At 66.7% G+C, this 114,227-nt stretch carries 103 protein-coding genes, 6 tRNA genes and 2 pseudogenes (2 of these 111 cut by a window edge); 60 read left to right on the top strand and 51 right to left on the bottom strand.

Annotation, left to right across the window (positions count from 1 at the left end; all coding sequences use genetic code 11):
- The 6 genes from rpe to ASF98_RS12840 form a co-directional block, all read right to left on the bottom strand.
- On the bottom strand, positions 1-586 hold the 5' portion of the coding sequence (gene rpe, locus ASF98_RS12865; protein ID WP_055802280.1) for a ribulose-phosphate 3-epimerase. It extends 107 nt beyond the left edge of the window; 586 of the gene's 693 nt are visible here — the first part of the coding sequence; its start codon is at positions 584-586; the stop codon falls past the left edge of the window.
- 29 nt (positions 587-615) lie between these two features.
- Positions 616-2,217: an RsmB/NOP family class I SAM-dependent RNA methyltransferase gene (locus ASF98_RS12860; protein ID WP_055802278.1), complete on the bottom strand. Its 1,602-nt coding sequence runs from the start codon at positions 2,215-2,217 to the stop codon at positions 616-618.
- Complete coding sequence (gene fmt, locus ASF98_RS12855; protein WP_055802276.1) at positions 2,214-3,134, bottom strand: methionyl-tRNA formyltransferase; 921 nt, start codon at positions 3,132-3,134, stop codon at positions 2,214-2,216. The genes ASF98_RS12860 and fmt overlap by 4 nt, the downstream gene beginning before the upstream one ends.
- On the bottom strand, positions 3,131-3,718 hold the full coding sequence (gene def / locus ASF98_RS12850; RefSeq protein ID WP_055802274.1) for a peptide deformylase: 588 nt from the start codon (positions 3,716-3,718) through the stop codon (positions 3,131-3,133). Before def ends, fmt begins: the two co-directional genes overlap by 4 nt.
- A gap of 66 nt (positions 3,719-3,784) precedes the next feature.
- Complete coding sequence (locus ASF98_RS12845) at positions 3,785-4,666, bottom strand: PD-(D/E)XK nuclease family protein (protein WP_055802272.1); 882 nt, start codon at positions 4,664-4,666, stop codon at positions 3,785-3,787.
- A 105-nt stretch (positions 4,667-4,771) separates the two neighbouring features.
- A tRNA-Val gene (locus ASF98_RS12840) sits at positions 4,772-4,846 on the bottom strand.
- A 239-nt stretch (positions 4,847-5,085) separates the two neighbouring features.
- On the opposite strand from ASF98_RS12840, the gene ASF98_RS12835 reads away from it, so the two are divergent.
- The 6 genes from ASF98_RS12835 to ASF98_RS12810 all read left to right on the top strand — a co-directional run bounded on the left by ASF98_RS12835 (position 5,086) and on the right by ASF98_RS12810 (position 6,070).
- Positions 5,086-5,158 (top strand) — tRNA-Gly (locus ASF98_RS12835).
- A 46-nt stretch (positions 5,159-5,204) separates the two neighbouring features.
- Positions 5,205-5,275, top strand: a tRNA-Cys gene (locus ASF98_RS12830).
- Between the two features lie 41 nt (positions 5,276-5,316).
- A tRNA-Val gene (locus ASF98_RS12825) sits at positions 5,317-5,391 on the top strand.
- Positions 5,392-5,446: 55 nt separating this feature from the next.
- A tRNA-Gly gene (locus ASF98_RS12820) sits at positions 5,447-5,519 on the top strand.
- A gap of 36 nt (positions 5,520-5,555) precedes the next feature.
- Positions 5,556-5,630 (top strand) — tRNA-Val (locus ASF98_RS12815).
- 173 nt (positions 5,631-5,803) lie between these two features.
- On the top strand, positions 5,804-6,070 hold the full coding sequence (locus ASF98_RS12810; RefSeq protein ID WP_156372377.1) for an antitoxin: 267 nt from the start codon (positions 5,804-5,806) through the stop codon (positions 6,068-6,070).
- 79 nt (positions 6,071-6,149) lie between these two features.
- On the opposite strand, the gene zapE is transcribed toward ASF98_RS12810, so the two are convergent.
- Complete coding sequence (gene zapE, locus ASF98_RS12805) at positions 6,150-7,193, bottom strand: cell division protein ZapE (RefSeq protein WP_055802268.1); 1,044 nt, start codon at positions 7,191-7,193, stop codon at positions 6,150-6,152.
- A gap of 219 nt (positions 7,194-7,412) precedes the next feature.
- Here zapE and ASF98_RS12800 point away from each other — a divergent pair, with 219 nt between their 5' ends.
- Genes ASF98_RS12800 through ybaK form a run of 3 tightly spaced genes read left to right on the top strand, consistent with a single transcriptional unit; the run spans position 7,413 to position 9,330 of the window.
- Positions 7,413-8,324, top strand: a complete 912-nt coding sequence (locus ASF98_RS12800; protein ID WP_055802266.1) for a sulfurtransferase — start codon at positions 7,413-7,415, stop codon at positions 8,322-8,324.
- Positions 8,325-8,334: 10 nt separating this feature from the next.
- Positions 8,335-8,796 carry a SufE family protein gene (locus ASF98_RS12795; protein WP_055802264.1) on the top strand — a complete coding sequence of 154 codons (462 nt, stop codon included), beginning with the start codon at positions 8,335-8,337 and terminating at the stop codon, positions 8,794-8,796.
- Between the two features lie 21 nt (positions 8,797-8,817).
- Positions 8,818-9,330: a Cys-tRNA(Pro) deacylase gene (gene ybaK / locus ASF98_RS12790; RefSeq protein ID WP_055802263.1), complete on the top strand. Its 513-nt coding sequence runs from the start codon at positions 8,818-8,820 to the stop codon at positions 9,328-9,330.
- Between the two features lie 15 nt (positions 9,331-9,345).
- On the opposite strand, the gene ASF98_RS12785 is transcribed toward ybaK, so the two are convergent.
- Entirely contained in the window at positions 9,346-10,590 is a 1,245-nt protein-coding gene (locus ASF98_RS12785; RefSeq protein WP_055802473.1) for an alpha/beta hydrolase family protein, read from the bottom strand.
- Between the two features lie 199 nt (positions 10,591-10,789).
- Between ASF98_RS12785 and ASF98_RS12780 the strand changes: the two genes are divergently transcribed.
- The 9 genes from ASF98_RS12780 (at position 10,790) to ASF98_RS12740 (ending at position 21,005) form a co-directional block, all read left to right on the top strand.
- Positions 10,790-11,281 (top strand): hypothetical protein, encoded by a 492-nt coding sequence (locus ASF98_RS12780; RefSeq protein WP_055802261.1) that lies wholly within the window; start codon positions 10,790-10,792, stop codon positions 11,279-11,281.
- Positions 11,282-11,295: 14 nt separating this feature from the next.
- The gene (gene msrB / locus ASF98_RS12775; RefSeq protein ID WP_055802260.1) at positions 11,296-11,784 is read left to right on the top strand and encodes a peptide-methionine (R)-S-oxide reductase MsrB; all 489 of its coding nucleotides are present in this window, start codon (positions 11,296-11,298) and stop codon (positions 11,782-11,784) included.
- A 171-nt stretch (positions 11,785-11,955) separates the two neighbouring features.
- Positions 11,956-13,359 (top strand): DUF6421 family protein, encoded by a 1,404-nt coding sequence (locus ASF98_RS12770; protein ID WP_055802258.1) that lies wholly within the window; start codon positions 11,956-11,958, stop codon positions 13,357-13,359.
- Positions 13,356-14,060, top strand: coding sequence for an SDR family oxidoreductase (locus tag ASF98_RS12765; RefSeq protein WP_055802256.1), 705 nt, complete (start codon positions 13,356-13,358; stop codon positions 14,058-14,060). The genes ASF98_RS12770 and ASF98_RS12765 overlap by 4 nt, the downstream gene beginning before the upstream one ends.
- A gap of 37 nt (positions 14,061-14,097) precedes the next feature.
- Positions 14,098-15,186, top strand: a complete 1,089-nt coding sequence (locus ASF98_RS12760) for a threonine aldolase family protein (RefSeq protein WP_055802254.1) — start codon at positions 14,098-14,100, stop codon at positions 15,184-15,186.
- Positions 15,187-15,247: 61 nt separating this feature from the next.
- Positions 15,248-15,898, top strand: coding sequence for a DUF3000 domain-containing protein (locus ASF98_RS12755; protein ID WP_055802252.1), 651 nt, complete (start codon positions 15,248-15,250; stop codon positions 15,896-15,898).
- Positions 15,899-15,955: 57 nt separating this feature from the next.
- The gene (locus tag ASF98_RS12750; protein ID WP_055802250.1) at positions 15,956-17,296 is read left to right on the top strand and encodes an HRDC domain-containing protein; all 1,341 of its coding nucleotides are present in this window, start codon (positions 15,956-15,958) and stop codon (positions 17,294-17,296) included.
- 230 nt (positions 17,297-17,526) lie between these two features.
- A complete protein-coding gene (locus tag ASF98_RS12745) occupies positions 17,527-18,822 on the top strand; it encodes a thiolase family protein (RefSeq protein ID WP_055802471.1) in 1,296 nt (431 codons plus the stop codon).
- Positions 18,819-21,005 (top strand): 3-hydroxyacyl-CoA dehydrogenase NAD-binding domain-containing protein, encoded by a 2,187-nt coding sequence (locus ASF98_RS12740; protein WP_055802248.1) that lies wholly within the window; start codon positions 18,819-18,821, stop codon positions 21,003-21,005. The genes ASF98_RS12745 and ASF98_RS12740 overlap by 4 nt, the downstream gene beginning before the upstream one ends.
- 103 nt (positions 21,006-21,108) lie before the next feature.
- Here the strand turns inward: ASF98_RS12740 and ASF98_RS12735 are convergent, their stop codons facing one another.
- The 12 genes from ASF98_RS12735 to ASF98_RS12680 all read right to left on the bottom strand — a co-directional run bounded on the left by ASF98_RS12735 (position 21,109) and on the right by ASF98_RS12680 (position 36,279).
- On the bottom strand, positions 21,109-22,680 hold the full coding sequence (locus ASF98_RS12735; RefSeq protein WP_055802246.1) for an ABC transporter ATP-binding protein: 1,572 nt from the start codon (positions 22,678-22,680) through the stop codon (positions 21,109-21,111).
- The gene (locus tag ASF98_RS12730; protein ID WP_235505849.1) at positions 22,677-23,498 is read right to left on the bottom strand and encodes an energy-coupling factor transporter transmembrane component T; all 822 of its coding nucleotides are present in this window, start codon (positions 23,496-23,498) and stop codon (positions 22,677-22,679) included. The genes ASF98_RS12735 and ASF98_RS12730 overlap by 4 nt, the downstream gene beginning before the upstream one ends.
- A gap of 4 nt (positions 23,499-23,502) precedes the next feature.
- A complete protein-coding gene (locus ASF98_RS12725) occupies positions 23,503-24,324 on the bottom strand; it encodes a hypothetical protein (protein ID WP_055802244.1) in 822 nt (273 codons plus the stop codon).
- 107 nt (positions 24,325-24,431) lie between these two features.
- Positions 24,432-25,454, bottom strand: a complete 1,023-nt coding sequence (locus tag ASF98_RS12720; RefSeq protein ID WP_055802243.1) for a nucleoside hydrolase — start codon at positions 25,452-25,454, stop codon at positions 24,432-24,434.
- A complete protein-coding gene (locus ASF98_RS12715) occupies positions 25,454-26,431 on the bottom strand; it encodes an aldo/keto reductase (RefSeq protein WP_055802240.1) in 978 nt (325 codons plus the stop codon). The genes ASF98_RS12720 and ASF98_RS12715 overlap by 1 nt, the downstream gene beginning before the upstream one ends.
- Positions 26,432-26,517: 86 nt before the next feature.
- On the bottom strand, positions 26,518-26,736 hold the full coding sequence (locus tag ASF98_RS12710) for a hypothetical protein (RefSeq protein ID WP_028270815.1): 219 nt from the start codon (positions 26,734-26,736) through the stop codon (positions 26,518-26,520).
- 34 nt (positions 26,737-26,770) lie between these two features.
- The gene (locus ASF98_RS12705) at positions 26,771-27,331 is read right to left on the bottom strand and encodes a hypothetical protein (protein ID WP_055802238.1); all 561 of its coding nucleotides are present in this window, start codon (positions 27,329-27,331) and stop codon (positions 26,771-26,773) included.
- The gene (locus ASF98_RS12700) at positions 27,328-27,888 is read right to left on the bottom strand and encodes a DUF402 domain-containing protein (protein WP_055802236.1); all 561 of its coding nucleotides are present in this window, start codon (positions 27,886-27,888) and stop codon (positions 27,328-27,330) included. The genes ASF98_RS12705 and ASF98_RS12700 overlap by 4 nt, the downstream gene beginning before the upstream one ends.
- A complete protein-coding gene (dxs, locus tag ASF98_RS12695) occupies positions 27,885-29,858 on the bottom strand; it encodes a 1-deoxy-D-xylulose-5-phosphate synthase (RefSeq protein ID WP_055802234.1) in 1,974 nt (657 codons plus the stop codon). Before dxs ends, ASF98_RS12700 begins: the two co-directional genes overlap by 4 nt.
- Before the next feature lie 148 nt (positions 29,859-30,006).
- Positions 30,007-32,817, bottom strand: coding sequence for an aconitate hydratase AcnA (acnA, locus tag ASF98_RS12690; RefSeq protein ID WP_055802232.1), 2,811 nt, complete (start codon positions 32,815-32,817; stop codon positions 30,007-30,009).
- A gap of 154 nt (positions 32,818-32,971) precedes the next feature.
- Complete coding sequence (locus tag ASF98_RS12685; RefSeq protein WP_055802230.1) at positions 32,972-34,306, bottom strand: class I SAM-dependent RNA methyltransferase; 1,335 nt, start codon at positions 34,304-34,306, stop codon at positions 32,972-32,974.
- Positions 34,303-36,279 (bottom strand): APC family permease, encoded by a 1,977-nt coding sequence (locus ASF98_RS12680; RefSeq protein ID WP_055802228.1) that lies wholly within the window; start codon positions 36,277-36,279, stop codon positions 34,303-34,305. The genes ASF98_RS12685 and ASF98_RS12680 overlap by 4 nt, the downstream gene beginning before the upstream one ends.
- A 176-nt stretch (positions 36,280-36,455) precedes the next feature.
- On the opposite strand from ASF98_RS12680, the gene ASF98_RS12675 reads away from it, so the two are divergent.
- Positions 36,456-37,127, top strand: coding sequence for a potassium channel family protein (locus tag ASF98_RS12675; RefSeq protein WP_055802226.1), 672 nt, complete (start codon positions 36,456-36,458; stop codon positions 37,125-37,127).
- Complete coding sequence (locus tag ASF98_RS12670; protein WP_055802224.1) at positions 37,128-37,895, top strand: potassium channel family protein; 768 nt, start codon at positions 37,128-37,130, stop codon at positions 37,893-37,895.
- A gap of 22 nt (positions 37,896-37,917) precedes the next feature.
- Here ASF98_RS12670 and ASF98_RS12665 read toward each other — a convergent pair whose 3' ends face one another.
- The 4 genes from ASF98_RS12665 to dut all read right to left on the bottom strand — a co-directional run bounded on the left by ASF98_RS12665 (position 37,918) and on the right by dut (position 40,457).
- On the bottom strand, positions 37,918-38,724 hold the full coding sequence (locus ASF98_RS12665; protein WP_055802222.1) for a DUF3159 domain-containing protein: 807 nt from the start codon (positions 38,722-38,724) through the stop codon (positions 37,918-37,920).
- The gene (locus ASF98_RS12660; protein ID WP_055802220.1) at positions 38,721-39,113 is read right to left on the bottom strand and encodes a hypothetical protein; all 393 of its coding nucleotides are present in this window, start codon (positions 39,111-39,113) and stop codon (positions 38,721-38,723) included. The genes ASF98_RS12665 and ASF98_RS12660 overlap by 4 nt, the downstream gene beginning before the upstream one ends.
- On the bottom strand, positions 39,106-39,813 hold the full coding sequence (locus ASF98_RS12655) for a DUF3710 domain-containing protein (RefSeq protein WP_055802218.1): 708 nt from the start codon (positions 39,811-39,813) through the stop codon (positions 39,106-39,108). The genes ASF98_RS12660 and ASF98_RS12655 overlap by 8 nt, the downstream gene beginning before the upstream one ends.
- Positions 39,814-39,908: 95 nt before the next feature.
- A complete protein-coding gene (gene dut, locus ASF98_RS12650) occupies positions 39,909-40,457 on the bottom strand; it encodes a dUTP diphosphatase (protein ID WP_028270827.1) in 549 nt (182 codons plus the stop codon).
- 118 nt (positions 40,458-40,575) lie between these two features.
- On the opposite strand from dut, the gene ASF98_RS12645 reads away from it, so the two are divergent.
- On the top strand, positions 40,576-41,064 hold the full coding sequence (locus tag ASF98_RS12645; protein WP_055802217.1) for a DUF3093 domain-containing protein: 489 nt from the start codon (positions 40,576-40,578) through the stop codon (positions 41,062-41,064).
- Between the two features lie 9 nt (positions 41,065-41,073).
- Here ASF98_RS12645 and ASF98_RS12640 read toward each other — a convergent pair whose 3' ends face one another.
- Complete coding sequence (locus ASF98_RS12640) at positions 41,074-41,373, bottom strand: DUF4193 domain-containing protein (RefSeq protein ID WP_055802215.1); 300 nt, start codon at positions 41,371-41,373, stop codon at positions 41,074-41,076.
- Positions 41,374-41,730: 357 nt separating this feature from the next.
- Between ASF98_RS12640 and sepH the strand changes: the two genes are divergently transcribed.
- Positions 41,731-43,167 (top strand): septation protein SepH, encoded by a 1,437-nt coding sequence (gene sepH / locus ASF98_RS12635; protein ID WP_055802213.1) that lies wholly within the window; start codon positions 41,731-41,733, stop codon positions 43,165-43,167.
- A 24-nt stretch (positions 43,168-43,191) separates the two neighbouring features.
- Here sepH and ASF98_RS12630 read toward each other — a convergent pair whose 3' ends face one another.
- The 4 genes from ASF98_RS12630 to ASF98_RS12615 form a co-directional block, all read right to left on the bottom strand.
- Entirely contained in the window at positions 43,192-43,914 is a 723-nt protein-coding gene (locus ASF98_RS12630) for a thymidine kinase (RefSeq protein WP_055802211.1), read from the bottom strand.
- Positions 43,907-45,076 (bottom strand): alkaline phosphatase family protein, encoded by a 1,170-nt coding sequence (locus tag ASF98_RS12625; RefSeq protein WP_156372398.1) that lies wholly within the window; start codon positions 45,074-45,076, stop codon positions 43,907-43,909. The genes ASF98_RS12630 and ASF98_RS12625 overlap by 8 nt, the downstream gene beginning before the upstream one ends.
- A 70-nt stretch (positions 45,077-45,146) precedes the next feature.
- Positions 45,147-45,887 (bottom strand): DUF5998 family protein, encoded by a 741-nt coding sequence (locus ASF98_RS12620; protein ID WP_055802208.1) that lies wholly within the window; start codon positions 45,885-45,887, stop codon positions 45,147-45,149.
- A 54-nt stretch (positions 45,888-45,941) separates the two neighbouring features.
- The gene (locus ASF98_RS12615) at positions 45,942-48,662 is read right to left on the bottom strand and encodes a bifunctional acetate--CoA ligase family protein/GNAT family N-acetyltransferase (protein ID WP_055802206.1); all 2,721 of its coding nucleotides are present in this window, start codon (positions 48,660-48,662) and stop codon (positions 45,942-45,944) included.
- A gap of 53 nt (positions 48,663-48,715) precedes the next feature.
- Here ASF98_RS12615 and ASF98_RS12610 point away from each other — a divergent pair, with 53 nt between their 5' ends.
- Complete coding sequence (locus ASF98_RS12610) at positions 48,716-51,214, top strand: DNA gyrase/topoisomerase IV subunit A (RefSeq protein WP_055802203.1); 2,499 nt, start codon at positions 48,716-48,718, stop codon at positions 51,212-51,214.
- 9 nt (positions 51,215-51,223) lie between these two features.
- Positions 51,224-51,742: a DinB family protein gene (locus ASF98_RS12605; RefSeq protein ID WP_055802202.1), complete on the top strand. Its 519-nt coding sequence runs from the start codon at positions 51,224-51,226 to the stop codon at positions 51,740-51,742.
- Positions 51,743-51,777: 35 nt separating this feature from the next.
- Here the strand turns inward: ASF98_RS12605 and ASF98_RS12600 are convergent, their stop codons facing one another.
- The 4 genes from ASF98_RS12600 to ASF98_RS12585 are packed head-to-tail and all read right to left on the bottom strand — an operon-like array spanning position 51,778 to position 59,122.
- On the bottom strand, positions 51,778-52,827 hold the full coding sequence (locus tag ASF98_RS12600; protein WP_082506815.1) for a GNAT family N-acetyltransferase: 1,050 nt from the start codon (positions 52,825-52,827) through the stop codon (positions 51,778-51,780).
- A gap of 9 nt (positions 52,828-52,836) precedes the next feature.
- A complete protein-coding gene (cydD, locus tag ASF98_RS12595) occupies positions 52,837-56,445 on the bottom strand; it encodes a thiol reductant ABC exporter subunit CydD (RefSeq protein ID WP_055802200.1) in 3,609 nt (1,202 codons plus the stop codon).
- A 6-nt stretch (positions 56,446-56,451) separates the two neighbouring features.
- Complete coding sequence (cydB, locus tag ASF98_RS12590; protein ID WP_055802198.1) at positions 56,452-57,501, bottom strand: cytochrome d ubiquinol oxidase subunit II; 1,050 nt, start codon at positions 57,499-57,501, stop codon at positions 56,452-56,454.
- Between the two features lie 19 nt (positions 57,502-57,520).
- The gene (locus ASF98_RS12585; protein WP_055802195.1) at positions 57,521-59,122 is read right to left on the bottom strand and encodes a cytochrome ubiquinol oxidase subunit I; all 1,602 of its coding nucleotides are present in this window, start codon (positions 59,120-59,122) and stop codon (positions 57,521-57,523) included.
- 272 nt (positions 59,123-59,394) lie between these two features.
- Here ASF98_RS12585 and ASF98_RS12580 point away from each other — a divergent pair, with 272 nt between their 5' ends.
- Positions 59,395-59,781 (top strand): BlaI/MecI/CopY family transcriptional regulator, encoded by a 387-nt coding sequence (locus ASF98_RS12580; protein WP_028270841.1) that lies wholly within the window; start codon positions 59,395-59,397, stop codon positions 59,779-59,781.
- A gap of 6 nt (positions 59,782-59,787) precedes the next feature.
- Positions 59,788-60,816, top strand: coding sequence for a M56 family metallopeptidase (locus tag ASF98_RS12575; protein WP_055802192.1), 1,029 nt, complete (start codon positions 59,788-59,790; stop codon positions 60,814-60,816).
- Between the two features lie 53 nt (positions 60,817-60,869).
- Here the strand turns inward: ASF98_RS12575 and ASF98_RS12570 are convergent, their stop codons facing one another.
- A complete protein-coding gene (locus ASF98_RS12570) occupies positions 60,870-62,978 on the bottom strand; it encodes a DNA gyrase/topoisomerase IV subunit B (protein ID WP_055802189.1) in 2,109 nt (702 codons plus the stop codon).
- A gap of 223 nt (positions 62,979-63,201) precedes the next feature.
- Here ASF98_RS12570 and ASF98_RS12565 point away from each other — a divergent pair, with 223 nt between their 5' ends.
- Entirely contained in the window at positions 63,202-63,423 is a 222-nt protein-coding gene (locus ASF98_RS12565) for a DUF7455 domain-containing protein (RefSeq protein ID WP_028270844.1), read from the top strand.
- Positions 63,424-63,558: 135 nt separating this feature from the next.
- Here the strand turns inward: ASF98_RS12565 and ASF98_RS12560 are convergent, their stop codons facing one another.
- The 4 genes from ASF98_RS12560 to ASF98_RS12545 all read right to left on the bottom strand — a co-directional run bounded on the left by ASF98_RS12560 (position 63,559) and on the right by ASF98_RS12545 (position 68,826).
- Positions 63,559-64,860 (bottom strand): RNA polymerase sigma factor, encoded by a 1,302-nt coding sequence (locus tag ASF98_RS12560; RefSeq protein WP_028270845.1) that lies wholly within the window; start codon positions 64,858-64,860, stop codon positions 63,559-63,561.
- Positions 64,861-65,165: 305 nt separating this feature from the next.
- Positions 65,166-66,422, bottom strand: a complete 1,257-nt coding sequence (locus tag ASF98_RS12555) for a DUF4192 family protein (RefSeq protein ID WP_055802186.1) — start codon at positions 66,420-66,422, stop codon at positions 65,166-65,168.
- A 98-nt stretch (positions 66,423-66,520) separates the two neighbouring features.
- Positions 66,521-67,852, bottom strand: coding sequence for an MFS transporter (locus ASF98_RS12550; protein WP_055802183.1), 1,332 nt, complete (start codon positions 67,850-67,852; stop codon positions 66,521-66,523).
- A 35-nt stretch (positions 67,853-67,887) separates the two neighbouring features.
- Positions 67,888-68,826: a proteasome assembly chaperone family protein gene (locus ASF98_RS12545; RefSeq protein WP_055802180.1), complete on the bottom strand. Its 939-nt coding sequence runs from the start codon at positions 68,824-68,826 to the stop codon at positions 67,888-67,890.
- Between the two features lie 319 nt (positions 68,827-69,145).
- Here ASF98_RS12545 and ASF98_RS12540 point away from each other — a divergent pair, with 319 nt between their 5' ends.
- From ASF98_RS12540 to ASF98_RS12525, 4 genes are all read left to right on the top strand, one after another.
- A complete protein-coding gene (locus tag ASF98_RS12540; RefSeq protein ID WP_055802178.1) occupies positions 69,146-70,672 on the top strand; it encodes a leucyl aminopeptidase in 1,527 nt (508 codons plus the stop codon).
- A 274-nt stretch (positions 70,673-70,946) separates the two neighbouring features.
- Positions 70,947-72,329, top strand: a complete 1,383-nt coding sequence (gene lpdA, locus ASF98_RS12535) for a dihydrolipoyl dehydrogenase (protein ID WP_028270850.1) — start codon at positions 70,947-70,949, stop codon at positions 72,327-72,329.
- 114 nt (positions 72,330-72,443) lie between these two features.
- Complete coding sequence (gene sucB / locus ASF98_RS12530) at positions 72,444-74,186, top strand: 2-oxoglutarate dehydrogenase, E2 component, dihydrolipoamide succinyltransferase (protein WP_055802176.1); 1,743 nt, start codon at positions 72,444-72,446, stop codon at positions 74,184-74,186.
- Between the two features lie 144 nt (positions 74,187-74,330).
- The gene (locus tag ASF98_RS12525; protein ID WP_055802173.1) at positions 74,331-74,681 is read left to right on the top strand and encodes a hypothetical protein; all 351 of its coding nucleotides are present in this window, start codon (positions 74,331-74,333) and stop codon (positions 74,679-74,681) included.
- A gap of 119 nt (positions 74,682-74,800) precedes the next feature.
- Here the strand turns inward: ASF98_RS12525 and ASF98_RS12520 are convergent, their stop codons facing one another.
- Positions 74,801-75,154, bottom strand: coding sequence for a VOC family protein (locus ASF98_RS12520; protein WP_055802170.1), 354 nt, complete (start codon positions 75,152-75,154; stop codon positions 74,801-74,803).
- Between the two features lie 168 nt (positions 75,155-75,322).
- On the opposite strand from ASF98_RS12520, the gene ASF98_RS12515 reads away from it, so the two are divergent.
- The gene (locus ASF98_RS12515; protein ID WP_055802168.1) at positions 75,323-75,754 is read left to right on the top strand and encodes an OsmC family protein; all 432 of its coding nucleotides are present in this window, start codon (positions 75,323-75,325) and stop codon (positions 75,752-75,754) included.
- A gap of 118 nt (positions 75,755-75,872) precedes the next feature.
- Here ASF98_RS12515 and ASF98_RS12510 read toward each other — a convergent pair whose 3' ends face one another.
- Positions 75,873-79,346 carry a S41 family peptidase gene (locus ASF98_RS12510; protein ID WP_055802165.1) on the bottom strand — a complete coding sequence of 1,158 codons (3,474 nt, stop codon included), beginning with the start codon at positions 79,344-79,346 and terminating at the stop codon, positions 75,873-75,875.
- Positions 79,347-79,420: 74 nt separating this feature from the next.
- Here ASF98_RS12510 and ASF98_RS12505 point away from each other — a divergent pair, with 74 nt between their 5' ends.
- The gene (locus tag ASF98_RS12505) at positions 79,421-80,314 is read left to right on the top strand and encodes a TIGR01777 family oxidoreductase (RefSeq protein ID WP_055802163.1); all 894 of its coding nucleotides are present in this window, start codon (positions 79,421-79,423) and stop codon (positions 80,312-80,314) included.
- Positions 80,315-80,324: 10 nt separating this feature from the next.
- Here ASF98_RS12505 and ASF98_RS12500 read toward each other — a convergent pair whose 3' ends face one another.
- Positions 80,325-81,941 (bottom strand): serine/threonine-protein kinase, encoded by a 1,617-nt coding sequence (locus ASF98_RS12500; protein ID WP_055802161.1) that lies wholly within the window; start codon positions 81,939-81,941, stop codon positions 80,325-80,327.
- A gap of 113 nt (positions 81,942-82,054) precedes the next feature.
- On the opposite strand from ASF98_RS12500, the gene lipB reads away from it, so the two are divergent.
- From lipB to ASF98_RS12465, 7 genes and pseudogenes are all read left to right on the top strand, one after another.
- A complete protein-coding gene (gene lipB, locus ASF98_RS12495) occupies positions 82,055-82,723 on the top strand; it encodes a lipoyl(octanoyl) transferase LipB (protein ID WP_055802158.1) in 669 nt (222 codons plus the stop codon).
- Positions 82,720-83,695 (top strand): annotated as a pseudogene (locus tag ASF98_RS12490) (lipoyl synthase). Before lipB ends, ASF98_RS12490 begins: the two are co-directional and overlap by 4 nt.
- Before the next feature lie 3 nt (positions 83,696-83,698).
- A pseudogene (locus tag ASF98_RS12485) lies at positions 83,699-83,941 on the top strand (lipoyl synthase); the annotation flags it as partial.
- A gap of 40 nt (positions 83,942-83,981) precedes the next feature.
- Positions 83,982-84,818 (top strand): methylenetetrahydrofolate reductase, encoded by an 837-nt coding sequence (locus tag ASF98_RS12480; RefSeq protein WP_082506814.1) that lies wholly within the window; start codon positions 83,982-83,984, stop codon positions 84,816-84,818.
- Positions 84,808-86,280, top strand: a complete 1,473-nt coding sequence (gene cycA, locus ASF98_RS12475; RefSeq protein WP_055802151.1) for a D-serine/D-alanine/glycine transporter — start codon at positions 84,808-84,810, stop codon at positions 86,278-86,280. The genes ASF98_RS12480 and cycA overlap by 11 nt, the downstream gene beginning before the upstream one ends.
- Positions 86,277-87,128 (top strand): formyltetrahydrofolate deformylase, encoded by an 852-nt coding sequence (purU, locus tag ASF98_RS12470; protein WP_055802148.1) that lies wholly within the window; start codon positions 86,277-86,279, stop codon positions 87,126-87,128. The genes cycA and purU overlap by 4 nt, the downstream gene beginning before the upstream one ends.
- A gap of 401 nt (positions 87,129-87,529) precedes the next feature.
- The gene (locus ASF98_RS12465; RefSeq protein WP_055802143.1) at positions 87,530-87,805 is read left to right on the top strand and encodes a hypothetical protein; all 276 of its coding nucleotides are present in this window, start codon (positions 87,530-87,532) and stop codon (positions 87,803-87,805) included.
- A 26-nt stretch (positions 87,806-87,831) separates the two neighbouring features.
- Here ASF98_RS12465 and ASF98_RS12460 read toward each other — a convergent pair whose 3' ends face one another.
- Positions 87,832-88,527, bottom strand: a complete 696-nt coding sequence (locus ASF98_RS12460; RefSeq protein WP_055802140.1) for a GAF domain-containing protein — start codon at positions 88,525-88,527, stop codon at positions 87,832-87,834.
- Positions 88,528-88,738: 211 nt separating this feature from the next.
- Between ASF98_RS12460 and ASF98_RS12455 the strand changes: the two genes are divergently transcribed.
- From ASF98_RS12455 to ASF98_RS12435, 5 genes are all read left to right on the top strand, one after another.
- The gene (locus tag ASF98_RS12455) at positions 88,739-89,041 is read left to right on the top strand and encodes a DUF4193 domain-containing protein (RefSeq protein ID WP_028270230.1); all 303 of its coding nucleotides are present in this window, start codon (positions 88,739-88,741) and stop codon (positions 89,039-89,041) included.
- A gap of 52 nt (positions 89,042-89,093) precedes the next feature.
- A complete protein-coding gene (locus ASF98_RS12450; protein WP_055802136.1) occupies positions 89,094-89,843 on the top strand; it encodes a lytic transglycosylase domain-containing protein in 750 nt (249 codons plus the stop codon).
- A 141-nt stretch (positions 89,844-89,984) separates the two neighbouring features.
- Complete coding sequence (locus ASF98_RS12445; RefSeq protein ID WP_028270233.1) at positions 89,985-90,803, top strand: pyruvate, water dikinase regulatory protein; 819 nt, start codon at positions 89,985-89,987, stop codon at positions 90,801-90,803.
- A 151-nt stretch (positions 90,804-90,954) separates the two neighbouring features.
- The gene (gene ppsA, locus ASF98_RS12440) at positions 90,955-93,372 is read left to right on the top strand and encodes a phosphoenolpyruvate synthase (protein WP_055802132.1); all 2,418 of its coding nucleotides are present in this window, start codon (positions 90,955-90,957) and stop codon (positions 93,370-93,372) included.
- Between the two features lie 127 nt (positions 93,373-93,499).
- Positions 93,500-94,078 (top strand): histidine phosphatase family protein, encoded by a 579-nt coding sequence (locus ASF98_RS12435; protein ID WP_055802466.1) that lies wholly within the window; start codon positions 93,500-93,502, stop codon positions 94,076-94,078.
- A 13-nt stretch (positions 94,079-94,091) separates the two neighbouring features.
- Here the strand turns inward: ASF98_RS12435 and ASF98_RS12430 are convergent, their stop codons facing one another.
- Both ASF98_RS12430 and ASF98_RS12425 read right to left on the bottom strand, forming a co-directional pair.
- A complete protein-coding gene (locus ASF98_RS12430; RefSeq protein ID WP_055802129.1) occupies positions 94,092-94,781 on the bottom strand; it encodes a hypothetical protein in 690 nt (229 codons plus the stop codon).
- A gap of 134 nt (positions 94,782-94,915) precedes the next feature.
- Entirely contained in the window at positions 94,916-95,368 is a 453-nt protein-coding gene (locus tag ASF98_RS12425; protein ID WP_055802127.1) for a DapH/DapD/GlmU-related protein, read from the bottom strand.
- 224 nt (positions 95,369-95,592) lie between these two features.
- Between ASF98_RS12425 and ASF98_RS12420 the strand changes: the two genes are divergently transcribed.
- Both ASF98_RS12420 and ASF98_RS24150 read left to right on the top strand, forming a co-directional pair.
- Positions 95,593-96,426, top strand: coding sequence for an SGNH/GDSL hydrolase family protein (locus ASF98_RS12420; RefSeq protein ID WP_055802464.1), 834 nt, complete (start codon positions 95,593-95,595; stop codon positions 96,424-96,426).
- Between the two features lie 67 nt (positions 96,427-96,493).
- On the top strand, positions 96,494-96,670 hold the full coding sequence (locus ASF98_RS24150) for a hypothetical protein (RefSeq protein WP_156372376.1): 177 nt from the start codon (positions 96,494-96,496) through the stop codon (positions 96,668-96,670).
- A 58-nt stretch (positions 96,671-96,728) separates the two neighbouring features.
- Here the strand turns inward: ASF98_RS24150 and ASF98_RS12415 are convergent, their stop codons facing one another.
- The 3 genes from ASF98_RS12415 to ASF98_RS12405 all read right to left on the bottom strand — a co-directional run bounded on the left by ASF98_RS12415 (position 96,729) and on the right by ASF98_RS12405 (position 98,576).
- Positions 96,729-97,091 carry a DUF202 domain-containing protein gene (locus ASF98_RS12415; RefSeq protein WP_055802124.1) on the bottom strand — a complete coding sequence of 121 codons (363 nt, stop codon included), beginning with the start codon at positions 97,089-97,091 and terminating at the stop codon, positions 96,729-96,731.
- 2 nt (positions 97,092-97,093) lie between these two features.
- On the bottom strand, positions 97,094-97,495 hold the full coding sequence (locus ASF98_RS12410; RefSeq protein WP_055802121.1) for a YidH family protein: 402 nt from the start codon (positions 97,493-97,495) through the stop codon (positions 97,094-97,096).
- 646 nt (positions 97,496-98,141) lie between these two features.
- Entirely contained in the window at positions 98,142-98,576 is a 435-nt protein-coding gene (locus ASF98_RS12405; protein ID WP_082506812.1) for a YegP family protein, read from the bottom strand.
- Positions 98,577-98,828: 252 nt separating this feature from the next.
- Here ASF98_RS12405 and ASF98_RS12400 point away from each other — a divergent pair, with 252 nt between their 5' ends.
- The 5 genes from ASF98_RS12400 (at position 98,829) to ASF98_RS12380 (ending at position 102,827) form a co-directional block, all read left to right on the top strand.
- The gene (locus tag ASF98_RS12400) at positions 98,829-99,383 is read left to right on the top strand and encodes a cysteine hydrolase family protein (RefSeq protein WP_055802118.1); all 555 of its coding nucleotides are present in this window, start codon (positions 98,829-98,831) and stop codon (positions 99,381-99,383) included.
- Between the two features lie 107 nt (positions 99,384-99,490).
- The gene (locus ASF98_RS12395; RefSeq protein WP_055802462.1) at positions 99,491-100,594 is read left to right on the top strand and encodes an FAD-dependent oxidoreductase; all 1,104 of its coding nucleotides are present in this window, start codon (positions 99,491-99,493) and stop codon (positions 100,592-100,594) included.
- A gap of 49 nt (positions 100,595-100,643) precedes the next feature.
- Complete coding sequence (locus ASF98_RS12390; RefSeq protein ID WP_156372375.1) at positions 100,644-101,204, top strand: hypothetical protein; 561 nt, start codon at positions 100,644-100,646, stop codon at positions 101,202-101,204.
- Complete coding sequence (locus tag ASF98_RS12385; RefSeq protein WP_055802113.1) at positions 101,201-101,854, top strand: DedA family protein; 654 nt, start codon at positions 101,201-101,203, stop codon at positions 101,852-101,854. Before ASF98_RS12390 ends, ASF98_RS12385 begins: the two co-directional genes overlap by 4 nt.
- Before the next feature lie 13 nt (positions 101,855-101,867).
- On the top strand, positions 101,868-102,827 hold the full coding sequence (locus ASF98_RS12380; protein ID WP_055802110.1) for a ribokinase: 960 nt from the start codon (positions 101,868-101,870) through the stop codon (positions 102,825-102,827).
- Positions 102,828-103,206: 379 nt separating this feature from the next.
- Here ASF98_RS12380 and ASF98_RS12375 read toward each other — a convergent pair whose 3' ends face one another.
- Entirely contained in the window at positions 103,207-103,926 is a 720-nt protein-coding gene (locus tag ASF98_RS12375; RefSeq protein ID WP_055802108.1) for a GntR family transcriptional regulator, read from the bottom strand.
- Positions 103,927-104,032: 106 nt separating this feature from the next.
- Here ASF98_RS12375 and ASF98_RS12370 point away from each other — a divergent pair, with 106 nt between their 5' ends.
- From ASF98_RS12370 to ASF98_RS12350, 5 genes are all read left to right on the top strand, one after another.
- Entirely contained in the window at positions 104,033-104,791 is a 759-nt protein-coding gene (locus ASF98_RS12370; protein WP_082506811.1) for a LamB/YcsF family protein, read from the top strand.
- Between the two features lie 101 nt (positions 104,792-104,892).
- Positions 104,893-106,230, top strand: a complete 1,338-nt coding sequence (locus ASF98_RS12365; RefSeq protein WP_055802105.1) for an MFS transporter — start codon at positions 104,893-104,895, stop codon at positions 106,228-106,230.
- A gap of 62 nt (positions 106,231-106,292) precedes the next feature.
- Complete coding sequence (locus ASF98_RS12360; protein WP_055802101.1) at positions 106,293-108,005, top strand: 5-oxoprolinase/urea amidolyase family protein; 1,713 nt, start codon at positions 106,293-106,295, stop codon at positions 108,003-108,005.
- Positions 108,005-109,768, top strand: coding sequence for an acetyl/propionyl/methylcrotonyl-CoA carboxylase subunit alpha (locus ASF98_RS12355; protein WP_055802098.1), 1,764 nt, complete (start codon positions 108,005-108,007; stop codon positions 109,766-109,768). The genes ASF98_RS12360 and ASF98_RS12355 overlap by 1 nt, the downstream gene beginning before the upstream one ends.
- A 101-nt stretch (positions 109,769-109,869) precedes the next feature.
- A complete protein-coding gene (locus ASF98_RS12350) occupies positions 109,870-110,250 on the top strand; it encodes a nuclear transport factor 2 family protein (RefSeq protein WP_055802096.1) in 381 nt (126 codons plus the stop codon).
- Positions 110,251-110,276: 26 nt separating this feature from the next.
- On the opposite strand, the gene ASF98_RS12345 is transcribed toward ASF98_RS12350, so the two are convergent.
- The gene (locus tag ASF98_RS12345) at positions 110,277-110,753 is read right to left on the bottom strand and encodes a hypothetical protein (protein ID WP_055802093.1); all 477 of its coding nucleotides are present in this window, start codon (positions 110,751-110,753) and stop codon (positions 110,277-110,279) included.
- A 78-nt stretch (positions 110,754-110,831) separates the two neighbouring features.
- The gene (locus ASF98_RS12340) at positions 110,832-111,197 is read right to left on the bottom strand and encodes an ArsR/SmtB family transcription factor (protein WP_055802090.1); all 366 of its coding nucleotides are present in this window, start codon (positions 111,195-111,197) and stop codon (positions 110,832-110,834) included.
- A 330-nt stretch (positions 111,198-111,527) separates the two neighbouring features.
- Here ASF98_RS12340 and ASF98_RS24810 point away from each other — a divergent pair, with 330 nt between their 5' ends.
- Genes ASF98_RS24810 through ASF98_RS12325 form a run of 3 tightly spaced genes read left to right on the top strand, consistent with a single transcriptional unit; the run spans position 111,528 to position 113,189 of the window.
- Complete coding sequence (locus ASF98_RS24810; RefSeq protein WP_055802087.1) at positions 111,528-111,848, top strand: YegP family protein; 321 nt, start codon at positions 111,528-111,530, stop codon at positions 111,846-111,848.
- 5 nt (positions 111,849-111,853) lie between these two features.
- Complete coding sequence (locus tag ASF98_RS12330) at positions 111,854-112,561, top strand: PAS and ANTAR domain-containing protein (protein WP_055802084.1); 708 nt, start codon at positions 111,854-111,856, stop codon at positions 112,559-112,561.
- A gap of 13 nt (positions 112,562-112,574) precedes the next feature.
- Positions 112,575-113,189: a TetR/AcrR family transcriptional regulator gene (locus tag ASF98_RS12325; RefSeq protein WP_055802081.1), complete on the top strand. Its 615-nt coding sequence runs from the start codon at positions 112,575-112,577 to the stop codon at positions 113,187-113,189.
- A gap of 3 nt (positions 113,190-113,192) precedes the next feature.
- On the opposite strand, the gene ASF98_RS12320 is transcribed toward ASF98_RS12325, so the two are convergent.
- Positions 113,193-114,227 carry the 3' portion of a bile acid:sodium symporter family protein gene (locus tag ASF98_RS12320; protein WP_055802078.1) on the bottom strand. Its footprint extends 24 nt past the window's final position, so the window shows 1,035 of its 1,059 coding nt (coding positions 25-1,059); its start codon lies beyond the right edge, outside the window; it ends in the stop codon at positions 113,193-113,195.

The following is a 114,227-nucleotide window of genomic DNA, read 5'->3' as shown; positions in this document are numbered from 1 at the left end:
CTGCAACAAACACATTGGCGCCGGCTTCGGCCGCCCGGACAATGGTCTCCTCGGTGATGCCTCCATCCACCTGCAGCGCCACCCCGGTGCCGGAGCCGTCGATCGCTGCCCGGGCCCGCCTGATCTTGGGGAGCGTCAGGTCCAGGAAGGACTGGCCGCCGAAACCGGGTTCCACAGTCATGATCAGCAGCAGATCCAGTTCCGACAGCATGTCCAGGTAGGGCTCCACCGGCGTGCCGGGGCGCAGGGCCATACCGGCCTTGGCACCGCGCGCGCGAAGCTCCCGGGCCAGTTTGATGGGCGCGATCGAGGCTTCAACATGGAACGTCACTGACGCGAGTCCCGCGTCCGCGTAAGCGGGCGCCCAGCGGTCGGCGTCGGCGATCATCAGGTGCGCATCCAGCGGCACCGGGCTCACGGCCTGGATGCGCTGCACCACGGGCAGGCCAAGGGTCAGGTTCGGCACAAAATGGTTGTCCATGACGTCAACGTGGACGGCGTCTGCATTGCTGATTCTGCGCAGCTCTGCCTCCAGGTTGACGAAGTCGGCGGAGAGAATGCTGGGGTTGATGCAGCACTGAGCCATGTCGGCTCCTTTCACTGAAGGCTGAGGGATCAGGGTTTCTTGTGGATGAGCGCCAGGAACATTGCGTCCGTCCGGTGTACATGCGGCCACAGCTGGGCGGTCAGTTCATGGCCGGCCTCCAGGTGCCCGGTCAGGCTCACCTTGTCCAGGGCAGCGCCGGCATCGAGCAGTTCCAGGTCGTCGCGCTTGCGCAGCGCATCGGTCACGACGGCGGTGGTCTCGGCAGGGTGCGGCGAGCAGGTCACGTACGCGACCACGCCGCCGGGCCGGACAGCGTCGAGTGCCGACTTCAGCAGTTCCCGCTGCAGCGGGCCAAGATCCGCGAGGTCCTTGGGGGTGCGCCGCCACCTCGATTCGGGCCTGCGCCGGAGGGCGCCCAGTCCACTGCAGGGAACATCGACGAGGACGCGGTCGAATGTTTCCGCCATCTCAGTACCTACGTCGCGGCCATCGCCGGTCCGGACATGCCACACCTCGTGCGGGACCGCGGCCAGGGCCTGCCTCACCAGCTTGGCGCGATGCGGGGCAGGTTCGTTGGCCAGCAGGGTGGCACCCTGCTGCCGGGCGAGGGCACCCAGCAGCGCCGCCTTGCCGCCCGGTCCGGCGCAGAGATCCAGCCACTTTTCGCCGCTTTGGCCGGCGGACTGCGCCGCCGGCTTCTCCGGATCCGCAAGTGTCAGGTCGACGGCCGCCATGGCGCGGGCAACCAGCTGCGAGCCCACGTCCTGGACCCTGGTGCTGCCTTCCCTTACCGATGCGAGCCGGCCGAGGTCGCCGCCGCTGGAGAGGGCCGAGCCTTCCACCAGCTCGCCGGCAGTGGCTCCGCCTTCCAAGGCTTCGTCGAGGCTTCCCAACCCGGGCAGAGCAACGAGGTTGACCACCGGGGCGGCGTTGTCCGCCTCAAGGAGGTCGTTGATCTCGGTGACCGGGCGCCCGTGTGCCACCAGGGACTGCCGCAGGGCGCGGACAATCCACTCGGGGTGGGCGTAACGGACGGACGCCACCCGGGTTTCGTCCTGCTCGTCGCTGAGCAGCAGCTCGAGCCACTCGTCCAGGGTGTGGGCGGAGACCTTGCGCAGGACGGCATTGATCAGGGCCGACGGGCCGGCGCCGATGACCGCCCGGGCGAGTCCCACAGTCTGGTCCAGGGCAGCGTGGGCGGGTACGCGCATGGCCAGCAGCTGGTGGGCGCCGATCCGAAGGGCGTCCAGGATGGCCGGATCCAGCTGGTCCAGCGGCCGGTCGACGCAGCGGGCCAGTACGGCGTCATAGGTTCCCTGGCCGCGCAGCGCCCCGTAGCTCAGCTCGGTGGCGAACCCGGCGTCCCGCTTGTCCAGGCCATGGTGGCGGATTCGCGCCGGCAGGACCAGGTTTGCGTAGGCGTCTTCCGACGCGACCGCACGCAGCACTTCAAACGCCACCAGCCGGGCCGGGTCGGCACGCCGTGTGCGCTGCGAAGGGGCATTCTCGGTGAAGTTCCGCTTGGGGCCGCGGTTGCGCTCCCGACCCTGGGCGTCCCGCTGGCTTCCGCTGCGGCTGCCGCCGGATCCGCCGGACGGCCCGCCGCCGCTTGTTCTCCCCTGACGGGGGGCCCTGCCGCGGCCGCTGCCGCCCGTTCCGGACTCACTCATTCGAATACCACGCCTTCCAGTGCTGCCTGTCCGCGCGCCCAGTCGGCGGCGGCCATCATCTTTTTGCCCGAAGGCTGGATCCGCGTCAGCTCAACGGGATGGGAACCTGTCCCCACCAAAACGCTTTTGCCGTCGAGAAGCACCTGCCCCGGCTTCTGCGGCGGCGCCTCGGTCCTGAGTACAACCGGGTCGAGTTTGACCCGCTGCCCCTCCAGCGTGGTCCACGCGCCGGGTTCGGGCGTGACGCCGCGCGCCCGGCGCCCGATGGCAAGGGCGGGCTGGTGCCAGTCGATCCGGCCGTCGTCGAGGCCCAGTTTGGGCGCCAGGGACACATCCCCCGACTGCGGAACCGCGACGGCCCGTCCTGCCTCGATGGCCGAAAGCGTCTGGGCGAGCAACACGGCGCCACTGTGGGAGAGCCGTTCCAGGAGTGCCCCGGAGGTGTCGTCAGGACGGACGGCCTCGGTCAGGGTGCCGAAGACGGGGCCAGTGTCCAGCCCCTCCTCAAGCAGGAACGTAACGGCGCCGGTGATGTCGTCGCCGGCAATGACCGCGCGCTGCACGGGCGCGGCGCCGCGCCAGGCGGGGAGGAGGGAGAAGTGCAGGTTGATCCAGCCGTGCCGCGGAACGTCCAGCGCGGCGCGCGGAATGAGGCCGCCATAGGCGACGATGGCGGCGGCATCCGGTGCCGCGGCGGCGATCCTTGCCGTCACGTCCGCGTCCACCTTCGCGGCATGGATCACTTCGATGCCGAGTTCGGCAGCGCGAGCGGCAACGGGCGACGGCGTGAGCACGCGCTTGCGTCCGATCGGCGCGTCCGGTCGGGTCAGGACGGCGACGACGTCAAAGCCGGCCTGCACCAAAGCGTCCAGGGACGGGACCGCGACAGCCGGCGTACCGGCGAAGAGGACCCTCACTCGGCGGCGCCGAAACTGCCGCCGCTGAAGCTTCCGCCACCAAAACTGGAGCCAACAGTCTTGGCCCGCTTCGACGTCGTCCGCTCGGTGATGGCGTCGTAGTTGGCGTTGCGGATGGAACGCAGGGCGGCCTTGCGGTCTTCACCCTCGAGCCTGTCCGTGAACAGGATGCCGTCCAAGTGGTCCGTTTCATGCTGGAAGCAGCGGGCCAGCATGCCCTCGCCGTCCACCGTGACGGGGTTTCCGTGCAGGTCGACGCCGGTGACCCGGGTGGCACGTCGCCTGCGGACCGGGAAGCCGAGGCCAGGGATGGACAGGCAGCCTTCCACTTCGTCGGGCTGGAAGTCGTCGCTGTTTTCCAGCACCGGGTTGATGATGTGGCCTTCCACTCCGCCGATGCGGTAGGTGAACACGCGCTTGCTGACGCCGACCTGGGGCGCGGCCAGTCCTGCACCGTCCACGTCCTCCATGGTTTCGGTCATGTCGGCGACGAGTTTTGCGAGTTCCGGCCCGAATTCCGTCACGGGATCGGCAACTGTGCGCAGCACAGGGTCGCCGATGATGCGGATACTCAAAATGGCCATGTGCAATCTGTCCTTCGGTGGTGCTGGGTGAGCGGGTACGGGATCCAGTCCAGTTTAGTTGGCCGGCTACCTGCCGGGCACAGCCTGCAGTGCCGGCGGTGCCACGGGCAGCGGCGGCGGCGCCAGCGGGAGCAGGGCTGTTCCGGCGCTGACGGTGTCGGCCGACATCTCCCAGACGCGCCGCAGGGCGCAGAACTTCCACCAGTGGTGCTTGAGCACCTCCGGGTTGGCACGCATTGGCCGGACCTCCGTCTCCCCGATGGCGACCGCCAGCAGGATCGGGGACTCGCCGTGCCGCCAGGGCTCCCACTCCCCTGCGACGGGATCAACCAGGCTTTCCTCGGCCTTCATTCCCGCCACCAGCTGCATCACCACTTTGTCGTCCAGCGGCTTGACCGTGCCGTCCCGGGTGGTGCCCTTGGTCTTGTAATCGATAATGCAGGTCCTGCCGTTGATCCTGGCGACCAGGTCCAGCGTGCCTGCGTACCCGACTGTCTTATTCCAGACGGTGACTTCGGGCGCGACCGGCTCCACAGCAAACAGTTCCCACCACTCGTCGAATCGCGCCGCAAAGGCTTCCTCGCCGTTTGCTGCCAGCGCCTCCCGCATTTCCTTCATCTGATGTGGCCGGCCCAGGGCCCTGAGTGCAACCTGTTCGCAGTAGTTGTGCACGCGGTCGCCTCGCCGGGCAGCGTCGTCGCGGTAGGTTTCCGCTGCTTTGGCAGCCCGGCTGACCGCCTGGCGGACCTTTGCGGGGCTTCCCAGGATCCCGGGGAGCAGCGGATCGCTGGCCAGGCTGTTTGCCCCCATGTACCCGAACCAGCCGTCGAGGCCGTGCGGCTGCTGGCCGATCACGGTGGTGATGGACGGGACGGAAAACGATTCGGAGGTGGAGCGTGCATACATCCGCCCGTATTCCGTGGCGTGGGCAAGGAGTGGATCAGTCATGCAAACACTCTTTCATGAAGGGCTGACAGGATTGCCGGGCGGCAAGGGACGCGGCCGGAAAGCGAAATGGCCCGTCCCGCTGATTCAGCGGAACGGGCCATTCATTGGTGGGCGATACTGGGTTCGAACCAGTGACCTCTTCGGTGTGAACGAAGCGCGCTACCACTGCGCCAATCGCCCCAATGCCATTGAATGCTAGCCCACCCCGGCGGCTTTTGGAAATCGAGCCCTTCGACGCCGAAACGAACCATCGAATTACACGGCTGTCATTAGCTTTATCCCCTAGATTTCAAGGAAGTAAGGGCCTAGGGCGCCGATGACGAGGGGTCGATTTGTAAGTTCCCCGAACCTCCTATAGAGTTCTTACTCGTTGGAACGCGAGGAAATGCCGAATGCGGCACGGAAATGCTGACAATAATGCGGACGTAGCTCAGCTGGTAGAGCACCACCTTGCCAAGGTGGATGTCGCGAGTTCGAATCTCGTCGTCCGCTCGCAGGACACTGTCATGGCAAAGGTTCCCCGGAACCTGGCTTACACGGTGGGTTGGCCGAGAGGCGAGGCAGCGGCCTGCAAAGCCGTATACACGGGTTCGAATCCCGTACCCACCTCGGTGAAAACCTTGGTATCCGGTTTATCCCGGAGAACATTTGGGCGATTGGCGCAGCGGTAGCGCGCTTCCCTGACACGGAAGAGGTCACTGGTTCGATCCCAGTATCGCCCACCAAAGCAAGGAAACTTGCTTGATCCAGTACCACCGGCCCAGCCGGCATGGACTAAATGCGGACGTAGCTCAGCTGGTAGAGCACCACCTTGCCAAGGTGGATGTCGCGAGTTCGAATCTCGTCGTCCGCTCTCTTTTTGCAATTCCACTCCGGATCCTTCCGGTGCGGGCGATTGGCGCAGCGGTAGCGCGCTTCCCTGACACGGAAGAGGTCACTGGTTCGATCCCAGTATCGCCCACCACAAAGCAGCTCCCCGGAGCTGCTTTTTTATTGCCCGGATTCCGGCGGGAACGCCCCGAATAGGGCATCAGGACCCTAGACAAGTCGCGGCGCGTGCCCTTGGCACTCCGGGGGTCCCGGGCTAGGATCGAAAGCGGAGGAGCGATCTGGCTCCGCGACAGAAGGGAGGTGCCCGTGGGAATTCTTGACGATCTGAAGGGCAAGGCTCAGCGACTCGTTGGTGGCAATGAACAAGCCATCAAGGACGGCATCGAAAAGGCCGGCGATTTCGTCGACTCGAAGACCGGCGGAAAGTACGCCGACAAGATCGATTCCGTCCAGAAGGGCGCAGCCGGCCTCGTGGACAAGGTCGACGACAAGCCGCATGCGGCACCCGTCGACGAGCCTCCCGTCGCCGGAGAGCCCCCTGTAACCGGTGAACCCCGGCAGCAGGGCCTCTAACCCAGGAACGTCAGCGAGGTGCCGGTCCCGCCGTGAGGCGGCGCCGGCACCTTCGGCGTTTAAGCGCAGCGTTTACGGGCTACGACGGTTCGTGGTTCTGCCCTTCCCGGGCAAGGGCCGTCAACCGCGACACCGCCCGGAAGTACTTCTTCGTGTAGCCGCCGGTCATCATTTCCTCGGTAAAAAGCTGATCGAAGGGAACGCCGCTGGCGAGGATCGGAACATCCTTGTCATACAGCCGGTCCGCCAGCACCACGAACCGGAGGGCCACTGCCTGCTCGGTGATGGTTTCCACATCACGCCACACAACACCCTCGATGCCGGCCAGGAGCTGCCGGTACCGGCTGGGGTGGACGCCTGCCAGGTGGTTGATGAGGGTCTTGAAGTCATCCCGGGCCACCGTTTTACCGTGGAATTCCGCCTGCATATGGTGCGTCAGGTCTGCATTCTTCAGCGGAGCCGGCGCTGCCGGGAGGCCGCGGTGGCGGAAGTCCTCGCCGTCGATCCTGACGACGTCGAACTGGTCCGCCAGCACCTGGATCTCACGCTGGAAGTCGACAGCGGCGAACCGTCCGTCGCCCAGCGAACCGGGGAGGGTGTTCGACGTGGCGGCAAGCTTGACGCCGGCGTCGGCCAGTTCGCGCATCAGCCGGGACATCAGGACGGTGTCCCCCGGGTCGTCGAGTTCGAACTCGTCGATGCACACGAGCTTGTAGCTGCTGAGCGCCTCAACGGTCTTGCGGAAGGACAGCGCGCCCACCAGGTTGGTGTATTCGACGAAGGTGCCGAAGGCCTTGGGTCCGGGGGCCGCGTGCCACAGCGAGGCCAGCAGGTGGGTCTTGCCCACACCGAAACCGCCGTCCAGGTAAATGCCGGCGCGGGAATTGTCCTTGTCCTTCTTGCCAAACAGTTTCTGGAAAAGTCCGGAGCTTCCGTTGGCGCCAACGCCGGTGGCGAAGGACTCCAGCGCCGTTACCGCCCCGGCCTGGCTCGGCTGCGACGGATCGGGCCGGTAGCTTGTGAAGGAGACCTCTCCGAACCGCGGGGAGGGATAAAAACCCTTGAGGAGTTCATCCACGGAAACCGACGGTGTCCGCGCGGAGAGCTGTTCGATCTGTACCAAGGTGGTCCGTTCTGCTGGTCTCGTGTCCCCAGAAAGGATACCGGCAATGGGGCACCTGCCCCATTGCGCTGTGCGCACACGTGACCAAGGCCATATTTCCCTCTGTGAACGCAGGGACGCATTAGTGCCGGCCCGTGGCTAGTGTTGGAACTGGCCCGGCCGCAGCGACGCCTCCCGGTGGCATGGGTCCCCTGACCGTTTCAGTGAAAGGCCATCCCTGTGTCCTACCCCGTTGAACAGAACGAAAAGTTCGCCGAGTACGCGAACCCGGAACGCCTTGTGTCCACCGAATGGCTCGCAGAGGCCATTGAAAACGGCGCCGTCGCCGACGGCAAACTCGTGGTGGTGGAGTCCGATGAGGATGTCCTGCTCTACGAAACCGGCCACATCCCGGGCGCCGTCAAGATCGACTGGCACACCGACCTGAACGACGAGGTCACCCGCGACTACGTGGACGGCAAGGCGTTTGCGGCCCTGGCGGCTGCCAAGGGCATCTCCCGCGACTCCACCGTGGTCATCTACGGCGACAAGTCCAACTGGTGGGCCGCGTACGCCCTGTGGGTCTTTACCCTCTTCGGCCACGAAGACGTCCGCCTGCTGGACGGCGGCCGCGACAAGTGGATCGCCGAGGGCCACAAGCTGACCACCGACGTCACGGTCACCTCCCCGGCCGAATACCCGGAGGTGGAGCGCAACGATGCCCCCATCCGCGCCTTCAAGGAAGACGTGCTGGCCCACTTCGGCAAGCCGCTGATCGACGTCCGCTCCCCCGAGGAATACAGCGGCCAGCGCACGCACATGCCCGCCTACCCTGAGGAAGGCGCCCTGCGGGGCGGCCACATCCCGACGGCTGCCTCGATCCCCTGGGCACGCGCGGCAGCCGGCGACGGCACGTACCGCAACCGGGCCGAACTCGAGGCCCTTTACCTGGGCGAGGCCGGCCTCAAGGAAGGCGACGACGTCGTGGCATACTGCCGCATCGGCGAGCGTTCCAGCCACACCTGGTTCGCACTGAAGTACCTGCTGGGCTTCGAGACGGTGCGCAACTACGACGGTTCCTGGACCGAGTGGGGTAACGCCGTCCGCGTGCCCATCACCAAGGGAACCGAGCGCGGCACGGTACCGGCGTAAACTGGACCTGATGAATACCCAAGCCCTTCCCGCCGCGCTGGCGGAAATAGTTGACGACTTCCAGGCCCTGACCGAACCCGAGCGGCTGCAACTGCTGCTGGAGTTCTCCCAGGGGCTCCCCGAGCTTCCGGACCGGTTGAAGGACCACCCGGAACTCCTTGAGCAAGTTGTCGAGTGCCAGTCGCCGCTGTTCCTGACCGTTGAGACGGAAAAGCACGACGCCGGTTCGCCGGACAGCGTGCGCTTGTACTTCAAGGCGCCGCCGGAAGCACCCACCACCCGAGGATTCGCTGGTGTCCTGCATGAAGGGCTCGACGGTCTCACGGCACCGGAGATCCTCTCGGTGCCGGATGACATGCCCGAGCTGCTGGGGCTCACCCGCGCCATCACTCCCCTGCGGATGCGGGGAATGACGGCCATGCTGGGACGGATCAAGCGCAAGGTGGCTGCCTCCGCCGCGCTGAAGGCCTAGGCCGGAAGGTCCGGGCACCACATGGCGCGCAAACAGGCTTCACAAGGAACGCCGGCTACAGCAGCACTCGCTGCGGCCGGCGTTCCTTTCGTGCTGCATCCGTACAGCCACGACCCCTCGGCTGCCAGCTACGGGATGGAAGCCGCCGAAGTGCTGGGCGTGGATCCCGCAAAGGTCTTCAAGACCCTGATGGTGGATGTGGACGGCAGGCTCGCCGTGGGGATCGTCCCGGTGCACGGGAACCTGGACCTGAAGGCAATCGCGGCTGCGCTGGGCGCCAAGAAGGCAGCCATGGCGGATCCAGCCACGGCACAGCGCAGGACCGGCTATGTACTGGGCGGAATATCACCGCTGGGGCAGCGCCAGCCCTCCCCCACCGTCCTGGACGAGAGCGCCCTGGGCCAGGAGAGCATCCTGGTCTCCGGCGGCCGGCGCGGGCTGGACATCGAGCTTGACCCGGGCCACCTTGTCCGGCTCACCGGCGCCATCACCGCCCGCATCGGCACAGGCCCGAAAGCCACTCCGGACCGCTAGAGTCCGGTCCGGAAGCTACTCCGGAGCATTAGCATCCGGCACGGCCGGTAAGGGCTTCCGGGGGCGGGAGCCCGGGTTGGTCCGCGGGGCCAGCTGCCGCCGCAGCCAGGCGGTGACCAGGCCTTCCCAGCGTTCCGGATCGACGTTCCACTCCTTGGTATGGCGGGCGTCCTGGAACGACTCGAACGTGACCATCTCCGGGTTTTTCTCGGCAATGCTGGCGGACGGGCCGTAAGGCACATATTCGTCGTCGACGCTGTGGAGGATCAGTGTGGGAGTCCTGAGTTCCACGGCGCGGGAGACCCAGTCCATCGGCTTCAGGTCCACGGGCGCCGCCAGTCCCGTCAGGCGCCGGCCCAGGCGGTGTCCCATCATCAGCTGCCCGTACTTCCCGACTGCGGACGGGATGCGGTTCAGTTGCGCATGGTGCGCCAGCACGTTCACCCAGTCAATGACCGGTGCATCGAGCACCATCGCCCGGATGAGGTGGTGGTGCCGGGAGAGGTCGGCCGTCTGCAGGCAGATCGCGCCGCCCATGGACCAGCCAAACAGCACCACTTCCCTGGCGCCATTGGCGACGGCGAAACTGATGGCTGCCTCGACATCGCGCCATTCGGTGGACCCAAGGCCGTAGCGCCCGTCCGGGGCCGAAGGTGCCAGTCCGTCGTTGCGGTAGGAGATCACCAGGCTGGTCATGCCGAGAGCCCGCGCAGGTCGGAGTGCCCGTAGGCATTCCTGCCGGCTGGCACCGCGGCCGTGGACCATGATGGCCCAGATGTCCGAGGGCACCGCCGCGCGCACCAGCCACGCCGGCGCAACGCCGCCCTCCACGTCGACTTCCACGTCCTCGGCCGGCAGGCCGATCGACGCCGGGTCGGGGTGCGAAGCCCCGCTCCAGTAGCCTCGGCGGGCCTTGGTGAGGTCGCCGGAATAGACCGCTTCGACCTCCCGCAGGACGGTGCGTTCCGCGGGTGAGTACGAAAGGATCCTGCCGATCCGTGCGTGTCCGCGGCCGCCGTCGAAGAACAGCCCGTAGGTGCCCTCAACCGTGGTGTCCTCGGTGGCGGCAAGGATGATCTGGAAGCCGTCCGCGGCACGGATGACAGCCAGCACTTCCTGGTTCTCGTCCCGGACCCGCACGGGAGTGATGACCCGCCGGGCGAAATAGAGGGCCAGGGCCGAGGACCCTGCACCCAGCAATCCCGCAGCGGCACCTCCGGCGATAACGCCGCCCACGGCCCATTTGGCGCTGGCGGACATGCCGGCCTCGGGGGTGCCCTGGACCCGGCCCGAGGCACGCGGCGGATTCGTTGGAGTGGCCGGGCGCAGCCCCGGAAGTGATGCCATGGATCCATTCTTACCGCTGCCGGCCCTCCGCACACATTCGGGCACACCGCCGGCGGCCGGACGCCCCGGCGAAATCCGTGCGGGAAGTACAGGCCGGGACTAGGCTGGGGGCATGAGCGATCCAATCGTCATTCTGACAGAAGAGCCGCTGGGTGCGGACGACCGCGTGAACATCGAACGCCTGGTGGACGGGGGTGACGCGCCCCTCGTAGTGCTGGTGCCGGCCAACACGGAACGGCATCTGCTGGTGGACTTCCTCGAAAACCTCTCCCTCCTGGACGTCGCCAAGGCTTTCCGTGAGCTGACCTCCCACGCCCCGGATCCTGCATCCGAGCGTGCTGCCGCCGCCGAAACGCTGGCGGTATCGCTCAACGCGCTGGCCGGAATCGGCGGCGGCGTCACCGGCGAGGTGGTGGAGGGCGGCGCCGTGCAGGGACTCGTGGCCAAGGTCAAGGAAGTCGGTGCGGGCCAGGCCGTCGTCATCACGCGCCCCCATGCCATCGCGGACACGTTCCACACCGACTGGGCCAACAAGGCCCAGGACCAGCTGGGACTGCCTGTGCTGCACCTGTACGCGGGTTCGGGATTTATCGGCGACTCCTGAGCGTTGTTCAAACCATGAGCATCTTTAGCAACAAGCCAAAAGTCGCGCCCGTCCAGGTCTCCGGCGATGGATCCGCTGCGGAAAACAACACTCCGCGGGTTGAAAAGACCGACGAGGAATGGCGGCAGGAGCTGACGCCGGAGGAGTACCGGGTGCTCCGGCAGGCGGGAACCGAGCGTCCCTACACCGGAGAATACTGGGACACCCACACGGCCGGTGTCTACAAGTGCCGGGCCTGCGGCGTGGAACTGTTCACGAGCAAGGAAAAGTTCGACTCCCACTGCGGCTGGCCGTCCTTCTGGGCACCGCTCGCAGACGGAACCGTCCGCTACATCCATGACCGCACGATGGGCATGGACCGTGTTGAGGTCCGCTGCGCAAGCTGCGATTCGCACTTGGGCCATGTTTTCGAGGGCGAGGGGTACGGCACCCCCACGGACCAGCGCTTCTGCATCAATTCCGTCTCGCTGACGCTGGTTTCGGCGGACGACGCCGCAAAGTAGGCGCCGCCAGGCAGAGGCGGAAGGACCCGCCCCCGCTACGGCTGGGGCGGGTCTGCTCAACCACTTGCACCAGTCTTTCTTATGCTCGGGCTAATTTTGCATTAGGAGCTCTGATTGCTTGCTACGCTCGCCGTAGAAGCTCCAAGCAACCCAGAAAGGCGATCGCCGACGATGACCACGACCGCTCTCACCGCACACGCCCCGCTCACCGAAAACCACCCCGAGTGGCTGAGGCTCAAGGCTGCCGCGACGGCAATCCAGGCCCTGCAGACCCAGGACGGCTCGGTGCCCGCGGCCGCTGACCACGAAGCCGCCGCCGCGCACGTCAGCACCATCTGCACGGCCGTCGAAGCACTGGCTCCGTCCTTTCCGCATGACTCCCGGTACCTCGAACTCCTGGTGAGCGACTTCGGCCGCTGGGCCTCCGACGGCTTCGGGGTGCCGGATTTCCTTGACTCGCTGCTCGCTTTCCAGCCGCAGCAGCACCGCATCGACGGTCTGCAGCACCTGGTGGTTTTCCCCATGTACACCCAGAACGGCAGCAGCAACCGCCTCGTGGAAGCAGTCCTGATCGAGGTCATCTGGCCGGCGTTCATCGCCGGCCTCGAGGAGGGTGATTACTCCAACAAGCTCTTCGTTCCCATCCGCTTCCTGGACTTCACGCCCGGCTACAACACCAACTCCGCCGTGCTGTTCCCGGAAACCGTGGCGGTCCGGGAAACCCCGACGTTCACCTGGGGTGCCATCTTTGCGGACCGGGAAGCAGCCCGCTTCCGCCGGGTCCTCGGGGCCGCTGCCGATATCACCCGCCTGGAGCTCCCCGCCGAAGCCGCCGAGCTCCTGGAGAACCAAAAGCTCACCCAGGAAACGTTCGTGATGTGGGACCTGATCCATGACCGCACCCACATGCGCGGCGACCTCCCCTTCGATCCCTTCATGATCAAACAGCGCATGCCGTACTTCCTGTACTCGCTGGAGGAACTCCGCTGCGACCTGACAGCTTTCCGCGAATCCGTGAAGATCGAAAAGGACGAGGAGGCGGATCCGGAAGCACGCCGCCACGCCAAGCTGGTCCAGTACGCCGTCATCTTCGACCGGATCTTCCGCTTCGCCATCACCGGCAGCCGCGTGCGCAACTACGACGGCCTCGGCGGACAGCTGCTGTTCGCCTGGATGCACCAGCACCGCGTCCTGCACTGGACCGACAGCAAGCTCAGCATCGACTGGGACGAAGTTACCGACGTCGTGGTTGAACTCGGTGCCAGGATCGAGGAGCTCTACTGGCGCTCGATCGACCGGCCGAAGATGGCCCACTGGCTCGCCGCGTATGAGCTGATCGCCGGCACTGTCACACCGAACCCGTCGTCCGTCTGGGCCAAGGGTCCGGATGCGCTGCCGCTGGCAGGACCGCCCCGCGGCCTGACGGACCAGGTGCTCGACGACGAATTCCCGCTGTCCATGTTCTATGAAGCCCTCGAGAAGAAGATGCGCCCCGTCATCGAGTCCACGGCCGGCATCACCGGCTCATCTGCCACCGGCACCAGCATCAATACCCTGGCCATGAACGCCGGATGAGTGCCGGACGCCCCTTGAACGTGGTGGTCACGGGCGGCAGCGGGCCGTCCGGGATCGCCACTGCACGCGCGTTGCGCGAAGCAGGCCATACGGTTTTTGCGGTCGGTTCGGACGGTCCCCGGATTGAGGCCGCCGCCGCGGAAGCGGGCGGCGGCGTCATCCCCCTCGTCTGCGACCTCGCCAGCCTGGCTGAGGTCCGGGCGCTGCACGCCACCATTTCCGCCACTGCCGGAAGGGTCGACGGCGTCATCCACCTGGTGGGCGGCTGGCGCGGCGCCCGGGGCATCACGGACCAGACCGACGAGGACTGGGACTTCCTGGAACGCGGCGCCCTCACCACCGTGCGGAATGTCACGAGGGTGTTCTACGACGACCTCGCGGCATCGGAGGCCGGCCGTTTCGCCATGGTGACCTCCACTGCCGTTGCAACCCCGACGGCGGCCGGCGCGAGCTACGCTGCGGCGAAAGCGGCCGCCGAAGCATGGACCCTTGCGGTGGCCGAAGGCTTCAGCAAGGGGACGCACAGCGCCGCGGTCATCTTCGTGGCGAAAGGCCTCGTGGACGCCGGGATGCGTGCCCGGTCCCCCGAACGCAGCTTCCCCGGCTTCACCGACGTTTCGGACCTGGCGGCTGCCGCCGTCGGACTTTTTACCACCCCGGCGGCGGAACTGAACGGCCGTCGGCTGGTCCTTAGCCGATAACGGCCCACATCCCTAGACTGAAAGCGTGACCAAAGCGATGACAACCACAGTTGAAACTGCCCCTGCCGCCACCGCGGCGCGGCTCCATGACCCTGCCGTGCGGGGGTTCGCCTCTGACAACTATTCCGGCGTCCACCCCGAAGTCCTGGCTGCCCTGGCAGCGGCCAACGAGGGCCACCAGGTCTCCTACGGCGAAGACGACTACACCGCACGGCTGCAGGTGCTCATGGAGGAGCACTTCGGCGCCGGCATCGAATGCTTCCCGGTCTTCAACGGAACCGGCGCCAACGTCCTCTCGCTCCAGTCCCTGCTCCCCCGCTGGGGCGCGGTGATCTGCGCGTCGACGGCGCACATCAACATGGACGAGAACGGCGCCCCGGAGCGGATCGGCGGCATTAAACTGCTGCAGGTCCCCACCACCGACGGAAAGCTCACCCCCGAGTTGATCGACAGGGAAGCCTGGGGCTGGGGCGACGAACACCGCGCCCAGCCGCTGGCCGTGTCCATCACCCAGACCACCGAACTGGGCACCTGCTACACGCCGGAGGAGGTCCGCGCCATAGCGGACCACGTCCACGCCAAGGGCATGAAACTCCACATGGACGGGGCCCGGCTGGCCAACGCGGCCGCCCACCTCGACGTGCCGCTCCGGGCGTTCACGCGCGACGCCGGCGTGGATATCCTCTCCTTCGGCGGCACCAAGAACGGGCTGCTGTTCGGAGAGGTGGTGGTGGCGCTCAATCCGGACGCCGCGCACGGCCTGATCTACCTCCGCAAGATGAACATGCAGCTGGCCTCCAAAATGAGGTTCATGTCTGCCCAGTTCATTGCCCTCCTCGAGGGCGACCTCTGGCTGCGATCGGCCAGGCACGCGAACGCCATGGCTGCCCGCCTGCGCGCTGCAGTGGATGGGATCGACGGCGTGGAACCCACCCAGAAGACGGAATCCAACGGTGTGTTTGCCATCCTGCCCGAAGGCGTTGCGGACCGGCTGCGGGAATCGTTCCGCTTCTACGACTGGAACGAAGCTGCGAGGGAAGTCCGCTGGATGTGCTCCTTCGACACGAGCGAAGAGGACGTGGATTCGTTTGTCGCTGCCATCAAGCGGGAGCTGGCGGCCCGTTGAGCGGGCGCACGGGGCGGCGAGCCTGCCGGGTTCGACGCCACATTTTGCGTAACCTGCGAATGTGAACGCACTCGCCCAGGTTCCCGCGGAGTTCCTTACCGCGTTGGGATCCCTACGAAAAGCACGGTGCCGCAGTGAGCTGCACCTGGACGAGATCCCCGCACCGTCCAGGCTGGCCCCCTTCGCAGTGGCCCTCGGCGCGGAGGTCATAGGCCCTGTTCCGGGGCCCGCCCCCGCCGCCGTGCACGGACCCGTTTCCGCCGCATTGGTCCGCGCGGCGGGAACCGTCGACGACGACGCCGAGGAACTCGCCACCGGGCGGTTCATCCTGCTTTACGATCCAGACGGTTCGGCGGTGTGGGACGGCGAGTTCCGGATCGTCACCTACATCCGCGCCCAGCTGGAGGCCGAGATGGGCAACGACGAAATGCTGGGCTCGGTTGCGTGGACCTGGCTCGTCGAAGCGTTGGAGAACCACAACGCGCCCTACCGCGCGGCGGGCGGAACAGCCACCAGGATCCTGTCCGAAAGCTTCGGCACCCTCGCCGACAGGCCCGGCTCCATCGACATCGAGCTGCGGGCGTCGTGGACCCCTGTGGGGCCGGATATCCGGTCCCATTTGGAGGCGTGGTCGGACATGGTCTGCACTTTCGCCGGACTCCCGCCACTGCCTGAGGGCGTATCCGCCCTGCCCCGCCGGCGGCGCAACTGACCATGGTTCACCACGGCGGGACGCCCTTCAGCGCGATGTCGGTAAACTGAAGGCATCATGACCCCTCAAAATCCGGAACACACCACGGCCGGCGTCCCGGCTGCTGACATTACTCCCCACATCACGGTGGAAGGCTTCGACAGCCTGGTCCCCGAGGTCATCGACCTGGACTCCCCCCGCGACGGAGTACCGCTCGTCATTGAAACTCCGGCGGGGCTGGAGCGTTGCGCGGCCGCTATTGCCGCCGGGACGGGCCCGGCAGGGGTGGACGCGGAACGCGCATCGGGCTTCCGCTACGGGCAGCGCGCCTTCCTGGTCCAGATCCGGCGCGAAGGCTCGGGAACGTGGCTCATCGACCCGGAACCCTTCGGGGACCTGCGGATCATCAACGACGCCCTCGAGGGCGTCGAATGGATCCTGCACGCAGCGAGCCAGGACCTTCCGTGCCTGTCGGAGCTTGGCATGTGGCCGCACAAACTGTTCGATACCGAACTGGCCGCGCGGCTTGCCGGACTGCCGCGGGTGGGCCTGGCGGCTGTCATCGAGCAGCTCCTCGGCTTCGGCCTCGCCAAGGAGCATTCCGCCGCCGACTGGTCCACCCGCCCGCTCCCGGAACCCTGGCTGCGCTACGCGGCCCTCGACGTGGAGGTCCTCACGGAACTGCGCGAAGAACTCATCGAGCTGCTCCAGGCCGACGGGAAGCTTGAATTCGCCGAACAGGAGTTCGCAGCCATCCTCGCGGCCGGACTCGCCCCGCCGCGCGTGGATCCCTGGCGCAAGACCTCGGGGCTGCACCAGATCAGGGACCGCCGGCAGCTCGCCGCGGTCCGTGAAATGTGGGTGGAGCGCGACTCCCTGGCCCGCAAACGCGACGTCGCTCCCGGCCGGCTCATCCCCGACTCTTCGCTGGTCGCAGCCGCCAAGGCCATGCCCACCACCGTTCCACAGCTGCTGGGCACCAAGGGCTTCCACGGCCGTGCCGCGCAGCGTGAGGCTCCGCGCTGGCTGCGTTGCATCGCGACAGCCAGAAGCATGGAGGAGCTGCCGCCGCTGCACCTTCCAACCAATGCTCCGCCGCCGCCACGGGTCTGGGCGGACAGGGACCCGGCTGCGGCCGAACGCCTGACGACTGCCAGGCCGCTGCTCCAGGAAAAGGCCGACGAACTGAACCTTCCTGTCGAAAACCTGCTCACGCCCGACTTCCTCCGCCGGGTGGCGTGGCGTCCCCCTGCCGAGCTCAGCGAGGAAGGGATCGCCGAAGAGCTCGGTGAACTCGGTGCCCGGCCGTGGCAGATCGAACTGACGGCTCCCCTGATCACTGCGGCGTTCCTCAATCCGCAGCCACTGCCACCCAAGGAACCGAAGGAGCCCAGGGCCGCGACCGGAACCGGGAGCTAGCTGCCCGCGCCTGTACCGACAGCCTGCATCGGCCGGCTCGCCGCGGCCGGACAACACCAGTCCCGCGCACTCCTTGCCAGCTAAGTTACTCACGAGTAACATTGGAATCAATGCCGCCCGGATTGCCGCTGCCATCGGCGCGCGTCCGGCACCAATGTCTCGATGAGGAGTATCACGTGAGCCAGCCCCGCCACAGCGGAGAACACAGCAGCGGAACCCACAGCAGCGGAATGACCAGGACCGTCCGCGACGTCGTCTTTGTGGACGGTGTCCGCACGCCGTTCGGCCGCGCGGGCGAGAAGGGGATCTACGCCGGAACCCGCGCCGATGACCTCGTGGTCAAGTGCATCCGCGAACTGATGCGCCGCAACCCTTCCCTCCCTGCCGACCGCATTGACGAGGTGGCCGTTGCCGCCACCACCCAGAGCGGCGACCAGGGGCTTACCATCGGCCGCACTGCGGCCCTCCTGGCCGGGCTCCCCCGCACCGTCCCCGGCTTCGCTGTGGACCGCATGTGCGCCGGCGCCATGACCGCCGTCACCACCACCGCCAGCGGCATCGCCTTCGGGGCGTACGACGTCGTCATCGCCGGCGGAGTGGAACACATGGGCAACCACCCGATGGGCGAGGGCGCCGATCCCAATCCGCGGTTCATGTCCGAGCGCCTCGTGGACCCCGCCGCACTGAACATGGGAAACACCGCCGAGAACCTGCACGACCGTTTCCCGGCCATCACCAAGGACCGCACCGACGCCTACGCAGTGGCGTCCCAGGACAAGCTGGCAGCGGCCTACGGAAAGGGCCAGATCCAGCCGGACCTGGTGCCGGTGGCCACCATGAAGCCGGGGCAGGGCTGGACGGTCAACACCGTTGACGAACCGCCCCGGCCCGGAACCTCCCTCGAGGACCTTGCTGCGCTGCGCACGCCGTTCCGCCCCCACGGCCGGGTGACTGCCGGGAACGCAGCAGGGTTGAACGACGGCGCAACGGCGGCCCTGCTTGCCTCCGCGGATGCCGCGGCGGAGCTTGGGCTGCCGGTGAAGATGCGTCTGGTCAGCTACGCCTTTGCCGGCGTCGAGCCGGAGGTCATGGGCATCGGGCCGGTCCCCGCCACGGAGAAGGCGCTGAAGAACGCAGGCCTGGGCATCTCGGACATCGGCCTGTTCGAAATCAACGAGGCATTCGCCGTCCAGGTGCTGAGCTTCCTGGACCACTTCGGCATTGCCGACGACGATCCCCGCGTCAACCGCTACGGCGGCGCGATCGCCGTCGGGCATCCGCTGGCCTCATCCGGAGTGCGGCTGATGAACCAGCTGGCGCGCCAGTTCGAGGAGGACCCGTCGGTCCGTTTCGGCATGACCACCATGTGCATCGGCCTGGGCATGGGCGCCACCGTCATCTGGGAAAACCCGCGTCACTCGGAATACACAGGCTACAGCGGCACAGTGTTGTCCGCCGACGACACCGCCACCAGCAATCCCGCCACCGAACCTGCCACCACCCAGACTGAAGGAGCAGCAGCATGAGCGCCGCAGATTTTCGCAAGCTTGCCGACCTTTTCCCTGACGAGATCGTCACGCATTCCTATGTCCAGGACATCGAGCTGCCGGCTGCCGGCGGCAAGCCGAGCCCGGGAACATTCGCGCTGATCACCCTGGACAACGGCCTGGACCACTCCAAACCCACCACGCTGGGCCCGAACACCCTGGTGGAACTGGGCACGGTCCTGGAGGGCCTCAAAGACCGGGCCACCCGCGGCGAGATCGTGGGCGTCGGCGTGACCGGAAAGCCCTACTACCTGGTGGCCGGCGCGGACCTGTCCGCCGTCAAGTCCCTGAACGACCGGGACCACGGCCTCTGGATGGCGCAGCTCGGCCACGACGTCTATGCGACCCTGGCCAACCTGGGCGTGCCCAGCTTCGCCTTCATCAACGGCGTGGCACTGGGCGGCGGCCTGGAGATCGCCCTGCAGTCCACTTACCGCACGGTGTCCACCGGCGCCGGAGCCCTGGCGCTTCCCGAAGCCTTCCTCGGCCTGGTGCCCGGCTGGGGCGGCGTCTACATCCTTCCGCGGCTGATCGGACCGGAGAACGCCGTCAAGGTGATGATCGAAAATCCGCTCAGCAATAACCGGACGCTCACCGGCCCGCAGGCCTTCGGCCTGGGCATTGCCGACGCCATGTTCGAACCCGCCGACTTCGTGGAGCAGTCCCTCGCCTGGGCTGCCGGCGTCATTTCCGGCGAGGTCGCCCCGAAGCGGCCCAACGCCGTCGAACCTTCCGATCCGGAGGTTGCCGGCCGCTGGGCGGCAGCCGTTGCCGCCGGGCGGGCCTTCGTGGAGGCCAAGACGTCCAATGCCTCGCCCGCGCCGGCCGAAGTGCTGGACATCATGGAGGCCAACCGGACCATGAGCCAGGCGGAATCGGCAGCACTCGAGTGCGAGACCCTGGCCGGCCTCATGCAGACCGACGAATTCCGCTCCACTGTTTACGCTTTCCTGGACCTCGTACAGAAGCGCTCGAAGCGCCCGGCGGGTGCACCTGACCGCAAGCTGGCCCGGCCGGTGACCAAAGTGGGGGTGGTGGGCGCAGGCCTGATGGCGAGCCAGCTGGCGCTGCTCTTCGCCCGGCAGCTCAAGGTGCCCGTGGTCATGACGGACATCGACCAGGCCCGCGTGGACAAAGGTGTGGCCTACGTCCATGCCGAAGTGGACAAGATGCTCGCGAAAAGACGGCTCAGTGCCGACGCCGCCAACCGCACCAAGGCACTTGTGACGGGCTCGGTTTCCAAGGCGGCGTTTGCCGACGCCGACTTCGTCATCGAGGCCGTGTTTGAGGAGCTGAACGTCAAGAAGCAGGTGTTTGCGGAGGTGGAGGCGATTGTCTCCCCCGAGTGCATCCTGGCCACGAACACGTCCTCTCTGTCCGTCACTGCCATGGCTGAGGACCTGGAGCACCCTGAGCGCCTGGTGGGCTTCCACTTCTTCAACCCGGTGGCCGTGATGCCGCTGCTGGAGATCGTCCGGGCGCCCAGGACCGACGACGCCGTGCTGGCCACCGCGTTCGAACTTGCCAGGGGCCTGAAGAAGACCGCCGTCCTGGTCAAGGACGCCGCCGCGTTTGTGGTCAACCGCATCCTGCTGCGCCTCATGGGCGAAGTGACCGCGGCGTTCGATGAGGGAACTCCGGCGGACGTGGCCGACAATGCACTGCGGACCATGGGACTGCCCATGACGCCGTTTACGCTCGGCGCGATGGTCGGCCTACCCGTGGCGCAGCACGTCCAGGAATCCCTGCACGCCGCGTTCGGGGACCGCTTCGGCGTTTCGCAGAACCTGCAAAAGCTGATCGACAACGGCGTGAAATCCATCTGGTCCGTGCAGAACGGGGTGCCGGAAAAGGGGCCGGACGGAAAACCGTTCATCCCCGCCGAAACGATGGCGCTGCTCTCCTTCGGCACCTCCCCCTCCACCGGTGAGGAGGTCCTCCGCCGCACGCAGGATGCGCTGGCCGAGGAAATCGGACTCATGCTGGAAGAGGGCGTGGTGGCCGGGCCGGAAGACATCGACCTCTGCATGATTCTCGGCGCAGGCTGGCCGATGTTCCTCGGGGGCATCACCCCCTACCTGGACCGCGTCGGAGCCTCCGAACGGGTCAATGGCAGGAAGTTCCTCGCTCCCGGCGTAGCGTCCGCGGCAGTTCCGGCCTAGGGCCACGGGGCAGCAGTCCACTCCCGCTGCTCAACCAACAGCGCCGCAGCCCGCACCTTATCCGGTGCGGGCTGCGGCGCTGCTGCGTGCGGACAGGCAACGATCAAACCTCGTGCAGCGTGGCGTCCCGGAGCTCGAGGACGCGGTGGGCCGTGGCCCGGGCATAGGCGACCTCGTGCGTGACCATGACCACGGCAGCGCCACGCTCCGCCGCCGCGCCAAGCGCCTCATCCAGTCGTACGAGGCCGTGCCGGTCCAGGCCCACGGTAGGTTCGTCCAGCGCAATGAGGATCGGTTCCCGGGCCAGGACGGTGGCAAGGGCGAGGAGCCGCTGCCGGGACGCCGGAAGCTCATGCGGATGGGCCTTCAGCTGGTCACCGAGTCCGACGGCGGTCAGCGCCGCCCGCGCGGCTGCTTCCGCCGCGGCGCCGGACTTCCGGTCCAGGCCAAACAGCACTTCGCGCAGGACCGTCCGCTCAAAGAGCTGGTCCCGTGGGTGCTGGAAGAGCAGGCCCACCCGGTCCGCCACCCGCCCGGTCGGAATGCCGGCGATGTCCTTGCCCTCGATCCGGACGGCCCCCCGGAGGGGACGGAGCAGGCCGTTGACGTGCCTCAGCAGCGTGGACTTGCCGGCTCCGTTCGGACCCGTCACGGCGACAATCTGGCCCGCACGGACAGCTAGGCTGAGATCGCCCAGCACCCCCGGACCCGTTTGGTGTTTGCCGGCCGGGTAGCCGAAACTGACACGGTCCAGCTCCAGAACGGCAGGCGCGGAATTTTCCGTGCCGGGACCGGTAGGGGCCGGGTGCCGGTCAGCGGTCCGGCGGCGCGGGCCGGGACTATCGTCCGCCAGCGCGGGAAGCACGACGCCGGAGTGCAGCAGCGCGGGGCTGCCCGCCAGCTCGCCGGGGGTGCCGTGTGCGGTGACCGTGCCGCCGTCGAGCACCAGCCAGCGGGTGGCTGACAACGCGAGCTCATCCACGGCCTGGCCCAGGACGACGACGGCGGTGCCGGAGTCCAGAAGTCGACGGACCATCGCTTGCACCGACGCGGCGCCTGCGGCATCCAGCGAGCCGAGGGGTTCGTCGAGCACCAGGACGCCGGGGCGCGTAATGGCGGAACAGGCCACGGCCAGTCGCCGCAATTCGCCGCCGGACAGGGTGGCCGGATCGCGTTCCAGCAGGGCGGTCAGTCCCGCCGAGTCGGCGGCACGCAACACCTCCGCGTGCATCAGGGTCCTGTCCATGCCCCGGTTCTCGAGTCCGAAGGCCAACTCCTCGGCGACCGTGGACCCCACGGTGGACAACAGGGCTGCGGCATCCTGCGGAACGAACCCCACATGCTCGGACCAGAGGGCGGGGTTGATCCGGGGGTCGTCCGGGGTGCCGTGAAAAACGAGGGGCCCGCTGTCCCCCGGTGCCGCGCGCCGGTCCGAGTCACGACGCAGGGCCGAAGGACGCAAGTGCAGGGTGCCCCTGAACTGTCCGGAGTTCCCGCCGGACAGCCAGCCGGCCAGCAGCCGGCCCAGGGTGGACTTGCCGCTGCCGGAGCCGCCCAGCACGGCAGTGAGTGTGCCCGGTGCCGCGGCAACGTCCACGTCGTGGAGAACGTCCGCGTCGTCACCGTGGTAGCTGAAGGCTTCAATCCTGGCCTCGAGCAGAGCCACAGTCGTCATGCCGGAACTCCTAGGGGCCACAGCATTGCGAACCCCTGGAGCTGTGGCCCCTGGAGCTGTGGCCACTGGCCGGAGAGCCGCAGCGCAACCGCGGCTGCGGCCAGCAGCAGGGCGACGGCCCGGAATGCCCGCTGGGCAGCCGTATCCGGCACGTCCCGGTAGCTCGTGCGGGCCCGGCTGCCGTTGAAGCCCCGGGCATCAAGTGCCTGCGCCCGCTCACCGGCATCCTCGATCAGCGACAGGACCAGCGGAACCATCTGCAGCCGGACGGCCGCCAGCCGCCGCAGCGGCCCGCCTCCCAGCACCAGTCCCCGGGATTCCTGGGCCCGCCGGATCCGCGCCAGCTTTCCGCTGATGGCCGGTGCCAGCGTCAGGGTGGACGCCAGGACGTAGCCGAACTGCGGGGGCACACGCCGCGCCGACATCACCGCCACCAGGTCCGGCACACGGACGGTGAACGAAAAGAGCAGGAAGACCATGACGTAGGCCGCCGTCCGCGCGCCCATGTCCAGGGCGAATCGAAGCCCCTCCGCCGTGACCCGGGCTGCGCCCCAGTCCGCCAGGACCGTCCTGCCCTCGGGAAAGAACAGCCCGTGCATGACCAGCAGCGACAGCCAGAAGGGCGCCAGGATCACCGCGGCGGCCGGAGCCAGCCTGCCGGCCACCCCGGACCGCACTGCCAGCGCTGCGCAGGCGAGGGCAACGGCGAGTGAAACGGCCCAGCTGGACACCGCCGTCGTGATCGCTGCGCCCGCGACGGCCGCCGCGAGTGTGGTCAGGGGGTTAAGCGCTGCGGGAGTGTTCAGAGGGGCAGGCACGGAATCAGGCGTCCGGCGCGTCCTGCTTCTTGCCCGCGAGCACGTTGAAGCGCCGCACGAACGCGAACTGCAGCGTGGTCCGGCGCGGCAGCGCGTACGCCAGCATCGCGACGACGGCGAAGACGATGGCCTTGTCCATGGGGTCCGAAATGAGCGCCTGCTTGGTGATCGCGGCCAGCAGGGTGTCTCCCATGGCCCGGAAGGCGCTGACAATCGCGCCGGTACCGACGCCGGAGGTGCCACCGAAGACGAAAGCCGCGATCGGTGCGGAGACGACGCCGGCAAGGATGCCTGTCACGAAGCCTGCCACCGGGGCAAGGTAGAAGCGGCGGAACAGCCCGTAGCGGGCGGCCAGCCCCGCCAGGAAGCCGATGAGTGCCGCACCGGCGGCGAAAGGCAGCACGGTCGGATTGATGAAGGACCACACGACGCTGCTGAGGGCGCCCGTCGCGGCTCCGGCCGCCGGACCGGCCAGGACGGCAATCAGTACTGTGCCGATCGCGTCAAAGTAGAACGGCAGTCCTGTGGACCCCATGATCTGCCCGAGGGCGATGTTGAGGACAAGGGCCACCGGAATCAGCACCAGCGTGGACGTGGGGAGGGTGGGGAGCACGCCGACGATCAGGAGGATGGCTCCCAGCAGGAAACCGCCCAGGGCCACGAGGGTGGATCCGCCCGCCAGCCCGTTGGTGATGTCCGCGGGCTGCGTGAGGACGAGGAAGATGAAGGTGGCCGCAATGGACACCGCGCCAAGGATTTCGAGCAGGCGGCGGTTGCGGACCGCCGCCTGTCCAGGGGCGGGCAGGGTCCGGGATGGCTGTGACATGGCTGTTCCTTTGGCTGTGGGCTGCGTTCCTCGGGTACACGGACTTGGGTACACCGGTACCGGGATCGGCAAATGTGCGCCTATGTCACCTCGGCGCAGCTACCATCTTAGGGCAGTCGCCTGGCCAGTGCCCCTACGGATTCGATGAGCTCATCGAAGCACTGCTTCGGGTTGTTCGATGTCACAATCCGGGCGTTGGGCGGCAGGCCCCACAGGCCCCGGTAGTCCGCTACCGTGGTGCCCATCAGCAGCGGGGATCCGGTTTCGACGTCCACCGTGGCCAGCGCTGTGGCCACGTCCGTCCGCCCCACGGCCACGCAGGCGGCGAAGGCGTCGTGCACGTGGGCGACGAAGCCCTGGTCGTAGAGCCGGTGGAATTCCATGTAGAAGCGGAGGGCGTCCGAGAGGCATGCCACCAAGGGGTTTCCGGATTTGCTGCGGAGTCCCTCAGGCTGGTCCGGAAGAACGGGTTCCGGACCGGCGCCCGCAGCCTCGGCAAGGCGCTGCAGGTGTTCGGGCCGCATCTCGATCAGTTCGGTGGTTTCCAACGCGCACACCACCGGCAGTTTGTCCTCCGGGAGGCCCCGGTAGGCGGCGAACACTTCCTTCGCGGCGTGCGGATCGACCGAGACGTTCCACTCCGCCGTCGGGGTGGTGTTGCCCTGGTAGTAGAAGCAGCCGCCCATGATCACCAGCCCCTTGAGCAGGTACGGCAGGTCCGGTTCCCGGCGGAGGGCCAGGGCGAAGTTGGTCAGCGGACCGGTGATGAGTCCGGTGATCTCGCCAGGGTGCTTCCGCACCTCGTCCACCCAGACATCGACGGCGTGCCGGTCCGAGACCTGCTGTGCGGGCGGCGGCAGTTCCGCGTAGCCGATCCCCTGCGGTCCGTGGGTTTCCTCCGTGGTAACCAGGGGGATTTCCAGCGGCACTTCGGCGCCGATGGCCACCTCGATTCCCGGCGTGCCACACAGCTCCAGGAGGGCCAGGTTGTTGAGTGCCACCTGCCGCGCCCCCACGTTTCCGGCGGTGCAGGTGATGGCATGCACCCGGACGTCGGGGCGGGACAGGAGGTACACCAGGGCCAGGGCGTCGTCGATCCCGGTGTCCACGTCCATCAGGACCGATTGCATCAGAAGAGTGCCACCTTGGGCGCACGGGGGAAGATTTCATCGAGCCGGGCAAGTTCTTCGGCAGTAGGTACCCAGGCCACGGCGGCGGCGTTCTCCCGGACCTGCTCCGGCTTCGTGGCGCCCGCGATCACGCTGCTGACGGACGCCTGTGCCGCCAGCCACGAGAACGCCACCTGGATCTCGCTGAGGTTGCGCTCCGCAGCGAACGCACTGAACTTCTCCAGCTGATCCCAGTCGGCGTCGTGGACCAGGTTGGTCCGGGTGTGGCTGAGGCGGGAGCCTTCCGGTGCTTTGCCCTGGGCGTACTTGCCTGTCAGCAGGCCGTTGGCCAGCGGGAAGTACGGCAGCACGCCCAGGCCGTAGGCTTCGGCGGCGGGCGTGACTTCGAGTTCGGCGCGCCGGTCCAGCAGGTTGTAGTGGTTCTGGGTGGAGATAAAGCGCGAACCTCCGCGGGCGCGGGCCACGAATTCGGCCTCGGCCACCTGCCAGCCGGCCCGGTTGGAGTGCCCGAGGTAGCGGACTTTCCCGCTGGTCACCAGGTCGTCCAAGGCGGCAAGGGTCTCGTCGATGGGCGTCAGCGGGTCCGGGGTGTGGAACTGGTAAAGATCGATCCAGTCGGTGCCAAGCCGCCGCAGCGAGGCTTCGGCGGCCTTGACGATGTAGCGCCGCGATCCGCGGGCGCCGAAGTCGTTGCCGTTGGCTCCGCGCATGTCCATGCCGAACTTCGTGGCCACAACCGCGTCACCGCGCCGGCCCCCAAGGGCTTTGCCCAGCATGGTTTCGCTGAGTCCAGGCTCCCGGCCGTACGTGTCCGCGACGTCAAAGAGCGTAATGCCGGCGTCCAGGGCGGCATGCACGACGGCGTCCGTCCCCTCCTGCGACTCCGTCACGGTGTTGGTCCGGCCAAGATTGTTGCAGCCGAGGCCAACAACGGAGACGGTCAATCCGGATTTTCCAAGGCGGCGGTATTCAGTCATGAATTCAGCCTATAACGGCCGCAATGCAGGTCCGGACGGAACCCTTCGGGGCTGCGTCCGGACCGGGCCGGAGGCCGGAGAACTTCTCAGGTGGCGGGGAACTCGAGTCCGTGCTCGTCCATGGCGTCCTGGAGTTGTGCCATGGTCTTGACGCCCATTCCGTGCAACTTCAACAATTCCCGCTGGGGATACTGGACCACCTGTTCCAGGGTTTCCAGTCCGGCGTGGGCCATGGCCCGGCGGGCAGGCGCGCCGATTCCGCGGGGAATCGGGGTGTGGCCTGGTTGAACGGATTTTGGCGCCATAGCGGTTGCCTCCCAGTAAGTCGGTTGCCCCCTCTTAGAGGGTAAAGCCCGAAGCCGGTTTCGGCGAGTGCTTGAGCTTAAAGGCTTCCAGCTCTCCGAACGGCGCGGCAGCGATGCTGAGCTTGGTGAAGTCCAGGTCCTCACCGCGGATGCAGACCTTGATGGCGTTGACGGCCTTGTTGACATCGGGGCAGAGGCAGAAGATGTTGAGTTTGGCCTCGCCGAATTCTGACCGCTCCACGGTGCCGAGCCCGCGCCAGGCAAGGTGGCTGATGAGGGCGTCCTTGGCCTTTTCCTCCAGGTAGCGGTCACGGTCGGTGCCGTCCTTGGTTTTCAGCGCGTATTGCGCAACCACCCAGAACTGTTCCTCGTCCGGAATCTCGGCGTAGCCGTCCTCTGCGCACTGCACTGCAAAGGCGTCCATGAGGCCTTCGGCAGCCTCTGCATCGGCGACGTCCGTTTCGTCCGTCTTGCTCTGGTGCCCGACGACGCCGTGGTTCATGACGAACTGGCTGTAGTCCTCATCGAACCAGGCTTCCCGGAACAGCAGGACCCCTTCGTCGTCTCGTTTGTAGACCCTGATAATTCCGCTCATGCCCGTCCTCTCCTGAACCACTCGGCGTCTGTGCCGTCGAACGGTGCGTGCTGTGCCTTCACGGCCTGGTAAAGCTGTTCTGTCTCCCGGAGCATCCGGTCCACGAGGTCCCGCGGATACTCCATGCGCACCTGGTGTTCGGCGAATTCGTCTTCGTCGTCGATGTAGACGCCGCGGGCCACGGACCGGATGACGTCCAGGTCCATGTCGATCACATGGAACTCGAAGGTCCCGGGCCTGATGCCGTTCCAGCCGTGGCCCACGGCGAGGTCCACGTACACCCGGAAGTCGCCGGGGTAGGTGTCGTCGTAGAACGTGGCCACGTAGTCGCCGGTCCGCGGAACAAGCAGGACTGCGTCGGACCGGGCGTGGAAAGCCGCTCCGGGCCGCGATATGAACGATCCCTTGGGCTGGAAGATCCACCAGCCGTGGCTGTCCTCGCCGAGGTAGCTGCCCGGTACCACCCAGTGCGCGCCACCGTCCCATTTGCGGTTCCGCGCCACCACAAGGTCCCCGGGTGCCAGGTTCCCGGGAGGTTCGGCCTCGTGCGGGATCACAGTTTTGGCAGGCTGCCCGTAGTCGGGTGTTCCTGGCCGGGCAGGGGACGAGCGAAAGGCACCTTGGTCCCCAAAACCTGGGCAACGACGTCGTGCGTGATCTGGCGGGCGGTCAAACCGACGCGTTCCAGCACCTGCGCGCGCGTGCCGTGGTCCAGGAACTCCACCGGCAGGCCCACCTCGTTGAGGGCGGTGTCCACACCCGCGGCGCGCATTTCCTGACGGATGCGGGATCCCACGCCGCCGGCGCGGACGCCGTCCTCGATGCAGATGACCAGGCGGTGGCGGGCAGCCAGCGCAATGATGGATTTCCGGACCGGCAGCAGCCAGCGGGGGTCCACCACCGTGGAGCTGATGCCTTGGGCGCCCAGCCGGTTGGAAACGTCCAGGGCGAGCTCGGACATGGCGCCCACACTCACGATCAGCACGTCGTTTTCGCTGGAGCCCGCAGGACGGCGGGCCAGCACGTCCACGCCGTCGTTCAGGCGCTCCAGCGCTTCCACTTCGGCCCCCACGCTGCCCTTGGAATACCGGACAACGGAGGGCGCGTCCTTGATGGCCACGGCTTCGCGGAGTTCTTCGCGGAGCCTTGTGGCGTCGCGTGGCGCTGCCAGGTGGAGCCCCGGGACGATCTGCACCATGGCCATGTCCCACATGCCGTGGTGGCTGGCGCCGTCGGGCCCTGTCACACCGGCGCGGTCCAGCACAATGGTGACGCCGGCCCGGTGCAGGGCAACGTCCATGAGCAGCTGGTCGAACGCGCGGTTCAGGAAGGTCGCGTAGACGGCGACCACGGGGTGGAGGCCGCCGAAGGCCATGCCGGCGGCCGAGGTGAGCGCGTGCTGCTCGGCGATGCCGACATCGAAGACGCGTTCCGGGTGCCGTGCGGCGAATTTGTGCAGGCCCACGGGAATGAGCATGGCACCGGTAATGCCCACGATGTCCTGGCGCTCATCGGCGATCGCTGCGATTTCGTCGGCGAAGACCGACGTCCAGGACTGGGCGCCGCCCGCCTCCGTGGGCTCCCCGGTTTCGGGATCGATAATGCCTACGGCGTGGAACTGGTCGGCCTCGTGGGCGCGAGCCGGCGCATAGCCGTGACCCTTTTCGGTCATTGCGTGCACGATGACCGGGCCGGCGTAGTTCTTCGCCGTCGAGAGGGCGTGCTCCATGGCCTGGAGGTTGTGGCCGTCGACCGGGCCGATGTACTTCATGCCCAGGTCCTCGAACATGCCCTGCGGCGCCCACCAGTCCTTGATGCCCTTCTTCATGGCATGCAGGCTCCGGTAGGTGAACTGTCCCACGGGTCCGCCGTTTTGGAGCTTCCGCTTCCACCAGTCCAGGGTGCCTTCGTAGGCAGGGGCAGCGCGGAAGGAATCAATGGTGGGACGCAGGGAGGCGAGGTAGTCGGCGAAGCCGCCCACGGTGGCCGCGTATGAACGGCCGTTGTCGTTGACGACAATGACGACGCGGCGCTTCTTGTCCGCTGCAATGTTGTTGATCGCTTCCCAGGCCATGCCGCCGGTCAGGGCGCCGTCGCCCACCACGGCAATCACGTAGCGGTCGCCGTCGCCGGTCAGCTGCCGGGCGCGGGAGATGCCGTCGGCCCAGGACAGCGACGAGGAGGCGTGGGAGCTTTCCACGATGTCGTGCTCGGACTCTGCACGGTCCGGATAGCCGGACATGCCGCCTTCCTGGCGGAGGGTGCTGAAGTCCTGGCGTCCGGTGAGGAGTTTGTGGACATACGACTGGTGTCCGGTGTCAAAGACAATGCTGTCGCGGGGAGAATCAAAAATACGGTGCACGGCCATGGTCAGTTCCACAACGCCGAGGTTCGGTCCGAGGTGGCCACCCGTCTGCGACACGTTGCCGATCAGGAAACTCCTGACCTCCGCAGCCAGCTGGGACAGCTGTTCTTCGGTCAACTTGCTCAGGTCCTGCGGATTCCGGATGGTGTCCAAGATTCCCAACGGGGCCTCCTTCGGGTGGTAGACATGCCTTTTAACTCTAACGCCTCGACGGCGGGCCCGACGCAGGGACAGGGGGCTGCCACGCAAAAGCCCCGGCCTGTCAGTGACAGGCCGGGGCTTTTGGTGGTGCCGGTTGTGACCTCTGCCGCTAGTTGGCGGAGATCTGGCGCAGCACGTACTGCAGGATGCCGCCGTTGCGGTAGTAGTCCGCTTCGCCCGGGGTATCGATGCGGAGGACCGCATCGAAGGACTTGGCGGAGCCGTCTTCAGCCGTGGCGGTGACCTTGAGGGTCTTCGGGGTGGTGCCTTCGTTGAGGGCGGTGACGCCCTCGACTGCGAAGGTTTCCGTGCCGGTCAGGCCCAGGGTCGCAGCTGATTCGCCGGCCGGGAACTGCAGTGGCAGGACGCCCATGCCGATCAGGTTGGAGCGGTGGATGCGCTCGTAGCTTTCGGCCACGACAGCCTTGACGCCCAGGAGTGCGGTGCCCTTGGCAGCCCAGTCACGGGATGAGCCGGAGCCGTACTCCTTGCCTGCCAGGACCACCAGCGGGGTGCCGGCTGCCTGGTAGTTCTGGGCGGCGTCGTAGACATACGCCTGGGGACCGTCCGCCTGGGTGAAGTCGCGGGTGAAGCCACCCTCGACGCCGTCGAGCAGCTGGTTCTTGATGCGGATGTTCGCGAACGTGCCGCGGATCATGACTTCGTGGTTGCCACGGCGCGAGCCGTAGGAGTTGAAGTCCTTGCGCTCCACACCGTTGGCCAGCAGGTACTGGCCGGCCGGGGTGTCCGACTTGAAGGAACCGGCCGGGGAGATGTGGTCGGTGGTGACCGAATCGCCGAGCTTGAGCAGCACGCGGGCGCCGGTGATGTCCGTGACGGGCTCCGGCTTCGCCTTCATGCCGTCGAAGTACGGGGGCTTCCGGACATACGTGGACTTCTCGTCCCAGGCGAAGGTGTCGCCGGCCGGGGTGTCCAGTGCCTTCCAGCGGTCGTCGCCGTCGAAGACGCCCTCGTAGCCGCGGGCGAACATTTCCTTGTCAATCGAGGAGTCGATGACCTGCTGGACCTCGACCGGGTTCGGCCAGATGTCCTTCAGGAAGACGTCGTTTCCGGCTTCGTCCTGGCCGAGGGCATCGGTGTCGAAGTCGAAGTCCATGGTTCCGGCCAGGGCGTAGGCGATGACCAGCGGCGGGGAGGCCAGGTAGTTCATCTTGACGTCCGGGTTGATCCGGCCTTCGAAGTTGCGGTTACCGGACAGCACTGCGGTGACGGAAAGGTCGTTGGCCTGGATGGCCTCGGAGATTTCGGCGTCGAGCGGGCCGGAGTTGCCGATGCAGGTGGCGCAGCCGTAGCCCACGATGTAGAAGCCGAGCTTCTCCAGGTACGGGGTCAGGCCGGACTTCTCGTAGTAGTCGGTGACCACCTTGGAGCCGGGTGCCACGGAGGTCTTGACCCACGGCTTCGCGGCCAGGCCCTTGTCCACGGCGTTGCGGGCCAGCAGTGCGGCGGCAAGCATCACGGACGGGTTGGACGTGTTGGTGCAGGACGTGATCGAGGCGATGGACACCGCGCCGTGGTCCAGCTCGAACTCGCGGCCGTCCGCAGTGACAACGTGCACCGGGGTGGACGGACGCCCATGCGCACCGTTGGCCGCGGACTCAACCCGCGCCGTTTCGGTGGTGTGCGAGTCAGCGTGCGTGAACGAGGGCGGGTCGGAGGCCGGGAAGGACTCTTCCAGGGACTCGTCCACGCTGCCGTCTTCGATGCTCACGTAGTTGTGGATGTCCTTGCGGAACTGTTCCTTGGCATCGGTGAGCTCGATGCGGTCCTGGGGACGCTTCGGGCCGGAGATAGAGGGAACAACCGTGGACAGGTCCAGCTCGAGGTACTCGGAGAACTTGATCTCCTTGGAAGGATCGTGCCAGAGGCCCTGTTCCTTCGCGTAGGCCTCAACGAGGGCAACGTTCTCCTCGGACCGGCCGGTGAGGCGCAGGTAGTCGAGGGTGACGTCGTCGATCGGGAACATGGCGGCCGTGGAGCCGAACTCCGGGCTCATGTTGCCAATGGTGGCGCGGTTGGCCAGCGGCACTGCCGCCACACCTTCGCCGTAGAATTCCACGAACTTGCCCACAACACCGTGCTTGCGCAGCTGCTCGGTGATGGTCAGGACGACGTCGGTGGCGGTGGCGCCGGCCGGGATGGACCCGGTCAGCTTGAAGCCCACGACGCGCGGGATCAGCATGGACACGGGCTGGCCCAGCATTGCGGCCTCGGCTTCAATGCCGCCAACGCCCCAGCCCAGCACGCCGAGGCCGTTGACCATGGTGGTGTGCGAATCGGTGCCGACGCAGGTGTCCGGGTAGGCCCGGACAACGCCGTCAACTTCACGGGTCATGACGGTGCGGGCCAGGTACTCGATGTTGACCTGGTGCACAATGCCGGTTCCCGGCGGGACGACCTTGAAGTCGTCAAACGCGGTCTGGCCCCAGCGGAGGAACTGGTAGCGCTCCCCGTTCCGCTGGTATTCGATCTCCATGTTGCGCTCCAGTGCGCCGGAGTTACCGAATACGTCGATCTGCACCGAGTGGTCGATCACCATCTCGGCGGGAGCCAGCGGGTTGACCCTCTTGGGGTCACCGCCGAGCTCCTTGACGGCCTCACGCATGGTGGCGAGGTCTACAACGCAGGGCACGCCAGTGAAGTCCTGCATGATCACGCGCGCCGGCGTGAACTGGATTTCAGTGTCGGGCTGGGCGTTGGGATCCCAACCGGCCAGTGCTCGGACGTGATCGGCCGTGATGTTAGCGCCGTCCTCGGTCCTCAACAGGTTTTCAAGCAATACCTTGAGGCTGAACGGAAGGTTTTCTGCACCTTCAACGGAGTTCAACCGGAAAATTTCGTATTCGGTACCGGCTACATTAAGTTTGCCTTTTGAACCGAAGCTGTCCACAATGCTCATCGCAGGACTCCTCTCGCAACAGTTTCATCTTTGTCGCGCGGTAGACCGCTTGCTAGTTAGGTCATCCTAATTAGTACAAGGTCATACAAAAGAGCATGGGGTCAGCCGAGAATTCGGCGCGCGACGTGGGACTACTACGCCCATCCTAGTCACATCAGGCCGGGGGCGTCAGCAACGCCACTGTCTCCATGTGGTGGGTGTGCGGATACAGGTCGAACGCCCGCAGCCCTGCGAGCGACCAGCCGCCCTGCTGGAAGTACCCCAGGTCCCGGGCGAACGACGCCGGATCGCAGGACACATAGGCGACCGCCCGCGGCCCCGCGGCCATCAATTGGCTGACCACGGCTTTGCCCGCGCCGGCGCGGGGCGGATCAAGCACGACGGCATCGAAGTTGCGGGGCTTCTGGCGCAGCACGCGTTCCACGCGCCCCTGCACGATCTCCACTTGCGGCGCCCCGTGCAGGTTCTTCCGTGCATCGCGGCTGGTGCCGGGGGCACCTTCAACGGACAACACCGAACCGGTGACCCCGACGGCGTCCGCAAGGGCGGCAGTGAAAAGGCCCGCCCCGGCATACAGGTCGGCAACCACCGCGCCCGGCTCAAGGTATCCGCCGTCGTGCAGGAATTCTTTGACCGCCCCGACGAGGGTGTCCGGCGCGTCCCGGTGGATCTGCCAAAAGCCCTCCCCTGTGACCCGGTACTCGTGGCCGGCGGCCGTCTCCTGGACCCAGGTGCGGCCGCGCAGCTGCAGGGCCTCGCCCTTGGCCGGATCGAAGCTGGCCACCGAGACGTCGTCGGGAAGCTGCGCCAGGATGCCGGTGAGGCGCTTTGCGCGGGTGCCTGCGGCAGGGGCCAGCAGCACCAGCGGGCGCGACCCGTTGGCGGGCGCCGCCACTTCCACGCGGTCGACGCCCTGGAGGTCGATGTCCCAGAGCCTGAGCTCGTTGATTCCGGGCACGGCCAGGGGCATCTCGCGGATGGCAATGACCTGATCGGAACGGTGGGCATGCATGCCCAGCTTCCCGGCGGGCGTCACGGCAAAGCTTGCCCGCGTGCGCCACCCGAGGCCGTCGCTGCCTGCCCCGACAGCTTCCACTTCCGTAACGCGTTCGACGCCGGCGAGCCGTTTCAGCTGTTCCGCCAGGACTTCGGCCTTGAGGCTGCGCTGGCGTTCCAGGGACACGTGGCCCAGTTCGGCGCCGCCCACCGGCGGGTGGCCGTGGGACCATGCGCGCAGGGAATCCGCCACGCGCCAGAAATGGGGCACGCGGTCGGGTGATGCTTCGAGCACCTCGACGACGTCGGCGCGCCAGAACTTGGATTCCTCGCCGGCGTCGGTCAGCCGGATCCGGACTTTTTCGCCGGGAATGGCGTGCCGGACAAACACCACGCGGCCTTCGTGGCGGGCCACGCAGTGCCCGCCGTGGGCTATGGGCCCGACATCCACCACGAGGTCGGCATGCGTGCGGGTCTGGGTCTCGGCGTTCATTGGATATCCTGCAATTTCTTTGCTTCTTCGGACGATTTCAGTTGCCAGGGGACGCTGGCCACCATGACACCCGGCTCGAAGTGGAGCCGGGTCTTGATACGCAGGGCGGTCTGGTTGTGGACCAGCTGTTCCCACCACTTACCCACCACGTACTCGGGGATGTAGACCACGATGAGGTCGCGGGGCGAATCCCGCCGCATGTTCTTGACGTATTCCATGATGGGGGTCACCGTTTCCCGGTACGGGCTGGCGAGGACTGTCAGCGGCACCGGAATTTCCAGTTTCTCCCAGTCGGCGAGGGTGTGCGCGGTTTCTTCGGAGTTGATGTCCACCGTTATGGCGTCGAGCCGCGAGGGCCGAGACGCCCGCGCATAGGCCAGGGCCCGCAGGACGGGCTTGCGGACGTGGGACACCAGGAGCACTGCGTGGACCCGGGACGGCAGGGCACGCGGCGAGGAATCCTCGTCCACCGCCAGTTCCTTGGCCACGTTGTCGTAGTGCGAGCGGATGCTCCACATGATGAGGTACAGGACGAACATCGCGAGCAGCGCGATCCAGGCCCCCTGCTCGAATTTGGTGATCAGCACGATGGTCAGGACCAGGGCGGTCATGCCGAAACCGATCATGTTGATGGTGCGCGACTTGAGCATTCGGAGGCGAACGGTCTTGTCCCGCGCCAGTTTGAGTTCGCGCCCCCAGTGCCGGACCATGCCCAGCTGGCTTGCGGTGAAGGAGATGAAAACACCGACGATGTAGAGCTGGATGAGCTTGGTGACGTCGGCGTTGAAGGCCAGGATGAGCACCAGGGCGCCTGCGGCGAGGGCCAGGACGCCGTTGCTGAAGGCCAGGCGGTCACCGCGCGTGCGCAGCTGGCGCGGGAGGTAGCCGTCCTGCGCGAGGATGGATCCGAGGACCGGAAAACCGTTGAAGGCTGTATTCGAGGCAAAAACCAGGATGACGCCGGTTGCTGCAACCACGATGTAGAACAGCACCGAGCCCGGTCCGAAGATGGTCTGGGCGATTTGGCTGATGGCCGGGCTCTGGATGTAGCCTTCCGGCAGCGGCTGCCCGTTGACCAGGAATTCCGTGGCCGGGTCCAGCACAATGTGCACCTTGGTGGCGTTGGCGAGGTAGATGATGCCGGCGAGCATCGCGGAGGCGATGACGCCCAGCAGCAGCAGCGTGGTGGCGGCGTTCTTGCTCTTGGGTTTCTGGAAATTCGGAACACCGTTGCTGATGGCTTCCACACCGGTCAGGGCCGCGGCGCCCGAGGAGAACGCCCGGAGCAGCAGGAAGGCGCCGGCAAGCCCCACCAGCCCCTCATCGAACCCGGCCGCCGGAACTATCGTGAAGTTCGCGGACGGGGCCTCGCCCAGCTGGCCGGTCGCCGCCTGGAAGACGCCGATGGCGGTCATGCCCAGGATGGACGCCATGAAGATGTAGGTGGGAACGGCGAAGACGCTGCCGGCTTCCTTGATTCCCCGCAGGTTCACCAGCGCCAGGATGACTACGCCGATAGTGGCAATCAGTGCCTGCTGGCCGTGAAGCGAGGGGACCGCGGTGGTGAGGTAGGTTGCCGCGGACGACATCGAGACGGCAACCGTGAGTACGTAGTCAACCAGCAGCGCGGATGCCACGGTCAGTCCCGCGTGCTTGCCGAGGTTGACGTTGGCTATTTCGTAGTCGCCGCCGCCGGACGGGTATGCGTGGACGTTCTGTCGGTAGGAGGCCACCACCGTGAGCAGCACCACCATGACGGCGAGGCCCACCCACGGTGAAAAGGCAACCGCACTCACGCCCGCCAACGCCAGGGTCAGGAGGATTTCGTCGGGCGCATAGGCCACAGAGGAGAGGGCATCCGAGGCGAAGACCGGAAGCGCGATCCGCTTCGGCAGCAGGGTGTGGGCTAGCCGGTCGTTCCGGAAGGGCCTCCCCACCAGCACCCGCTTCACGGCATTCAATATTGTCAGCACTCCACAAAGCTAGTCTGATTCGGACGCGATGTCATGACGGCAGGTGGCCGTTCGCTCCGGGGCCCCTCCGCGGCGCCCGCACGCCGGCGGGCCGAAGTTGCGGGCACCGGGCAGAGTGGCGCCGACGGCCGGTAGAGTCTTACGCAGCAACTGGAAAAAAGACTGAGGAGGCACGGGTGGCGCACTTCGTGATCATGGGATGTGGGCGTGTGGGAGCCACGCTGGCGCACACCCTCGAGGATGCTGGCCATTCGGTGGCGATCATCGACCAGGACGACCGTGCCTTCCGCAGGCTCCGCACCGGGTTTTCCGGTCGCAAGGTCACCGGAGTCGGGTTCGACCGGGAGACCCTGAAGCAGGCCGGCGTCAGTGAGGCGTATGCCTTCGCCGCCGTGTCCAGCGGTGACAACTCCAACATCCTGGCGACCCGGGTGGCCCGCGAAACTTTCCACGTGCCCCACGTCGTGGCCAGGATCTACGACCCCGGCCGTGCCGAGATCTACCAGCGCCTGGGCATTCCCACGGTCGCGGCGGTGCGTTGGAGCGCAGACCAGGTGCTGCGCCGGATCCTGCCCGAACAGCACCTCGCCGGCGATTTCCGTGAGCCCTCCGGCCGGCTGGTCCTCGCTGAAATCGACCTTGACCCGGCCTGGATCGGGCACTCCGTCGCCCAGATCGAGAAGGCGGCCGGCATCCGGGTTGCCTACCTGACCCGGTTCGGCGAAGGCATGCTGCCGGCCGCCGCTACGTCCTATCAGGAGGGCGACACCGTCCACGCCATGCTGCGCGTGGACCGCAGCGCCGAGGTAGGCCACATTCTTGCCAAAGAACCCCCCAAGGAGCAGTAAGTGAAAGTCGTCATCGTCGGGGCAGGCAGCGTCGGTTCCTCGATCGCCCGTGAGCTCCTTGCCCACAAACACGAAATCCTGCTGATCGACCTGAAACCGGAAGTGATCGGCCGCAGCGGGCTCCGTGGCGCCCATTGGCTTGTGGGCGACGCCTGCGAACTGAGCACGCTCCAGGACGCCAAGCTCGAGGACGCCGAAGTGGTGGTTTCAGCCACGGGTGATGACAAGGTGAACCTTGTGGTGTCCCTGCTGGCGAAGACCGAGTTCGGCGTTGGCCGGACGGTGGGACGCGTCAACAACCCCAAGAATGACTGGATGTTCAACGATTCCTGGGGCGTCGACGTCGCAGTCAACACCCCGCAGCTGATGACCGCGCTCGTGGAGGAAGCGGTGGAAATCGGCGACCTCGTCCGGCTGCTCACGCTACAGACCGGGGTTTCGTCGCTGGTCGAGTTCACGGTGCCCCACGACTCGCACGTCATCGGACTGACGGTGGGAGACATTGACTGGCCCGAGGACTCCACCCTGGTGGCGATTCTTCGTGACCAGGCCCCCATCACGCCCAGCCGGGACGATGTGCTCGACGGCGGGGACGAACTGTTTTTCGTCACCACCATTGCTGCCGAAGACGACCTCAGGGCCCTGCTGTCCCCTGAACAGCAGGACCGGGACACGGACACGCACGGTTCACAGGAGGACGACAATGAACCGGCGGCCGCCCAGCCCCGGGAGCAGCAGGCCCCCGAGGACGACGGCTTCGACGGCTAAGATCGACAGCTAAGTCCGGCGGCTAGGCCGCCGGCGGAGGACCTTGCTGCGGTGCGCCGGGCTGCGAAGGTTCACCGGGCTGCGCCGGCGGCACCGCGGCAGCAACGGGCCTGGTGATGAGCCAGGCAACCCAGATGCCCAGGATGTACAGCGGGGCGCCCATCAGGAGCCGTGTGGTGGCGAGGCCGGCCAGGCCCTGCTCGCCGAGGAGGTAGAGCGGCACCTGCACCAGCAGCCGCAGGGCCAGGACGCCCACGATGATCCACGTGCCCAGGCGGTAGGCCCTGACCCGGGCCGGGTCCTTGCGCCACTCCAGGCCTTCGTTCCTGATGAAGCCGAACAGCAGTCCGGCGATGGGCCAGCGCAACGCTATGGACACCACCATGCCTGCAATGTAGGCGGCATTGGTGAAGAACCCCAGGACGTAGAAGTTTTCCGCCTTGCCGGTGGTGTTCGCCAGCCACGCGGAAATTCCGACGCCGACTATCCCGGCCAGCGCCTGGGTCAACGGACGCCGCTGGACCAGCCGGGCAATGGTGAAGGCGGCGGCCGCAGCCAAGGCGCCGATCAAGGACAGGGTGAGGTCGCGGGTGATGGTGAACGCGACGAGGAAGGTGAGTCCGGGAACGATGCTCTCGGCAATGCCCTGGACGCCGCCCGCAGTCTTGAGCACGTCGATGCTGCCGTCCTTCGTCCGGTGCAGGCCGGCCTTGACTGCGTAGCCTTCCGCGAGGTCGGCCACTGACGGCGGCTCCGGCGTGTGTGGTGGTTTGACCGGTTCGGACGCGGCGCGCCCGGCAGCGGGATCCGGGGTCTCGGACGGCGTCATTGGTTCTCCTGGCGGGACAGTATTTCGTAGCGGGGGTTGAACATGGTGGGCAGCCCGTCGCGCAACGTCAGCATGCCTTCCAGCCGGAGTTCGCAGCCGGGGTCGACGCCGGGTACCCGACGCCGGCCGAGCCACACGACCCGCAGCCGGTCGCGCCGGCCGGGTCCTCCGGGCCTCCGTGCCGACGCCGGTTCCACCGCGGCGGGGGCAAGGCCCCCCTTGGCGCGCGGCAGGTCGTGGTCCGTGACGATTGCGGTGAAGCTGGCAACCTGTGTGGCCGGTACGTACGTCACCGATTCGATGAAGCCGCGGCACAGCACACGTCCACGGTCCGGCAATCCACTGATGGACAGCTCGGGCTGCGGATATTCGCCGGCCGGGTCAGCCAATCTGGGTGATCTCCGGTCCGCGCTCGGGTTGCTCGAACTCAGGTGCGCCCTGCAGCGGCGCCGGAGCGGAATCCTTCGGCAGGCGGAGCTGCAGCAGGTCACGCGGCGGCATCGGGCTCTCGCCCCGCACCACCACGATCTGCCTGAACAACGATTCCAGGTTCGCCGCAGAATCGCGGTCCAGGGCAGCTTCGCCGCCCAGCACGCCGCGGAGGAACCAACGGGGGCCGTCGACGCCGATGAAGCGGGCCACGCGGTAGCCGCCCGCGCCGTCGGCTGTTCCTGCCGGAAGTTTGGCCACGAGCTCGGTGCCGAAAACTCCGGGAATCTCCTCGACCTGCCCGCCCTGGCTTCCCACGGACTGGCCGATCTGTTCACGGATCTCATCCCAGAGTCCCTCGGTGCGGGGTGCGGCGAAGGCCTGGAGCTGGAGGCTCGAACCGTCGAGGTCCATGGTCACGGCCACAACCCGCTGGGTGGCTTCCTCGATCTCGAGACGGAGCTGGAGGCCTTCCCGTGGTGCAATCAGGAGGGCGCCAAGGTCCACGTAGCCGTCAGTGCTGTCGACTTCCGAGACGTCAAAGGGCCCCGTGACTGCCCGGCCGGTGCTCTCCTCGGCAGCGGAGCCTGCAGTTTCCGGGCTTTCCCCGGGCTCTGCCGCCTGGTCCTTCTTGGCCTTCTTGCCACGCCCAAAAACCATCGGGTTGTCTCCTTAGTTGTGATCATTTCCCGCCGTGCCACCCTGGGCCGCGCGGTAAGTCATGCAGCACCGGCTGAGCCGGGCGGCGTCCGCGGCTAGGCCTGCGGTGTTCCGAAACCGGCGGCGGAACCGAAACCACCGGTGGAACCGAAGCCGCCGTCACCGCGGACCGAGTCGCTCAATTCCGCAACGGCCACAAACTGTGCGTACTCCACGCGCTGAATGACCATCTGTGCAATTCTATCGCCGCGCCGCAGCTCGATGGCTTTCTCACGGTCCGTGTTCAGCAGCGTCACGGCGATCTCGCCGCGGTATCCGGCGTCCACGGTTCCGGGGGCGTTGACCACTGTCAGGCCGTGCTTGGTGGCGAGCCCGGACCGCGGGTGGATGAGGGCGACATACCCGTTGGGGAGGGCGATGGAGACGCCCGTGGGCACCAGCCGGCGTTCACCCGGTTCAAGAACTACGTCCTCGCGGGCACGAAGGTCCGCTCCGGCGTCGCCGGGGTGCGCGTAGGACGGGGCTTCGAGGCCGGCGTCGAGCATTTTCAGCTGGACCGACAGCGTGGGCGATCCGTAGGCCGCGGCGCTGCCTTCCAGGGAGTTCGGCGGCAAAGTACTCACGGCTGCAGTTTCTTCAGTCACAGTCATTTACTCTAACGCGAGCGGCGCACCTTGGCCTAGCCGCGGCACTGGCCGGCGCGGGCGGCGGCCAGTGCCGGGCCAAGGTGAAATACCCCGGGAAAAGTGGAAAGCTGGGGCTATGCCGGAATCTAGTGCAGCTGTGCCTGCCCCCAACAGCACACCCCGCGGAACTGCCGTTCTGTACAGCGAGAAACTCCACCCCAACCTTTGGATCTGGCTCGTGGCAGCAGGCTTGTCCGGCGCAGGCATCCTCGTGTTTGCCCCGATCAGTATGGCGGCCGGCATCACGGCAGCGCTGGTGCTGTTCACCATCATTACGGTGCTGCTGATCCTGTCCACGCCGTCGATAACGGTGACGGCAGACACGCTCCAGGTGGGGCGGGCAACCATCGAACGTCGGTACATCGGAACCGTGACACCGTTCACCGGCAAAGAGGCGACGGCGGAACGCGGCACGCGCCTGAACGGACTGGCATACCTCTGCATCCGGGGCTGGGTGGACCCGGTGGTCAGGATCGACATCACGGATCCTTCCGATCCCACGCCTTACTGGCTTACCTCCACGCGGCGCCCGGCACAGTTGACGGCGGCCCTCACCCGCGCCTGAGCCGCATTGTCAGCCCTCGCAGTCCTTGCAGAAGAGCAACCCGTCTTTTTCGCGGGCGATCTGCGAGCGGTGACGGACCAGGAAGCATGACGAGCAGGTGAATTCATCAGCCTGGGCCGGCAGGACGCGGACCAGGAGTTCCTCGCCGGACAGGTCCGCGCCCGGGAGTTCGTAGCCTTCGGCCAGATCGGATTCGTCCTCATCCACCACTGCCGTTGGCTTGTCAGCGCGGCGGGTCTTCAATTCCTCGATGGAATCTTCGTTCAGGTCCTCTTCTGATTTCCGCGGCGCATCGTAATCTGTCGCCATTATTTTCTGCTCACACTCCGATTTTTTCGGTTTGATGGCCGGGTGCCGGTGGCCGCGCTCAGGGACGGACATCGTCCGTGGGCTGGTCCCCCGGGCCGGTTCACCGATGTAAACGCTGGCTTGCCTGATTTTGTGCCCGACTTAGGCGCCCATTTTTCCCTAAGCCGGGGGCGAAAGCGAGGGCTTTTCGGGGCGGGCACCTGCCCGAGCCTGCCCGACGGAGGGCGGAGGCGGGATAAAAGCACTTGACGGCCGGAAAGTCGCGGAATATCGCGGCGCGCCCTCTCCCCTCCCCCGAATTGCGACTGCCGAGTGGCAGAGTTTCGAATGTCAGTAATGCCAGGGTGGAGGATTTGTATGCAGGATCTACGGCTTGTAGGCGTCCACGACGACGGGGAGCATCTCCTGTTGAGCGGCACCGGCGGCGAGATGTTCCGGCTGCCGATCGACGAAGCCCTTCGGCTCGCGGCCAGCCGCTCTCCGGCGAAAGCGGCCGCTGCAGTTGCGCCTGTTGCCATGTCCCCGCGGGACATCCAGGCACGCATCAGAAGCGGCGCCACAGCCGCCGAAGTTTCGGAACTCTCGGGCATCCCACTGGCCAAGGTCCAACGCTATGAAGGCCCCGTACTTGCCGAGCGCGACTACGTGGCACAGCAGGCGCGAAAAATCGAGGTGGCTTCCCCTGCGCCGGGCCATGACGTCTACCGCTCCGCCTTCGGTGACAACCCGGCTACCCTCGGCGACATGGTGGCACACCGTCTCAACGCCCACGGCATCGAATCCTCCACCGTTGAGTGGGACTCCTGGCGGCGCCCGGACGGCACCTGGACGGTGGTGGCACGCTTCGAAACCAGTACCGGCGCGCACACCAGCATCGGCGAGGAACCGCCGGCCATGTGGACTTTCAGTCCCGCGCGGAAATCCCTGCAGAACGCCAACCGCTGGGCGCAGCAGCTCAGCGAACTGGAACCGCTCGACGGTCCTGTTCCGGCCCGCCGCCTGTCCGCAGTTTCCGACCGCCCGTTTGACTTTGAGACCGACGCCGAGGCGGCCGCGGCCCGGACGGCATCCGGCCAGTCCGGCAAGGATTCGGACGGCCTGCTCGAGATGCTGCGCTCACGCCGCGGCCAGCGGCTCGGTGTAGACGAGGACGGCGACGACGCCTTGGCACTGCTGCTCACCAACGGTGTTCCGGCGGCCCACCCGCGCCCCTCCGAAGTAGTGGCGGAGCCCGAGGCCGAGGACGACGCCACCGGGACGGAAAGCCGCGAAGAAACCGACGCTCCGGCCGCCAAGGGAGACTCGTTCACCCGCAAGCGCGAAGTCCGCGCGTCAATGCTGTCCCGACTCAGCCTGGCTCCCCGGCACACCGGGGACGAAGACGAACGGCTGAAACTCCACGACGGCGTCAGCACGGAAACCCGCGAAATCACCATCGTGGCCTCCCCGCTGCGCCCGGTGACGGACCCGGACGAAGCGTCCGCTGAAGACCCCGGCAGCACGCCGGCGGCAGCCGACGCCGGCCCGGACACCGATGAGGCCGCCGTCGAGGAACCCGCTCCGGTCAGGGAAACGGCACGCGCCCGCCAGACCGGCTGGAACCGCGAATCCGCTCCGAACGTGGGCCTGGATGAACTGCTGGGTGGAGGGAGCCCGCGCCGGAGCCGGGACGACGCTCCGGCCACCCCCAGAAATGATCGGGACGCGGAGCAGCCCGAACGGCAGCCCTCCAAACCCAAGCGCTCCAGCGTACCCAGCTGGGATGAAATAGTTTTCGGCGCACGCGGCGACTGACCCCCAGTCCCCCGGCGCAGCGGGTCAGCCGGGCCGGGTTTCTCCGGCACCGTTCCACAGGCAGGCGTCCACCTCGAACGGCAACAGCTGGTCCTGCTGGGCCATGACGTTGGCGCCGTGGGCAGTGACCCGCCGCATGAAGTGCCGCCGGCACAACGTCTCGTAGCCCACCACGGGGGCGTGGTCCGCCGCGCCGGTGGGGGCCTGGTCGCCGGCCATGTCGACGTCGCCCACCACCACCTGCGCACCTTCGGTGACCATCACGCCGTCGACCGTGCGGGCATTGTGGGTGGCCCGGCGTCCGCACCAGCACAGCGCCTCCACCTGCAGGACCTGGACGCGGTCCGCCAACTCGATGAGCCGCTGCGATCCCGGGAAAAGGCGGGTGCGGAAGTCGGCGCTGATCCCGAAAGCAAACACGTCGACGTCGATCTCGTCCACAATCCGGGCCAGCTGTTCCACCTGCAGTGGTGAGTAGAACTGGGCTTCGTCACAAATGAGGTAGTCCACCCGCAGGCCGCGGGTGCGGCGTTGGATGACCTCGTCCCAGAAGTCCGTGCTGTCCAGGACTTCCACGCAGTCCGTCTCGAGTCCGAGCCGGCTGGAGATCCTGGCACCGCCGGCACGGTCGTTGCGGCTGAACCGGACGCCGCCGCGGCCGCGGGCCCGGTGGTTGTGGTCCATCTGCAGGGCGAGGGTGGATTTGCCGCAGTCCATGGTTCCTGAGAAGAAGACGAGTTCAGCCACGCGCTCCCTTTCGGCCTTGGGCTTGGAAGCACAACAGCGGAACCTCCCGCTCGGCTTTGGTCAGCGACCCGTGCTGCCCGACGACCTCCAGCGCGGCGGAGCGCACGCGGCGCGTGTCGTAGAGCGCCAGGGCGTCCCGGGCGGCGATCATGACATCGCCGATGCGCGCGCTGACTTCCGGCCGGACGTCGCCGAAGAGCCCGGCGGACACGGCCTCGTCGCGGGTGAACGCCCAGATCCTGTCTCCAAAACGTTTCCGCCACGATTCAATCAGCAGTGCCCGGTCCTGATCACCGGCGTCGGGCTCCAGATACAGGTGGACCATGCGCGGCTCCCCTGCGGTGTGCCGGACGCCGGCGATGAGGGCCGGTTCCGCCGAGTAGTCGAACCGCTGCGATTCCGGGACGTCGAGCATGCCGTGGTCCGCGGTCAACAGGACAGTGGTCCCCGGCGGAAGCGTGGCATTGAGCCGTCGTACGGTGGCGTCCAGCTCTTCAAGCTGGTGTTCCCACTGGGCGGACTGGCAGCCGTAGCGGTGCCCCGCCTTGTCCAGGTCGTTGACGTAGAAGTACATCAGGGAACTGTCGGTGCCCAGCATGGCCTCCGCCGCCGCTGCAGTCCTGGCGTGCGGGGTTGCGGCGGCGATGAACCGGCCGCCGCGGAGGGCGGCCTGGGTCATGGGTGAGGCGCCGAACTGCGGAAGGCTGATGGTGGTGACGTCGGTGTGGGCCGCGGCGCGCTCGAACACGGTGGGAAACGGCTGCCATTCGAGGGGGTCCACACCGGCATCCCAGTTGCCCAGCATGTTGACCACTTTGTCCTGTCCGGGATCGAGGACGTCATAGCCCACCATTCCGTGCTGGCCGGCAGGGAGCCCTGTCCCGAAGCTGGCGAGGGAGGAGGCTGTCGTGGAGGGGAAGGCGGAATCCAGGGCCACTGGAACGGCTCCCTGTCCCTGCTGCATCACGGACCGGAGGAAGGGGGTGTGTGCCGATTTTTGCTTCAGCAGGCTACGGCCAAGGCCGTCGGCGAGGACAACGCACACCCGCTTGGCGGCAGGCAGGTTCAGCCGGTTCTCGAAGCCTTCAATTCCCAGGCTGGCTGCCGCGCTGGTCAGTACTTCGGCGATGGAACGTTGGCCGAAAGCAGGCGCCGGTGGCATCGGCGAAGGAGCGGGGGCACCCTCGGCGATGGCGACAGCTGACTGCTCAGAGTTGTTTCCGGGAATCATCTCAGCGCTGGTGCCCGCGGCTGAGGCGGTTTCCAAAAACGCCGGTGCGCGGACGCGGCGCGGCCACCAGGCCGCTGTGCGGCAGGGGCGCCGAACCGGTGTTGACGGCGCGCAGGGCGCGGGCGAACAGCTTGGCGTCCTGGACGGCCTGCAGGCCGTCGGCTTCGGCGCTGATGCGCAGCACGATGTCCTCCTGGGCGATGGTGCCGCTGTAACCGTGGTCCGCCTCACACTGGGGATCCCCGCAGCTGGCCGGCCCCATGTCCAGGCGCTGGCCGCCGGACCAGGCGATGGAAAGGGTGAGTTCCCGCACGGGATCGGACGGCTTGTAGTTTTGCGGCTGGGCGTACATGTAGCTCAGGACCACGGAACGGATCTGCGCCACCGGTACTGATTCGGTGGAAATCTGGGCGACAATCTGCTCGCCGGCCTCGTCGAGCTGCTGGTCGTCAACATGGGCGATGACCAGCATGTCGTCCGTCAGCACCAGCACGGTGATGTGGCGGCGTACTTCCGCGCGGTCGAAATGGGTTTCAAGATGCACAAGGTGCGCCATGCAGTCGCGGCCGTCCAGTGCGTCATCAACGACATCGGCGACCAGCCGGGGGTAGAAGCCTGCCTGCTGGAGTGCGCCTTCAAGGCTCTGGCCCTGGACACCGTGGTCATGTGCGCTATGCCCTTGTGAGGCCTGGTGACCGGGTCGGGGTGCGTGCGGCTTCGACGTGGGAGGCTGGGGGCTCATTACTCCATTTTCACAGATCGACTGGGCACTTGCTAACTGTGCGCCCGGGGCGGGCTAGCTTCGCATCGCCCGGCGGGCACTGTCGGTCCGCTGGGCGGCGTTCGCGATCCGGACATCTGCGGCCAGGATCGATACGCCGCGCAGCCCCGCCAGGACAGGGTTGAACTCAACCAGCGCTATTTCGGGATGGTTGTCCTTGAGCCGGGTCAACCGCGCGGCAAGGTCCTCCAGCGCGGCCACATCTACCGCCGGAAGGCCCTGGTAGCCGAACAGTTTCCGGGCCGCGCGCGGCGCACGGATGAAGTCGTGGACATCGGCACCGGACAGCGGCGGAACCCGGTGGGCCCAGTCCTCCAGCAAATTCACGGCGTCCCCGGCAAGTCCAAAGGAAACCACCGGACCCAGCAGCGGATCCTCAATGGCCCGGAACGTGCAGGCTTGGCCCACCGGAGCCATCATCTGGACTTCCATGGACGGCGAACCGTAGGGCGCCAGGGCGCGGTGCATCTCTACGATGTTGCGCCGCAATGATTCGGCGTCCTGGATGTCCAGCCGCACACCGCCAAGGTCCAGCCGGTGGCGCAGGGTCGGATCGGTGGTCTTCAGCACCACCGGCCAGCCAAGCCGCTCGGCGGCTGCAACAGCCTGGTCGGGCGTCTCGAAGCCCACGGAGGGGACAACGTCGATGCCGTAGTGGGCCAGCAGGGTTGCCGCCTTCGCCGGGTCGAGCTGCACCAGCTGCTCGCCGGGGACGTCATGGAGCAGTTCCTCCAGCTCGGCCCTGACGCTTTCCGGGTCGCATCCTTCCGGCTCCGCGAAAAGACCCTGGTCGCGTTCCACCCACTCGGCATACTTGACCACGGCGGCGAGCGCTGCGACGGCGGCACCGGGGTTGGAGTAGCACGGCACGGATCCGCTGGCGGATTCGGCGTCCACGGCGTGGACAGGCAACCGTTCCGCCCCCACCATGCCCTCAACATAGACGGACGGGTCCAGGATCCCGGTGAAGGCGGCAACCACCGGCTTTCCGGCCGCGGCGGAGCATTCCGCCAGGACGCCGGCAATCTTCTCCACCGTGAGGCCCCGTGCCGGCAGCAGCGCCACCACGACGGCGTGGATGGAGTCCGAGGCGAGGATCCCGGCGAGGCTCTCCCGGAGTGCCGGCAGCGCCAGTGACATGCCGGCGTCGAGATCCACGTCCGTGACAATCCGCTCAACACCGAGCCCGTTGGCGGCAGCACTGTCCGCGACCACTTTTCCGAGGGCCCGGGAGTTGCTGAAAACAGCAATGTCCGCCCCGGCCGGCAGCGGCTGGCCGGCGACGATCTGGGCCACGTCCATCAGCTGCTCAATCGTTTCAACCCGGATGACGCCGGACTGGCGCATCATCGCGTCCAGGGCGCCGGCAGGCGCCTGCGTGGTCCGTACCGCATGCCCCGGAGGCAACTGCAGGCCCATCGAGTCCGATTTCGCCACGATGACGGGCTTGGTGCGGGCCAGGCGGCGGGCGAGCCGGGAAAACTTGCGCGGATTGCCGATGGATTCGAGGTAGAGTCCCACCGCGGCGGTGTCGGCGTCGTCTTCCCAGAACTGCATCATGTCGTTGCCGGAGACGTCGGCCCGGTTGCCGGCGGACAGGAACGTGGAAAGGCCCAGGCGGCGCCGGCTGGACGCGGCATACAGCGCCACTCCGATGGCGGCGGACTGGCTGAAGAGTCCCAGGCCGCCCCGGCGCGGCAGGCTTGGCGCCATGGATGCGTTCAGGGACACGGCCGGGTTCGTGTTGACGATGCCCAGGGACGCGGGGCCGATCACGCGCATCCCGTTGGAGCGGGCCTGGCGGACCAGCTCGCGCTGCCTGGCCAGCCCGCGTTCACCGTCGTCGGCGTACCCGGCCGTCGCCACCACAACGCCCTTGACTCCCGAGGCCGCGCAGTCCGCCACAACTTTGGGGACTTCCTCATAGGGGACGGCGATGATGGCCAGCCGGACGGGGTCCGGCACCTCGGAGAGCCTGGCGAAGGACAGCATCCCGGCGAGTTCGAGCGCCTCGGGGTTGATGGCGTAGACCGGCCCGGTGAAGCCGCCCTCGATGATGTGTTCGAGCAGCTGGTAGCCGATGGTGCCCCATTTGCGGCTGGCCCCGATCACCGCGACCGACGACGGCGCCAGCAGCTCCTGGATGCTGCGCGCCTCCGCGCGGTGCTCGCGTGACTCCATCACGGCCCGGGATTTTTCCGTAGGGTCGATGTTGAACTCCAGGCTCACCACACCGTCGTCGAAATGCCTCTTGACGTCGTAACCGGCGTCGGAGAAAACCATCAGCATTTTGCGGTTTTCCGGCAGCACTTCTGCACTGAATTTACGGATGCCGTTTTCGCGGGCGGCAGCGGCCAGGTGTTCCAGCAGGATCGATCCGATGCCGCGGCCCTGGTGGGCGTCGGCTATATTGAAGGCAACCTCGGCTTCTTCGGGATCGGTCAGCCGGTCGTAGCGGCCGATGCCCAGGATTTCACCGCCTATGGTGATCACCAGCGCCACCCGGTCCTTGTAGTCCACTTCCGTGAAGCGCTTCAGCTCCTTGCTGGAGAGCCTCGCTTTAAAGGCGAAAAACCGCATGTAGATGGACTTCTGCGACTGGCCGGTATGGAAAGCCTGCACGGCGTCGGCATCTGAGGGGTGGATCGGGCGCAGATGAGCCGTCCCTCCGTCCCGCAGAACGACATCGGCTTCCCAATATTCCGGATATACGCCGTCCCCGGGCTGATCCACCATAGGCTTAGCCTAGCTAAAACTCGCCAGTAAACCGTTAAGGATCCACCAGCCCCATGGCCCGCCGCCAAAGTTCCGCCCCGGCAGGGGACGCCGTCCAGGACTACACCGAGAACATCGTTGACATCGACGTCACGTCGGAAATGGAAGGCTCGTTCCTCGAGTACGCCTATTCGGTCATCTATTCACGGGCCCTCCCGGATGCCCGTGACGGCCTGAAACCGGTGCAGCGGCGCATCCTCTACATGATGAGCGAAATGGGCCTGCGCCCTGACCGCGGCCACGTCAAGAGCGCCCGCGTGGTGGGCGAGGTCATGGGCAAGCTGCACCCGCACGGCGACACCGCGATCTACGATGCCATGGTCCGCATGGCGCAGGACTTTTCGCTGCGGCTGCCGCTGATCGACGGGCACGGCAACTTTGGCTCGCTCGACGACGGCCCGGCGGCCCCGCGGTACACCGAGGCCCGCCTCGCTGCGGCTGCGCTCACCCTCACCGACCACCTCGACGAAGACGTGGTGGATTTCGTCCCCAACTACGACAACCAGCTGACCCAGCCGGATGTCCTGCCGGCGGCGTTCCCCAACCTGCTGGTCAACGGCGCCACGGGCATTGCCGTGGGCATGGCCACAAACATGGCCCCGCACAACCTCGTGGAGGTCATCTCCGCTGCCCGGCACCTGATCGCGAACCCCGGGGCCACCCTCGAGGACCTCATGCGGTTCGTTCCCGGCCCGGACCTGCCCACGGGCGGCCGGATCGTGGGCCTGGACGGCATCCGCGACGCCTACGCCACGGGCCGCGGCTCGTTCAAAACCCGGGCGAAGGTGGAGATCGAGCAGCTGTCCGCCCGCCGCACCGGCCTGGTGGTCACCGAGCTTCCCTACATGGTGGGCCCGGAGAAGGTGATCGAGAAGATCAAAGACGCCGTCAACGGCAAGAAGCTGACCGGCATCAGCGACATCGTGGACCTGACCGACCGCAAGCACGGGCTCCGCCTGGTGATCGAGCTGAAGAACGGCTTCAACCCGAACGCCGTGCTCCAGCAGCTCTACCGCTACTCGCCGATGGAAGATTCCTTCGGCATCAACAACGTGACGCTCGTGGACGGCCAGCCGCAGACGCTGGGCCTCGTGCAGCTGCTCTCCGTCTACGTGGACCACCGCATCAACGTGGTGCGGCGCCGCACGGCTTTCCGGCTGGCAAAGAAGAAGGACCGCCTCCACCTGGTGGAGGGCCTGCTGATCGCCATCGTGGACATCGACGAGGTCATCCAGATCATCCGGTCCTCCGACGAGGTTGCCGCCGCCCGCGAACGCCTCATGTCCATCTACGACCTCACCGAAATCCAGGCGAACTACATCCTGGAACTCCGGCTCCGGCAGCTGACCAAGTACTCCCGGATCGAGCTCGAAAAAGAGCAGGACCAGCTCAAGCGTGAGATCGCGGAGCTCGAGGCCATCCTGGCTTCGGACCAGCGCCTGCGCGAACTCGTCTCCGACGAACTGGCTGAAATCGCGGAAAAGTACGGCACCCCGCGCCGGACGGTGCTGCTTGAATCCGAGGCGGTCTCCCCCACCGTCGCCGCGCTGGCCGCTGCGCCCGGCGGCAAGGGCAAGGCGGCCCCGCTCGCCCTGGAAATAGCCGATGATCCCTGCTGGGCCATCCTGAGCGCCAGCGGACAGATCGCCCGGACCTCAAACCAGGAGCCCCTGGCCGAGTCCGGTCCGCGGTCACGGCACGACGTGTTCCGGTCCGTGGTGAAAACCTCGGCGCGCGGCGAGATCGCCGCCGTCACGTCCCTGGGCAGGATGCTGCGCCTCCAGGTCATGGACATGCCCGTGTTGCCGCCGATGTCCGGGCTTCCCAACCTGGCCGGCGGCGTACCTGCCAAGGACTTCATCACGCTGCTGAAGGGCGAGACGCTGGTCGCTTTCGCCCCGCTGGATACGGTGCTGGCGATCGGCACGGCGCAGGGCATCGTCAAACGCGTCCAGCCCGACTACCCCCTCAACCGCGAGGACTGGGAAGTCATTGCCCTCAAGGATAAGGACACCGTGGTGGGCGTTGAGCCGGCCGGGGCAGACGACGTCGACCTCGTGTTCCTCACCAAGCAGGCGCAGCTGCTGCGCTTCACCGCCGCAGCGGTCCGGCCGCAGGGCCGCACGGCGGGCGGCATGGCGGGGATCAAGCTGGGAGCCGGGGACGAGGTGCTGTTCTTCGGAACTGTCGCCCCGGGCGACGAGGAGGCCGTCGTGGTCACCGTTTCCGGGACCGAGGGTGCCCTGCCGGGCACGGCCCCCGGTGCCGGGAAAGTGACGGCCTTCGCGGAGTATCCGGCCAAGGGCAGGGCCACTGCGGGAGTGCGGGCGCACCGGTTCCTGAAGGGCGAAGATACCCTGCTCATTGCGTGGGCCGGACACGGGCCGGCCAAGGCGTCCTCGCTGGCGGGGGTGGCGCGCTCGCTCCCGCAGGAACACGGCCGACGGGACGGCTCCGGCATCCCGCTGTCGCAGGCCGTGGACGCCATTGGGCCCAGCATGACCTGGGCCTAGACTACTGGCATGCCTATCATCCCCGATGAAAAAGACTGGACCTGGGTGCTGACCAGGGTCTGCCCGGAATGCGGATTCGACGCCTCAACGGTCACTCCCGCCACGGTTCCCGGCAGCGTCACGAACATGCTTCCGCGCTGGCGGGCGGCGCTGCGCCGCCCGGACGTCGCGGACCGACCGGACGAGGCCACGTGGTCCGTGCTGGAGTACGCATCGCATGTCCGGGATGTTTTCAGCCTCTTCGACCGCCGGCTGAACCTGATGCTGAGCGAGGACAACGCCCGGTTCGAGAACTGGGACCAGGACAAGACCGCCGTGGAGCAGGACTACGCCAACGCGGACCCCGCCATCGTCAGTGCCGAACTGACCGCCGAAGGCGAACAGATCGCCGAGTCATTCGCGGGCGTGCATGAGGACGAGTGGGGCAGGAAAGGCATCCGGGGCAACGGTTCGGAGTTCACGGTGATGACCCTCGCGCAGTACTTCCTGCACGACGTCGTCCATCACCTGCACGACGTCGACGCCTGAGGCGCGCACGGCCAGCCGGTTTCAGCTATGCGGCTTTAGCTTGCCGGGTCAGCTGTGCGCGCCGACAATTCCTTGTCCCACGCCAGGCTCCGGTTGACGGCGCTGTACCCCATTTTTTCGTAGAGGGCGAGCGCGCCAGTGGGGTTCTCCGAGTCGACGTCGAGGGAGGCGCGGTCCATCCCCGCCGCGGCAAAGCGCCGCATCGCATCGGCGAGCAGGGCCTGGGCGATCCCGCGTCCGCGGTACTCGCGGCGGACGCCCAGCAGCTCCGTATACCCCTCGCTGTAGCCCCGGGATACCGCGCTATCCGGGTCGTGGCTGGCCAGCTGGTAGCCTGCCACGATTCCGGAGCCCCGGTCCAGGACCACAGCGCTCAGGTCCGGCCTGGCCTGCGGATCGTTGACGGTGAAACCCCAGGATTCCTCATCCCGGGGCTCGCTTCCCCAATGGTCACGGAAGGCGGCGTTGTGGGCCAGCCTGACCTCCTCGCTGAGCTCCGGCCGCATGGTTGCCAGTTCCAGCCCGTCATCGAGCCGCACGTCTGGAAGCGGGACGCCGTCCAGGTGCCGGTGCATCTCGTTGAAATAGCGCACCACGTGGAATCCTTCTTTGCGGAGCAGCCGCTGCTGGTGCTCGTGCTGCTGTTCCATGTGGACCCGCAGCAGCGGCGACGGTTCGTTGTCTTCCCGACCCTGGTCTTCCGCGAAACGCTCGAGGGTCCGCTGGCTGAGCCATCCCAGCAGCGCCGTGCCGATTCCCCGGCGCTGCCAGCCGGGGTCGACGCAGCCGAAACCGTAGGCCTTGTCGCCGTCCGGGTTTTTCGTGATGCGGGCATAAGCGCGGGGTACCGACCCGCGGTCCAGCAGCAGCAGCGTGTTGGCGGCCGGATGGTTCTTCTTCGACTGCAGGATCTGTTCAAGGTCGGCGGCCCGCTCAAACCACACGGGCCGTTCCACCTCGGCCGTCCGGGCAATCAGGTCAGCCCACGCCGCGACGTCCCTCTCCTCTGCCGGACGCCAGGCCAGCCCCTCGCCGGCCAGTGCGGCCCGCCAGGATCCGGGCATCGGAGCGTCGTTGTTCAGCATGCCAACAGGCTAGCTGCCGGCCCCGCCCCGCGCCAGAACCTGCCCGACGCCGGCGCGCGCCCCCGCGTCGAGGTCCAGCCTGCGATCTGCCGGGTCGATGTCGTCGGGATTGTGGGTCACCAGAACTACGGTCCGTCCGGTGAGACCCCGCCGAAGGTCAGCCAGCATCTCCCTGCCCGCCTCGGCGTCAAGATGGGCGGTGGGTTCGTCCAGCAGGATCACGTCGGCCCCGGTCATGAGGGTCCTGGCAACCGCCAGCCGTTGGCGTTCCCCGCCGCTGAGGAAGGCGCCTCCGGGTCCGATCCGGGTGTCGGCGCCATTCTCCAGCCTGCGAAGCAGCGGCTCCAGCCCCACGGCGGCCAGGGCTTTAGCGATTTCCTGACCGGCGTCGCCGTCCTTGCCTTCCGGCCGGCCGAGCAGGAGGTTTCCGCGGATGGTGGAGTCGAAAAGGTGCGCTTCCTGCGGACACCAGGCAGCGCGTCCGGTGACAGCGATCCGGCCGGAGCGTGGCGGCAGGAACCCGAGCAGGACGGCCAGCAGGGTGGACTTTCCGGAGCCTGAGGTTCCGGTCACGGCGAGCCAGCGGCCAGGTTCCGCCGTCGCGGAAACACCGGTGAAGACTTCCGGACCCGCGGGCCAGGCGGCGGAGAGCGACTCAAGCTCGATACCGGGCAGCCCGCCGGGGCGTTGGGCAACAGGCTCCAGTCCGGGTGTCCCGCGGTTCCGTCCACCGGTGTCCCCGGCGGGTGTGGCTGCGGCGCCCGTTTCTGCGGCGGGAACGCCGGCGGCATCAGGGTCGGCGGCTTCGGAGGCGTCCAGCACGCCGGCCTCGCTGATCCGGTCCAGGACCAGGCGGAGAGCCGGGTACTGGCGTACCGCCGTCGTGATGGCGGCGTACGGATCCACCAGCGCGAGCTGCAGCAGGACCACGACGGCGGCCGTGGCCGGGGCCACGGATCCGCCCGTCACCTCGGGTCCGGCCAGGACCGCAGCGGCCAGAGCGGCGGTCCCGCAGGCAAGGACGGTGAGCGCCTGGCCCAGCCCCTCGGCCCACGCGGACCGCTGCGAGGCAGCTGTTGCCTCCTTGTCGGCAACTCCAATGGCGGACAGGACAGGTGCGGCAACACCGTTGGCGTGCAGTTCAGCGCGGGCGTCCAGCGCCGCGGCGATGTCCCGCAGGACCCCTGAGCGGAGCCGCTGCTCGGCCTGCGCCGACATCCTGTCTGCGAGGAGTGCCGCTGCCGGCGCGGCAACCAGGGACACCACTGCGGCGGCGATGACTGCAGGCAGCGCCGCGGGAAGCAGGAGGCCTGTGGCTGCAATGGCGGATGCACCCACGGCCACGGCGGTCACAGGCGGCAGGACCACCCGGGGCACCAGGTCCCGGACCGTATCGACGTCGTCAATCACCGTTCCCAGGACGTTTCCGCCCTGCAGGAGCCGGCGCAGGGACAGGGCGCGACGGCTCAGCGAATCCCAGAGCCGGCCGCGCAGCCTGGTGAGCGAGGCGAACACGGCGTCGTGCAGCAGGAGCCGCTCGGTGTAGCGCAGGACTGCCCTGCCGATGCCGAAGAACCGCACGCCCACGATGGCGGTGAGGAGGTAGAGGATGGGCGGCTGCTCGCTGGCCCGGATGATGAGCCAGCCGGACAATCCTGCCAGGGCAACGGCGAACAGGGCCGCCAGGACCCCCACGACGCCGGCCGCGCCGAATTTGAGGGACTCCGGCCGCAGGAGCCTGAAGATCCGGACGGGAGTGTTGTGCGTGCGGACCCCCGCGGTCCCTCCGGCCCGGGCTTCGGTATCCGCCGTGGCAGGGGGCTCGGCCGCCCGCGCCGTCGCCGGCGCCGTCGCCCGGTCCGGTCCCGCGTCCGGTCCCGCGTCCGGTCCCGCGTCCGGTGCCGGGAGAACGGCGGAATGCCGTGACGAGGCGGCAGCGTCTGCTGCCGGCCATCCCGGTGCGGATCCGGCGGCGACAGGAACTACGTGGTCTGCCAGTTCCCGGGTAAGGCGGTCGTGGGCCACGAGCAGGACAGTGGCCCGGCCGCGAAGCTTCAGGATGGATTCGTTGACCACGTTGGCGGATTCGCGGTCCAGATGCGCGGTGGGCTCATCCAGCAGCAGCAGGGTGGCACCGGCCTCGATCCGGGCCAGGCCCCGCGCCAGGGCAACCCTGCGGAGCTCCCCCGGGCTGAGCTCGGCGGGATGTTTCGCGGCCAGGTGTCCGGCTCCTGCCGCCTCAAGGCAGGCCCTGGCCTTCGAGGCGGCGGCATTGGCGGAGGCTGTGCCTGCGGTGCCGGCGGCGCCGCCCTTCAGGTAGAGCATCACCTCGGCCAGCACACTAATCTCCACCATGACCGGATGCTGCGGCACCCAGGCGACATCCGGCGGCGAGAACCCGGCGATCCCGCCGCTCACCACTGCACCGCCGCCCGTGCCGACGATTCCCGCCAGGACGCCCAGAATGGTGCTCTTGCCTGCCCCGCTGGCACCGTCGAGGGCGGTAATGCGGCCGGCGGGTGCGTCAAAACCCAGCGGTCCGACGGCGGGTTCCAGCCGCCCGCCGTACGTGACCGTCAGATTCCTGACCGTCACCGCCGGAAGGCCCGCGCCGCCCTCGGAAGTCCCCCCGGGAAGCAGGCCGCCCTGCGGCTGCGAGCCATTCTGCGGCTGCAGCGGCCGGACCTCCGGCGCGTCCATCACCGCGGCGACCTCGGCCAGGGCCGCACGTCCGTCGTCGCTTGAGTGGTGGGCGGTGCCCAGTTCCCGCAACGGGAGATAGCAGTCGGGTGCCAGGATCAGGGCGAGGAGCCCGGCCTCGAGTGCCATGTCGCCGTGGACCAGGCGCACGCCGATGAAGACGGCCACAACGGCCACCGAGATCGTGGCGATGAGTTCCAGCGCGAGCGCGGAGAGGAAGGCCGTCCGCAGGGTGTCCATGGTCCGGGAGCGGTACTGCTCCGAGATGTCCTCGAGGGCCTTCCGCTGGGCACTGGCCCGGCCCAGCCCCACCAGTACGGGCAGCCCTTTGGCCAGTTCCAGCATGTGGCCCGACAGGCGGGCCAGGGCCGATTGTGCGGCCCGGACCCGGTCTTCGGTGTACCTGCCGATCAGCACCATGAACACCGGCACGAGCGGTACGGTCAGGACGACCACCACTGCACTGACCCAGTCGGCGAACAGGATCCGGGCGCCCAGCAGGAGCGGGATGGCGGCGCAGTTGACGAGGGCCGGCAAAAACTGGGTGTAGTAGCTGTCCAGAGCATCCAGGCCCCTGGTGGCCAGGATCGCCAGGCCGCCGTCGGACGGGCCAGCCGCACGCGTGCCGTTCCGCAGTGCGCGTTCCAGCAGTGCGGCGCGCAGTTCTTCCTTGACTCCGAGGGCCGCCCGGCGCGAGGCCACCCCTTGAGCCCACACCGTCACGGACCGGAGGACCACGCCTGCCAGTCCCCAGCCCAGCTGGTCGGCCCAGGCCGGGCTCTGGGAGACCAGTCCGGCCAGGACAGATGCCACCGCCTGCGCCATCAGCACCAGTGACAATGCCTTGAGGGCAGCGAGGAAGCCGAGCCAATAAAGCGCGAGCCGGTTTGCTGGGCCGGCCGGGAACTGCGGTCTCATCGGGTCCTAGTCTTTGGGGGCCAGCGCCCTGGCGGCGATGGCAGGCAGGAAACTGTGGGCTTCCGGGATGTGGGCGGCACTGACCCGGCGGCGGAACACCCAGTAGGTCCAGGCCTGGTAGGCCAGCACCAGGGGCAGGCCCACGCAGGCCACGATGGTCATGAGCCCCAGGGTGTAGTCGGAGGATGAGGCATTGGAAATGGTCAGGTTGAAGTCCGCGTTGAGGGTGGAGGGAAGCACCACCGGGAAGGCCGCACCGAAGATCGACGCGCTGCCGAGGAGCAGGAACACCCCGAGCGACAGGAATGCCTTCCCCTCGAGTCCGTTCCGGCCGAACTGCCAGGCGAACACCGCGGCCACCACTGCCGCGGCAACCGCCACGATGGTCCAGGCTTCGCCGCTGAGGAGCTGCACGCTGATGGCCCAGCCGGCGATGGGGAGCAGGAGGACCGGCAGCAGCCGGACAAACCAGTTCCGGGCGCGGTGCCTGACATCGCCGTCGGTCTTCAGGGCGAGGAAGGCCAGCGCGTGCAGCAGGGAGAAGCACACCACGGCCAGCCCACCCAGGACGGCGTAGCCGCTGAACCAGGCGAAGGGTCCACCCTCGCGGTCGCCATTGGCGTTGAGCGGGAGCCCGGTGGTGGTCAGCGCCAGCGCCGCGCCGACGCCGAACGCAGCCACGAGGGATCCGGCCGCTATGGCCCAGTCCCACACCGCGCGCCAGCTGTCCGTGTCCACCTTGCCGCGGTACTCGAAGGCCACCGCACGGAAGATGAGGGCAACGAGGACCAGCAGCAAGGGAAGGTAGAGGGCAGAGAACAGGGATGCGTACCAGAGCGGGAAGGCGGCGAACGTCGCGCCGCCGGCGGTCAGGAGCCAGACCTCATTACCGTCCCAGACGGGGCCGATCGTGTTGAGCAGGACGCGGCGCTCGGTGTTGTTGCGGGCGAAGAGCTTCATCAGCATGCCGACGCCGAGGTCGAACCCTTCGAGAAAGAGGTATCCCGTCCACAACACCGCGATGGCGATGAACCAGATGGTGGGCAGCAGTTCCATTGTCGAATTTCCTCTGCGCTTAGTAGGCGAATGCCAGGACGTCGTCGGAGCCGCCGGGCTTGCCGGGGCCGCCGGGGCCCGGTGTGGCGTCCTCGTTTTCGCCGACTGGGGCGTGGGCGAGTTCAGGCATTGCGGAAACCACGCCGCCGCGGATGTACTTCACCAGCAGCTTCACCTCCACCACCAGCAGCACGGCGTACACGGCCGTCAGCACCACCAGGGAGGTGAGCAGTTCTCCTGCGGAAACGCCCGGTGAAACGGCCGCAGCGGTGAACATAAACACCTGGTCGATCCCGCTGGGGTCCGGGTTTGGCGCGACCACGAAGGGCTGGCGTCCCATTTCGGTGAAGATCCAGCCGGCCGCGTTGGCACCGAACGGCGCCATGATGCCGACGACGGCGAGCCGCATCAGTCCGCGGGAGGCCGGCACGGTGCCTTTGCGGGTGGCCCAGAGCGCCACGAGGGCAGCGAGGGCAGCGAGGCCGCCGAAGCCGATCATCATCCGGAAGCCCCAGTAGGTCACTTCCATGACCGGAACGTACTCGATTTCCTGCCCGGCACGGTCACCGTAGATGGGGTTGTCCGGGAGGTGCGTTCCGTAGTCGGCCTTGTACTGGTCCAGCAGGCTGTTGACGCCCTTCACTTCGGTGGTGAAGTCGCCCTTGGCCAGGAAGGACAGGATCCCGGGAACTTCGATCACCGCCACGATCTCGTCGCAGTTCTTTGAACCGACGTTGCCGACGCTGAGGACGGAGAAGCCGGTGCCGTCGTGGCAGGCAGCCTCGGCCGCGGCCATCTTCATGGGCTGCTGTTCGAACATGAGCTTGCCCTGCAGGTCGCCGGTGAGGGCTGTTCCGGCGAAGGAAATCATGGCCACGACGGCGCCGATCCGGAGCGAGGTGATCCAGACCTTGTAGTCGGCCCTGTCGCGGCCCGGAATGTCCGCTTCGCCCGGGATGACCTTGCCGTCCTTGCCCATGGTGTCGATGCCGTCATGGCGGCGGCGCCACAGGTGGTACCAGGCGATGCCCAGCAGGAAGCCGCCGGCCACGGCCAGCGCGCCGAAGAGGGTGTGCGGGACTGCCACGAGGGCGGTGTTGTTGGTGAAGACGGCCCAGGCGTCAGTCATGACCGGGCGCCCGTTGATCATTTCCACACCGACGGGATGCTGCATCCAGCTGTTGGCCACGATGATGAAGTACGCGGAGAACACCGAGCCCACCACGGCAATCCAGAGGCAGGCCAGGTGGACGCCCCTCTTGAGTTGCTTCCACCCGAAGATCCACAGCCCCAGGAAGGTGGACTCCACGAAGAAGGCCAGGAGTGCCTCGAGGGCCAGCGGCGCCCCGAAAACGTCGCCGACGAAGCGGCTGTATTCGCTCCAGGCCATCCCGAACTGGAACTCCTGCACGATGCCGGTGGCAACGCCCATGATGAAGTTGATGAGGAACAGCTTCCCCCAGAACTTGGTCATGCGGAGGTATTCGGGCTTGCCGGTGCGGTACCAGATTGTCTGGATGACTGCCACCACGAGGCCCAGCCCGATGGTCAGCGGGACCATCATGAAGTGGTACACAGTGGTGATGCCGAATTGCCAGCGTGCGATTTCCAAAGCGTCCAAGGCAGTCCCTACTTTTGGCTAGGCTTTCATCAGTCCAGGTCTTCTACGCTTCGTAGAAGACCAACTTCTACAGAGTGTAGAACACTTTCGGCGAGCAGTGTAACCAACAGTTCCACCGGCCGGACCCGCTGGCAAGGGCGCGACGCGCCGATTGTTCTACCTCATGTAGAAAGAAACTGCAAAAAGAGGTAAATTTAGATCCAAGTATTCAACTACGCTCCGCGAAGGCCGCCCCGGCTTCGCGGATCGGAACGTTAAGAAGGATGTACGGAATGGCAAGTCTTGGTGAACTGGAACGGGCAGTGATGGATTTGCTCTGGGCAGGCCAGGAAGCGGCCACCGCCAACACCCTGCGGGACCTGCTGGCGCAGAGCACCCAGGCCCAGGGCGGCACGGCCGGCCACGAGGGCAAGGATCTCGCCGTAACCACCGTCCTGACCGTGCTTTCACGCCTGGAGAAGAAGGGGCTCGTGGAACGCGAACGCGGCACCCGCCCGCACCGCTACCAGGCTGTCTCCAGCAGGGCGGACCACACCGCCGAACTCATGCACGAGGTCCTCGGCTCGGCGCCGGACCGCGAAGCCGTGCTGGCCCGTTTTATTGGCTCCGTCACCGAAAGTGAAGCCGAAACACTGCGCAAACTGCTTGGCCACAACTAACAGCGCATGTTCTGGACCTCATACTTACTGGCGGTCCTGGCGATAGTCCTGGCGTGGCCGGTGCCTATCCTTCTTTCGCGCGCGCAATGGCCGGCCCGGTCACCGTTCACGGCCATGCTGCTCTGGCAGGCAATCGCCCTGGCCGGCGGCCTGTCCATGATCGGCGCCATGCTGGTCTACGGCCTCGAGCCGATCGGTGACAACCTCCTGGCCGGCCTGCGCGGGTTGGCCGGAATGGTCCTTTTTAATGCCCCCACCACGGCGCTGGGCTTCTGGCATCTCTTCGCGCTGTCGGCGGCGGCGCTCCTCACCGCACACCTCGTTTTTACGCTGCTGCTGACCTACTACCGGATCGAACGGCAGCGCAGGCGCCACCGTGAACTCCTTGCCCTCCTGGCGTCGCCGTCCACCGACGGCCCGGGAACCGTGGTGATCAACCACGATTCCCCCGTTGCCTACTGCCTCCCGGGGGGCGCACGGTCTGTCACGGTGCTGAGCGACGGCTTGATGGCTGCGTTGGAGCCGGCAGAACTTCGCGCCGTGCTCATCCACGAGAACGCCCATTTGAGCCAGCGCCACCACCTCCTGTTGTGGGCGTTCGCGGCCTGGCGACAGGCCCTCCCCTGGCTGCCCACCACCCGCCTTGCCCAGGAATCAGTGAGCACCCTGATCGAAATGCTTGCTGACGACGTCGCCCTGAAGACCGAGAGCAAGGCCACCCTCATCAAGGCCATTGCCATTGTTGCCAGCGGTCCTGCCGGCGTGCCCGGCGGCCGCGTGGCGTTCAACGGCGCCGACCTGCCGTCCGGCGACGCCGGCGCGGGCGGGATCAGCGCAGCCGGAATGATCGACGCCGGTCTCCAGGGTTCGCCGGGCAGCGCGAGTTCGGCCGGCACCACCGTGTCCCGGGTCCGCCGGCTGCTGTCCCCCCAGGAGCCGCTGCCGGCGCCGCTGCGGGCTTTGGTCCTGGCGGGCTGCCTGCTACTTCTGGCGGTCCCCACGGCCTTGCTGATTGTCCCGGGGCTGCTCGGCTAACCGCCCCTTCCGCATACCGCCCTTGGCGGCCGGATGCTCCCCGGCCGCAGGACTCAGGCGTCGATCCGCTCCCGATCCAGGCTCGCAGCACCGGCAATGATGAAGTCCTTGCGCGGCGCGACGTCGGAGCCCATCAGCAGGTCGAAGGTCTCTTCTGCCTGCTTGGCGTTTTCGATCCCCACTTTGCGCAGGGTCCGGTGGCGCGGATCCATGGTGGTCTCCGCCAACTGTTCCGCGTCCATTTCACCGAGGCCCTTGTAGCGCTGAATGGGTTCCTTGTACCGCTTGCCCTCCTTGGCCAGCCGCGCCAGCAGCACGTGGAGTTCAGCTTCGGAGTAGGTATAGATCATCTCGTTGGCTTTCTGCCCGGCGTTGATGACCTCCACGCGGTGCAGCGGCGGCACTGCGGCGAACACCCTGCCCTCATCGATCATTGGCCGCATGTAGCGGAAGAAGAGCGTGAGGAGCAGCGTGCGGATGTGGGCGCCGTCCACGTCGGCATCCGTCATCAGGATCACTTTGCCGTAGCGTGCCGCCGTGATGTCGAAGCTTCGCCCGGACCCTGCGCCCACCACCTGGATGAGCGCAGCACACTCGGCGTTGGACAGCATGTCCCCCACCGAGGCCTTCTGCACGTTGAGGATCTTGCCGCGGATGGGCAGGAGCGCCTGGAAGTCCGAGGAGCGGGCCAGTTTGGCAGTTCCCAGCGCGGAGTCTCCCTCCACGATGAACAGTTCCGAGCGGGCCACGTCATCCGTGCGGCAGTCCGCCAGTTTCGTGGGCATCGACGATGTCTCCAGCGCGTTCTTCCGGCGCTGTGTCTCCTTGTGGACGCGCGCGGAAATCCGGGACTTCATCTCGCTGACAATTTTTTCCAGGAGCAGCGCGGACTGCGCCTTGTCATTGCGGTTGGCGGAGCTCAGTTTGGCATTGATCTCCTTCTCCACCACCCGTGCCACGATGGCCCGGACCGCTGACGTGCCGAGGATTTCCTTGGTCTGGCCCTCGAACTGCGGCTCGGCCAGGCGTACCGTCAGCACCGCGGTCAGGCCCGCGAAGATGTCGTCCTTTTCGATCTTGTCGTTGCCGGCTTTGAGCTTGCGGGCATTCGTTTCCACGGCCTTGCGGAAAGTCTTAACCAGGGCCTGCTCGAAGCCGGACTGGTGCGTCCCGCCCTTGGGGGTGGAGATGATGTTCACAAAGCTGCGCACGGTGCTGTCGTAACCGATTCCCCACCGGAGTGCCACGTCCACTTCACAGTCGCGTTCCACTTCGGCGAGCTGGCTGTGGCCACGCTCGTCCAGGACCGGAACGGTTTCCTTGAACTTGCCCGAACCGTGCAGCCGCCAGGTGTCCGTGACCGCCGGATCAGCGGCGAGAAAATCGACGAACTCGGAGATGCCGCCGTCGTGGTGGAAGACCTCCTCGTGGCCGGCCAGTTCGCCGGGAGTGCCCGGAAGCCTCCGCTGGTCGCGGACGGTCAGCTTTAGGCCCGGTATCAGGAAGGATGTCTGCCGGGCCCGGGCGGCCAGTTCATCGTAGGAGAACTTGGCGTCCGGGGTGAAGATCTGGCGGTCCGCCCAGTACCGGATCCGGGTGCCGGTGACACCGCGTTTGGCCTTGCCCACCACGTCAAGGACCGAATCATTGACGAACGGTTCGAACGTCGCCGCCGGATCGGGTTTGGTCCCCGGGTCCTTGAACCGCCCCGGTTCGCCCCGCCGGAAGGACATCTTGTACGTCTTACCGCCGCGGTCCACCTCCACGTCAAGGCGGGAAGACAGCGCGTTGACCACCGAGGCACCGACGCCGTGCAGGCCGCCGGACGCCGTATAGGATCCGCCGCCGAACTTGCCGCCCGCGTGCAGTTTGGTAAAGACAACTTCGACGCCGGTCAGTCCGGTCTTGGGCTCAACGTCGATGGGGATGCCGCGGCCGTCATCGTGAATCTCCACGGAGTTGTCGGCGTGCAGGATGATCTGGATGTCATGGCCGAACCCGGCCAGGGCCTCGTCGACGGAGTTGTCGATGATTTCCCACAGGCAGTGCATCAGGCCGCGGGAGTCGGTGGAACCGATGTACATGCCAGGGCGCTTGCGGACGGCCTCGAGGCCTTCCAGTACAGACAGGTGCCGGGCAGTGTAATCAGAACTTGGTGCCACGGGTTGTGAACTCCTTCAGTGACGGAATAGCTAAGGCTTTTGACGCTCTTCCTAGGTTAGTCGGCCCGCGCCGGGACGCTTGCCAGCCACTCCAACATCGGCGTCGTCCGGCAGTACCCGTTACGGAATGGTGATACGCGCACAGCGAAAGTGATCCATCCTTGTCATGGTTTTGCTACGAATGCTGGTTATATAGATGTACAGATCTACTAAGGAGGCCGAAATGACAACAGCAGTTGCGGACCGCACGCTCAACGCACTGGACCGGTGCGATCGTTGCGGAGCACAGGCGTACGTCCGGGTTGTTCTCGAGTCCTCCGGCGGGGAGCTGCTCTTCTGCGGCCACCACGCGCGGGCAGTCGAAGCGACGCTTAAGCCGCTGAGCTCCGACTGGCACGACGAGACGGGCCGGCTTCACGAGAAGCCGCCGGTATCGGTGGACTAGGCAACTCTCTGACAGCAACAGGGCTCCTCCGCTTCGGAGGGGCCCTGTTCGTTTGTCCCTGGACACCGCTCAACTCCACACATAAGTAAGGCCCCGCCGTCCGGCGGGGCCTTACTTATGTGTGCTTCTGTATTCTTAGTCCAGGTAGTCGCGCAAGACCTGGGACCGGGACGGGTGCCGCAGCTTGGACATCGTCTTCGATTCGATCTGGCGGATACGCTCGCGCGTGACCCCGTAGACCTTGCCGATTTCGTCTAAAGTCTTCGGCTGTCCGTCGGTGAGGCCGAACCGCATCGCCACAACGCCGGCTTCGCGCTCGGACAGGGTGTCCAGCACCGAGTGCAACTGCTCCTGCAGCAACGTGAAGCTGACTGCGTCGGCGGGAACCACGGCTTCCGAGTCCTCGATGAGGTCACCGAACTCCGAGTCGCCGTCCTCACCCAGGGGGGTGTGCAGCGAGATGGGCTCGCGGCCGTATTTCTGGACTTCGACGACCTTCTCAGGTGTCATGTCCAGTTCGAGGGCCAGCTCCTCGGGCGTAGGTTCGCGCCCAAGATCCTGCAGCATCTGACGCTGGACGCGCGCCAGCTTGTTGATGACTTCCACCATGTGCACCGGGATGCGGATGGTGCGGGCCTGGTCGGCCATGGCACGCGTGATGGCCTGGCGGATCCACCAGGTGGCGTACGTGGAGAACTTGAAGCCCTTGGTGTAGTCGAACTTCTCGACCGCACGGATGAGGCCCAGGTTGCCTTCCTGGATAAGGTCCAGGAACAGCATGCCGCGGCCGGTGTAGCGCTTGGCGAGCGAAACAACGAGGCGGAGGTTGGCCTCCAGCAGATGGTTCTTGGCGCGTTTGCCATCGTGGATGACGAACTCGAGCTCGCGCTTGAGTTTCGGATCCATGGAGCCGTCGTCCGCCGCGATCTTCTCTTCGGCGAACAGGCCCGCCTCGATGCGGAGGGCAAGGTCCACTTCCTGCTCGGCGTTCAGCAGGGCCACCTTGCCGATCTGCTTCAGGTAGTCCTTGACGGGGTCGGCCGTGGCGCCGGCCGACATGACCTGCTGGACCGGGGCGTCGTCGTCGTCGGCGTCGGAGTACACAAAGCCTGTGCCGGTGGCTGCGGCACCGGTCTTGCTGGCGGCCTCTTCCTCGCTCAGCTCCGACGGATCCGGACTGACGTCGTCCAGATCTTCGTCCAGCTCAACGTCCTCTGCGTCGTCGTCGGACTTTCCGGCAGCCTCGGCGGCAGCCTTGGCGCCGGGCTTGGGTCCGCGCTTCTTGGGCTCGGGCTTTGCCGGGGCGCCGCCCTCGGCAGCCGCAGCCTTGTTGGCTGCGCGCGTGGCGGCACGCTTGGCGCTCGTCGCCGCCTTCTTCTCCTCAGGGGACAATTCGGCCTGGTCGGCGGGTTCCTTCTTGGCGGAAGACGGGGTCACAGAAAACCTTTCTAGCGGCGGTCTGTGGAATCACCATACGGGCAACACCACTATGACCCTGTCAAGTCCGTGATTCACATCAGGTGCGATCGCGGCCAGCAGAGCCATTAAGTAGAACTGCCGGAGCGGCCGTAATGTTCCCGTTTCCGGGCATCACTACATGCACTTGATTCACGGACCCAACCGGGTCTCGGCATCCATTGTCTCATGATTTTCCGAATCGGCCCCTCAGTGCCGCCGCCCGGGCCCGAATGTTTCGGCGAACCGGCCTCTCCCTGCCCGGCGTCATCCGAATGCGGCCCGCCCTAGGCCGCATCCGTTTCAAACTTCTGCCATGCTGCGTCACGGCGCCCGGCCCATCCGCACAGGGTCCCGCGGCTGACCAGTTCGGAGAGCAGTTCCGCGAGCCGGTATCCGGGGTGCTCCGTCACGGCCTGGTCCAGCAACGCATGGGCGAACGAACCCCTGCCGCGGCACCACTCAATCCATCCCCGTCCCGTGAGCGACGCAGCGCCGCCTTCTCCCCCGCCAGCCGTGCCGAGCTGCTGCAGCACGCGCTCCAGCGCCCTCATCCGGTCCCAGCGGGGCGATGGCGGTGCCAGCCCCAGCAGCACATCACCGTACCCGGGAACCGGGAATGTCCCATCGTCCGACGCATCTTCCGCCGGTCCAACTGCCGGCAAAGCGCCAGGGGGCGGTGACACCACCTGCAGGCCGGCGTCCGGCGCGAAGATCCCGAAGTCCTCGGCGCCCTGCTCCGCGGCCGGCCGTCCCGCCGCGCTCATCACCAGCACGGCGTCCCGCCAATGGGGTATGCGCAGGGAGGCCCGGAGATACCCGGCCAACTCGGCCGGAAGGTGCCCCTCCCCTCCATCGGCCAGCACGCACCCCCAGACGTCCAGTATTTTGGCGAACTGGGCGCCACTGCCCCGGAGCGGAGCGAATTCAGTGGCCCACTTTTGTTCCGATCCCAGCACGCAAGCATCAGCCTCCGCCGCAGCGGGCAAGGCACCGCCTGCGGACGAGGGGTCCTCGCCCACGCTGCTCCCGCGGAACACCATCTCGGCGTTGAGCCGGCTGTCCCGGATCTCATCCACGGAGCGGCCGGGAAACGGACAGCAGGCCGGATCGAAGCAGTACGCGTTCCGCCAGAAGGCCTCGCCGACGTACCAGGCGTCGCGGACCGGGAGCCCGGATAATTCCAGCTCGACCTCCAGGGCTGTCAGCAGCCTCGCCAGTGTCCCCTCCAACGGCGCCCCGGCGGAAACATCCCCGGGCCAACTACCCGACCCGCCCGCCCATCCCTCCTCGCTGAAGAGCACCAGGAGGGCGCCGTCGGCGTCGTGGTCCGCTTCAAGGTAGTCCCTAACAGTGCGGGCAAACCGAAGCAGCCCCGGATCCGAGTCAAGGTCCGGGAGATCGACGCGGAGGGTGGCGCCCAGCCGCTTCCCCTGCATGGTCATGGCCACCAGGCTGTTGGCCGGCCAGTAGCCAAGGGAATGCGGAATGAAGCCCAGGATGTCCTCTGGGCCGGTGATGGTCAGTCGTTCTGGAGGTGTCATGCATCCAGACTGAAAGAGACTGCTGGACGCCGGAAGATAGATCTCAACGCATGTGGAAAAACCTATGAGGAACGGTCGGCATCATTCCGTCCGACACCCTACTCCGTGCGGCGGCGTTCCAGGTTGCGGCGGCGCTGCTGCGCGAGGGCTTTGAGCAGCGGCGGCACAACGACGCCCTGGGCCGCCATCTGCCGCCGCACCTTGCGCCGGGTGTAGATAATCGCCGCGGAACCGATTCCTATCAGCACGAACTGGACACTCAGGGCGATCCGGAACGGGTCGAGGCCATAGAGCTCACCCTGCGAGAACCCGGTGGCATGGAGCACGTCAAGCACGACGCCCACGAGGTAGATGGCCACGAGCGCCGCAATGAATCCGCCGACGTTGACGATTCCGGTGGCGGTTCCGATCCGGTGGGCAGGATTAAAGGTTCGGGCAAAGTCGAAGCCGATCATGGATCCCGGCCCTCCGATGGCCAGCACCACCACCAGCCCGGCGAGCATCCACAGCGGAGAGCGGCCGGGCATGAGCAGCACGGCGGCCCAGGCCGCCGCCGTAGTGGCCGCAATGAGGAGCACCATAGTGGAGCGGCGCAGCGGGTGCCGGGAGACGAACCTGCCGATCAGCGGGCCCGCTGCGATGGCAGCGGCAACGTAGATGGCCATCAGGCCCGACACCGTCCCGGCGCTGAGTCCCTGGGCGGAGATCAGGAACGGGTAGCCCCAGGTCATGGCGAACACCGTGCCGCTGAACTGGATAGTGAAGTGGCTCCAGAGCCCCAGCCGGGTGCCGGGCTGGCGCCAGGCGCGGGAGAGTGAAATGCCGGTGGCCTTGAGGCCCTGGCCTGCTTCCGGCCGGGGGTGCCCGGGCGGCTGGTCCTTCAGCACCGCGAGCACCAGTACGACGGCGAGCGCGGACATGGCCGCGAGCGTCAGGAATGCGGGGGTCCAGCCGGCCGAATGGAGGATCATCGCGAACGGGACCACGCTGAAGAGCTGGCCGAGCTGGCCCGACATTCCTGTCAGCTGCGTGATCAGCGGCACCCTGGCCGGGGCGAACCACAGCGGGATCAACCGGATCACCGAGATGAACGTCATGGCATCCCCGGCGCCCACCAGTACCCGCCCCAGCACGCCGCCCGGGATATTGTCCGCGAAGGCAAGCTGAAGCTGGCCGAGTCCCATGAGGACGGCTCCCCCGGCGATCATTGTCCGTGACCCGAGCCGGTCAACGAGGACGCCGACAGGGATCTGCAGTCCGGCGTAGACCAGGAGCTGCAGCACGGTGAAGAAGGAGATCTCCGCTGCGGTGGCATGGAACCGCTCGGTCGCTTCGAGGCCCACCACGCCAAAGGACGTGCGTTGGCTGACTGCAACCAGATACGCGAAAATTCCGACGGTCCAGATGAGCCAGGCGCGCGGTGCAGTCACGTCTCCATTATGCCCGCTGCCGGGATAAGTCCTATTTATTGACGGGGCTCTTCCCGGGCGAGATACGCCTCCACGGCTGCGCCGAGAGCGTCGGCGTTCGGCAGTTCGTCGTTTTCATCAGCCAGCAGGGAGCGACGGACTGTGCCCTCAGCCTTCTCGTCATAACGCGTCTCCAGGCGCGAAACCACCTGCTGCACTTCTTCGGAGGCCTCAAGCTGCTCGGCGATCTGGCGCCCGACTTCGCGGCCGGCCTCCCGCAGGCGGTCAGTGGGAAGCATCAACGAGGTGGCTGCGCCAAGGTACTCAAGCCCGGCCACGGCCGCGTTGGGGTACTCGGCGTCCGCGAGGTAATGCGGGACATGGATGACGTAGCCGGCAATATTGCGGCCAGCCTCGGTGAGGCGCAGTTCCAGGATGTGGCCCACCGCGGCGGGAACTTCCACCGTGGGCTTCCAGACCGAGATGCCCTCGATGAGTTCGGGACGGTTGCCGTGGACGGTGACTCCCACCGGCCGGGTATGGGGAACGGGCATCGGGATGGAGTGGATCCAGGTCACCAGGTTCACGTCGAGATGCTCCACGATCCGGACAACGGCCCGGGCGAACCGCTCCCACTGGAGATCTGGCTCGAAGCCGGCCAGGAACAGGAAGGGTTTGCCCAGTCCGTCCACCAGCCGGTAGAGGGCCAGGCTGGGCGCCTGGTAGTCCTGGAGGTGATCCTCCACGAAAGTGACGTGCGGGCGGCGCGAGCGGTAGTCGATGAGCTGGTCGGCATCGAACACAGCCACCATCTCAGAGTCGAGGGTGTCCAGCAGCTCAGTAGTGATCTGCCTGACCACGTGGCCGGCGTCTGCGAATCCCGTGAAGCCCATCACCAGGTTGAGCCCGCGGAGACCCGGGTCGTCGAACAGCTCGGCATTGCTCACAAAGAGAGCGTCGGGGTCCAGCAGGGAGCCGGAAATCCGTTCAAGCACGGCGTGTTCCTTTCGAGGTGGCGGCGGAGGCGGGGGTCGGCAGCGCTTTGGGCGGGGTGGTCCGCGCAGATGCGCCGGATATTTTCTACAACGCACCGGCCGCCCGAAGCATTCCGGATCCGGGGTGCACAGCGGCAATGTGCCGCAGGTCTCATCAAATTCAGCGCCACCGGGACGGAGAGACTACGATCGGAACTGGCCCTACGGACGGCCTGGCAGACACCGGGTTGCGTCTCAAGCCGACGACGGCCTGTTCCATGGCGGGGCGCCCAACATGCGCATCCTGCCGAAAATCACAGAGAATTGAGGACTGATCCTCGTGGTCAAGAATACTGAAATCAAACTTAGCGTCATTGCGCGTGACGTTAACAAGTCGCCCACGGACGCGCTGGTCATTGGAGTGGCGCAGGGTCCTGACGGTCCTTTACTGCTGGACAACCCGCTGACGGCCAAGTCCGCCGAGGCAATCGCGGAGTCCCTGAAGGTTCTTGGCCTCACCGGCGCGGCCGACCAGGTCCACAGGCTGCCCGGGCTCCCGGAAGCCGGCGCCGCCGTCCTGGTGCTGGCTGGGATCGGCAAACCCGGCGCCGGAGGAAAGCTGACTGAAGAGGCGCTGCGCCGCGCGGCCGGGTCCGCTGTCCGCCAACTTGCCGGACTCACCACTGTGACGCTGGCGCTCCCGACGGCATCCCTCGCCGACGTCGCTGCCGTCGCCGAGGGCGCGGCCATGGGTTCGTACTCGTTCACGGAATACCGCTCAGCTGCCAACGGCCGCAAGGACCCGGTGAAGAACGTCGTCATCTTCACGGATTTCGCCGCCGACAAGGACCTGCAGCCCCTGCTGGAGCGTTCCGCCCTCATCGGGAAGGCGGTCAACGCGACCCGTTCGCTGGTGAACCAGCCCCCCAGCCACCTGTTCCCCGAGTCCTTTGCCGACGCCGCCAAGGAGCTCTCCAAGGGCCTGCCGGTCAAGGTCACTGTGTGGGACGAAAAGCGCCTCGAAAAGGAGGGTTTTGGCGGGATCATGGGCGTTGGAAAGGGATCCACCCGGCAGCCCAGGCTGGTCAAGGTGGAATACGCCCCGTCCAAGGCAACGGCCAAGATCGCCCTTGTGGGCAAGGGCATCACCTTCGACACCGGCGGAATTTCCATCAAGCCCGCCCTCGGCATGGGTGACATGAAGAGCGATATGGCGGGCGCCGCCGTCGTACTTAACACCGTGCTGGCAATCGCAGGCCTGGGCCTTCCCGTTAAGGTGACCGCATGGCTGTGCATTGCTGAAAACATGCCCTCCGGCGCCGCGCAGCGCCCGGCGGACGTCCTCACCATGTTCGGCGGGAAAACCGTCGAGGTCCTTAATACGGATGCCGAAGGCCGGCTGGTCATGGCCGACGGCATCGTGGCCGCCAGCCAGGAATACCCGGACGCCATCATCGACGTCGCCACCCTCACCGGCGCGCAACTGATCGCCCTCGGCAACAGGACGGCCGGCGTCATGGGCTCGGACAGTGTCACCGGACCGCTCAAAGCCGCGGCCGACCGTGCCGGCGAGCTGGTGTGGCCGATGCCGCTGCCGGAAGAGCTCCGCGCCAGCATCGATTCCGAGGTGGCAGACCTGGCCAACATCGGTGAGCGCCACGGCGGCATGATGACCGCTGCCGTGTTCCTGCGTGAATTCGTCGGAAAGGGCAAGGACGGCGAGCAGATCCCGTGGGCCCACATCGATATCGCCGGTCCGTCCTTTAACAACGGCAGCCCCTACGGATACACCCCCAAGCAGGGCACCGGCTGCACCGTGCGCACCCTGGTGGCCTACGTCGAGGACGTCCTGGCAGCCTCCTCGTAACCGGCTCCGCCTCACCGTCCGTCCGCAGGGTCGGTGAGGCTGTCCGGGGCTTTATGGCGGGTCTGATCCGTCCGCCACAAAGCCGCGTGACACTCGACACAAGCGCTCCACAAACGCCGTGACAAGGTGGAGCATGGATAAGTGGTTCGCTAAGGTGAACTGCGGTAGTCACAAATGCAAGAGAACCGGCCTGCTGGCATAATCACGGCAGAGCAAGTTCCAAGACCAGATGATGCGTACTCTCGTGTCATCGTTCACGCGAGGGAGCGTCTAAGTGGCCGATCAGGCAACTGCGCAAGAATTCGACATCCTGGTACTCGGCGGTGGCAGCGGCGGATACGCCACGGCCCTCCGCGCCGTTCAGCTGGGCCTCACTGTAGGCCTCGTGGAGAAGGGGAAACTCGGGGGCACCTGCCTGCACAACGGCTGCATCCCCACGAAGGCCCTCCTGCACTCGGCCGAGCTCGCCGACCACGCACGCGATTCCGCAAAGTACGGCGTCAACGTGACGCTGGACAGCATCGACATGAGCGCAGTCAACGCTTACAAAGACGGCATCATCGCCGGCAAGTTCAAGGGCCTGCAGGGCCTGATCAAGTCCAAGGGCATCACCGTCATCGAAGGCGAAGGCAAACTGCAGGGCACCGACACCGTCGTCGTGAACGGCACTGCATACAAGGGCAAGAACATCGTGCTCGCCACGGGTTCCTACTCCCGCACCCTGCCGGGCCTGGAAATCGGCGGCAAGGTCATCACCTCCGACGAAGCCCTCACCATGGATTACATCCCCAAGAGCGCGATCATCCTGGGCGGCGGCGTGATCGGCGTCGAGTTCGCTTCGGTCTGGAAGTCCTTCGGCGTGGACGTCACCATCGTTGAAGGCCTGCCGTCGCTGGTTCCGAACGAGGACGCTGCGATCGTCAAGAACTTCGAGCGCGCGTTCAAGAAGCGCGGCATCAAGTTCTCCACCGGCGTGTTCTTCCAGGGCGTTGAGCAGAACAACGACGGCGTCAAGGTCACCCTCGTTGACGGCAAGACCTTCGAAGCCGACCTGCTCCTGGTAGCAGTAGGCCGCGGACCGGTCACCGCCAACCTGGGCTACGAAGAAGCCGGCATCACCATCGACCGCGGATTCGTCATCACCAACGAACGCCTGCACACCGGCGTCGGCAACGTCTACGCCGTGGGCGACATCGTCCCGGGTGTCCAGCTGGCCCACCGCGGCTACCAGCAGGGCATTTTCGTGGCCGAGGAAATCGCAGGCCTCAAGCCAGTCATCGTCGAGGATGTCAACATCCCCAAGGTCACCTACTCCGAGCCTGAAATCGCCACCGTCGGCTACACCGAGAAGGCTGCCAAGGAAAAGTTCGGCGACGACCAGGTGGAAACCCAGGAATACAACCTCGCCGGCAACGGCAAGAGCTCCATCCTGGGCACCGGCGGCATCGTCAAGCTGGTCCGCCAGAAGGACGGCCCCGTGGTGGGCGTCCACATGATCGGTTCCCGCATGGGCGAGCAGATCGGTGAAGCACAGCTGATCGTGAACTGGGAAGCCTACCCGGAGGACGTGGCACAGCTGCTGCACGCCCACCCGACCCAGAACGAGGCCCTGGGCGAGGCCCACCTTGCCCTCGCGGGCAAAGCCCTCCACGGCTAGTACTTCCGCTTTACCACAGGGCTTAGTGCACCCGGCATGATCCGCAGGGTGCACTAAGCTCGAACACGGCAGCAATCATCCGCACTAAAGATCAATAAGGAGAACGGGGACGACATGTCTGAATCCGTTAACTTGCCCGCCCTCGGTGAGAGTGTCACCGAAGGAACCGTCACCCGCTGGCTCAAGCAGGTAGGTGACCGGGTAGAGGTGGACGAGCCGCTGCTCGAGGTTTCCACCGACAAAGTAGACACCGAAATCCCCTCTCCGATTGCTGGCGTGATTGAGGAAATCCTCGTCGCCGAAGATGAGACCGCCGAAGTCGGCGCTCCGCTCGTCCGCATTGGTGACGGCTCGGGTTCCGCCGGCGCATCCGAAGCAGCGGCCCCCGCCGAGGCCGCCCCGGCCGAGCAGGCCCCCGCAGCCGAAGAAGCACCCGCCGAAGAAGCACCCTCGACGGAGGCGCCTGCCCCCGCTGAGGCCCCCGCCGCCGAAGCAGCCCCCGCCGCTTCCGGTGAAAGCCACGAAGTAACCCTTCCGGCGCTCGGCGAATCGGTCACCGAAGGCACCGTGACCCGCTGGCTGAAGGCCGTTGGCGACTCCGTCGAGGTTGACGAGCCGCTCCTGGAGGTATCCACCGACAAGGTGGACACCGAAATCCCGTCGCCGGTTGCCGGCACCCTGCAGGAGATCCGGGTCAACGAGGACGAGACCGCCGAGGTCGGCTCCGTCCTTGCCGTCATCGGCTCCGGCGCAGCCGCACCGGCTGCCGCTCCGGCAGCCCCGGCTCCCAAGCAGGAAGCACCCGCCGCCGAGGCTCCCGCAGCAGCACCTGCGGCCCCGGCCGCAGCGCCTGCCAAGGAAGAAGCACCGGCAGCGCCCAAGCAGGAAGCTCCGGCACCGGCAGCACCTGCTGCGGAATCTGCTGCACCGGCCGAGTCCGGCTACGTCACTCCCCTGGTCCGCAAGCTCGCCAACCAGCAGGGCGTGGACATCGCCTCGCTGACCGGCACCGGAGTTGGTGGACGCATCCGCAAGCAGGATGTGATCGCTGCCGCCGAGGCCAAGGCTGCCCCGGCCGCCGCAGCCCAGGCACCGTCCGCAGCAGCTGCACCGGCTTCAGGTGCGGAGTCCTCTCTGCGCGGCACCGTGCAGAAGGCACCGCGCATCCGCCAGGTCATCGCCCGCCGCATGCGGGAGTCGCTGGACGTCTCCACGCAGCTGACGCAGGTCCACGAAGTGGATATGACCAAGATCGCCAAGCTGCGCCTCAAGGCCAAGAACTCCTTCCAGGCCCAGAACGGCGTGAAGCTGACCTTCCTGCCGTTCATCGCCAAGGCCGTCGCCGAAGCGCTGAAGCAGCACCCGAAGGTGAACGCTGCCTACGACGAAGACAAGCAGGAAATCACTTACCACAACGCCGAGCACCTGGCGATCGCCGTGGACACGGACAAGGGCCTCCTGGTTCCCGTCATCTCCGACGCCGGCAGCCTGAACCTTGCCGGCCTGGCCGGCAAGATCGCGGACGTCGCGAGCCGCACCCGCGACGGCAAGATCGGCCCGGATGAGCTGTCCGGCGGAACGTTCAGCATCACCAACATCGGGTCTGTCGGCGCACTGTTCGACACCCCGATCATCAACCAGCCGCAGGTGGGCATCCTCGGTACGGGTGCGATCGTCAAGCGCCCCGTGGTGGTCACCGACGAAAACGGCGACGACTCGATCGCCATCCGCTCCATGATGTACCTCTCCCTGACGTACGACCACCGCCTGGTGGACGGCGCCGACGCAGGGCGCTTCCTGCAGACCCTCAAGGCCCGCCTTGAGGCCGGCGCCTTCGAGGCGGACCTGGGGCTGTAAACAACAGCACACGACGGCGGTACATGCACCGGTGGGCAACCACCGGACGGCCTGCACCGCCGTCGTTTTTGTTTACCAAATCGTCGCCGTTTCGGTCCGCGGGGCTTACTACGATGCGTAGAATCCTCTGGCTAGACTGGGCTCATGATTATCGTCTACCACATCATGGTCTTCCTCCATATCATCGGCGCAGCCATGATTGTCGGCATCTGGATCGGCAACATGAATAAGCCCACGGTGCATCCGCGCCAATTCGACGGCGCAGCCCTGCAGATCATCACGGGCATCGTGATGATGGGGCTCATCCCCGCACTGGACATGGAGGCGAACTACTTCAAGCTCGGCATCAAGTTCGCCATCGCGCTGGCCGTCGCGGTCGTCGCGTTCATGGGCCGCCGCAAATACAAAAAGGACGAGCCGATCAGCAAGGGACTGGCCCACAGCGTGGGCGGCCTCGCGCTGCTGAACGTTGCTATCGCCACTCTCTGGCAGTAGCGCAACTCCGGCAGTACCGCTGCTGCGCCAACGACGACGGCGGCCCTCCCCGGCAGGGAGGGCCGCCGTCGTCGTTGTGGCCGGTCAGCGGCGGGCCGGTGGCGGATTCCGTCTGCCAGTCAGTCGGTGGCGATGCAGAATTCGTTTCCTTCAGGGTCATGCATCACGTCCCAGTGGAAGTCGCCGATGTCGTGTCCTTCCACAAACACGGCTCCGAGCGATTCGGCGTGGGCCCGCAGCCCTTCCGGGTCGGGTCCATGGAGGTCAAGGTGCAGGCGCCGCCGGCCGGGTGTGGCGTCAGGGACCTCCTGGAAGGCCAGCTGCGGCGCTCCCGGAGCAGCCGGCTTGAGCCAGACGAACTGGTCAAAGCGGGCGGAGACCGTGGTTCCCAGCAGGGCAGCCCAAAACGCCGCAAGCTCTTCCGCGTTCCCGGCATTGACCATGATGGCCGCGATCCTCGCCTGCGGTGTCATGACGGCAGTGTGATCCCTTCGGCGTTGAGTTCCCATGGCGCCAGTGTAGACGGTCATAATCCTCTGACAGCGGACACCCCGTGCGCCGCAGGTCCTGAATCCATAGGATTGATCCGGAAGGTTTGGGCGGAAGCCCGGACCGGATCGAATCTAAGCTGAGGAGTGGATATGGCAGCAACACGCACCGCGCACACCGTATGGAACGGCGACCTGTTCGAGGGGTCCGGCAACACCACGCTGGACAGCTCCGGGCTGGGCACCTACGCCGTTACGTGGAAGGCCCGAGCGGAACAGTCGGAAGGCAAGACCAGTCCCGAAGAGCTGATCGCCGCAGCGCACTCGGCCTGCTTCTCCATGGCGTTCAGCCTGGCGTTGAGCCAGGCCGGCTTCACCGTTGAAGAAATCAACACCAAGGCAGATGTTACCTTCGTGCCGGGCACCGGGATCACCGGGAGCCACCTGACGGTGAACGCCACCGTCCCGGGCATCTCGGAAGAAGAGTTCCAGAAGATCGCCGGGGAAGCCAAGGTCGGCTGCCCGGTCTCGGGTGCCCTGGCCAGCATCGACATCACCATGGACGCCACGCTCGCAGCTTCCTAGGCTGCAGGCACGCGGCCGCTCCCAAGGATGCCGCACCACCGCACGGCGAAGGCCCCGCTCCTTCCTGGTTGTTGCCAGGAAGGAGCGGGGCCTTCGTTTGTCCGGGCAGCCGGCCGGATCAGTCCTTGGCGGTGCGGGCAGGCAGGGGCGCCGGAAGGAGCCGCCGGTAGCCTTCACGGAGCGGGGGCCGGTCCGTGGGAAGTTCCTGGATCATTTCCTTGAGGGCGCCGATGCCGTACTCAAGCTGGGGGTCCCGGCCCGCAGCATAGGCGTGCGGCGGGAACGTCACCTCAATGTCCGGTGTCACGCCGTAGTTCTCGACGCCCCAGCCCACGCCGCCGCTGAACCAGGTGGCGTACCGCGGCTGCGTCACTCCGGTTCCGTCCGCGAGGGAGAAGCGGTTGTCAATGCCCACCACACCGCCCCAGGTCCGGGTGCCGATGACCGGCCCGATCCCGCGTAGCTTGGACACCTGGGTGATGATGTCACCGTCCGAGCCGGCAAATTCGTCCGTCAGGATGACCACCGGTCCGCGGGGCGCGTGATGGGGGTACGTCCGGGGCCTTTCACCGCGCGGCATGCTCCATCCGGTCACCTTGCGGCCGATGAGTTCCGCAACGAGCTGGGACGTGTGCCCGCCCCGGTTGCGCCGGACATCCACGATCAGCCCGTCCAGTGCGGTCTCAGTGTCGAGGTCGCGGTGGAGCTGCGCCCAGCCGTTCGCGAGCATGTCCGGGATGTGGAGGTAGCCGTACGTTCCGCCGGACGCTTCACGCACTGTCCGTCGATTGCCGGCCACCCATTCCTGGTACCGCAGACGCTCCTCGTCCTTGACCGGCACCACAGCGATACGGCGCTGCTTTCCTGCCGCCTCACCGTGGGCCGCGCCGTTGCGCAAGGTCAGCTCCACGGCTTTTCCGGCGGCGCCCACGAGCTGCATGGCGGGCGTCAGCGTTTCGGACAGTTCCACGCCGTCGATCGCGAGCAGGACGTCCCCGGCCTTGGCGTCTGCACCAGGCCTGGTCAGCGGTGAAGTGGCGAGCGGGTCCGATGACTCCCCCGCCAGGATGCGGGTAATTTCCCAGCCCGTTCCGGTGAAGGCCAGATCCGCGCCCAGGCGGCCCTGCCCGGCGCTGCCGTTTTCGGTGACAGCCGCCGGACGAACGTAGGCGTGCGACGTGCCCAATTCCCCGTGGAGCTCCCACAGCAAGTCCACCAGGTCATCGTGCGAGCCGAGCCGGTCCACGAGGGGACGGTAGCGGCGGTGCACCGATTCCCAGTCCTGTCCTGCCATGTCTTCTGTCCAGAAGAAGTCACGCTGGAGCCGCCAGGCCTCGTCGAATGCCTGGCCCCAAACGCTCAGCGGATGCAGCAGCACGCGGATGCGGCTGATGTCCACCTTCACCAGTTGCCCCGAATCCTCGTCACCCTTGGAATCGGCGGGCGCCACCCGGATCTGCTTATCGTGCAGGAAGACCACTTTCCTGCCGTCGCCGGACACCCGGTAGCTGTCCAGGGCGTCCACAAGGGTGGCCGTCCTGCGCCTGGCCATGTCGAAGCGCACCAGACTGGGGGCGGCGTCCTTGTCGTCGGTGCTGGCCCGGCCGTCGCCGGTGACGCCGGCAAGGGCGTTGTCCAGCCAGAGCAAAGCGCCCGGCGTAGCCTCGAGCGCCGAGTAGTTGCCCTGCGGAACAGGCACTCCGATGACACGGTGCGCCAGGCCCTCTGCGTCTACCCGGACGGCAGGCACAGCGGAACCGGCGCCGTCGTCGTCGGCGCTTTCCGCGGAGGCGCGGTCCGGTCCGTCCGAGAGGTCCACCGAGGGGCCAAACGGCGACGGCGTGTCCGCGGCCAGCGCAACAAGGTAGGGCTTGATGGGGCTGGGGAAGGACAAATCAAAGGAGTGTCCGTCGTACACGGGGTCGAAACTCCGGTTCGAGAGGAACGCGAGGAATTTGCCGTCAGGAGTAAACGACGGCGAGGCGTCCCGGAAGCGTCCGTCCGTGACGTCCACGATCCGGAACTCCGGATCGTCCACTTTGACAATGCGGAGCCTGCTGCGGGAACCAAACGACGTGACCGGTTCGGACCATCCGAGCCACGCGGAGTCAGGGGACCAGCACAGGCCGTCGATGGTGCCCTCGCCGATGCTGGTGATGAGCTTGATGGTCCCGCTTCGCGTGTCGGCCAGATAGACATCGCCAAAGGACGTTCCCACGGCAACGGAGCGGCCGTCCGGGCTGGCCTCCATGGCACTCGCCCGGGTGGACTTGGGGAATTCGATCTTCTGCAAACGCCCGGCACCGGCGCCACCAGCGGGGATGACTGCTTCTTCAGGCGCCCCGCCGGCCACATCGCTGCCGCCGGAACCATCAACGGCGGGTGATGCCATGCCGGGGGTGTTCATCCCGGCGGCCGGGACGGGCTTCGGCAGGGACGTTCCGGTGTCCTGCCCGGCGGGCCGCTGGGGCCGGGCCGCAGCCGCTGCCTGCGCACCGGCCACCTGCGGAGCAATCTCTTTGATGTACAGGGCTTCCGCGCCGTCGTGGTCGGCCACATAGGCAATGCGGCCTTCGCTCAGCGGCCGCGGCAGCCGGGCACGGACACCGGGCGCGGCTTCAACGACCCGCGACGGCCCGTCCTTGTGCCGGAGCCAGTGGATGGTGCCATGCGCTTCGACGGCGCTTGAGGAACCGGTGTGGTCCGGAATCACGCCGCCAAGGTGCCTTGCGGTCTTAAGGAGTGCCGGCCTCCGCCCCTGCGAGGCTGATCCCAGCGATATGTTGAGTTTTACTGCGTCGGAATCCAGGTCAGGGACCAGCCAGAGCTCGCCGGCGGATTCGAACACCACACGCTTGCCGTCCGTGGCCGCGTGGCGCACATAGAAGTCTTCGTGGTCCGTGTGGCGGCGCAGCCCGGTGCCGTTCGGCAGCACTGAATACAGGTTCCCATAGCCTTCGTGGTCCGAAAGGAAAGCTACCCGCCCGTCAACCCACATGGGATCCGCGAGGTTGCCGTCCAGTTCCGGAACAAGGCGTTCGAACTCCCCGTTGCCGTCGGCGTCGATCCAGAGCTTGCCGGCGGTACCACCGCGGTACCGCTTCCACCAGGCCGGCTCGCGTGAGAGGACACTGGCTACGACCACGGGGCGTTCGTCGCCGATCTCCGGGCCGAAGGCCACTGACTCGACCGGCCCGAAAGCGAGTTCCTCCGACCAGCCACCCTCCAGCGGAACACTGTAGGCATGCGTGTGACGGCTTTCCGCCTGCCGGAACGCGCTCGTGACCAGTACGTCGCCGGCCGCGGTGAAGCCCTTGACCCGGGTGGAAGCATGCCCGAAGTACGTCAGCTGGCGGTACCCTCCGCCGTCGACATCCGCGGTGACAACCTCGGGCGCTGTTCCCTGCACAACCGTCCACACCAGGCGCTTGCCGTCGGGTGTGAAGCGCGGGTTGCGGGCCGGCAGCTGAAGGGAGGAAACCCGCCAGGCGCGGCCTCCGTCCAGCGGCGCAATCCAGACGTCGTCTTCGGCCACGAAGGTGACCAGATCGTCGTGCAGATGCGGGAAACGAAAGTAGCTCGAAGAGGTCATCGTTAGATCATAGTCAAAGTCCAGTGGGCCGGACGGGAGGTTCCGCCGCCGTGCCGGGCATGGTGAGATGGATCATGCGAATCATCATGGCCGGCGCCTCCGGCCTTATCGGAACCGACATGTCCGCCCACCTGCGCTCGGGTGGCCATGAGGTCATCCGTCTCGTGCGCCGGGCACCGGCGGCTGCAGGCGAACTGCAGTGGGATCCGGCAGCCGGGCAGCTTGATCCCGCCCACCTGGAGGGCGCGGACGCCGTGATCAACCTGGCAGGAGCCGGGATCGGGGACCGGCCGTGGACCCGGGGACGGATCGACGAGCTGTTCCGGTCACGGCTGGACCCCACGCACACGCTGGCGGCCGCAATGGCGAAAACGGAACAGCCGCCCAAGGTCTTCATCAGCCAGTCAGGCTCGAACTACTACGGGGACCGCGGGGCGGCAGTTCTTCGCGAGCACGCCTCGAACGGCTCCGGAGTCATGGCGCGGATCTGCCGGGAGTGGGAAGCCGCGGCGCACACGGCTCCGGCGGGCGTTCGTGTGGTCACGCCCAGGACGGGGGTGGTCCTCAGCCGTTCGGGAGGCGCACTGGGACGGCTGCTGCCGTTGCTCCGGCTCGGCCTTGGAGGTCCCCTCGGGAACGGCAGGCAGTGCTGGCCGTGGATCACGCTGCCGGACGTATCCTCGGCCTTCAGCTTCCTGCTCACCTCCCCGTTGTCAGGTCCGGTCAACCTCTGCGCCCCCGAGACCGCAGACGTCAATGCCTTGGTGGCACGGCTTGCCGCCGCACTCCACCGGCCGGCCCTCCTCCGGGTGCCGGGGCCGGTGCTGCGCCTGGTCATGGGCAAGCTGGCCGATGAGCTCCTGCTCGGGAGCCAGCGCATGGAGCCGGCACTACTGGCCGAGGCCGGGTTCGAGTGGAAGCATCCCTCGCTGTCCGAGGCAGCGGCCTGGGCAACCGCCCGGGACTAAGCGTTCGAAGCTAAACCTCGGGCAGGATCTCTTGGATCCGCCACCGCCCGCCGGAACTGACCAGGACCAGGCGAAGCCGCTGCTCCGGACCGGCAGGTTCCACTGCCACGACGTTTCCGCCGGCATCGGTTTCCCGATATTCCGAGTTGACTGCGGTGATTGCCACCACGGCGCGTGAGTCCGAACCGCCGGGCGCCGCCTCGGCCCGAGTCAGGGTGGTGCTGAAGCCGGCCAGGACATGGCCGGTATCCCTGAGCTTCCCGCTGACTTTGGCGTCGGCTGCGGCAGCCGGGGAATTCTCCAGGTTGACCTCGTCCAGCAGCCCGAGTTCCCCGGAGCTCAACGCAGCCGACCGTAGTCCCGCCAGCCCACGCACGGCCTCCTCGGGCCGTTGCGAAAGCGCCAGCTGACGGGCCTCCGCCTGAACGGGGCTTCCTGCCGCCCCCGGCCGGACGTCCGGCGATGGCGCCGCCGCTGTCTGCCTGGACTCTGGCTCGGCTGCCTGCTGTAGGGCCTGCTGCGGTCCGGCCAGGAACCACGCGGAAGCGATCACCAAGCCGGCAAGCGCTGCAGCCGCGGCGCCCATCCTGCGGCGTTTACCCCCGGCATGCCGGCCCGCGACGCGCCTCCGGCGGCTGAAGGGGCCACCGGGGCTCCCCAGGCGGCGTCGCAGGGCACGGAGCTTCGCCGCGCCGCGCGCGTCGCGGGACGGCGGGACGTTGCGGCGGGTCAACAGCTGGGGAAGCACTGTGGGGTGGACCGCGCCGGACAAATCCACCGCGGTGGCGTCCGCGCTGCGATAGACGGCAGCCGCAAACTCCAAGGCCGTCGGCCGTTCCCGACGGTCCCCCCACAGGCCGGCTTCCAGCGCGGAAGCGAGGGCCGTCGGCACGCCGGGAACCAGGAGTGAGAGGGGCGGGCGCTCCGGGCCGGACTCCGGTGCCTTGCCGGTCAGGCAGTACCAGCCGACGGCTGCGGCGGAATAGACATCCCGCTCGGGCTGCAGCCCTGCCCTTAAGGCGTCCACCGGCGCCGGGTCCAGGAAGCCTGCCGTGCCGGCCGGGGAAGCATCCGCGGCGTCGCCCACCATGCGAGTAACACCAAGGTCCGCCAGCAGGGGCTTGCCGTGGGCGGTGAACAGCACATTGCCCGGCGACACATCCGAGTGCATGAAACCCTGACCGTGGAGGTACCCCAGAGCTTGGGCAAGCGGCGTCAGGACAGTCACTGTTTCGCCAACGCTCAACGGGCTGCGGCAGGTGACCAGCTGGGCCAGGGAGCCGCCGGCCGCGTAATCCATGACCAGCCCCAGGCCTCCGGCTGCTGCACCCCGGAGCCTGACCACATCGTGGGCTCGAACCAGGTGACCGTGGTCCAGCGCGGAAAGAATCCTGAGTTCCCGGCGCACGGCGTCTTCCGTCGCCCGGGCCTCCCTGCCGGGAACACCGCCGTCGGGCCCGGACAGCAAACGGCCGTCGGCCGCGTCAAAACACTTCACCGCAAACTCACGGAGAGTCTGCTCCTCCCGGACAAGCCATACGCTGGCGCTTCCGCCGCGCCCGAGTTCACGCACAACCTCATAGCCGGGAACCTCCGGGGCCGCGCCGTCGTCATCGTATTTCTCCATACCCAAGGAATAGCGGAATCGGCAGAATTCCGCAGAAGTTATCCACAGGCACCGCAGTGAGAGGTTAAGCACAGAATCAGGCACGACGGCGGACGGGGTCTAAGCTGGATGCCATGACTCTTGAGTTTTCCACGCTGGGTCTTGCTCCGGATTTCGTTGATTACATGAAGGGCTGGGACATCCAGCGCGAACTCCATGACAAAGTCGTCGCAGCTGAAGCACCCAGCACAGTCCTGCTCCTTGAGCATGCAGCCGTTTACACGGCCGGCAAGCTCACAGAAGACCACGAACGCCCGTTCGACGGAACCCCCGTCGTCCCCGTGGACCGCGGCGGCAAGCTGACCTGGCATGGTCCCGGCCAGCTCATCGCCTATCCGATCCTCAAGCTGAAAAACCGGTCAGGCATCCGTGACTACGTCGAACGGCTCGAAGCCGTGATGATCGCGGTCATGGCCGAGTACGGCATCACTGCGGAGCGGATCAAGGGACGCGCCGGCGTCTGGATCAAGGCTGACAGCAAGGGGCCGGACCGCAAGATTGCCGCAATCGGCATCCGCGTCCTCGACGGGGTCACCATGCACGGCATCGCCATCAACTGCAGCAACGATCTGGCACCGTATGCCCAGATCATTGCCTGCGGCATCACCGACGCCGGTGTCACCACGATGTCCATTGAAGCCGGCAGGACCATCACCCCCGGTGATATTGCGGACCGGGTCGTGGCGGAATTCCGAAAGCACGAAGAAGCACTCGTTTCAAGCCCCGAAGGAGCTCTACTGTGACACTGGCACCAGAAGGCCGGAAGATGCTGCGTATCGAGCAGCGCAACGCGGCCACCCCGGTGGAGCGTAAGCCGGAGTGGATCAAGGCCAAGGTCCAGATGGGCCCGGAGTTCGTCCAGCTCAAGAACCTGGTAGGCCGGCTGCCCGAACATCTTCGAGTGCTGGGAAGACAAGGAAGCCACCTTCCTGATCGGCGGTTCAGAGTGCACCCGGCGCTGTGATTTCTGCCAGATCGACACCGGCAAGCCCTCCCCGGTGGACATGTTCGAACCCACCAAGGTGGCCCGCTCGGTCCAGGCCATGGCGCTGCGCTACGCCACCGTGACCGGGGTGGCCCGGGACGACCTCGCCGACGAGGGCGTCTGGCTCTACGCCGAAACCGTCCGCAAGATCCACGAACTGAACCCGGGCACCGGCGTCGAACTGCTGATCCCGGACTTCTCCGGCAAACCCGAGCACATCGCGGCGATCTGCGACTCCAAACCGGAGGTCTTCGCGCACAACGTCGAGACCGTGCCGCGGATCTTCAAGCGCATCCGGCCCGCGTTCCGCTACGACCGGTCCCTGGATGTCATCACCCAGGGCCGGAACCTSGGCATGGTCACCAAGTCCAACCTGATCCTGGGCATGGGCGAGACCCGCGAGGAAATCTCCGAGGCCCTGCGGGACCTGCACGAGGCCGGCTGTGACCTGATCACCATCACCCAGTACCTGCGCCCGTCCGAACGCCACCTGCCGGTGGACCGCTGGGTCAAGCCGCAGGAATTCGTCGACCTCGCCACGGAGGCTGAGGAGATCGGCTTCCTCGGCGTCATGTCCGGCCCGCTGGTCCGTTCCTCGTACCGTGCCGGCCGGCTCTGGGCCACCGCAATGCGCAAGAAGGGCTGGGAAATCCCGGCCGAACTCGCGCACATCGAGTCCTCCGGCAGCACCCGCCAGGAAGCCAGCTCCCTCATCGCGGCACACCACTAGGACCACCTGCCGGTGGACCGCTGGGTCAAGCCGCAGGAATTCGTCGACCTCGCCACGGAGGCTGAGGAGATCGGCTTCCTCGGCGTCATGTCCGGYCCGCTGGTCCGTTCCTCGTACCGTGCCGGCCGGCTCTGGGCCACCGCAATGCGCAAGAAGGGCTGGGAAATCCCGGCCGAACTCGCGCACATCGAGTCCTCCGGCAGCACCCGCCAGGAAGCCAGCTCCCTCATCGCGGCACACCACTAGGACCACCGTGACATTCAGACGTGACATTGAGAGAGGACCGATGATGTTCCCTACCAGGATCGAGATCATCCCGTCAGAGGGAATCGTTGATCGGGTCAGCGCCCACGTGCCTTTGACCACAACGCTTACCGTGACGTGCCTGCCGCACCACGGCATCGAACGGACCATGCGCACCGCTGTGCAGCTGAGCGTGCTCGGTTACTCCGTGGTTCCGCATCTCGCGGCGCGGAGCCTGCATGACCGGTCCCAGCTCACCGGAATCCTCCGCGACTGCAATGTCGCCGGCATCGGCGAAGTGTTCGTCATCGGCGGCGACCGGAAGCAGCCGGCCGGCCCGTACGGGTCAGCCCTCCCGCTGCTGGAAGACATCGCGCAATACACGGGCGGCATGATGCGGGCAGGAGTTGCCGGCTACCCGGAGGGACACCCCTCGATTGGGCCCGTGAACCTGCTGGACGCCCTGCTGGCCAAGCAGCATGTGGCGTCGCACGTGGTCACGCAGATGTGCTTCGACGCACCGAAAATCCTCGACTACGTGGCGCTCCTGCGCCGCGAAGGAGTGCAGCTGCCCGTCTGGGCCGGCGTGGCCGGCAACGTTCCGCGGACCAAGCTTGTCTCCCTGGCGACGCAGATCGGCGTCGGAAGTTCCCTGAAATTCCTCAGCCGCAAAGGCCCGCTGGCGCGCAAGCTCCTCAGCGGTGACCGCTACTCGCCGCAGAACCTGGTGGACGGGCTGGGAAGCCTGCCCGGGAACATCGCCGGCATCCACCTCTACAGCTTTAACAACCTCGATGCGGTCCCCGACGAAGTGGGCCCCGCGTCTTCCCCAACGGCACTCCAGCCAGCATTGATTCGAGGAGCAGCACGTGACAACTAAGACCCTGACGTCCCACCAGGAGCCGCATCTTGAAAGGCAGCTCAGCAACCGGCACATCCAGCTGATTGCCATTGGCGGCGCCATCGGAACCGGCCTCTTCATGGGATCCGGCAAAACCATTTCGGCGGCCGGCCCGTCCGTCATCTTCGTCTACATGATCATCGGCTTCATGCTGTTCTTCGTCATGCGGGCCATGGGCGAACTCCTGCTGTCCAACCTGAACTACAAATCCTTCAGCGACTTCGCGGCTGACCTGCTGGGGCCGTGGGCCGGTTTCTTCACGGGCTGGACCTACTGGTTCTGCTGGGTGATCACCGGAATCGCGGACGTGATCGCCATAGCCGGTTACTCGAAGGAACTCTGGCCGGGGCTCCCGCTGTGGATCCCGGGCCTGGCCACCGTGGCCATCCTCCTGCTCCTGAACCTCACCACTGTGAAGGCGTTCGGCGAGACGGAGTTCTGGTTCGCGCTGATCAAGATCATCGCCATCGCGGCGCTTATCATCGTGGGCCTGTTCATGATTTTCACCGGCTTCCAGTCCGACGCCGGCCCGGCCACCTTCACGAACCTGTGGAGCCACGGCGGCTTCTTCCCGAACGAGTTCATGGGCTTTGTGGCCGGCTTCCAGATCGCAGTCTTCGCCTTTGTGGGCATTGAACTGGTGGGCACCACAGCCGCCGAGGCCAAGGACCCGGAGAAGAACCTGCCCAAGGCCATCAACTCCATTCCCATCCGCGTACTGCTCTTCTATGTTGGCGCGCTCATCATCCTGATGTCCGTCACCCCGTGGACCCAGTTCCAGGCCGGCCACAGCCCGTTCATCGCCATGTTTTCCCTGGCCGGCCTCGGTGCCGCGGCCACCGTGGTGAACCTGGTGGTGCTTAGCTCGGCGATGTCCTCGGCCAACTCCGGCATCTACTCCACCTCGCGCATGGTCTACGGCCTGGCCCAGGAAGGTGACGCGCCGTCTGTATTCAGCCGCCTGTCCCGCCGCAAGGTCCCGCAGAATGCGCTGTTCCTCTCCTGCGTCCTGCTGCTCTCCGGCGTCATCCTGATGTATGCGGGCTCGGACATCGGCAAGGCATTCGACATGGTGACCACCGTCTCCGCCGTCTGCTTCGTTTTTGTGTGGTCCATCATCCTGGCCAGCTACCTGGCATTCCGCCGGCGCCGCCCGCAGCTGCATGAGGCATCCAAGTACCGGATGCCCGGAGGCATCCCCATGGTCTGGGTGGTCTTCGCCTTCTTCGCGTTCGTCCTGTGGGCACTGACCACGCAGCCGGACACCCTGCTGGCGCTCCTGGTGACGCCGGTGTGGTTCATCCTTCTCGGTGCCGCTTGGTTGGTGCTGCGCCGCCGGCCCGCGCACCTGGCCCGTTATGCGACGTTCCAGGCTGAACTCAGCCAGGACATGGAGCCCGGAGCAGCCGTTGAGCGGGAACTCGGGGACGTCAGGAAATGAGCGAGCATGTGCTGACCCTGGACTGTGCCGAGTCGCCGGGCATTGTCCACGCGATTTCGGGATTCCTCCTGGACCACGGCTGCGACATCATCGACAACAAGCAGTACGGGGACCGCGGGCAAGGGCACTTCTTTATGCGCGTGCACTTCGATTCGGGGCAGGATTCCTCCAGCACCGAGGAACTTCGCCAGGATTTCACGTCCCTGGCGGAGAAGTGGCAGATGAACTGGCAGCTGGAGCCGCATGGCCGCAAGCGCCGTGTCCTGGTGATGGTGTCCAAAATGGGCCACTGCCTCAATGACCTGCTGTTCCGTGCCCGCACGGGGGATATTCCGGTGGAGATCGTCGCGGTGGTCTCCAACCACCGCGAGCAGGAGGACCTGGTCCGGTGGCACGGCATCCCGTTCTTCCACCTCCCGGTCACGAAGGACACCAAGCCGGAAGCAGAGGCACGGCTTCTGGAACTGGTCGACGAGTTCGATGTGGAGCTCGTGGTGCTCGCCCGCTACATGCAGGTCCTCAGCGATGAACTCTCGGCCAAGCTGGCCGGCCGGACGATCAATATCCACCACTCGTTCCTGCCCAGCTTCAAGGGTGCGAAGCCGTACCACCAGGCTTACGACCGCGGGGTTAAGACCGTGGGCGCGACGGCCCATTACGTCAACGCGGAACTCGATGAGGGCCCGATCATTTCACAGCAGGTCATTGACGTGGACCACACCTACACCGCCGACGACCTGGTGGCCGTTGGCCGGGACGCCGAATGCGCCGCCCTCCGCAACGCCGTGCGCTGGCACTGCGAGGGCAGGATAATGCTGCTGGGCAACCGCACCGTGATCTTGCGGTAGCGCCGTTTCCTGGGAAGTACGACGCCGGCGGGTCACCTGACAAAGGTGGCCCGCCGGCGTCGAACTCTACAAATGGTTGCTTACAAGCCCCCGGATGAGTTACCCCGCCCCTGTGGCGGGGCAACTCATCATCCGGAAGGCGACGGTCGCCGATGGCACCCATGAACATCGGCGGGACCGCCTGCCACGGCCGCAGTCACTCCGCTGTGCCTGGACGGCCCGTGGCTGCAATCAACCTACCCGCAGGGCGGCAGGACCCACGAGGGGCTTTAGGCCTAATCCGGGAGGAACTTCCGGGCGTGACCTCGGACTCCTTGACGGCGGCAGGGGAATAACAGGGACCCTTGGGAGCCTTGTAATAACCGGGCGCTGACCACCGGTTGCCCTTTGAGAGGACCTCCTTGCCTACTACCTTTATCCCGTTCACTGTTCGCGCCACCGTCCGTGAGGACCACCAGCGCTCCTTCCGCACGGACATCGAGCGCCTCACCTCCAGCCACCGCGGCTGGGCGCCGCTGGACATGGTCAAGTCCACCAACACGCAGGCGCTTCTGCGGGGCGCCGTGCCCAATAGCGTTCACACCGCCACCGACGCGAGCCTGGCCCTTTATCTCCAGGACCGCCTCGCGGCCGCCAATGACATCCACCTGGATCTCACCGTCTGCATCGAGCGGTAAGGGACACCCGAGCCCCGGCCTGCTTGTCAGGCGGCGCTAGTGGTGCCGGCCTCGGGAGCCGTTGGGGACATGAACGCAAGATCACGTGCCACTGCCTGCAGGTACTGTATGGCTGACTCCTCAGTGAGGCCGTATTCGCGGATCAAGGATTCCACCGCCAGTTCGGTCAGGGGAGAAAGCGGCAGCGTGTTGGCGGTCCGTGCCTTCCGCGCCAGCTCCAACAGCAAATGGCACACCTTGGACAACCGCCGCGCGCATGCAAGGGCCCGGATGACGTCGTCGCTGGTGAAGGCGTGCGGGGCCGGTGCGTACAGCGTCAGGGCGGCGTTGATCTCCCACTCATCGATCATGGGCACGGACAGCACCGATCCCATGCCCTGACCGGCAATGGCGGCGGAATACCCGGGCCACCGGCGGTCTGCAGCGGCGTCGGGGATGTGGACGAATTCGGCGCTCGCCACCGCGGCCCGGGCAGGACCGTCCGCGAACGAGCTTTGAAGTCCGTCGACCTGCCGCCCCTTGAGCGAGCCCGCGGTCCAATTCCGGACTTCGCCAGGCCCCACACGCGTGATGGCCCAAAGGAAACCCCGGGCAGCTCCCCCGCCCGCTTCGACGAGTTCTTCCGCTGCATCGCCGAGGAAGGCTTGTACGTCGGGAATCTCCAGGACCGCGGACGGGAAGGCAACCGGTGGTTCCGGTCCGCTGTTCGTAGCTTCGGCCATGTTGCACGCTCAAATTAAGACGTTGCGGCTTCCTGCAAAACCCTGTAGGAAAAGCATAGGACCGTACCGCGAAATCCGCCCCGCTCTGGCCACAATCCGGTTCACCGGAACTGCCTTCAGCCCGGTGGAGGGACGGAGACCGGGTGACTTAACGGGGAGATGGTGTAAGTTTCTTCCGGCCAACAAATACACCTGAAACGAGAACCCCCAAGTGGCAACTGATTACGACGAAGTACGTTCCGACGTCAAGGAATCGCAGGACAGCTCCCTGGAAGCGCTGCAGTCGGCGAACGCCCCTGATGCCCGCAGCGTTGTCCGCGACCTGGACGAAGCAGATGCACTGGACGATTCCATTGTTCCCGGTGGCGAGTTTGTGGCCGAGGAGCTGGTGGTTCAGGTGGTGCCCCAGGCACGGGACGAGTTCACCTGCTACTCCTGCTTCCTGGTGCGGCACCGTTCACAGATCGCCCGAGAAAAGGACGGCCACGCGTACTGTATTGAGTGTGAAGGCTGACTCGATGCGGGCATGTGCTGTTTGTCGAGGCATTGGCCTGCCCGGCTAGTCCATGCTTCGCCTGAAACGCCTTGCGGTCTTCTGCCTTTTCGCGATCTGCGTCATCACCGGACTCCTTTTCTGGGTGCTCCGCGCACCCGGTGAGGCAGGGTTTGGGGACCTGGCGGCTCCGCCTCAATCAGGCGCGAAGCTCGCGACACTGTCCGGCGCCCGTGCAGTGGACATCACTGACAGCACGATGGACGCGAAATGGCTTGACCGGACCGCGGCGGACACCGGCATACCAGCCCGGGCGCTCCAGGCCTATGCAATGGCAGCGGAGCTCGCCAACACGGCCGCACCGGCATGCCGGATCGGGTGGAATACCGTGGCGGCCGTCGGCTTCGTTGAGTCGGCGCACGGCAGCCACGGCGGCGGAAGTTTGTCGGGCACCGGGCAGGTGAGCGGACCAATCATCGGGCCCAGTCTCGACGGCGGCAGTTTCGCCGCCATCCCGGACACGGACGACGGCGTCCTCGACGGCGACGCCCTCTGGGACCGCGCCGTCGGACCCATGCAGTTCATCCCCTCCACGTGGGAGCTGGCAGGGCAGGACGGGAACGGTGACGGATACGCCGACCCGCTGAACATCGACGACGCCGCCCTCAGCGCCGCCTCGTACCTGTGCGGGGGCGGCCGCGACCTCACCACCGCGCGGGGATGGACCGACGCCGTGCTTTCCTACAATCAGTCCGATTCCTACGTGCGCCAGGTGCGCGAGCAGGCTAATGCATACGCGGTTGAAGCCAGGGCGGCCGGGTAGGTTCGAGGGCGTGGCTTCGTGATCAGTGCCCGGAGCAGTGTGACGCCTGGCAGCGTCGAAAGGCTGCAGCTTGTCGTACCGGACCAGACGGCCCGTCCCGTCGATTCCGGACGGAGCCCGGCCCTGGGGCAGAATACGTTCATGACCAATGACGATCTGCGGCCTGTCTACTTTCTTTCGGACAGCACCGGCATCACCGCGGAAACGCTCGGCAACACCTTGTTGACACAGTTTCCCGCGAATCACTTTGACCGCATCACGGTCCCCTTCATCACCACCGTCGAACAGGCCAGGACCGTCGTCGGCACTATCGACAAACTGGCCGCCAGCGGTCTGCGGCCGATCGTCTTCTCCACAGCAGTCAGCAGCGACATCCGCCAGACCCTGGCCACGTGCAAGGGGATCATCGTGGACCTGATCGGGACGCACGTCGGACAGCTGGAGCAGGCCCTCGGCTCGCCGGCCAGCGGCGAGCCCGGCAGGGCGCATGGCCTGGGCAACGCGGAGCGGTACCAATCCAGGATGGCCGCCGTCGAGTACGCCATGGAACACGACGACGGACAGAGCCTGCGTGCGCTGGAAAAGGCCCAGGTCATCCTGGTGGCGCCGTCCCGCTGCGGAAAAACTCCCACCACCATGTACCTGGCGCTGCAACACGGAATTTTCGCCGCGAACTTCCCGCTGGTGGACGAGGACTTCGAACGCGAGGGGCTCCCCAAGCCGCTGCGGCCTTTCGTTGAGAAATGTTTCGGTCTCTCCTCCAACCCCCTGCGCCTGAGCCAGATCCGCACCGAACGGCGCCGCGGTTCGCCCTACGCGTCGCTTCGGCAGTGCGGATTCGAGCTCCGCAGCGCCGAGCAGCTGTACGTCTCCCACCGGATTCCGTACCTGAATTCAGCAACGGTGTCCGTGGAGGAAATGGCTGCGACAATCCTGCAGCGCATGAACCTCAAGCATTAGGGAAATTTTTCACAATCTGAGTGTGGCGCACATCATGTGGAAAGAGCGCCCGAGACCTGTCACTGTGGACAGGATTCGCGCCCACCAAACGGCTATCGCCGCGAGCGGGGCGGCACATCTGCATGCCATCATCTGCAAAGGAGCAGCAACTATGACGACAGACATCCTGTGGTTCTCAGAACTCGGACTCAAGGACCTGGACCGGGTGGGCGGAAAGAACGCGTCCCTCGGTGAGATGGTGCAGAACCTGACCTCGGCCGGCGTCCAGGTCCCGGACGGTTTCGCCACGACTGCGGACGCGTACCGCACCTTCCTTGCAGACTCCGGCCTGGACCAGAAGATCGCCGACCGGCTCATCGGCCTGGACACTGACGACGTGACAGCCCTCGCCTCGGCCGGTCAGGAAATCCGTACCCTTATGCGCGAGACGCCGTTCCTGCCGGACTTCGAAGCGCAGATCAGGGAGTCCTACCAGCAGCTGGTGGACAAGCACGGGGGATCCGAGGACCTCTCCTGGGCTGTCCGGTCCAGTGCAACGGCCGAAGACCTTCCGGACGCTTCCTTCGCCGGGCAGCAGGAAACCTTCCTGAACGTCCGCGGCATCGAGAACATCCTGCTCGCCATCAAGGATGTGTTCGCGTCCCTCTACAACGACCGGGCCATCGCCTACCGCGTGCACCACAAGTTCGAGCACGCCGAGGTGGCGCTTTCGGCCGGCATCCAGCGGATGGTGCGCTCCGACGTCGGGGCCTCCGGCGTCATGTTCACCATGGACACCGAATCAGGATTCAACGACGCCGTGTTCGTCACGTCCTCTTACGGCCTCGGCGAGGCCGTGGTCCAGGGCGCCGTCAACCCGGATGAGTTCTACGTCTACAAGCCCGCCCTCCAGGCCGGCCGCCCGGCGATCCTCAAGCGCGGACTGGGTGAGAAGGCGCTCCAGATGACCTACACGAGCAACCGCGAAGTGGGCCACACCATCGATTTTGTTCCGGTTGAGGCCTCGTTGCGGAACCGCTTCAGCCTCACGGACGACGACGTCGAGCAGCTCGCCCGGCACGCCGTCGCCATCGAGAACCACTACGGCCGCCCCATGGACATCGAATGGGGCAAGGACGGGATCGACGGCGGACTGTACATCCTCCAGGCGCGCCCGGAGACCGTGCAGTCCCGCCGCACCTCCGGCAGCTTGAGCCGTTTCCGCCTCAACGGGACCGGCCGGGTGCTCGTCGAAGGCCGCGCCATCGGCCAGCGCATCGGCGCCGGCACCGTCCGCATTCTCAGCTCGATCGACCAGATGGCCGCCTTCAAGACCGGAGATGTCCTCGTCGCCGACATGACCGACCCGGACTGGGAACCGATCATGAAGCGTGCCTCCGCCATCGTGACGAACCGCGGCGGACGCACCTGCCACGCGGCCATCATTGCCCGGGAACTGGGGATTCCCGCCGTCGTCGGTACCGGGGGCGCCACGGACGCGCTCTCCGACGGCCTTGAGGTGACCGTTTCCTGCGCCGACGGCGAGACCGGCGTGATCTACGAAGGGCTCCTGGACTTCAGCGTCGAGGAAACCGAGATCACCCAGCTGCCCGAGGCCCCGGTCAAGGTCATGATGAATGTCGGAACCCCGGAGCAGGCGTTCACCTTCGCGCAGCTGCCCAACCACGGCGTGGGCCTGGCCCGGCTCGAATTCATCATCAACCGCCAGATCGGCATCCACCCCAAGGCACTGCTGAACCTGGACGAGCAGCCGGCGGACGTCGCCGCGGAGATCCGGGAACGGATCGCCGCCTACGGCAGCCCGCGCGACTACTACATCAAGCGCCTGGCCGAGGGCGTGTCCACCATCGCGGCGGCCTTCGCCCCTGAGCCCGTGATTGTGCGCATGTCCGACTTCAAGTCCAACGAGTACGCGAACCTGATCGGCGGACCGGCCTACGAGCCGCACGAGGAGAACCCGATGCTCGGCTTCCGCGGGGCCTCGCGGTACCTGGAGCCGTCCTTCCGGGACTGCTTCGACCTTGAGTGCGAGGCCCTGTCCTTCGTCCGCAACGAGATGGGGCTGACCAACGTCAAGCTGATGATCCCGTTCGTGCGGACCCTGGACGAGGCCCGCGGCGTCATCGAGCTGCTGGCGGAGAACGGCCTGGTCCGCGGCGAGAATGGCCTCGAGGTGATCATGATGTGCGAGATTCCGTCCAACGCGCTGCTTGCGGACGAGTTCCTGGACCACTTCGACGGGTTCTCCATCGGCTCCAATGACATGACCCAGCTGGGCCTGGGCCTTGACCGGGATTCGGCGATCGTCTCGGGTGGCTTCGATGAACGCGACCCTGCCATCAAGAAGCTCCTCAGCATGGCCATCAAGGCGTGCAAAGCTCGCGGGAAGTACGTCGGCATCTGCGGCCAGGGGCCCAGCGACCACGCGGACTTCGCCGAGTGGCTGGTCGGGGAAGGCATCGATTCCGTTTCCCTGAACCCCGACACCGTGGTGGACACCTGGCTCCGGCTCGCCGGTGCGGCCCGCGGCGAAGAGGTCGTCGCGGCGGTCGGCGGAGACGCGAACTGATTCTCTGTGTGAAACGAGTGCCCGCCCGGGGAACCCCCGGGCGGGCACTCTCCTTAACCCGGCAGACGTCGGCTTCATGTAGCCACAATTTCCGGCCCCCACCCGCTACCAAGGCAGAATGGAAGGCATGACCCTTACGACGTTCGCCCTTGTCCGCCATGGCCAGACCGACTGGAATGCGCAGCGCCGGCTGCAGGGATCCACTGATATTCCGCTGAACGACGTCGGCCGCAGCCAGGCGCGCGACGCAGTCGCCGTCCTGTCCGGCCAGGAGTGGGACGCGATTGTGTCCTCGCCGCTCGGCCGTGCCGCGGAGACGGCCAACTTGATTGCCGACGGGCTCGGCCTCAGCGTTGCACGGCACATTCCGGAGCTCACCGAGCGCAGCTTCGGGCCCGCCGAGGGCCTGCAGGCCGGGCCCGAGCTTGACGCACTGCGCATCCCCGGCGGTTTCCGGGGCGCAGAAAGCGAGGACGAGGCGGCCTCCCGCGGGTTGGCCGCGCTGGAAACCCTCGCCGAGGAGTTCCGCGGCCGCCGCGTCCTGGTGGTCGCCCACGGCACCCTCATCCGTGTGAGCCTCAGCCGCGCCATCGGCCGCACCCTGCAAAGCGTCGACAACGCCGTGCTGAACCTCGCGCACCACCATGCCGTTGACGGCTGGCAGCTCGAATACTTCAACGGTGAACGCGTGGCCGCTGCCGTCTAGCGCACACCTGCACCTACGGCTGGTAGTGCTCCTCAGCACGAGCGAACCCAACCCGGTCCACTTTTCGGTGGTAGTGGACTCCCGCCAGGCCGCCCAGAACGGCTCCCATCAGCGCTACGGCGGCAACGGCGATGGCCGCAACAATGCTGGTTGTACCCAGCTGGCCCTCAAGGACGGGCACCCGTAGGAAATCACTCACCACGTTCAGGGCATTGAACTGCCCGCTACTTACGAGAGCAAGCAGGGCGATTCCCGCGGCCGCGATGACGGCCCACAGCCAGACCATGAGTCCCTGTCCGACACCGTTGAAACGGGCCATCCGTCCTGCGACATAGCCGCCTGAAACAAAGGCGAGGAATGGGACCAGGAAGAGCAGGATCGCGCCGGTCATCCCGCTGAACGGGGCGGACGCGTCGGCGGATCCCGAGACCAGGGCAGGGCCGGCCAGAAGCCCGGCCCTCCCCGCCGCCACAGCCAAAGCGGCCAGCAGGAAAGTCATTGCGGCCGCAGTCAGGCAGCCGAAGAAGGCCGAACCGATTTTGATGCCGCCGAACCGCTCCTCCTGCCGGGCAACAACCGTTTCCCTGATTCGGGAAACCGGGTCGGAGGGGACCGCCGGGTCGGAGGGGACCATGTTGTCGGCCGGGACCCCGCTGTCGGGCCCTTCGTCGTAGCCGCCATCAGCGTTCCATGGGCTGCCCATCACGCGTCCCCGCTTTCACTGCTCAAACGGTGGGTATGCCCTAAGCTAATCGCAATCCGCCGGAGTCCACGAGAGGCTTTGGGCCCGGCGTCGGCTACGCCGTCCCAGCCTCCACGGCCCCAGCCTCCCTGACGTCAGGCCGCCCTGCGTGCGTTCCGCCCGTCGCTCGGCGTGGACCGCCGTGAAGAGCCCGCGGACGCCCTGGGCCTGGCCCCGACGCGGCTGCCTTGTGCGACGTTGCTGTCGCCGTGCAGGCGGACTCCGTGGCCAATCACGGCGCCCGCTCCAATCCGGGAGTGGCTGCCCACACGGACCCGGTTGCCGATCACAGCGCCCGGCCCCACGTACACGGCATCACCGATCACTACCCGCTGGCCGATTCGCGCCCGCCGGTCGATCCAGCTGCCGCCGCCGATCCGGCAGCCTTGCCCCACCTCGGCGCCGGCCTCCACATAGGCCGTGGAACTGATGAAGGACGACTCGTCCACCTCGGCGCCACGCCCGATCAGGCCGCCGCCGTTAGGGTGCCGGTGATAGCTCATGACCTTGCCGGCGTCGTCTTCGACTGTTTCGATTTTCCTGCTCATGACCTTCCTGTCAGTCCGGCGCAACCCAAAGCAACGGACACTGGTTTTAACGCCGGCAACGTGGTGCGCATTCCATTCACAAATGTGGCATTCCGGGCAGTTTTTGGAACATGTGGGGCGCTTCAATGGTTATTCACAGAAAGGGCGCAGGGCTTCCCACAAGGAGGTGCGTGGTGACCACGAATGACAAGGATCTGTCAGGACGCCGGCCCTTCGGCGTTGTCATCAGCAGGGATAACGCGGCGGGTGTCAGCGAGCACCCGTGGCGCCGGTACGTGGCGCTCGGGGATTCGTTTACCGAAGGAGCGGGGGACCCCGACCCCCGGCGCCCCGGCGGAGTGCGGGGCTGGGCCGACCGTGTGGCCGAGGAACTCAGTAATGGCCACCCGGACTTCGCCTACGCGAACCTCGCTGTGCGGGGCCAGCTTTTGGATCAGATCCTGGCACGGCAGGCCGGTCCTGCGCTGGCACTGCAGCCGGACCTGGTCACGCTTTCCGCGGGAGGCAACGACATGGTCTTCCACGGGAGCGACCCGGACAAGTTGGCGGAACGGCTCGACGCCGGCGTGGAGCTGCTGAGCACTTCCGGTGCCACGCTGGTGGTGTTCACCGGCCCCGACTGGGGGTCCACCCCCGTGCTGGGCCGCAACCGGGCAAAGGTTGCCGTCTTCAACGAAAACATCCGCGCGATCGCCGCAAAGCATGATGCCGTGATCGCTGATCTGTGGGGCCTGCGGGAGCTCAGGGACCCGCTGATGTGGGACCGGGACAGGCTGCATCTGTCACCGCTGGGCCACCACGCCGTGGCGATGAGGGTGCTGGATGCGCTGGGTGTGCAGCACCTGCTGCAGCCGCTGGAGTCCCGCGAACTGCCGCATGGCAACTGGCGCCAGGCCCGCGCCGAAGACCTCCAATGGGCCCGCAGCTACCTGCTGCCCTGGGCATGGCATCGGGTCCGCCGGCCGGCCAAGGTCAGTGAGCCCATCGCGAAGCAGCCTATTGCTGCCCCGGTAACCACTCCGGGGCAGCCCGCGGTTGCCGTCAGGAGTCACGCCTGAGAAGAGCAGCTTTGGCACCATGGAGTGTCTGCCGCACAGTGTCGGTGGCCTGCCATAAACTCAGCCAGTGGCAGATTTGAGCACCGATGGCAGTGCGAACCAGGTGGTGATCCCGGTACTGGAGGGGCAGACCTGCATTGCCGACCTGCTCCCGGAGTTCAAGGACCTTGCCCGTCTTGCCCTGGCGGAGTGGGCGCCGCAGGACGCCGACGCATCAGCAGGGGGCCAGCAGACCCTCTTCTGACCGCTGGCGTTCCCCTCGCCGGGAGGTCCCCAAAACCTTCCGTCATGGCTGCCGCGGGTCATGGCTGCAGCGGCAGGAACAGGACGGTGTAGATCCCCAACAGGGCGAGGACGACGACGCTCGCGGCCACCGCCGCCGTCGAACCTATATGCGGTGGCATGGTTTCCCGGTTGATGCCCCGGACGGCACGGTGGAAGCGGTGCTTCTGGGTGAGATTGATGGCCAGGGCCGCAGCGATGGCGCCGCCGACGAGCGTTCCGACGAACCAGCCGTGGTGGGGCAGCCAGCGCAGGAAGACTGCTGCGGCCACCACCATTGCCATGGTGGTGCGGCCCCACGCCAGATCCGTGCGTTCGGGCTGGAGGCCGGAATCGCCGTGCCGGGCTGGATCTCCCGGGGCGGGATCATGCGGGGCAGTCACGGTCAGGCCGGCCGGGCGATCACGAACACCACCATGATGGCAGCCACCAAGGCCCCGCCGATGGCCAGCACGGGGGCGATCAGGGGCAGCGGCAACGGCGTGTTGGAACGCATGGCGCGTTCCACGTTGAGCCACCGGAAGAACGAGCCGCCGCCGATCACCAGTGCCAGCACCAGCAGCAGGACGGCGATGGTCTTGCGCAGCTCGGGACCCAGGAGACCGGCCATAAAGGCTTCGACGGCCACGCCGCCGGCGAGCAGCGCCAGGGATGTCCTGATCCACGCCAGGAAGGTGCGCTCGTTTGCCAGGGTGAACCGGGGATCGGGTTCGGTGCCGCCACGGAGGAGCCGCGACGCGAGCCGGCCCCTTGCATCCTTCGCTCCGGTATTCGAATTCTCTGGCAACGTTAATCCCTCCGCGCATGGCAGGTAGCAGATGCTCCCTTCTCTTGCCTACCACGTTTCCGGCGGGGGTGTCCCACTCATGCCCGGCGGAGGATCCGACGGTTTTGGCGAACCGTTGGGTAGCGTTGTACGCCGTGAGCATCGAACAGAGGGTTATGGGCATTGCGTCGCTGTGGTCCGCCATCGTCCTCAGCATGGTGGCGTTGGCTGCACCGGCGGCAGCGGAGCCGTGCCCCGCAGGTCAGGTTCCGGTCACACGCGGCGGCGTTTGCGTCCCGTTGAGTCCGCTGCTTCCCGTACCAGCAACGCCGACGACGGCGGTTCCAACGACGCCGGCCCCCTCGCCCTCGGTGACGTCGGACCCCTCGCAGGGCGGCACCGTTACGGGTCAGCCGGCCGCAAGCACCCCGACGTCGACCGCCCGGCCGCCTGGACCGGGAACCGAACTGCCGCAAAGCCAGGCGCCCGGAACTACCACCGACGATGCGGCAGCAGCCGTCGATGCAACCCTCACGCCCTCGTCGGAATCCGCTGGAGCGCCCGCCCCTGCGGGTTCCGCGCCATCGGCCGAGGCGTCCGCCGGGGTTCCGGCGGGTGCACCTGCACGGCCGCAAACGCCGCCCCGGTCAACCCTGGCAGCGGCCGGCTACTTGCTGACCATCGGCGGAATCCTGCTGCTGGCCTGGGCTGTGGCAGGATTCGCGCTGCACCGCCCTTCGCCCGGGGCGCGCCGGGCCTGGGCCACCCCGGTCAAATGCGGCGTGGCAGTGGCGCGGCGTGCCGCGGCGTGCTTGCGGAAGCCGTCAACCGGCACCCGTCGGGGTTCGCACGCTGAAGGTGCCGGTACCGGCAATGCGGCACCCTGCATCACGGAAGCCGGTGCCGGGACCGAACTGCCCGCCGGGCAGAGGTCGCTGATCAGTCCCATTCCCGCGCACTCGCGGACCGCCTCGATGGCCGCGACAGCCGAGGACTTGTCGGGGTAAGCACCGGAAACGGCCAGTTCGGTTCCGTCCGGCGTTGTCAGCCGGAACCGGTACTGCGCCTCTGCATCAAGGAAAACTTCGAACTTGCCGGCCATAACTAATCCTTCCGGTCTGCGGAGCCCGTCCGTTGGCGGCTTCGCCGTGAAACGGGCCGAACGCATCTCTGCGAACATGTTCCGCTGGTCTGGTCGAACGATCAGAATTGATCGGTTCATCAAGTGCTTCAAGTCTGTCGTGGCTCCTTGTAGGCTCACAAGACCGATCAAGTTAAGCCCACGTAAAATGCATGCAACGGATTGCCCTCCCGCGGCCCTTCCGTTGCCTCAGCGCACACCAAGGAGCTCGTTATGACCACATTGTCAGATCGACCCAATACAGCCTTGATGGTGATCGACGTCCAGAACAGCGTGGTGGCCGATGTACACCAGCGCGACGAGGTGGTGGCCAACATCGGCACGCTCGTGGACAAGGCGCGCAGTGAAGGAGTGCCGATCGTCTGGGTCCAGCACTCGGATGAGCAGCTGGAAAAGGGCAGCGAAGCCTGGGAATATGTCCCGGAATTGAAGCGCCGGGACCCTGAAGCGCTGGTGCACAAGTCGTTTGCGGACTCGTTCGAGGACACCAACCTGGAAGAGGTGCTGGCCAAAGCCGGAGTGGGGAGACTCGTGGTCGCAGGCGCGCAGACGGATGAATGCATCCGGTCCACGATCCACGGCGCCTTTGTCCGCGGCTACGACGTGACGCTCGTCGGTGATGCACACACCACGGAGGACCAGAGCGAATGGGGCGCGCCGCCGCCGGACAAGGTCATCGCGCACACCAACCTGTACTGGAAATACCACACGGCGCCCGGGCGGACGGCTGCCGTGGAGGACACCAAGGATGTGACCTTCAAGGACTGAGCTGGTCGCCGTCAGCCCCGCGTGCGAGCCACTGGTCCAATTGGCAGAATAGGAACCCGTAACAGGCCTCACGAAGAGGCTGCGGGATTGAATTGGGTGGAGCTTTGGTGGAAGTTGACGTCGTTGTAGTTGGCGGAGGGGCAATGGGATCCGCTGCAGCGTGGCAGCTTGCCCGCCGCGGGCATTCGGTCAGGCTCCTGGAACAGTTCGAGCAGGGGCACCACATCGGCGCCTCCCATGGCGCAACCCGGAATTTCAACATGGCCTACGCGGAGGCTGACTACCTGGATCTGGTCACCGAGGCCAAGGATCTTTGGGACGAGCTTGCCGCCGAAACGGGCAGGCAGCTCCTGGACCTTGTGGGCCTGGTGAACCACGGCAACGTCCGCCGGCTGCAGGAGGTCCGGTCGTCGCATGCCCAGAGGGGCATAGAAAGCCACTTCATCTCCGCCTCGGAAGCGGCGGACCGCTGGCGGGGCATGAACTTCCGGAGCGACGTGCTGGTGGTTCCGGGCTCCGGCCGGGTCCGCGCCGGGGAGGCGCTGCTGGCGCTGCGCCAGGCCGCAGAGGCGCATGGCGCCCGCTTTGAGTACTCGACGCCGGTCCGCGACATCCGCGTCGCCGGTGACGACCGCGCCGTCGTCGTTACTGACTCCGGCGAGATCACCGCGCGACGCGTTGTGGTCACGGCCGGCGCGTGGACCACCAAGCTTGCGGGGAGCCTGGTCCGGCTCCCGAGGCTCGTGGTCACGCAGGAGCAGCCGGCGCACTTCACGCCGCTGGATGACTCGCTGGAGTGGCCCAGTTTCAACCACAACCCCGACCCGGACGATCCCCGCGACGCGTACTGGTACAGCCCGGTCTACGGAATGCTCACTCCGGGCGAGGGCATCAAGGCAGGCTGGCACGGCGTGGGGCCCGTGACGGATCCGGACGCGCGGACCTTCACCCCCGAACCTGCGCAGCTGGAGGCGCTGGTCCGTTACGTCGGGGACTGGCTGCCGGGCGTGGATGCGGGTTCGGCGGTTCCGATCAGCTGCACGTACACCAGCACCGCGACTGAGGACTTCGTGCTGGACCGTTTCGGGCCGGTGGTGGTGGGGGCCGGTTTCTCCGGACACGGGTTCAAGTTCACACCGGCGATTGGCCGGGTGCTTGCAGACCTGGCCGACGGCGGCAGCGCCCCGGCGAGGTTCTCGGCCCGGCGCTAGGCATCGGTTGGCAGGCCGGATTCCGCCGGAGCGGGTAGCGTTGGCTGACATGCGTAACGGTCGACTGATTCCATGCATCCTCGCGGTGCTGTCCGTCGTGGCTGCCTGCCTCCTGGCTTTCGCTGTGTCCGCTAGTGCCGCACCCTGCGCGGACAAGAAGGGTCCTGCTGCCGACGCCGACTCCTGCGTTTCCGGCGGGCCGCCCTCCCGGACGCCCGCTTCTTCGGCGACTGCCCCGGCCGGACCCGCCTCCGGGACCGCTCAGGACGGCACCGGTCCCGGCGAAGCGCAACCCGTCGTCACGGGTTCGGGCGAGGAAGATATGCCGTTACAGGAAACCATCGCCGGCCAGGAACCAGAGCCAGCCCCCGCAGTGTCTTCCGGATCGCCGTCCCGCGCGGGCATGGCCGCCTCGCAGGCAGGATCGGCACCGCCGTCGCCGTCCCGCTCAGCCCGGACGTTGACGGCGGCACCGTCCGATTCCGGCGGGGTTGAGGCGGGGACCGTTCCCGTGGCCGGATACCTGATTGCCATCGGCGGCGGGCTGCTCCTGATTTCCTCAGCCTTCGGTTTTATGAGGTTCCGTCCCGGCGCCCAGGTCCAGCCATGATGCCCGCAAACGCTGTGGATGAGCTCACCGGAATAGCCGGCTTCGCCGCGCGGGGCATCGATTCGCTGGGGGAATGGGGCGTCGGGCTCTTCACCTTTGCTGAAACCATCATCCCGCCTATTCCCAGCGAGGTCATCCTGCCGCTGGCGGGCTTCCTCACCAAGCAGGGGAGCATGGTCCTGGCGCTCGTCTTCATCACCAGCACGCTCGGCGCGTACGCCGGTGCCTTACTGCTGTACTGGCTGGGTGCCAAACTGGGTTTGGAACGGGCAATCACGGGCCTGTCCCGGCTTCCGCTGATGGACCGCGAGGACTTCGAAAAGGCCGCGGACTGGTTCCAGCGCCACGGAAAGTCGGCGGTGTTCTTCGGCCGGTTCCTGCCGGGGGTGCGCAGCCTGATTTCGTTGCCTGCCGGTGCCAAGAAAATGAACCTGGCCACTTTCAGCATTTTCACCATTGCAGGGAGCGGTCTCTGGAACGCGCTGCTGATCAGCCTTGGCGTGCTGCTCGGAGCCCAATACCGGCTCATAGAGGACTACTCCAAATACCTCAATTACGCCGTCTATGCCGCACTGGCTGCCACAATTGCATGGCTGTCGGTCCGGGCCTACCGGCGGCAGCGCGAACGCGTGGATCAGAACGAATCGTAGGGGAGTGGCTGGAATGGGCACGGAAGCGCACGGCCGGATCGTCGTCGTCGGCTCCCTCAATGCCGACCTGACCATCTACTGCGAACGGCTCCCGCGTCCGGGCGAGACGGTCCACGGCACCGGGTTCGCCGTCAACCCCGGGGGCAAGAGCGCCAACCAGGCTGTGGCGGCCAGCCTGCTGGGCGGGGCAGTCAGCCTCATCGGCGCCGTGGGGGACGACTCCAACGGCGAAATGCTCCTGGCCTCCACCGCGGGCGCCGGTGTGGACATCTCGCACGTACGCATCTCAGAGTCCGCTGCCACCGGAGTCGCCGTCATCGCGGTGGATGCCCACGGTGAGAACAACATCATCATCTCCGCCGGCGCCAACGGTACCCTTGCGCCCGCCGACGTCGCGGCATCTGCGGACGCGTTCGACGGCGCCTCCGTGGTCTGCCTCTGCCTTGAGGTCAGCCTGGAGACCGTTGAAGCCGCTGCCCGAACAGGGCACGACGCCGGCGCGACAGTTTTGCTGAACCTTTCGCCTTACGGCGAGATCCCGCAGGCCTTGGCGGATGTGTGCGATGTGCTGCTGGTCAATGCGCACGAGGCGTCGCTGGTTCTCGGGCAGGATGTTCCTGTGGCGGACGCGGACGACGCCGGCTGGGACCAGATCCGGGAAAGGTTCGCCGAACGCGGGCTGCAGCGGGTGGTGGTCACCCTCGGCTCCAGCGGCTCGGTGGTTCTTGACTCGCTGGCCGCCGGAGCGGACCGCGTCACCCGGATCGCGCCGGTCACGGTCCATGCCGTGGACACCACGGGAGCCGGCGACGCGTTCACCGGCGCCATGGCTGCGCGGCTCGCGGCCGGTGAGCCGCTGGCCGAAGCCGCAGCCTTCGCCTCAGCGGCGGCGGCGCTTGCCGCCACACGCAAGGGCACGCAGGCTGCGTACGCCGGAGTTGCCGACGTGGAGCGGCTGCGCGGGCGCGAATAGGGCAGAGCCAGCGCCGGCGTCAGCCTGGTTGGCGCCTCTCCAGTGCAGTGCGGCGGTACCAGTCGCTGGCCAGCTTTGTATGCTTGCTGCTGTTGGCACAGTTCCGGTTGCTGCAGTGCGACGGGATTTCGTCCTGTGAGGCTCTTGGGCCCTGCTGAGGGTGCCGGACCAGCACCACGGCTGATCCGCAGGCGGCGCATACGAGGAAGGACCGCATGCTAGGCACCGAATCCTGGCCCGGCCGGTGCTGCGTTTCGGCTGAAGATGACACTGCCGCCGGCTTTGAGCTTGCCTTGATGGCCTCTGACTTTCATTCATCCCCCTGAACTAGTCTGCGTTTCAGGGTACCGCGCTTGAGCCGGATTGAGCTGCCCCGGCCCTACTCCCCGTGGACTTCGGCTTGCTTATCCTCGGAGCGGTCCAGGTATGCCAGCAGCAGGTCGGCGGCTTTCTCGAGCTCGCCGGCCTCCAGCGCCTCGCAGATCTCCTCGTTGTCCTTGAGGTAGCCGCTGTAGAAGTTCGCGTCCATCGTGGCCTTGTGGAAGAACAGCCGCATCTCCGCCAGGACCTGGGACATGATCGTGTTCAGCCTGCGGCTTCCGGCCAGGGCCACGATCGCGCCGTGGAAGTGCTGGTTTGCGGTGCCCAGTCCCTCGTCGTCGTTCGCGGCGGCCGCGAGCTTGCCTTCCTCCACCGCCGCCCGGACGGCGGCCACGGCTTCGGGGCTGCCTCCGCCGCGGATCGCGCTGACTTCGATGGTGCGGCGGACCGTGTAGACGTCGTGGATATCGCCTGGTTCCAGGCTGGCCACGAAGACGCCCCGGTTGGGGTGCCGGACCACCAGCCGCTCGCTCGCGAGCTCGGCAAAGGCCTCGCGCACGGTGTTGCGGGAGACGCCGAGGTCCTCGGCAATCGTTGACTCGGTCAGCCGCGCCCCCGGCAGCAGGATCCCTTCTGCCAGCTGCAGGCGCAGTTCATCGGCCACTCTGTCCGCCACCGAGGGCACGGCGACGCGCAGCCGGGCTGCCGCGGTTGCCGTTGCTGCGGAGGTTGCGCCTGTGCCGGATACGCCCCGGGTTGCTGCTTCTGAAGTGGCCATACTCCAGAATTTACACGATCGTCACATCGTTGAATCGAAGGATTGTTGAACAATCGATAAATTTGGTGCATCCTAGTAAGAGCAAATCAATGAGACGAGGATCACAATGGTTTATATGGACCTGAACAGTGACGTAGGCGAGTCCTTCGGCCGCTGGACGCTGGGCGACGACACGGCGATGTTCCAGTCCGTGTCCAGCGCCAACGTGGCCTGCGGTTTCCACGCCGGCGATCCCACGGTCATCCGCCGCACCTGCCGCGAAGCCGTGCAGGCCGGCGTCATGATCGGCGCCCACGTGGGCTACCGTGACCTCTCCGGATTCGGCCGCCGCTTCGTGGACATTGATCCCAGTGAACTGGCTGACGATATCGTCTACCAGATCGGCGCACTCCAGGCGCTGGCCGCCACCGAAGGCGGACGCGTCCGCTACGTCAAGCCGCACGGCGGCCTGTACAACGCGATCGTCTCCCACACCGCCCAGGCGCGCGCCGTCGTCGACGCCGTCCGGTCCATCGATCCCGGACTTCCGATCCTCGGCCTTCCCGGCTCGGAGGTGCTGCGGCTTGCAGAGGCCGCCGGACTCCGTGCTGTTTCCGAAGCCTTCGCCGACCGCGCCTACAATCCCGACGGCACGCTCGTCTCCCGCTCGCTCCCCGGAGCCGTCCTGCATGACCCGGCCCAGGTGGCCGAACACGTCCTGCGCATGGCCGCCGACTCCGCCATCCGCACCGTGGACGGCTCCATCCTGAAAATCAATGCAGACAGCATCTGCGTCCATGGCGATTCCCCCGGGGCAGTAGCCATGGCTATTGCAGTGAAAGCTGCGCTTTCCGACGCCGGCATCACCATCAAGGCTTTCGCCTAAACCGCTTTCGCCTTAACGGCGTCCGCCTCACCCTGCCAGACCCCCGGCAGCACCCCCAACCAGCATGCAGGCAGCTCCCGCCGCACACCTGAAGGAAAATCATGACCACACATCACACGGCCGCCCGCACCGGCCGAAAGATCCCGCCCGGCGCGCTGAAGGCCTACGTCGCCAGCCTGACCGGAACCTCGCTGGAGTACTACGACTTCGCCATCTACTCGGTGGCCTCCGCCCTGGTCTTCCCCAAGATCTTCTTCCCGGGCAATGACGAGTTCGTGGGCCTCCTGCTCTCCTTCTCCGCCTTTGCGGTGGGCTACCTGGCACGGCCCATCGGCGGCGTGATCTTCGGCCGCCTGGGCGACAAGATCGGCCGCAAGCAAGTCCTTGTGGTCACCCTCATGCTCATCGGCGTCGCCACCGTGCTTATCGGCCTGCTTCCCGATTATTCCGTGATCGGCGTGGCAGCCCCCACCATCCTGGTGCTCCTGCGCCTGGCCCAGGGCATCGGCGTCGGCGGCGAATGGGGCGGTGCCGTCCTGCTCTCCAGCGAATTCGGTGACGCCAACAAGCGCGGCTTTTGGTCTTCTGCAGCCCAGATCGGCCCGCCCGCCGGCAACCTGATGGCCAACGGCGTCCTGGCGCTCCTTGCCGCAACGCTCAGCACAGAAGCCTTCCTCTCCTGGGGCTGGCGCGTGGCCTTCCTTGCCTCCGCACTGCTGGTGGTCTTCGGCCTGATTATCCGCCTCAAGCTTGAGGAAACCCCCGTGTTCAAGGCCATTGCGGCCCACGGTGAACAGCCCAAGGCCCCCATCACTGAGGTGTTCCGCAAGGAACCCCGGGCCCTCGTGGCCGCTGCCCTCTCCCGCGTCTGCCCCGACGTCCTCTACGCGCTCTTCACGGTTTTCGTGGCCGTCTACGCCACCAAGGAACTCGGCATGACCACGGGCAATGTCCTCACGGCAATCCTGGTCGGCTCGGCCTTCCAGCTGTTCCTCATCCCGCTGGCCGGCGCCCTCACCGACCGGTTCAACCGCCGGATGGTCTACGGGATCGCCGCCGTTGGAACGGCACTGTACATTCCGCTCTTCTTCCTCATGATCGACGGTAAGTCCGTGCTCATGCTGACCGTCGGCGTGGTGATCGGCCTGGCGTTCCACGCCTTCATGTACGGCCCCCAGGCCGCGTACATCACCGAGCAGTTCCCGGCCCGCCTGCGCTATGCCGGCAGCTCGTTGGCCTACACCCTGGCCGGCGTAATCGGCGGCGCCGTGGCACCGCTGATCTTCACCGCCCTCTACGCGGCGTCCGGTGACTGGTACCTGATCGCGGCCTACCTGCTGGTGGCCTCCGCAGTCACGGTTGTGGGCCTGGCCCTCGGCCGGAACCCGCAGACCGCTGAAGAAGAGCGCCTCCTGGCGGACGCAGCTTCCCTCGCCTGAGCGGCACGGAAACTCCAGCACAGAAACCTGTTCAGTACAGAACTTTTAAGGCATTGGCAACGATGGAAGCGGTGGCAATGGAAACCCTGAGCGTGCACAAGGTCCTCTCGGTGCGGCCCGTGGGAACGCGGGCGGTGCTCGCGGAGCTCTCCGGAACGCAGGACGTCCTGGCCCTGCAGACCCTGCTCCTGGAATCCCCGCTGCCGGGCCAGGTGGACGTGCTGGCGGCCGCGCAGACCGTGATGGTCCGCGCGGATTCGCCGGCCGCCGCCCGCCGCATGGGCTCGTTCCTGCTGGACCTGGACCTGACGGCTCCGGTCAAACAGGACGGCGGCCTGGTGTTCATCGATACCGTGTACGACGGCGAGGATCTCGCCGAAGTGGGGCGGCTCACCGGCCTCGGAACGGACGGCGTCATCGAAGCCCATTCCGGCCAGGTGTGGACGGTGGCCTTTGCCGGGTTCGCGCCGGGCTTCGGCTACATGGTGGGGGAGAATCAGGTGCTGGAAGTTCCGCGCCGCAGCTCGCCGCGCACCGCGGTGCCCGCCGGTTCGGTGGCTTTGGCGGGCAACTATTCGGCGGTGTATCCGCGCAGGTCCCCGGGCGGCTGGCAGCTGATCGGCCGCACCGGGGCCCGCATGTGGGACCTCGGCCGGTCCGAGCCCGCACTGGCCAGCCCGGGACACCGCGTCCAGTTCCGCGCCGTCCGCGATGTGGTGACCATGGCACCGGAACATGCGGCCTCCGAGGCGGTAACCGCCACGGAGGTATCGGCCCGGGAGGCTGCTTCCGGCCTGCGGATCGTGTCACCCGGGCTGCAAAGCCTCATCCAGGACCTCGGCCGGCACGGCCACTCCGCGCTGGGAGTCTCCGCCGCCGGAGCCCTGGACCGGGCCTCGCTGCGCCGGGCCAACCGGCTGGTGGGCAACAACTCCTCGGCCGCAGCCATCGAGAGCGTAGCCGGCGGACTCAAAGTCCAGGCCGTCGGCGACCAGGTCCTGGCCGTCGCCGGGGCGCCGTCGGCACTGACCATCGCGTCGCCGTCGGACGCTGAAGCAGACGCTTACAGCGACGGGACCGGGCGCCAGCGCACGGTTCCCATGGCCACACCGTTTGCGCTGCTCGACGGAGAAACCCTGACCCTTGGCGCGCCGGAGGCCGGCTTCCGCAGCTACCTGGCAGTCCGCGGCGGGGTGGACGCCGCGCCCGTTCTGGGCAGCCGTTCCACCGACACCATGTCCGGCATAGGACCGGCCCCGCTTGCCGCCGGACAGTTGCTGGCATCCGGCGACGTCACCGAATCCGGCGTCGTGGGTGATCCCGAACTCCAGCCGGACTTCCCCGGCGAGGGCGTCACGGTGCTGGACATCGTCCTGGGCCCGCGGGCCGACTGGTTCGATGAATCCGCCCTGGATTCCCTGTGCGGGCAGGACTGGGTGGTCAAGCCGCAGTCTAACCGCGTGGGAATGCGGCTGGACGGCACGCCGCTGGAACGCAGCCGGCGGGGCGAACTGCCCAGCGAAGGCACCGTAGCGGGCGCCATCCAGGTGCCGCCCGAAGGCCTCCCCGTGCTCTTCCTGGCCGACCATCCCATCACGGGCGGCTACCCCGTGATCGGCGTGGTGGTGGACCACCAGCTGGACCTGGCCGCGCAGGTGCCCATAGGCGGCAGCATCCGCTTCCGCCGTGTTCCCGAGCAGACTCCTTCGCCGGAACAGAAATCTTCTGAACAGACTTCGACCGAACAGACGTCCCAAGAAAAAGTGAGTAACTGATGCGCAAGGTCCTGATCGCCAACCGTGGTGAAATCGCCGTCCGGATTGCCCGTGCCTGCGACGACGCCCAGCTGGAATCCGTCGCCGTCTACGCGGACATCGACGCCGATGCCATGCACGTCGGCGCCGCAAGCGAAGCGTTCAGCCTGGACGGAAACTCCCCGGCGGACACTTACCTGAACATCCCCAAGCTGCTCGAGGTGGCTGCCAGATCAGGCGCTGACGCAGTCCACCCCGGCTACGGCTTCCTGTCCGAGAACGCGGATTTTGCCCAGGCCGTCCTGGATGCCGGACTGGCGTGGATCGGCCCCACACCGGAGGCCATCCGGCAGCTTGGCAACAAGATCACCGCCCGCGAGATCGCCGTCCGTGCCGGTGCGCCGCTGGTGGCCGGCAGTGACGGACCCGTGGACACCGCCGCGGAGGCCCGGGCCTTCGCCGAACAGCACGGCCTGCCCATCGCCATCAAGGCGGCCTTCGGCGGCGGCGGCCGCGGGCTGAAAGTGGTCCGCAACATGGACGAGATCGAGGAATCCTTCGACTCTGCCGTCCGCGAAGCCGTGGCAGCCTTCGGCCGCGGCGAATGCTTCGTGGAGCGCTACCTGGACCGTCCGCGCCATGTCGAAGCGCAGGTCCTGGCTGACACGCACGGCAACGTGGTGGTCGTCGGAACCCGCGACTGCTCACTGCAGCGCCGGCACCAGAAGCTGGTGGAGGAAGCACCAGCCCCGTTCCTCAGCGACGAGCAGACCCAACAGATTTACGACGCCGCCAAGGCAGTCTGCCGGGAAGCCGGCTATTCCGGCGCCGGCACCGTGGAGTTCCTCGTGGCCGCGGACGGCACCGTCGCGTTCCTGGAAGTGAACACACGGCTGCAGGTGGAACACCCCATCACCGAAGAAACCACCGGAATCGACTTGGTCCAGGAACAGTTCCGGATTGCCGCCGGGGAAGCCCTGCGCATCACCGTCGATCCTGAACCCCGCGGCCACTCCTTCGAGTTCCGGCTCAACGCCGAGGACGTGGGGCGCGGCTTCCTGCCCTCACCCGGGACCATCGCCGAATTCCACGGCCCCACCGGCCCTGGCATCCGGCTGGACACCGGCGTCCGCTCCGGGTCGTTCGTGGCGCCGCAGTTCGACTCACTGCTCGCCAAGCTGATCGTCACCGGCGCGGACCGCCAGCAGGCGCTGCGTCGCGCCCGCCGGGCACTTGCTGAGATTGAAATCACTGGCGTGGCCACCGTTCTGCCGTTCCACCGCGCCGTGCTGGAATCGCCGGACTTCACCTCCGAAACCGGCCTGGGCATCCACACCCGCTGGATCGAAACCGACTTCGCGGACCGGATCCCTGCCGATCCCGGCTACAGCACCACCGCGCCCGACGGCGCACGCCGTACTGTCACTGTCGAGGTGGACGGCCGACGCCTGGCGGTCGGACTGCCGGCGGACCTGCTGGACGGCTGGGCACGTTCCGGCGGAGCTCTGCCCGCCGGCGTGTCGGTTGATTCAGCGTCCGACGGCGGTGCTGCCGCCTCCGGAACGGCCGATCCGGGGGAGCTGCGTGCCGACATGGCCGGAACTGTCGTCAAGTGGCTCGTGGAGCCGGGCGCCGAAGTGTCGGCGGGGGACGCCGTCGTCGTTCTTGAAGCGATGAAGATGGAAACGCAGGTGACGGCGCACCGCGACGGAACGGTGACGGGCATCCGCGCCGAAGCCGGCGGCGTGGTGACTGCCGGGGCGGTGCTGGCGTTGATCGGATAGGCGCCGCGGAGGGGCCCAGAACGGTGGTGCGGCCGGGGTTTCCGGAGGACAATGCAAGGCATTAGTTAGCCCTAGGATCCTCCAGAAAACGGAGCCACGCTGTGGATGAAACCGGCACCAATGAGAAAGTAGTTAACCGGCTGATCGACTGTATCAACGACCGCCGGATCGAGGTCATGGACGAGCTGTTCCACGACGATGCTGTGATGCACTGGCCGCAATCCGGAGAAATTGTGCGCGGTGCAGAGAACCGCCGGGGAATCTACAACGCCTTCCCGCAACTGCCCACCATCACGCTGCGCCGGCTGCTCAGCGGCGGGAACCTGGTAACTGCCGAAGCCCTGCTGGACTACGACGGACCGCAGTACGAAACGGTGTTCATCTTCGAATTCCGCGACGGCCGCATTGCCAAGGAAACGGCCTACTGGAGCGAATCGTTCGAACCACCCGATTGGCGTGCCCAGTGGGTTGAAAAGGCCTAGCTGGGCGGCGACGTAGGCACCTGTTGTCAGAAGCGCTGGACGTGGACGCCAGCCGCCGCCAGGGCCGCAAGGAACCGTTCCTGGCGATCCGCTGACCCAAGGCTCAGCAGATATCCCCGTCCGACGTCGAGCTGGACTCCCGGCCCTGTGTCCTGGATGATTCCCAGCCCGAAGGGCCCGAACCGCAGCCCGAATCCGTAGCGCAGGCCATGGATTGTTGCCGGAGCGGCCCGTTGGATTGCCGCAACCGGAATCCTGCGGCGGTAGAACGGGAACCACTGCAACCGCACTTCGTTGTCGAGGACTTGGATCCTGGAGAAGCCGAACGCCAGGAAGGTGACGAGCATCAGGGCGCATGCAATGGCGGTCCATGCCACCGGTTCCGACTGCAGCGCGCCGGTGAGGAAGATTGCCAGCAGGATTCCTACCAACAGTAGGGCGCTGCCGCCGATGATGGCCCGGGGCAGGCGCCCATAGAACATCCGGCCGGAATCGAATAACATACCGGCGTCCTGAAACATGACATAAGCCTAGCCGGGCAGGCGCCCAGGTGCCGTCGGGGGAACGGGCCGACAGAGTCGCTAGCGGACCGCGGATTCCTTTGCAGGCTCATCCAGCGTCATCAGCGTCAGGCGTTGTGACTGCAGGGCCGTGACAAGCAGCGACCGTGCCGAGAGGAGGAGACCGCTCACCTCGGGGCAGGAGAGTTCGTAGAACAGCCGGCCGTCCTGGCGCGAGGGGACGATCAGGCGCTGGCGGCGGAGCACGCCGAGGTGCTGCGAGAGGTTCGAGGGTTCGAGGCCTGTGTCGTCTCGCAGCCGGCTGACGGCAACGGGGCCGTCGGCAAGCATTTCCAGGACCCGGATCCGCGAAGGGTGGCCCAGAGATTTGAAGAGTTCGGCCTTTACCTCACTCAGGACCACGCCTGCAGGCAATTCGTCCTTCATCGGGCCTCCCTTCCTAACGTCCGCATTTCGGCGGTAACCATAACGCCTGTTCAACGAATACAGCCTACGGCAGACAGAAAGGTCTGTCTCCCGACGGTGCGAATCGGTCCCCGTCGCAGCTATATCGTAGCCCCGGCCGCAAAGGGATGATCGGTGGATTTAGTCCGCGGACAGCCCTTGCGCGGACGGCTTGAGTAGTTCAGACTTTCATGAATTCATCAATTCGCCCGGCCGTCACCGCGGTCGGTTACACATGGATGGATTCAGGCCGCTTCCGCTGACAACGGCGTCATCGGGAGTGGCCCGATCCCGAGTTTCCAGGAGGGCTCAATGGCAGGCATGTTTGAATTATTTTCCGATGCGGATGCTTCCTTTAGATTTCGGCTGACAGCTCCTGATGGAACAGTCATGGCGCTCTCGAAGCCCTTCCCGGACAAGCGGGCCGCCGTGGCCGGAATCGCGGCTGTTCGCGAGTACGCAGGAATGGGCTTTGTCACCGAAGTCCCGGCCCCGAAACCCCAGCATTCCCGCGGACCGTCCGCAGCTCTTGCCTTTAGGAGCCGGGCAGCGAGCCGGAGACGGCAGATTCTGGCCCGGTGGCAGCAATCCCTCAAGCCGGGGGCCGTCGTCGCAGATTTTCCTGCGTGGTAAGTTCCATGGCCGCACGGAAAGTCCCGCAGGTGCACTCCGACGCCTTGGCGGCGGCGGATTGCATCGCCGGGACGTTCAGGTATGACGCGGCAACCGGCAGGCTCGACTGGTCCGAGGAGCTATACCTCATCCACGGCTACGGCCGCGGTGAGATTGTGCCCACTCTGGAACTTTTCCACTCGCACAAGCACCCGGACGACCGTAACCGCAGCCGGGAGATCTTCACGCAGGCCCGCAACGCGGGCGGCAAATTCTTCAGTTTCGACCGGCTGATCGACGCCCGCCTGCGGGAGCACAGGATCCTGACAACAGGGGAGGGCTTCCTCGACCAGGACGCCAGGCTGAGCCACATTGCCGGGTTCGTCGTCGACCTCACCCTGACGCTGCGGCGTGAGACGGAACAGTTCGCCCGGGCCGCCGTCTCGGCGGCCAATGCGAGCCGCAGCACCATCGAGCAGGCCAAGGGGATCCTGATGGGTGCCCTGCACCTCAGCGCGGAGGATGCCTTCAACCTGCTCGTCAGCCACAGCCAGCACAGCAATATCAAGCTCGCGAGGACTGCAGCTGACCTTGTGGACCTGGCCAACAACGCCAAGGACCCCGCACTCCTGGACAGTTTCATCCAGGCCCTTCACCGCGGACCTTTCCGCCGCCGGCCGGAAACGCTTGGCATCCGCGGACATCATGGGAGGCGCCAGCAGCGCTCCATGTAAAATTCCTTCTAAGATGACTGCCGAAGACGCCAACCGTTCCTCGTTGTTGCCCGCCCGGGCACTGGCGGGCCGCGATGACCCAGTGGACCGCATTCTTGCCACCGCTTATGAGCTGTTCTCCCGCCGCGGGATCCGCGATGTGGGGACCAATGAGCTCATCAGCCGTTCCGGCGTTGCCAAGGCCACGTTCTACCGGCATTTCCCGTCAAAAGACGCCCTGGTCCTGGCGTTCCTGGCGCTCCGTGACCAGGTGTGGACCGTGGACCTCATCGTCTCCGAAGCCCGGCGCCGCGGCAGCACCCCCGAGGAGCGGCTGCTCGCTGTTTTCGATGTCTTCGGCGACTGGTTCCACCGCGACGACTTCGAGGCGTGCACGTTCATCAACGTCCTGCTGGAGATGGGACCCGAGCATCCGCTGGGAAAAGCGAGCATCGGCTACCTCAGCCGGATCCGCGGCCACATCGAGGCCCTGGCCGAGGAAGCCGGGCTGAGCCGGACCGAGGAATTTGCGCGGTCCTGGCACATCCTGATGAAGGGCTCCATCATTTCAGCGACCGAGGGGGACTTCCTGGCGTCGAAGCGGGCCCAGCAGATGGCCGGCTGGCTGATCGAACACCACCGCAATTGACGCTTAGGCGTCCTGGGCGGCCGTGGCGGGGAGTGCTGCCGGCGGAACGGCAGTATCGTCGCGCAGCGGCCGGCGGGCCAGCCAGGCGGCCACGATCGCGCCCGAGATGTTGTGCCAGAGCGAGAACACCGCGGACGGCAGCGCGGCCAGCGGGCTGAAGTGTGCCGTTGCCAGCGTGGCGGCCAGTCCGGAGTTCTGCATCCCCACTTCAAAAGCCAGCGCGCGGCGGGCCTTGTCGTCCAAGCGGCCCAGCTTGCCGGCGAGGTATCCGAGTCCCAGGCCGAAACCGTTGTGCAGCACAACGGCAAGGAACACGATGCCGCCTGCGGCAACGATCTTGCTGGCGCTGCCGGCCACCACAATCGCCACAATCAGTGAAATCACGACGGCGGACGCCCACGGGAGTGCCGGCAGCACCTTCGCGACGAGCTTCTTGAGGAACAGCCGGGCCAGGAGTCCGGCAATGACGGGCAGGAGGACGGTCTTGACGATGTCCAGGACCATGGCGCCGGCGTCGATCTGCAGGAAGGACCCCGCCAGGAACAGGACCAGCAGGGGAGTGACGATCGGAGCGATCAGTGTGGAGACGGACGCGACGGCCACGGACAGTGCCACATCGCCCTTGGCCAGGAAGGCCATCACGTTGGAGGCCGTTCCGGACGGTGCGCAGCCCACCAGGATGAGGCCCACGGCCAGTTCGGGTGGCAGGTTGAGGGCCACGGCAATCAGCCAGCCGGCACCCGGCATGATCACGTAGTGGGCCACGATGCCCAGCACTACGGCCCAGGGGCGCTTGACCACCGAGGCAAAGTCGGGCGGGGTGAGCGTCAGGCCCATGCAGAACATAATGATGCCCAGCAGGTACGGGACGCTGGGGCCCATGGGCTTGAAGGCGCCGGGCACCAGGAATCCGGCAATGCCTGCGGCGACTACCAGCAGCGGGAAGACCGTGACGGCGATACGGGCGATTTTCGCCTCGGCGGCCAGCGCCGGATTCAGCCGGGCGGCGTCGGCTTCGCTGCCGGCGGTGGTGTTTTC

The sequence above is a fragment of the Arthrobacter sp. Leaf337 genome (assembly GCF_001423745.1).
Lineage (GTDB): Bacteria > Actinomycetota > Actinomycetes > Actinomycetales > Micrococcaceae > Arthrobacter.
This window is presented reverse-complemented; position numbering and strand designations above follow the sequence as displayed.

Excerpts from the sequence above, each read along its gene's own strand:
- ASF98_RS12710 (WP_028270815.1), bottom strand. The coding sequence starts at position 26,736 with ATGGCGCCAAAATCCGTTCAACCAGGCCACACCCCGATTCCCCGCGGA.
- ASF98_RS12405 (WP_082506812.1), bottom strand. The coding sequence starts at position 98,576 with ATGGCCGGCAAGTTCGAAGTTTTCCTTGATGCAGAGGCGCAGTACCGG.
- ASF98_RS12520 (WP_055802170.1), bottom strand. The coding sequence starts at position 75,154 with ATGACACCGCAGGCGAGGATCGCGGCCATCATGGTCAATGCCGGGAAC.
- ASF98_RS12450 (WP_055802136.1), top strand. The coding sequence starts at position 89,094 with ATGCTTCGCCTGAAACGCCTTGCGGTCTTCTGCCTTTTCGCGATCTGC.
- ASF98_RS12365 (WP_055802105.1), top strand. The coding sequence starts at position 104,893 with ATGACCACACATCACACGGCCGCCCGCACCGGCCGAAAGATCCCGCCC.
- ASF98_RS12480 (WP_082506814.1), top strand. The coding sequence starts at position 83,982 with ATGATGTTCCCTACCAGGATCGAGATCATCCCGTCAGAGGGAATCGTT.
- ASF98_RS12745 (WP_055802471.1), top strand. The coding sequence starts at position 17,527 with ATGACCAGGACCGTCCGCGACGTCGTCTTTGTGGACGGTGTCCGCACG.
- ASF98_RS12715 (WP_055802240.1), bottom strand. The coding sequence starts at position 26,431 with ATGACTGAATACCGCCGCCTTGGAAAATCCGGATTGACCGTCTCCGTT.
- ASF98_RS12860 (WP_055802278.1), bottom strand. The coding sequence starts at position 2,217 with ATGAGTGAGTCCGGAACGGGCGGCAGCGGCCGCGGCAGGGCCCCCCGT.
- ASF98_RS12390 (WP_156372375.1), top strand. The coding sequence starts at position 100,644 with ATGCGTAACGGTCGACTGATTCCATGCATCCTCGCGGTGCTGTCCGTC.
- ASF98_RS12425 (WP_055802127.1), bottom strand. The coding sequence starts at position 95,368 with ATGAGCAGGAAAATCGAAACAGTCGAAGACGACGCCGGCAAGGTCATG.
- ASF98_RS12385 (WP_055802113.1), top strand. The coding sequence starts at position 101,201 with ATGATGCCCGCAAACGCTGTGGATGAGCTCACCGGAATAGCCGGCTTC.
- ASF98_RS12780 (WP_055802261.1), top strand. The coding sequence starts at position 10,790 with ATGAGCGATCCAATCGTCATTCTGACAGAAGAGCCGCTGGGTGCGGAC.
- ASF98_RS12375 (WP_055802108.1), bottom strand. The coding sequence starts at position 103,926 with ATGGCCACTTCAGAAGCAGCAACCCGGGGCGTATCCGGCACAGGCGCA.
- ASF98_RS12625 (WP_156372398.1), bottom strand. The coding sequence starts at position 45,076 with ATGCCACCGGCGCCTGCTTTCGGCCAACGTTCCATCGCCGAAGTACTG.
- ASF98_RS12525 (WP_055802173.1), top strand. The coding sequence starts at position 74,331 with ATGATTATCGTCTACCACATCATGGTCTTCCTCCATATCATCGGCGCA.
- ASF98_RS12575 (WP_055802192.1), top strand. The coding sequence starts at position 59,788 with ATGTTCTGGACCTCATACTTACTGGCGGTCCTGGCGATAGTCCTGGCG.
- lipB (WP_055802158.1), top strand. The coding sequence starts at position 82,055 with ATGACTCTTGAGTTTTCCACGCTGGGTCTTGCTCCGGATTTCGTTGAT.
- ASF98_RS12400 (WP_055802118.1), top strand. The coding sequence starts at position 98,829 with ATGACCACATTGTCAGATCGACCCAATACAGCCTTGATGGTGATCGAC.
- ASF98_RS12370 (WP_082506811.1), top strand. The coding sequence starts at position 104,033 with ATGGTTTATATGGACCTGAACAGTGACGTAGGCGAGTCCTTCGGCCGC.
- ASF98_RS12665 (WP_055802222.1), bottom strand. The coding sequence starts at position 38,724 with ATGACGCCGTCCGAGACCCCGGATCCCGCTGCCGGGCGCGCCGCGTCC.
- ASF98_RS12615 (WP_055802206.1), bottom strand. The coding sequence starts at position 48,662 with ATGGTGGATCAGCCCGGGGACGGCGTATATCCGGAATATTGGGAAGCC.
- ASF98_RS12610 (WP_055802203.1), top strand. The coding sequence starts at position 48,716 with ATGGCCCGCCGCCAAAGTTCCGCCCCGGCAGGGGACGCCGTCCAGGAC.
- ASF98_RS12360 (WP_055802101.1), top strand. The coding sequence starts at position 106,293 with ATGGAAGCGGTGGCAATGGAAACCCTGAGCGTGCACAAGGTCCTCTCG.
- ASF98_RS12580 (WP_028270841.1), top strand. The coding sequence starts at position 59,395 with ATGGCAAGTCTTGGTGAACTGGAACGGGCAGTGATGGATTTGCTCTGG.
- ASF98_RS12430 (WP_055802129.1), bottom strand. The coding sequence starts at position 94,781 with ATGGGCAGCCCATGGAACGCTGATGGCGGCTACGACGAAGGGCCCGAC.
- ASF98_RS12765 (WP_055802256.1), top strand. The coding sequence starts at position 13,356 with ATGAGTGCCGGACGCCCCTTGAACGTGGTGGTCACGGGCGGCAGCGGG.
- ASF98_RS12655 (WP_055802218.1), bottom strand. The coding sequence starts at position 39,813 with ATGGTTTTTGGGCGTGGCAAGAAGGCCAAGAAGGACCAGGCGGCAGAG.
- msrB (WP_055802260.1), top strand. The coding sequence starts at position 11,296 with ATGAGCATCTTTAGCAACAAGCCAAAAGTCGCGCCCGTCCAGGTCTCC.
- ASF98_RS12735 (WP_055802246.1), bottom strand. The coding sequence starts at position 22,680 with ATGACGACTGTGGCTCTGCTCGAGGCCAGGATTGAAGCCTTCAGCTAC.
- ASF98_RS12640 (WP_055802215.1), bottom strand. The coding sequence starts at position 41,373 with ATGGCGACAGATTACGATGCGCCGCGGAAATCAGAAGAGGACCTGAAC.
- ASF98_RS12685 (WP_055802230.1), bottom strand. The coding sequence starts at position 34,306 with ATGAACGCCGAGACCCAGACCCGCACGCATGCCGACCTCGTGGTGGAT.
- ASF98_RS12340 (WP_055802090.1), bottom strand. The coding sequence starts at position 111,197 with ATGAAGGACGAATTGCCTGCAGGCGTGGTCCTGAGTGAGGTAAAGGCC.
- cydB (WP_055802198.1), bottom strand. The coding sequence starts at position 57,501 with ATGGAACTGCTGCCCACCATCTGGTTCATCGCCATCGCGGTGTTGTGG.
- ASF98_RS12725 (WP_055802244.1), bottom strand. The coding sequence starts at position 24,324 with ATGTCACAGCCATCCCGGACCCTGCCCGCCCCTGGACAGGCGGCGGTC.
- ASF98_RS12845 (WP_055802272.1), bottom strand. The coding sequence starts at position 4,666 with ATGACTGATCCACTCCTTGCCCACGCCACGGAATACGGGCGGATGTAT.
- ASF98_RS12380 (WP_055802110.1), top strand. The coding sequence starts at position 101,868 with ATGGGCACGGAAGCGCACGGCCGGATCGTCGTCGTCGGCTCCCTCAAT.
- ASF98_RS12330 (WP_055802084.1), top strand. The coding sequence starts at position 111,854 with ATGGCCGCACGGAAAGTCCCGCAGGTGCACTCCGACGCCTTGGCGGCG.
- ASF98_RS12620 (WP_055802208.1), bottom strand. The coding sequence starts at position 45,887 with ATGAGCCCCCAGCCTCCCACGTCGAAGCCGCACGCACCCCGACCCGGT.
- ASF98_RS12795 (WP_055802264.1), top strand. The coding sequence starts at position 8,335 with ATGAATACCCAAGCCCTTCCCGCCGCGCTGGCGGAAATAGTTGACGAC.
- ASF98_RS12325 (WP_055802081.1), top strand. The coding sequence starts at position 112,575 with ATGACTGCCGAAGACGCCAACCGTTCCTCGTTGTTGCCCGCCCGGGCA.
- ASF98_RS12770 (WP_055802258.1), top strand. The coding sequence starts at position 11,956 with ATGACCACGACCGCTCTCACCGCACACGCCCCGCTCACCGAAAACCAC.
- ASF98_RS12345 (WP_055802093.1), bottom strand. The coding sequence starts at position 110,753 with ATGTTATTCGATTCCGGCCGGATGTTCTATGGGCGCCTGCCCCGGGCC.
- ASF98_RS12740 (WP_055802248.1), top strand. The coding sequence starts at position 18,819 with ATGAGCGCCGCAGATTTTCGCAAGCTTGCCGACCTTTTCCCTGACGAG.
- ASF98_RS12510 (WP_055802165.1), bottom strand. The coding sequence starts at position 79,346 with ATGACCTCTTCGAGCTACTTTCGTTTCCCGCATCTGCACGACGATCTG.
- ASF98_RS12645 (WP_055802217.1), top strand. The coding sequence starts at position 40,576 with ATGCCGGAATCTAGTGCAGCTGTGCCTGCCCCCAACAGCACACCCCGC.
- cydD (WP_055802200.1), bottom strand. The coding sequence starts at position 56,445 with ATGAGACCGCAGTTCCCGGCCGGCCCAGCAAACCGGCTCGCGCTTTAT.
- ASF98_RS12600 (WP_082506815.1), bottom strand. The coding sequence starts at position 52,827 with ATGCTGAACAACGACGCTCCGATGCCCGGATCCTGGCGGGCCGCACTG.
- ASF98_RS24810 (WP_055802087.1), top strand. The coding sequence starts at position 111,528 with ATGGCAGGCATGTTTGAATTATTTTCCGATGCGGATGCTTCCTTTAGA.
- acnA (WP_055802232.1), bottom strand. The coding sequence starts at position 32,817 with ATGAGCATTGTGGACAGCTTCGGTTCAAAAGGCAAACTTAATGTAGCC.
- ASF98_RS12505 (WP_055802163.1), top strand. The coding sequence starts at position 79,421 with ATGCGAATCATCATGGCCGGCGCCTCCGGCCTTATCGGAACCGACATG.
- def (WP_055802274.1), bottom strand. The coding sequence starts at position 3,718 with ATGGCCATTTTGAGTATCCGCATCATCGGCGACCCTGTGCTGCGCACA.
- ASF98_RS12555 (WP_055802186.1), bottom strand. The coding sequence starts at position 66,422 with ATGACACCTCCAGAACGACTGACCATCACCGGCCCAGAGGACATCCTG.
- ASF98_RS12435 (WP_055802466.1), top strand. The coding sequence starts at position 93,500 with ATGACCCTTACGACGTTCGCCCTTGTCCGCCATGGCCAGACCGACTGG.
- ASF98_RS12720 (WP_055802243.1), bottom strand. The coding sequence starts at position 25,454 with ATGCAATCGGTCCTGATGGACGTGGACACCGGGATCGACGACGCCCTG.
- ASF98_RS12500 (WP_055802161.1), bottom strand. The coding sequence starts at position 81,941 with ATGGAGAAATACGATGACGACGGCGCGGCCCCGGAGGTTCCCGGCTAT.
- ASF98_RS12445 (WP_028270233.1), top strand. The coding sequence starts at position 89,985 with ATGACCAATGACGATCTGCGGCCTGTCTACTTTCTTTCGGACAGCACC.
- ASF98_RS12355 (WP_055802098.1), top strand. The coding sequence starts at position 108,005 with ATGCGCAAGGTCCTGATCGCCAACCGTGGTGAAATCGCCGTCCGGATT.
- ASF98_RS12565 (WP_028270844.1), top strand. The coding sequence starts at position 63,202 with ATGACAACAGCAGTTGCGGACCGCACGCTCAACGCACTGGACCGGTGC.
- sepH (WP_055802213.1), top strand. The coding sequence starts at position 41,731 with ATGCAGGATCTACGGCTTGTAGGCGTCCACGACGACGGGGAGCATCTC.
- ASF98_RS12460 (WP_055802140.1), bottom strand. The coding sequence starts at position 88,527 with ATGGCCGAAGCTACGAACAGCGGACCGGAACCACCGGTTGCCTTCCCG.
- ASF98_RS12605 (WP_055802202.1), top strand. The coding sequence starts at position 51,224 with ATGCCTATCATCCCCGATGAAAAAGACTGGACCTGGGTGCTGACCAGG.
- ASF98_RS12785 (WP_055802473.1), bottom strand. The coding sequence starts at position 10,590 with ATGTCCGCCAGCGCCAAATGGGCCGTGGGCGGCGTTATCGCCGGAGGT.
- ASF98_RS12515 (WP_055802168.1), top strand. The coding sequence starts at position 75,323 with ATGGCAGCAACACGCACCGCGCACACCGTATGGAACGGCGACCTGTTC.
- ASF98_RS12705 (WP_055802238.1), bottom strand. The coding sequence starts at position 27,331 with ATGAGCGGAATTATCAGGGTCTACAAACGAGACGACGAAGGGGTCCTG.
- ASF98_RS12750 (WP_055802250.1), top strand. The coding sequence starts at position 15,956 with ATGACCCCTCAAAATCCGGAACACACCACGGCCGGCGTCCCGGCTGCT.
- ppsA (WP_055802132.1), top strand. The coding sequence starts at position 90,955 with ATGACGACAGACATCCTGTGGTTCTCAGAACTCGGACTCAAGGACCTG.
- ybaK (WP_055802263.1), top strand. The coding sequence starts at position 8,818 with ATGGCGCGCAAACAGGCTTCACAAGGAACGCCGGCTACAGCAGCACTC.
- purU (WP_055802148.1), top strand. The coding sequence starts at position 86,277 with ATGAGCGAGCATGTGCTGACCCTGGACTGTGCCGAGTCGCCGGGCATT.
- ASF98_RS12760 (WP_055802254.1), top strand. The coding sequence starts at position 14,098 with ATGACAACCACAGTTGAAACTGCCCCTGCCGCCACCGCGGCGCGGCTC.
- sucB (WP_055802176.1), top strand. The coding sequence starts at position 72,444 with ATGTCTGAATCCGTTAACTTGCCCGCCCTCGGTGAGAGTGTCACCGAA.